This is a genomic window from Acidobacteriota bacterium, from assembly GCA_022562055.1.
Classification (GTDB): Bacteria; Actinomycetota; Acidimicrobiia; order Spongiisociales; family UBA5794; genus BMS3BBIN02.
In genome coordinates this window covers 1-95474 of the sequence record JADFQA010000006.1, presented here as the reverse complement: position 1 = coordinate 95474, position 95474 = coordinate 1, and the positions used below count along the sequence as shown (strand labels likewise).

The 95474-nt window shown below is 59.6% G+C and carries 96 protein-coding genes, 3 tRNA genes and 1 pseudogene; 24 read left to right on the top strand and 76 right to left on the bottom strand.

The window, feature by feature from the left end:
* Nucleotides 1-20: 20 nt before the first annotated feature.
* The 3 genes from IIC71_03400 (at nucleotide 21) to IIC71_03390 (ending at nucleotide 1884) form a co-directional block, all read left to right on the top strand.
* On the top strand, nucleotides 21-272 hold the full coding sequence (locus tag IIC71_03400) for a DUF4242 domain-containing protein (protein MCH7668236.1): 252 nt from the start codon (nucleotides 21-23) through the stop codon (nucleotides 270-272).
* Between the two features lie 53 nt (nucleotides 273-325).
* Nucleotides 326-556 (top strand): hypothetical protein, encoded by a 231-nt coding sequence (locus tag IIC71_03395; GenBank protein MCH7668235.1) that lies wholly within the window; start codon nucleotides 326-328, stop codon nucleotides 554-556.
* A gap of 317 nt (nucleotides 557-873) precedes the next feature.
* Nucleotides 874-1884, top strand: a complete 1011-nt coding sequence (locus IIC71_03390; protein MCH7668234.1) for an IS110 family transposase — start codon at nucleotides 874-876, stop codon at nucleotides 1882-1884.
* A 128-nt stretch (nucleotides 1885-2012) separates the two neighbouring features.
* Here the strand turns inward: IIC71_03390 and IIC71_03385 are convergent, their stop codons facing one another.
* The 6 genes from IIC71_03385 to plsY all read right to left on the bottom strand — a co-directional run bounded on the left by IIC71_03385 (nucleotide 2013) and on the right by plsY (nucleotide 5927).
* Entirely contained in the window at nucleotides 2013-2675 is a 663-nt protein-coding gene (locus IIC71_03385; protein ID MCH7668233.1) for a haloacid dehalogenase, read from the bottom strand.
* A complete protein-coding gene (locus IIC71_03380; protein ID MCH7668232.1) occupies nucleotides 2653-3099 on the bottom strand; it encodes a hypothetical protein in 447 nt (148 codons plus the stop codon). The genes IIC71_03385 and IIC71_03380 overlap by 23 nt, the downstream gene beginning before the upstream one ends.
* Nucleotides 3100-3171: 72 nt before the next feature.
* Entirely contained in the window at nucleotides 3172-3651 is a 480-nt protein-coding gene (locus tag IIC71_03375; protein ID MCH7668231.1) for a MogA/MoaB family molybdenum cofactor biosynthesis protein, read from the bottom strand.
* Nucleotides 3648-4073 (bottom strand): cyclic pyranopterin monophosphate synthase MoaC, encoded by a 426-nt coding sequence (moaC, locus tag IIC71_03370; GenBank protein ID MCH7668230.1) that lies wholly within the window; start codon nucleotides 4071-4073, stop codon nucleotides 3648-3650. The genes IIC71_03375 and moaC overlap by 4 nt, the downstream gene beginning before the upstream one ends.
* A 37-nt stretch (nucleotides 4074-4110) precedes the next feature.
* Nucleotides 4111-5349: a molybdopterin molybdotransferase MoeA gene (locus IIC71_03365; GenBank protein ID MCH7668229.1), complete on the bottom strand. Its 1239-nt coding sequence runs from the start codon at nucleotides 5347-5349 to the stop codon at nucleotides 4111-4113.
* Nucleotides 5346-5927, bottom strand: coding sequence for a glycerol-3-phosphate 1-O-acyltransferase PlsY (gene plsY / locus IIC71_03360; protein ID MCH7668228.1), 582 nt, complete (start codon nucleotides 5925-5927; stop codon nucleotides 5346-5348). The genes IIC71_03365 and plsY overlap by 4 nt, the downstream gene beginning before the upstream one ends.
* A 78-nt stretch (nucleotides 5928-6005) precedes the next feature.
* On the opposite strand from plsY, the gene IIC71_03355 reads away from it, so the two are divergent.
* Complete coding sequence (locus IIC71_03355; GenBank protein ID MCH7668227.1) at nucleotides 6006-7649, top strand: hypothetical protein; 1644 nt, start codon at nucleotides 6006-6008, stop codon at nucleotides 7647-7649.
* A gap of 57 nt (nucleotides 7650-7706) precedes the next feature.
* Here the strand turns inward: IIC71_03355 and IIC71_03350 are convergent, their stop codons facing one another.
* Together IIC71_03350 and IIC71_03345 are read right to left on the bottom strand one after the other, a co-directional pair.
* Complete coding sequence (locus tag IIC71_03350; protein MCH7668226.1) at nucleotides 7707-8465, bottom strand: undecaprenyl-diphosphate phosphatase; 759 nt, start codon at nucleotides 8463-8465, stop codon at nucleotides 7707-7709.
* A 27-nt stretch (nucleotides 8466-8492) separates the two neighbouring features.
* Entirely contained in the window at nucleotides 8493-9011 is a 519-nt protein-coding gene (locus IIC71_03345) for a hypothetical protein (protein MCH7668225.1), read from the bottom strand.
* Between the two features lie 415 nt (nucleotides 9012-9426).
* Between IIC71_03345 and IIC71_03340 the strand changes: the two genes are divergently transcribed.
* A complete protein-coding gene (locus IIC71_03340; protein MCH7668224.1) occupies nucleotides 9427-10605 on the top strand; it encodes a CapA family protein in 1179 nt (392 codons plus the stop codon).
* 39 nt (nucleotides 10606-10644) lie between these two features.
* Here the strand turns inward: IIC71_03340 and IIC71_03335 are convergent, their stop codons facing one another.
* The 3 genes from IIC71_03335 to IIC71_03325 form a co-directional block, all read right to left on the bottom strand.
* Nucleotides 10645-10908: a hypothetical protein gene (locus IIC71_03335; protein MCH7668223.1), complete on the bottom strand. Its 264-nt coding sequence runs from the start codon at nucleotides 10906-10908 to the stop codon at nucleotides 10645-10647.
* Nucleotides 10909-10990: 82 nt separating this feature from the next.
* Entirely contained in the window at nucleotides 10991-12193 is a 1203-nt protein-coding gene (locus IIC71_03330; GenBank protein MCH7668222.1) for a GNAT family N-acetyltransferase, read from the bottom strand.
* A gap of 2 nt (nucleotides 12194-12195) precedes the next feature.
* Nucleotides 12196-12996 carry a thioesterase family protein gene (locus IIC71_03325; GenBank protein MCH7668221.1) on the bottom strand — a complete coding sequence of 267 codons (801 nt, stop codon included), beginning with the start codon at nucleotides 12994-12996 and terminating at the stop codon, nucleotides 12196-12198.
* Nucleotides 12997-13162: 166 nt separating this feature from the next.
* On the opposite strand from IIC71_03325, the gene IIC71_03320 reads away from it, so the two are divergent.
* Nucleotides 13163-13573, top strand: a complete 411-nt coding sequence (locus tag IIC71_03320) for a thioredoxin family protein (GenBank protein MCH7668220.1) — start codon at nucleotides 13163-13165, stop codon at nucleotides 13571-13573.
* A gap of 5 nt (nucleotides 13574-13578) precedes the next feature.
* Here the strand turns inward: IIC71_03320 and IIC71_03315 are convergent, their stop codons facing one another.
* On the bottom strand, nucleotides 13579-14088 hold the full coding sequence (locus IIC71_03315) for a flavin reductase (GenBank protein MCH7668219.1): 510 nt from the start codon (nucleotides 14086-14088) through the stop codon (nucleotides 13579-13581).
* Between the two features lie 270 nt (nucleotides 14089-14358).
* On the opposite strand from IIC71_03315, the gene IIC71_03310 reads away from it, so the two are divergent.
* A complete protein-coding gene (locus IIC71_03310) occupies nucleotides 14359-14727 on the top strand; it encodes a DUF952 domain-containing protein (GenBank protein ID MCH7668218.1) in 369 nt (122 codons plus the stop codon).
* 25 nt (nucleotides 14728-14752) lie between these two features.
* Here the strand turns inward: IIC71_03310 and IIC71_03305 are convergent, their stop codons facing one another.
* Nucleotides 14753-15706: a haloacid dehalogenase-like hydrolase gene (locus IIC71_03305; GenBank protein MCH7668217.1), complete on the bottom strand. Its 954-nt coding sequence runs from the start codon at nucleotides 15704-15706 to the stop codon at nucleotides 14753-14755.
* Nucleotides 15707-16022: 316 nt separating this feature from the next.
* Between IIC71_03305 and IIC71_03300 the strand changes: the two genes are divergently transcribed.
* On the top strand, nucleotides 16023-17054 hold the full coding sequence (locus IIC71_03300) for an IS110 family transposase (protein MCH7668216.1): 1032 nt from the start codon (nucleotides 16023-16025) through the stop codon (nucleotides 17052-17054).
* 8 nt (nucleotides 17055-17062) lie between these two features.
* Here IIC71_03300 and IIC71_03295 read toward each other — a convergent pair whose 3' ends face one another.
* Complete coding sequence (locus IIC71_03295; GenBank protein ID MCH7668215.1) at nucleotides 17063-17449, bottom strand: hypothetical protein; 387 nt, start codon at nucleotides 17447-17449, stop codon at nucleotides 17063-17065.
* Between the two features lie 250 nt (nucleotides 17450-17699).
* On the opposite strand from IIC71_03295, the gene IIC71_03290 reads away from it, so the two are divergent.
* A complete protein-coding gene (locus IIC71_03290; protein MCH7668214.1) occupies nucleotides 17700-20237 on the top strand; it encodes an HAD-IC family P-type ATPase in 2538 nt (845 codons plus the stop codon).
* A 39-nt stretch (nucleotides 20238-20276) separates the two neighbouring features.
* On the opposite strand, the gene IIC71_03285 is transcribed toward IIC71_03290, so the two are convergent.
* The gene (locus IIC71_03285) at nucleotides 20277-21218 is read right to left on the bottom strand and encodes a hypothetical protein (protein MCH7668213.1); all 942 of its coding nucleotides are present in this window, start codon (nucleotides 21216-21218) and stop codon (nucleotides 20277-20279) included.
* Nucleotides 21215-21808 carry a SigE family RNA polymerase sigma factor gene (locus tag IIC71_03280; GenBank protein ID MCH7668212.1) on the bottom strand — a complete coding sequence of 198 codons (594 nt, stop codon included), beginning with the start codon at nucleotides 21806-21808 and terminating at the stop codon, nucleotides 21215-21217. The genes IIC71_03285 and IIC71_03280 overlap by 4 nt, the downstream gene beginning before the upstream one ends.
* Before the next feature lie 510 nt (nucleotides 21809-22318).
* Between IIC71_03280 and IIC71_03275 the strand changes: the two genes are divergently transcribed.
* The 5 genes from IIC71_03275 (at nucleotide 22319) to IIC71_03255 (ending at nucleotide 25241) form a co-directional block, all read left to right on the top strand.
* On the top strand, nucleotides 22319-22915 hold the full coding sequence (locus IIC71_03275; protein ID MCH7668211.1) for a type IV toxin-antitoxin system AbiEi family antitoxin domain-containing protein: 597 nt from the start codon (nucleotides 22319-22321) through the stop codon (nucleotides 22913-22915).
* Nucleotides 22912-23247 carry a nucleotidyl transferase AbiEii/AbiGii toxin family protein gene (locus IIC71_03270; protein ID MCH7668210.1) on the top strand — a complete coding sequence of 112 codons (336 nt, stop codon included), beginning with the start codon at nucleotides 22912-22914 and terminating at the stop codon, nucleotides 23245-23247. Before IIC71_03275 ends, IIC71_03270 begins: the two co-directional genes overlap by 4 nt.
* Nucleotides 23211-23795, top strand: a complete 585-nt coding sequence (locus IIC71_03265; GenBank protein ID MCH7668209.1) for a nucleotidyl transferase AbiEii/AbiGii toxin family protein — start codon at nucleotides 23211-23213, stop codon at nucleotides 23793-23795. The genes IIC71_03270 and IIC71_03265 overlap by 37 nt, the downstream gene beginning before the upstream one ends.
* A gap of 457 nt (nucleotides 23796-24252) precedes the next feature.
* A tRNA-Arg gene (locus IIC71_03260) sits at nucleotides 24253-24325 on the top strand.
* Nucleotides 24326-24353: 28 nt separating this feature from the next.
* On the top strand, nucleotides 24354-25241 hold the full coding sequence (locus IIC71_03255) for a DMT family transporter (GenBank protein MCH7668208.1): 888 nt from the start codon (nucleotides 24354-24356) through the stop codon (nucleotides 25239-25241).
* A gap of 42 nt (nucleotides 25242-25283) precedes the next feature.
* Here the strand turns inward: IIC71_03255 and IIC71_03250 are convergent, their stop codons facing one another.
* The gene (locus tag IIC71_03250) at nucleotides 25284-26072 is read right to left on the bottom strand and encodes a hypothetical protein (protein ID MCH7668207.1); all 789 of its coding nucleotides are present in this window, start codon (nucleotides 26070-26072) and stop codon (nucleotides 25284-25286) included.
* Nucleotides 26073-26139: 67 nt separating this feature from the next.
* On the opposite strand from IIC71_03250, the gene IIC71_03245 reads away from it, so the two are divergent.
* Nucleotides 26140-26859 (top strand): hypothetical protein, encoded by a 720-nt coding sequence (locus IIC71_03245; GenBank protein MCH7668206.1) that lies wholly within the window; start codon nucleotides 26140-26142, stop codon nucleotides 26857-26859.
* Here IIC71_03245 and IIC71_03240 read toward each other — a convergent pair.
* The 11 genes from IIC71_03240 to IIC71_03190 form a co-directional block, all read right to left on the bottom strand.
* Nucleotides 26849-27817: a CvpA family protein gene (locus IIC71_03240; GenBank protein MCH7668205.1), complete on the bottom strand. Its 969-nt coding sequence runs from the start codon at nucleotides 27815-27817 to the stop codon at nucleotides 26849-26851. The two genes, IIC71_03245 and IIC71_03240, sit on opposite strands and share 11 nt — an antisense overlap.
* Before the next feature lie 17 nt (nucleotides 27818-27834).
* Nucleotides 27835-29145 (bottom strand): AI-2E family transporter, encoded by a 1311-nt coding sequence (locus tag IIC71_03235; GenBank protein ID MCH7668204.1) that lies wholly within the window; start codon nucleotides 29143-29145, stop codon nucleotides 27835-27837.
* Nucleotides 29142-29381, bottom strand: coding sequence for a DUF3263 domain-containing protein (locus IIC71_03230; GenBank protein ID MCH7668203.1), 240 nt, complete (start codon nucleotides 29379-29381; stop codon nucleotides 29142-29144). The genes IIC71_03235 and IIC71_03230 overlap by 4 nt, the downstream gene beginning before the upstream one ends.
* A 131-nt stretch (nucleotides 29382-29512) precedes the next feature.
* On the bottom strand, nucleotides 29513-29965 hold the full coding sequence (locus IIC71_03225) for a pyridoxamine 5'-phosphate oxidase (GenBank protein ID MCH7668202.1): 453 nt from the start codon (nucleotides 29963-29965) through the stop codon (nucleotides 29513-29515).
* Nucleotides 29966-29974: 9 nt separating this feature from the next.
* A complete protein-coding gene (locus IIC71_03220) occupies nucleotides 29975-30553 on the bottom strand; it encodes a class I SAM-dependent methyltransferase (GenBank protein MCH7668201.1) in 579 nt (192 codons plus the stop codon).
* 311 nt (nucleotides 30554-30864) lie between these two features.
* Nucleotides 30865-32427: a multicopper oxidase family protein gene (locus IIC71_03215; protein MCH7668200.1), complete on the bottom strand. Its 1563-nt coding sequence runs from the start codon at nucleotides 32425-32427 to the stop codon at nucleotides 30865-30867.
* The gene (locus IIC71_03210) at nucleotides 32427-32849 is read right to left on the bottom strand and encodes a hypothetical protein (protein MCH7668199.1); all 423 of its coding nucleotides are present in this window, start codon (nucleotides 32847-32849) and stop codon (nucleotides 32427-32429) included. The genes IIC71_03215 and IIC71_03210 overlap by 1 nt, the downstream gene beginning before the upstream one ends.
* A 196-nt stretch (nucleotides 32850-33045) precedes the next feature.
* Nucleotides 33046-33381: a hypothetical protein gene (locus IIC71_03205; GenBank protein ID MCH7668198.1), complete on the bottom strand. Its 336-nt coding sequence runs from the start codon at nucleotides 33379-33381 to the stop codon at nucleotides 33046-33048.
* 419 nt (nucleotides 33382-33800) lie between these two features.
* Nucleotides 33801-33877, bottom strand: a tRNA-Thr gene (locus IIC71_03200).
* Between the two features lie 15 nt (nucleotides 33878-33892).
* Nucleotides 33893-34630 carry a 23S rRNA (guanosine(2251)-2'-O)-methyltransferase RlmB gene (gene rlmB, locus IIC71_03195; protein ID MCH7668197.1) on the bottom strand — a complete coding sequence of 246 codons (738 nt, stop codon included), beginning with the start codon at nucleotides 34628-34630 and terminating at the stop codon, nucleotides 33893-33895.
* Nucleotides 34605-36008 (bottom strand): cysteine--tRNA ligase, encoded by a 1404-nt coding sequence (locus IIC71_03190; protein ID MCH7668196.1) that lies wholly within the window; start codon nucleotides 36006-36008, stop codon nucleotides 34605-34607. Before IIC71_03190 ends, rlmB begins: the two co-directional genes overlap by 26 nt.
* Before the next feature lie 78 nt (nucleotides 36009-36086).
* Here IIC71_03190 and IIC71_03185 point away from each other — a divergent pair, with 78 nt between their 5' ends.
* A complete protein-coding gene (locus tag IIC71_03185) occupies nucleotides 36087-36935 on the top strand; it encodes a glycerophosphodiester phosphodiesterase (protein MCH7668195.1) in 849 nt (282 codons plus the stop codon).
* Here the strand turns inward: IIC71_03185 and ispF are convergent.
* From ispF to radA, 6 genes are all read right to left on the bottom strand, one after another.
* A complete protein-coding gene (gene ispF / locus IIC71_03180) occupies nucleotides 36883-37350 on the bottom strand; it encodes a 2-C-methyl-D-erythritol 2,4-cyclodiphosphate synthase (protein MCH7668194.1) in 468 nt (155 codons plus the stop codon). The genes IIC71_03185 and ispF overlap by 53 nt on opposite strands.
* 1 nt (nucleotide 37351) lies before the next feature.
* Nucleotides 37352-37975, bottom strand: coding sequence for a 2-C-methyl-D-erythritol 4-phosphate cytidylyltransferase (gene ispD / locus IIC71_03175; GenBank protein ID MCH7668193.1), 624 nt, complete (start codon nucleotides 37973-37975; stop codon nucleotides 37352-37354).
* Nucleotides 37972-39045 (bottom strand): TRAM domain-containing protein, encoded by a 1074-nt coding sequence (locus IIC71_03170; GenBank protein MCH7668192.1) that lies wholly within the window; start codon nucleotides 39043-39045, stop codon nucleotides 37972-37974. The genes ispD and IIC71_03170 overlap by 4 nt, the downstream gene beginning before the upstream one ends.
* Nucleotides 39046-39231: 186 nt before the next feature.
* Nucleotides 39232-39741: a CarD family transcriptional regulator gene (locus tag IIC71_03165; protein MCH7668191.1), complete on the bottom strand. Its 510-nt coding sequence runs from the start codon at nucleotides 39739-39741 to the stop codon at nucleotides 39232-39234.
* Between the two features lie 534 nt (nucleotides 39742-40275).
* The gene (gene disA, locus IIC71_03160) at nucleotides 40276-41337 is read right to left on the bottom strand and encodes a DNA integrity scanning protein DisA (protein ID MCH7668190.1); all 1062 of its coding nucleotides are present in this window, start codon (nucleotides 41335-41337) and stop codon (nucleotides 40276-40278) included.
* Between the two features lie 21 nt (nucleotides 41338-41358).
* Nucleotides 41359-42696 carry a DNA repair protein RadA gene (gene radA, locus IIC71_03155; GenBank protein MCH7668189.1) on the bottom strand — a complete coding sequence of 446 codons (1338 nt, stop codon included), beginning with the start codon at nucleotides 42694-42696 and terminating at the stop codon, nucleotides 41359-41361.
* 521 nt (nucleotides 42697-43217) lie between these two features.
* On the opposite strand from radA, the gene IIC71_03150 reads away from it, so the two are divergent.
* Nucleotides 43218-43814, top strand: coding sequence for a hypothetical protein (locus tag IIC71_03150; protein MCH7668188.1), 597 nt, complete (start codon nucleotides 43218-43220; stop codon nucleotides 43812-43814).
* A 21-nt stretch (nucleotides 43815-43835) separates the two neighbouring features.
* Here IIC71_03150 and IIC71_03145 read toward each other — a convergent pair whose 3' ends face one another.
* The 6 genes from IIC71_03145 to IIC71_03120 all read right to left on the bottom strand — a co-directional run bounded on the left by IIC71_03145 (nucleotide 43836) and on the right by IIC71_03120 (nucleotide 53048).
* Complete coding sequence (locus IIC71_03145; protein MCH7668187.1) at nucleotides 43836-45131, bottom strand: ABC transporter permease; 1296 nt, start codon at nucleotides 45129-45131, stop codon at nucleotides 43836-43838.
* Nucleotides 45131-46285 carry an ABC transporter permease gene (locus tag IIC71_03140; protein ID MCH7668186.1) on the bottom strand — a complete coding sequence of 385 codons (1155 nt, stop codon included), beginning with the start codon at nucleotides 46283-46285 and terminating at the stop codon, nucleotides 45131-45133. The genes IIC71_03145 and IIC71_03140 overlap by 1 nt, the downstream gene beginning before the upstream one ends.
* 44 nt (nucleotides 46286-46329) lie before the next feature.
* A complete protein-coding gene (locus tag IIC71_03135; protein MCH7668185.1) occupies nucleotides 46330-47988 on the bottom strand; it encodes an ABC transporter ATP-binding protein in 1659 nt (552 codons plus the stop codon).
* Between the two features lie 104 nt (nucleotides 47989-48092).
* A complete protein-coding gene (locus IIC71_03130; protein MCH7668184.1) occupies nucleotides 48093-49304 on the bottom strand; it encodes a BMP family ABC transporter substrate-binding protein in 1212 nt (403 codons plus the stop codon).
* Between the two features lie 161 nt (nucleotides 49305-49465).
* Entirely contained in the window at nucleotides 49466-51967 is a 2502-nt protein-coding gene (locus IIC71_03125; GenBank protein ID MCH7668183.1) for an ATP-dependent Clp protease ATP-binding subunit, read from the bottom strand.
* A 214-nt stretch (nucleotides 51968-52181) separates the two neighbouring features.
* A complete protein-coding gene (locus IIC71_03120; protein ID MCH7668182.1) occupies nucleotides 52182-53048 on the bottom strand; it encodes an MBL fold metallo-hydrolase in 867 nt (288 codons plus the stop codon).
* Nucleotides 53049-53259: 211 nt separating this feature from the next.
* Between IIC71_03120 and IIC71_03115 the strand changes: the two genes are divergently transcribed.
* Nucleotides 53260-54249: a polyprenyl synthetase family protein gene (locus IIC71_03115; protein MCH7668181.1), complete on the top strand. Its 990-nt coding sequence runs from the start codon at nucleotides 53260-53262 to the stop codon at nucleotides 54247-54249.
* On the opposite strand, the gene lysS is transcribed toward IIC71_03115, so the two are convergent.
* The 30 genes from lysS to IIC71_02965 all read right to left on the bottom strand — a co-directional run bounded on the left by lysS (nucleotide 54246) and on the right by IIC71_02965 (nucleotide 83615).
* Nucleotides 54246-55763 (bottom strand): lysine--tRNA ligase, encoded by a 1518-nt coding sequence (gene lysS / locus IIC71_03110; GenBank protein MCH7668180.1) that lies wholly within the window; start codon nucleotides 55761-55763, stop codon nucleotides 54246-54248. The two genes, IIC71_03115 and lysS, sit on opposite strands and share 4 nt — an antisense overlap.
* Nucleotides 55760-56533 (bottom strand): type III pantothenate kinase, encoded by a 774-nt coding sequence (locus IIC71_03105; protein ID MCH7668179.1) that lies wholly within the window; start codon nucleotides 56531-56533, stop codon nucleotides 55760-55762. Before IIC71_03105 ends, lysS begins: the two co-directional genes overlap by 4 nt.
* Entirely contained in the window at nucleotides 56534-57433 is a 900-nt protein-coding gene (locus IIC71_03100) for a pantoate--beta-alanine ligase (GenBank protein MCH7668178.1), read from the bottom strand.
* Complete coding sequence (locus IIC71_03095; GenBank protein MCH7668177.1) at nucleotides 57430-58269, bottom strand: DUF2520 domain-containing protein; 840 nt, start codon at nucleotides 58267-58269, stop codon at nucleotides 57430-57432. Before IIC71_03095 ends, IIC71_03100 begins: the two co-directional genes overlap by 4 nt.
* Before the next feature lie 88 nt (nucleotides 58270-58357).
* On the bottom strand, nucleotides 58358-59047 hold the full coding sequence (locus IIC71_03090; protein MCH7668176.1) for a transcriptional regulator: 690 nt from the start codon (nucleotides 59045-59047) through the stop codon (nucleotides 58358-58360).
* A 63-nt stretch (nucleotides 59048-59110) separates the two neighbouring features.
* A complete protein-coding gene (gene folK, locus IIC71_03085; protein ID MCH7668175.1) occupies nucleotides 59111-59695 on the bottom strand; it encodes a 2-amino-4-hydroxy-6-hydroxymethyldihydropteridine diphosphokinase in 585 nt (194 codons plus the stop codon).
* 2 nt (nucleotides 59696-59697) lie between these two features.
* Nucleotides 59698-60171: a hypothetical protein gene (locus tag IIC71_03080; GenBank protein MCH7668174.1), complete on the bottom strand. Its 474-nt coding sequence runs from the start codon at nucleotides 60169-60171 to the stop codon at nucleotides 59698-59700.
* Nucleotides 60172-60190: 19 nt separating this feature from the next.
* Complete coding sequence (gene folP, locus IIC71_03075) at nucleotides 60191-61075, bottom strand: dihydropteroate synthase (GenBank protein MCH7668173.1); 885 nt, start codon at nucleotides 61073-61075, stop codon at nucleotides 60191-60193.
* Nucleotides 61068-63071, bottom strand: coding sequence for an ATP-dependent zinc metalloprotease FtsH (ftsH, locus tag IIC71_03070; protein ID MCH7668172.1), 2004 nt, complete (start codon nucleotides 63069-63071; stop codon nucleotides 61068-61070). Before ftsH ends, folP begins: the two co-directional genes overlap by 8 nt.
* A gap of 117 nt (nucleotides 63072-63188) precedes the next feature.
* Complete coding sequence (locus IIC71_03065) at nucleotides 63189-63365, bottom strand: hypothetical protein (protein MCH7668171.1); 177 nt, start codon at nucleotides 63363-63365, stop codon at nucleotides 63189-63191.
* Nucleotides 63352-63816 carry a hypoxanthine phosphoribosyltransferase gene (gene hpt / locus IIC71_03060; GenBank protein ID MCH7668170.1) on the bottom strand — a complete coding sequence of 155 codons (465 nt, stop codon included), beginning with the start codon at nucleotides 63814-63816 and terminating at the stop codon, nucleotides 63352-63354. The genes IIC71_03065 and hpt overlap by 14 nt, the downstream gene beginning before the upstream one ends.
* 53 nt (nucleotides 63817-63869) lie before the next feature.
* Nucleotides 63870-65180 (bottom strand): tRNA lysidine(34) synthetase TilS, encoded by a 1311-nt coding sequence (gene tilS / locus IIC71_03055; protein MCH7668169.1) that lies wholly within the window; start codon nucleotides 65178-65180, stop codon nucleotides 63870-63872.
* Nucleotides 65159-66220 (bottom strand): zinc-dependent metalloprotease, encoded by a 1062-nt coding sequence (locus tag IIC71_03050; protein ID MCH7668168.1) that lies wholly within the window; start codon nucleotides 66218-66220, stop codon nucleotides 65159-65161. Before IIC71_03050 ends, tilS begins: the two co-directional genes overlap by 22 nt.
* A gap of 95 nt (nucleotides 66221-66315) precedes the next feature.
* Nucleotides 66316-66639, bottom strand: coding sequence for a hypothetical protein (locus IIC71_03045; GenBank protein MCH7668167.1), 324 nt, complete (start codon nucleotides 66637-66639; stop codon nucleotides 66316-66318).
* Nucleotides 66640-67075: 436 nt separating this feature from the next.
* The gene (locus IIC71_03040; GenBank protein MCH7668166.1) at nucleotides 67076-67318 is read right to left on the bottom strand and encodes a zf-HC2 domain-containing protein; all 243 of its coding nucleotides are present in this window, start codon (nucleotides 67316-67318) and stop codon (nucleotides 67076-67078) included.
* The gene (locus tag IIC71_03035) at nucleotides 67315-67878 is read right to left on the bottom strand and encodes a sigma-70 family RNA polymerase sigma factor (GenBank protein MCH7668165.1); all 564 of its coding nucleotides are present in this window, start codon (nucleotides 67876-67878) and stop codon (nucleotides 67315-67317) included. Before IIC71_03035 ends, IIC71_03040 begins: the two co-directional genes overlap by 4 nt.
* Nucleotides 67879-67957: 79 nt before the next feature.
* Nucleotides 67958-68030: transfer RNA gene (locus IIC71_03030), tRNA-Thr, on the bottom strand.
* 48 nt (nucleotides 68031-68078) lie between these two features.
* Nucleotides 68079-68990 carry a TIGR01777 family protein gene (locus tag IIC71_03025; protein ID MCH7668164.1) on the bottom strand — a complete coding sequence of 304 codons (912 nt, stop codon included), beginning with the start codon at nucleotides 68988-68990 and terminating at the stop codon, nucleotides 68079-68081.
* A complete protein-coding gene (locus tag IIC71_03020; GenBank protein ID MCH7668163.1) occupies nucleotides 68984-69655 on the bottom strand; it encodes a 1-acyl-sn-glycerol-3-phosphate acyltransferase in 672 nt (223 codons plus the stop codon). The genes IIC71_03025 and IIC71_03020 overlap by 7 nt, the downstream gene beginning before the upstream one ends.
* Complete coding sequence (locus IIC71_03015) at nucleotides 69652-70698, bottom strand: hypothetical protein (protein ID MCH7668162.1); 1047 nt, start codon at nucleotides 70696-70698, stop codon at nucleotides 69652-69654. The genes IIC71_03020 and IIC71_03015 overlap by 4 nt, the downstream gene beginning before the upstream one ends.
* On the bottom strand, nucleotides 70683-71297 hold the full coding sequence (gene tmk / locus IIC71_03010) for a dTMP kinase (protein ID MCH7668161.1): 615 nt from the start codon (nucleotides 71295-71297) through the stop codon (nucleotides 70683-70685). The genes IIC71_03015 and tmk overlap by 16 nt, the downstream gene beginning before the upstream one ends.
* Nucleotides 71294-72712 carry an MFS transporter gene (locus tag IIC71_03005; protein MCH7668160.1) on the bottom strand — a complete coding sequence of 473 codons (1419 nt, stop codon included), beginning with the start codon at nucleotides 72710-72712 and terminating at the stop codon, nucleotides 71294-71296. The genes tmk and IIC71_03005 overlap by 4 nt, the downstream gene beginning before the upstream one ends.
* A 44-nt stretch (nucleotides 72713-72756) precedes the next feature.
* The gene (gene topA / locus IIC71_03000; protein ID MCH7668159.1) at nucleotides 72757-75429 is read right to left on the bottom strand and encodes a type I DNA topoisomerase; all 2673 of its coding nucleotides are present in this window, start codon (nucleotides 75427-75429) and stop codon (nucleotides 72757-72759) included.
* Between the two features lie 142 nt (nucleotides 75430-75571).
* Nucleotides 75572-76231, bottom strand: coding sequence for a metal-dependent transcriptional regulator (locus IIC71_02995; GenBank protein MCH7668158.1), 660 nt, complete (start codon nucleotides 76229-76231; stop codon nucleotides 75572-75574).
* A gap of 87 nt (nucleotides 76232-76318) precedes the next feature.
* Complete coding sequence (locus tag IIC71_02990) at nucleotides 76319-77914, bottom strand: iron ABC transporter permease (GenBank protein ID MCH7668157.1); 1596 nt, start codon at nucleotides 77912-77914, stop codon at nucleotides 76319-76321.
* Nucleotides 77886-78905 (bottom strand): iron ABC transporter substrate-binding protein, encoded by a 1020-nt coding sequence (locus tag IIC71_02985; protein MCH7668156.1) that lies wholly within the window; start codon nucleotides 78903-78905, stop codon nucleotides 77886-77888. Before IIC71_02985 ends, IIC71_02990 begins: the two co-directional genes overlap by 29 nt.
* Before the next feature lie 324 nt (nucleotides 78906-79229).
* Nucleotides 79230-80087, bottom strand: a complete 858-nt coding sequence (locus IIC71_02980) for a xanthine dehydrogenase family protein subunit M (GenBank protein MCH7668155.1) — start codon at nucleotides 80085-80087, stop codon at nucleotides 79230-79232.
* A 2-nt stretch (nucleotides 80088-80089) separates the two neighbouring features.
* The gene (locus tag IIC71_02975; GenBank protein MCH7668154.1) at nucleotides 80090-82477 is read right to left on the bottom strand and encodes a molybdopterin-dependent oxidoreductase; all 2388 of its coding nucleotides are present in this window, start codon (nucleotides 82475-82477) and stop codon (nucleotides 80090-80092) included.
* A complete protein-coding gene (locus IIC71_02970) occupies nucleotides 82474-82971 on the bottom strand; it encodes a (2Fe-2S)-binding protein (protein MCH7668153.1) in 498 nt (165 codons plus the stop codon). Before IIC71_02970 ends, IIC71_02975 begins: the two co-directional genes overlap by 4 nt.
* Nucleotides 82972-83051: 80 nt before the next feature.
* A complete protein-coding gene (locus IIC71_02965; GenBank protein MCH7668152.1) occupies nucleotides 83052-83615 on the bottom strand; it encodes an SRPBCC family protein in 564 nt (187 codons plus the stop codon).
* Nucleotides 83616-83739: 124 nt separating this feature from the next.
* On the opposite strand from IIC71_02965, the gene IIC71_02960 reads away from it, so the two are divergent.
* Complete coding sequence (locus IIC71_02960) at nucleotides 83740-87297, top strand: DUF4020 domain-containing protein (GenBank protein ID MCH7668151.1); 3558 nt, start codon at nucleotides 83740-83742, stop codon at nucleotides 87295-87297.
* Between the two features lie 50 nt (nucleotides 87298-87347).
* Here IIC71_02960 and IIC71_02955 read toward each other — a convergent pair.
* Both IIC71_02955 and IIC71_02950 read right to left on the bottom strand, forming a co-directional pair.
* Nucleotides 87348-87709, bottom strand: a pseudogene (locus tag IIC71_02955) (type II toxin-antitoxin system PemK/MazF family toxin).
* Nucleotides 87675-87869: a hypothetical protein gene (locus IIC71_02950; GenBank protein ID MCH7668150.1), complete on the bottom strand. Its 195-nt coding sequence runs from the start codon at nucleotides 87867-87869 to the stop codon at nucleotides 87675-87677. The pseudogene IIC71_02955 and the gene IIC71_02950 overlap by 35 nt, the downstream one beginning before the upstream one ends.
* Nucleotides 87870-88063: 194 nt before the next feature.
* Between IIC71_02950 and IIC71_02945 the strand changes: the two genes are divergently transcribed.
* Nucleotides 88064-89671 carry an AMP-binding protein gene (locus IIC71_02945; protein MCH7668149.1) on the top strand — a complete coding sequence of 536 codons (1608 nt, stop codon included), beginning with the start codon at nucleotides 88064-88066 and terminating at the stop codon, nucleotides 89669-89671.
* A gap of 15 nt (nucleotides 89672-89686) precedes the next feature.
* On the opposite strand, the gene IIC71_02940 is transcribed toward IIC71_02945, so the two are convergent.
* The 3 genes from IIC71_02940 to IIC71_02930 all read right to left on the bottom strand — a co-directional run bounded on the left by IIC71_02940 (nucleotide 89687) and on the right by IIC71_02930 (nucleotide 91890).
* A complete protein-coding gene (locus tag IIC71_02940) occupies nucleotides 89687-90505 on the bottom strand; it encodes an MFS transporter (GenBank protein MCH7668148.1) in 819 nt (272 codons plus the stop codon).
* 136 nt (nucleotides 90506-90641) lie between these two features.
* Nucleotides 90642-90914, bottom strand: coding sequence for a hypothetical protein (locus tag IIC71_02935; GenBank protein MCH7668147.1), 273 nt, complete (start codon nucleotides 90912-90914; stop codon nucleotides 90642-90644).
* Nucleotides 90915-91038: 124 nt separating this feature from the next.
* Nucleotides 91039-91890, bottom strand: coding sequence for an endonuclease/exonuclease/phosphatase family protein (locus tag IIC71_02930; GenBank protein MCH7668146.1), 852 nt, complete (start codon nucleotides 91888-91890; stop codon nucleotides 91039-91041).
* A 104-nt stretch (nucleotides 91891-91994) separates the two neighbouring features.
* On the opposite strand from IIC71_02930, the gene IIC71_02925 reads away from it, so the two are divergent.
* The 4 genes from IIC71_02925 (at nucleotide 91995) to IIC71_02910 (ending at nucleotide 94805) form a co-directional block, all read left to right on the top strand.
* On the top strand, nucleotides 91995-92858 hold the full coding sequence (locus IIC71_02925; GenBank protein MCH7668145.1) for a crotonase/enoyl-CoA hydratase family protein: 864 nt from the start codon (nucleotides 91995-91997) through the stop codon (nucleotides 92856-92858).
* 509 nt (nucleotides 92859-93367) lie between these two features.
* Nucleotides 93368-93856 carry a hypothetical protein gene (locus IIC71_02920; protein MCH7668144.1) on the top strand — a complete coding sequence of 163 codons (489 nt, stop codon included), beginning with the start codon at nucleotides 93368-93370 and terminating at the stop codon, nucleotides 93854-93856.
* Entirely contained in the window at nucleotides 93804-94298 is a 495-nt protein-coding gene (locus IIC71_02915) for a hypothetical protein (protein ID MCH7668143.1), read from the top strand. The genes IIC71_02920 and IIC71_02915 overlap by 53 nt, the downstream gene beginning before the upstream one ends.
* A gap of 198 nt (nucleotides 94299-94496) precedes the next feature.
* Nucleotides 94497-94805, top strand: a complete 309-nt coding sequence (locus IIC71_02910) for a hypothetical protein (protein MCH7668142.1) — start codon at nucleotides 94497-94499, stop codon at nucleotides 94803-94805.
* Between the two features lie 15 nt (nucleotides 94806-94820).
* On the opposite strand, the gene IIC71_02905 is transcribed toward IIC71_02910, so the two are convergent.
* Complete coding sequence (locus IIC71_02905) at nucleotides 94821-95285, bottom strand: hypothetical protein (GenBank protein ID MCH7668141.1); 465 nt, start codon at nucleotides 95283-95285, stop codon at nucleotides 94821-94823.
* Between the last annotated feature and the right edge of the window lie 189 nt (nucleotides 95286-95474).

Sequence of the window (95474 nt, the reverse complement as noted above, 5' to 3'; positions counted from 1 at the left end):
AGCAATGAAGGGAGAAACGAATGCCACTGTTCATGGATGTTCACTACATGGAAGGCGGAGTTTCCGTCACAGATGTAGCGAACGCTCACAAGGCGGACCTCGACACCCAGGGTAAATACGGCGTGAGTTATCTGCGCTACTGGGTGAACGAAGACGAAGGAAGGATCTTCTGCCTCGTCGAAGCAGACGACGCCGAAGCCGCCAACACCGTCCATAGAGAAGCACATGGTCTTGTCGCTGACGAGATCTACCCGGTCAGCGAACACAGCTGAATTTCAACAGAGACTGATGACCATTCCAGAAGAGTCGACCAATTAGGAGAAATATGAGAAAAATGTCAATCATCGCCGCAGTTGTCATGGCTTTGACCTTGATGACCGCATCAGCTGCTCTTGCCGAGAAGCCGGCGGGTCCGACCTGTTTTGATGTCTTTGGCGAGGGCACACTTGCTACTCATGGCCAGCACATCATTGGCGATTACGTAACCGGCGTCGGCCACGACAACTTGTCATGGCCGCCGAAGGGTCAAGTCGGCGCGGCGACGGGGAAGGCGTAGCCGTCCGAGGAGGCCCTGGTCCTGGCTTCCACTTCACGATAGACGGGCTTGCACCAGGAGCATCGTTCTGCACAGGCCGTGCAGCATTCAACACACCTGAGCACTTTCAGCCATAAGGCCGGAGACTCACAACGGCAGGGGGACTCGGCGTACGGGTCCCCCTGCTTCGGTTCGCAGGGAGCGGCATCGGTATATACAGGGGAGCGGATTTCTACCGCCCATAACCGGCTGGGTGTGCCGTTATGGCATGATGTGGTTGGTGTTACCCGCACCGCTCAGGCGGTGGATCACCGGTTGAGCTGATTTGAGCAGCTCGGTTGGGTCCGTTCCGCCGTCGCGGTGGCGTGTTGGGGATCGAGTCGTTCCCAACGGACGAGGCAGGGTTCGAAGCGTTACTCGGCTGGCTCACTTCTCACGATGAGATCGACCGTGTTGGGGTTGAGGGCACCGGGTCGTGGGGTGTTGCCCTGTCCCGTTTCCTCCATGATCACGAGATCGTGGTGGTGGAGGTTGATCGCCCGAACCGCCAGGACCGTCGCAAGGTCGGGAAGTCTGACCCGACTGATGCCCTCTCGGCAGCCAGGGCAGCCCTGTCGGGGTCAGCAAGCGTGATACCGAAGACCCGCAACGGTCCGGTCGAACAGATACGGATTCTGCTCGTGGCGAGGCGTTCGGCTCGTTCGCAACGTATCGAGACGTTGAACCAGTTACGGCATCTCGTATTCACCGGCCCCGAAGAGGTGCGTTCCAGGTTCAAGGACCGTTACAAGACCGGACTCGTCTCTGAGGTCGCAAAGTTGAGGCCGCGTAAGGCTTCCGACCCGCTCCTCTACACGACTCAGCTGACGATGCAAGGCTTGGCGCGCCGCATCCAGATGCTCAACAATGAGATTCGGGGCCTCGACTCGATGCTCACCGAACTGGTTGCCGAAAAAGCACCGTCGCTGGTTGCTCTCTACGGGGTCGGGACCGATACCGCAGCCACCCTGTTGGTGACTGCAGGGGACAACCCACAGCGACTGCGCTCTGAACGGTCCTGGGCGCGCCTGTGTGGCGTCTCCCCGATACCGGCGGGGTCAGGCAAGACCAGTGGACGGCATCGGTTGAACCGGGGCGGTAACCGCCAAGCCAACGCTGCCCTGTATCGGATCGTATTGACTCGCATGAGCCGTGACGAGCGAACCAAGGCGTATTTGGGTCGCCGTCGGGCCGAAGGGAAGAACACGGCAGAGATCATGCGCTGCTTGAAACGGTACGTTGCAAGGGAGACGTTCAAACACACCCAACACGACAACCTAACAAGCATCCCCGCGACTCAAGCAAACTAACACCACAAAACAGGGGGATCACCAACGTGACCGGAGAAACACGCGACAGCTCAAACTGAGCTATACCCCCGGATGGGGCTTAGCTGTGTAGCGCCCGCACGCATCATGCAGGATTGGTAGGAGTTGAACTACGCCGACGGATCCCCCGCCGCACGCTGCTCAAGCTGGACCCGTAGTCGGTCCTGGACGATTGTGGACGTCAGGTCGGCGCGACTGCGCTCTATCAAGGCCCTGGCAACATCGGTCGTGCGTCGTAATCCCGACGTCATTCCGTCCGGGTAGTCGAGCGACGTCAGCAAATCATGCACCGTTTCCATATCCGCAAATGTGGCTTCCGCAGCGGCTAGCTCGCCCTTTCGCAATTGATCCAGAAGTCTCCGGCGCTGCTCCCCCACCGCCTCTCCAAGACCTTTCAAGTAAGGGACCGCATCGAGGCCGAGGTCTGATGGCAAGGGAAGATCGACGCCGGTCAACAGCGCCCGTGTTAACTCCGCCTCGGCGTACTCCTTCACCGCATCGTAGAAAAACCCGGCGTGGTAAATGTCACGGTGGTCACGAAGCGGCTCCTCAGCCTCTGCAATGAGCGCCCGCACCGAAACGAGCAACTCCTCGGCAACGTCGGGTTCGTTGCGATGCAATGCTCGGATGGCGTTCGCCGACCCTCTGATGATCTTTCGACAGTTACGCAACGCCAATTCACGGGCGGCGTTCTTCGCGTCAAGCTCCAGTCGGACCGCCGCGTCCAGCGCACCAAGGTCGATTGAATCGCTAACGGGCGCTCGCAAGTACACGCACGGACGTCGATTCGATGACAGCTTCAGCCAGGACTTCGTTGCTGCGGAGCTGGATAACGTCGGCGGACGTCGGCGGGTGGTTCCGTTTGGCCGTGAGCAGTGCGCCAACAAAACCGCCCAAAGCAAGGTCCACAAGACACGTCAGCACCAACCACCACACCACACCTGTTGCTACAGCCATCGCCAGCGTCGCAAAGGCGCTGGTACCAAGCAACAGCAAGGTTTGGCGCCGCCGGGCAGAAGCGCGACGCTGGGCGAGCATGCTCCGACCCTGGTCAGTCGTTGACACGGCAGCGAGTATCGCAGTCGACTCCTGAAAGCGGCGTGTCGAGGCGACCGGACGGGACCGCATATCGCCAAGAACGCCGGGTAGCAGTAACACTCCCCAGAGACCGACTATCAAAATAAAGGGCAACAGCATGTATTTCTTACTCCGTGACCGTCAAGCGTAGGGGAAGATGCCCAGACGCCAAAGGGTTTGTCACACCTGCGGTCACGTATTGTGGTCGCTGTCGTGACCAATAAGCAACTCGACGCCATGTTTTAGAGCGCCCATCACAACCTCTAATGACTCCGTGGCGCCTCTGAGCGAGCCAGGAACATTGATTATCAGCGTACTCTCGGCGATGCCAGACACGGCTCGGCTCAACATGCCAAAGACGTTCTTGCCAAGCGTCGACGCCCGGATGGCTTCTGCAAACCCGGGTGCCTCCCGGTCGATCACGAGTCTGGTCGCTTCTGGTGTTACATCGCGGGGCGCAAGTCCGGTCCCACCAGTCGTGACTATGAGGTCGACCTCACCAACCAAGTCGCGTAGCGCCGATGAGACACTCTCGATACCGTCCGGGATGAGAACGATGTCGCCGACAGAGAAGCCGGCATCGACCAGCATTGCCTTGCAAGCGGGACCGGAAATGTCCTCATAAATACCGCGACTGGCTCGATCTGAAATCGAGACGACCGCGGCCCTCATCTGTTCCACTCACCAGACTTGCCGCCAGATTTGTGTAGGAGCTGGATCGGGCCGAGTACTACGCCTTTGGAGACAGATTTGATCATGTCATACATCGTTACTGCTCCGATGGCGGCGCCGGTCATCGCTTCCATCTCGACACCTGTTCGACCCACCGTCTCAACACGGACCTCAATCCGCGCCCCGGACGTCGTTTCGTTGACTTCGACGGTGATCCCTGAGATCTCGATCGGATGGCACAGCGGGATGAGCGAGCTGGTGTTCTTAACAGCCATGATCGCCGCGATCCGCACCGTGGCGAGAACGTCACCCTTCTTCGTACCTGTTCCGAACACTGCTGCTTTCAGATCTGGAGGCAACGCCACAGACGCTTCGGCAATCGCGACACGCGAAGTCCGACCCTTCTCCCCTACCGAGACCATGCGAACGTCTCCATCAGCGTTTACGTGTGTGAGATCGTCAACCACCGAGTACCTCCTTGCGTGTTCTCGTCTCCCTTGCACCAAACATCACAACATCCACTTCGTCACCCGCCAGCACGACACCGACTCCAACCGGAACCTCAACGAGGCAATTCGCATCGGCAAGTGCGGTCATTTGATGCGAATGTTGTCCACCAGAGACATCGACACTCAGAACACCATCGGTTCGCACAGCAAGACCCCGCAGAAACACGGTCTTTTCGTCCTGGGTGTGGCGTTCGGACCGCATGACCGCCTTCACGACTGGCGGGTAGATGAACTCCGCGCCCATCATTGCAAACATCGCGGGCCGTACAAACTGAAGAAACGAGACAAACACAGAGACGGGGTTGCCGGGAAGTCCGAAAAACGGGGTATCTCCAACGTGGCCGAATCCGAGAGGCTTGCCCGGCTGCATTTGTACTTTTAGGAAATCGACGCCGCCGAGCTCGGTGAGAACACTCTTTACGAGATCGAAATCGCCCATCGACACTCCGCCGCTCGTCACCACAAGGTCGCAAGAGTTGGCGGCGTGCCCGAGCACGCTCTTCAAGACGTCCGGCTGGTCGGGGACGATGCCGTAGTCGATGACGAACCCTCCGGCTTCTTCGACAAGAGCCCGCATGGTGAGCCGGTTTGAGTCTCGGATCATTCCGGCCGAGAGGCTTGCCGTTTCGTGAGGGACAAGCTCGTCGCCCGTAGAGAAAATGCCGACAACGGGGCGTTTGCGCACCTTCGGCCACGCCGCACCGACTGTTGCGAGCAGGCCCAGTTGCGGTGCGTCGAGCCGTGTACCGGTTCGCATCACGACGGCACCAACGGTGACATCTGATCCAGCGCTTCTGATGGAAGTGCCCAACGGCGCACCAGACACGATGCGTACCCGACCGTTGCCAAGATCTTCGGTGTCCTCAACCTTGATGACCGTGTCGGCGCCCGCAGGCATGGGCGCGCCGGTCATGATTTTCATCGCGGTCCCGGTCGTTACTTTGCCCTGGGGAGAGGTTCCGGCGGCGATGATCCCTGTCACTTCGAGATCAACCGGAACTGTCGCGACATCAGCGGCAAGCACGGCGTACCCGTCCATGGCTGAGTTTGCGAACGGAGGGATGTTCTCACCTGCTGTGACATCTTCGGCAAGGATCAACCCGCGCGCCTCGCGTAACCCGATTCGGGTCACCGGAAGAAGGCCGACCTCTTCCAGGATTCGGCGCTGCACATCAGCAATTGGGATCATCGAGTCTCCAAGGTGTTCTCGCCACCGGCAAGCATACGTTTGATGTTCTCAGTGTGACGACCGAACACGATCGCTACCAAGACGGCGGTGGCAAGCAGCGGACCTCCGTCAACGCCGCGCAAGGCAAAGCCTGGCAGCAGCATCGCTATGCCAATGAGCGACGCGAGCGAAGCTGTTTTGGTTTTCAGGATGATGCCGATCCACACGATGACTACGGCGGCGCCTACCAGCGGCTGCAGATACAGTGCCGCACCAAGGCCGGTCGCGACACCTTTGCCGCCGCTGAACTTGTGCCACACCGGATAGCTGTGGCCGATCACCGCGGCGACCGCACACCAATAAGCAAAGGTGGGGTCTGCGATCGTGGCGCCGAGCCAAACACTGAGGGTGCCCTTCAGCAGATCGCCGGTCAGCACAACCGCCGCGGCCTTCTTGCCGAGCGTCCTAAAGACATTTGCCGTACCCGGGTTCCCCGATCCTTCTCGGTAGATATCAATGCCCATCAGTCTCGGGACGATCACACCGAAATCAACGGAACCGACCAGATAGGCAACCACGACGGCGACTACTTTTTCCACGTCGATAAGTGTAGGAGGATGCACCCGAGGCACCGCCAGCGGCTACCTGGTTGAATCAAGGAACGACGAAAGGGCATCATGGCGAAAATTCATGGCGGACAGATCATCGCCCGGGCACTCAAAGCCGAAGGTGTCGAAGCAATCTTCATGCTCACCGGGGGTCACATCCTGCCGATCGTCGATGGCTGCGAAAAGGAGGGAATCAAGGTCGTCGACGTGCGCCACGAGCAGGCAGCAGCCCACGCCGCCGATGCATATGCCCGTCTCACCGGGAAGCTCGGGGTCGCGGTGGTTACCGCCGGCCCTGGCGTTACAGATGCGCTGACCGGGGTTGCAAACGCTTGGTTTGCAAACACACCAATGCTGCTGCTCGGCGGGCGCCACCTGACCAACGAGGACCTCAGGGGTGGCCTCCAAGAGATGGATCATCCGCGGCTGTTCGAATCAATCACCAAATGGGCAGCAACCGCGAGGACCACGAGCCGCCTCGCCGAGTACATCGCGACTGCCGCGCGCCACGCATTCAGCGGTCGAGGTGGTCCCGTATTCCTCGACATTCCGTTTGATATCCAGGCTGACACGATGGTCGAGGACTCAATAGCGTGGCCAACCGGCTACCGACCAAACCGCCCGGCTGGCGTTGATGCGCACACCCTCGCCGACATCTGTGAACTGCTCAAGAACGCAGCCAGCCCCGTGGTGTTTGCCGGAACGGGCATGCGGTGGAGCCGCCAGGACGACTACACCGGCGCGTTCGCTGCATTCGCCGATGCTCTTGGCGCCCCCGTCTACACCAACAGCCTTGCCCGCGGTTCCCTTGCCTATGGCCACCCGCTGCTCGGCAACCGGACACGCAGCCACGCCTTGAAAGACACCGATGTCGTTCTCGCCCTCGGTGTCGACTGGGACTTCCGCACCAGCTACGGAGCGAAGGTCAGCCCGCAAGCAACGGTGATCCACATCGACGCCGAGCCGACAAGGATCGGCTGGAACAGAACCGCCGACCTTGGTGTCGCAGCCGACCCCGGTACAGTCGTAGCCCAACTTGCTGAAGCCGCCGCCAGCTTTGCGCCGTCAGGACCACGAGAATGGACCACGGAGTTGTTCGCCATGGAGTCTGCCAAACGCGCAGCGGCCGAAGAGGCGGCGAACAGCGACAACAGCCCAATTCATCCCGAGCGGTTCGCACGCGACGTGGCAGAGTTCTTCAGTGACGACTCGATCGTGTGCGCCGACGGTGGCGACATCGTGTCGACAACTGCAAAGTGGCTCCAGACGTCTCGCCCTGGTGGTCTTTTGGACCCGGGACCGTTTGGATGTCTTGGCGTCGGCGCACCGTTTGCGATCGCCGCAAAGACCGTCGAACCAGACACACGGGTCGGCATTGTGTATGGCGATGGGTCCTTCGGCTTCAACGCCATGGAGTACGACACGATGATCCGCCACGCAATGCCAGTGATTGGCGTGATCGGCAACGACGGGGCGTGGAACAACATCAAGACCATCCAACGGATGATGTACCCAGATATCGACACTGGCTCAGACCTCGGCATCAGGCCGTACGGAAAGATGGTCGAAGCGCTGGGCGGTTATGGCGAGTTCGTGACGGATCCCAAAGAGATCATCCCCGCCCTGCGCCGCGCCCAAGACAGCGGCGTTGCGTCACTCATCAATGTTCACATCGGCGAACAGATCCGCATGAGTTCTGTCTACGGCTTCTAGAACCGCTGTCTGGGGCGAGCTTCGTCTCGACCCCGCCCGGGATCCGAGGACAACGCCCTACAGGACGATCAGGCTGAGCGTCGCGAAACCGATGCAGTAGGCGCCAAATGGAACCAAACCGGTTCGGCGAATCAGGCTGAGCAGCCCTGCAATGGCCAGATACCCACTCACACCAGCGACCAACACTCCAACAGCCATTGTGAGGGTGATGCCAGCGTCCGTGTTCGTTAGATCGATCGTCTCAATGAGACCTGCGCCGGCGATTGCGGGGATGCCCAAGAGAAACGAAAACCTCGCGGCCTCAGCCTTGTCTACGCCGCGCATCATCGCCGCCGCAATCGTGGTGCCTGATCGGCTCACACCGGGTATCAGGGCCACAGCTTGAGCAAGTCCGATTGCGACGGCATCGGGTACGCGGAGATCCGCTACCTTTCGCTCTCGGGTTGCGATGAATCGGGTGGACAGCAAACCCATGCCGAGCAGCAACATGGAAACTGCCACCGCGCGCGGACTCTCCACGAAACGTCCGAGCGCTCCCCTGAAGAGCAACCCGATCACGGCAGCCGGGATAGTTCCGACTGCTACCAGCTTGAGCATTTTGCGGCCATCGTGCGTGAGTCTGAGCATCTGACCCACTTCGACACGAAAATAGATGAGCACGGCGACGAGTGTCCCAAGGTGCAGGAAAGCCGCGGTCGCGAGGTCGGGAGATGGTCGGCCAAGCAGTGCCGGTACGAGAACGAGGTGGCCCGAACTCGAAACCGGGAGGAACTCCGTAAGCCCCTGGGTGAGTCCCCAGATGATCGCGTCAAGCATGAACGAAAGCTTAGAACGTCAAGCGCTTCATGGTGCGACCAGTACGACGAGTCGGTCGACAGCCGCCGCAAGCGACATTCGTACGGCAGCCTCTTCGGGGACCGCAACCGAACCGAGCGTCCGGTCTCCGAAACCCGTGTCGAGTCCCGAACTGGAGACGATACCATCGGCAGAAAACCCATCTGAAACTGCAATGAGACGCACCCGCGTGCCCGGAGGCACGGACTCCGGTACGGGCGCAGGTACCGCCCACCAACCATCGGGGACGACGCTCCCGGCTGTCACGGAACCCCGCAAAAACGGATCGCCTTCGTCGAGCGCGTGTACCGCCGGCCCGACAACGTCCGACGCCGGAGGCAGCAATCCCATTGGGATTTGGCGCCATCCAAGGTCCTCATCGGTGATCGTCTCTCCGGCGTTCACGTCCCGATTCAGGAACGGATACGATATCAATTCGGGTGAAACCGCCTGCAACGACAGGGCAACAACGACAATCACCGACGCAGCGGCCCAGCGAAAATACGGAGGACGGTCTAACCAAAGCACCACCTCAAGGTATCTGCCCTACGCTCACAGTGGAAGGGGTACGGTCGGCGAAACCGCAAACCGGGACTCCGAGCCGCACGGTGACGGCAAGCTGAACGGACACCACCTCTACGTGTTGTGCCGGGAGGGGTCCAATTAGAACCCTCCCCGGTCTTCTAACCCCGTCAGGAAAGAAGAGACTTGCACGCAAGCAGGGGGATTGGTGGGGGACTTGCGCTTGGCTACCCGGGGAGGGAATCTCGCAATCGGTTGTCATGCGTCTACCCGTACCAATCTGGAGTATCGACGGGGTCTTATGACTAGTTACTTCGTGAGTGACGCGCGTAGTTATTGTAGACCGAGGTACCCGGTTGTCACGGTCTTTCGGCAAGTTCCGCACAACGGTCATCCGTAGGGGACTCGCTAGCATTCGGGGATGTGGCTACGGAACCTCATTTTGGTCGGTCTTGTGACTCTCACCGCATGTTCAGGAATCTCCGCCGAGCCAACATCAACTACTCCAGACACCCAAACACCAAGCACCACTGTCGCGAGCGCAGCGCCAACGGCCAAGCAACCGACGACAACAGCAGCCGCGACCACCAGCTCTTCGTCGCCCACATCCACCACAACAACAACCACTACCACCACGACCCTGCCGCCACTCGTCCTCGCGTTTGTTGGCGACACAGCTTTCACCCACGGCAGCGAGGCACGCGACCCTCTCGGCGACGTCACCGAATGGCTCTCGTCACCCGATCTCATGTTTGCAAATCTCGAAACGACAATCGCCGAAGCTGACGTTGGGGTCGACAACGGCAACAAGTACACATTCAAGTCCCCTCCGACCTCGGTAGACCTGCTCACAGCTTCGGGTATCGATGCTGTCCAGCTTGCCAACAACCACATCCTTGACTTTGGCCCGGACGCCACCGCGCGGACCGTGGAAATCCTCGACAAAGCAGGCATCGCGCACAGTGGCGCCGGCGGCAACGCAGTCGACGCATATGCGTCGGTCGTGATCGAAACGAACGGGTGGAAGGTTGGATTCGTTTCCTTCTCACGCATCCCGTGCCACTGGTCGGCGAGCGGAGAGAACACCCGCCCACAGACCGCGTGGGCGTGCGACCCATTCCTCCTCGAAACTATTAAGGCGGTACAAGAAGCAGCTCACAACACAGACTTTGTTGTAGTCATGGTCCACTGGGGTATTGAGCGCAACCACTGTCCCGAAACATACCAACGCGACCTCGCCAGAACGTGGGCGCAATTCGGCGCTGACGTGATCGTTGGTGGCCATCCCCACGTACTTCAGGGGGTTGAACAAGTTGAAGGTGCCTGGTTGATCAACTCGACAGGGAATTTTGCGTTTCCTTCAGCACGCGGAGCCAGTTCATATTCAGCTGTTTATGAATTCACCATCACGCAGGACGGCGTTTCACTCCAAGTCAAACCAGTCCGCATCGTGGGAGGTCGACCAAGACCCGCCAACGAAACAGATACTGCAAAGATCCTCGACGACCTTACAAAGTGGTCAGTGGGTTACGAATTCGATGCCCAGGGACACGCGATACCAAGCGACTCTCCGTCCGTGTGTGGCAGCCCCGGGTCCTAGCTGCAACCTCGACTCGGCCCACCACCGCCAGCCACCGGTCTACAGGGCCGCGGATTCTTCAAGCGTTAGCCGCAGCGGCGGAAGGACGGCGATGTCCTTGCCGCGCCCGGCTGCCTCCTTGAAGCGAATGATGTCAGCGAGCGAGGCAACCTCGACACGAGCAGCACCGTCGGCGGTAATCGACAGGGTTGGCGCCGAAACTGACACATCGTCGAAGCCTTTCGTCCCGTCGGGGTGAAAAATGAGGTCAAGATCCCCGCTGTCGGTAACAAGCGCCCACGTCTCGGAGGTCGCAAGCATCATGGCTCCGATCGGAAACTCCACTCCTCCGAGTTCGACTGCGTGTTCTCGAAGAACCGGAACCTGGTTTTAGCGCGTGCAGTGTCTAAAACTCCTCGGCCGTCCACGGCACGGTCGTTGTACGAAACAGCCGGTCGAGAAGGGCGAGCTTGCTCGCATCGCCAACAATTACACCCGCCTCTGAAATCCCCGACAGACGTCTCCCACCCATGTACAAGGCCGCAAGCACGTCGGTCGGCATAGTGAGATCGGGTGTCGCTGCAGTGCGCTCGACCGAAGCTACACCGGCCGTAATCTCGACCTTCCATGTTCCGTTGTTGTGGTCAAGCTGCTCATCGATCACTTCCAGCACGATCGACCCGTCAGTTTCGTATCGCCGGGCCTCAAGCGCCGCCTTGAGATCGACAAGCCGATACCACACGTAATCCCAATCCTCAGTCTTCATCGCATACGGGTTGGTCAGCATCCATCGCACGGGGTCGTCCCCCGGACGCCCCCATAAAACGAGGTCCCGCCGCATGTCGAAACCCAGACCGAACGCGAGCAATGCCCGGCGCGCTGCTAACGAAGTCACAAACATCTCTTCGAACCGCACTGTCCCAGGGGATTCGCTCTTCGTTCGAAACACGACGTAACCCTTGCCGTCGTCACCTTCGTACAACGCAAACCGCGGCTTTGTGTGTCCCTCTTTCTCCCACGAGTAATCGTGCAGGTAGTACTCGGCAAACGGGTCAGAACGATGCAACGTCCCATGGCGCAGGCCGGCAACCTCGGCGTGGATCGTCGCAAAGACCCGGACTGCTTCGTCGCGGTCGACGATTCGCACCGCGCCCAAAGGCTGATCGGCGGCAACGAGCGTCGTCCTGGACGAATCGATACGTTGACGGACCGTTTCCACAGCGGGGCCAAACCCAAACCGGCCATAGATACCGCCTTCGGTCGCCCACAAAAGAGCCAGGGGCTCGCTGGCGTCGGCAGCATCCTCAAAAAGGCCTTGCATCATTGCCCGCATTACCCCGCGCCTGCGGTGGGTGGGTAGCACCGTTACGAACGATATCCCCGCAGCACCCACATTCGACCCTCCCGGTATCGTGACCCGATAAGCATGGGCGGCGCTCGTTCCCACAATCTGCCCGCGATCGTCACCAATCAACATCCGATCGGTGGGGAACATCGCTTTCAGTGGTTCAAACGTCTCGTCGGGATCGAACGAGAATGGCACAGACGACGCCGCGATGATCTCGTCGTACTCGTCTTCCCGCGGCCGCCGGATCGTTACATCGGACACCGCTACAAAGCCCTGATCGGCAGCAGCGACAACTGCCGAGACATCGCAACAACATCGCCGTCGGAATCCCACAGCACGCCGCTCTCTTCGAGATAACCGTCGGTCAACACATGAGAATCGAACCTGACTTTCACATACCCGGGCGCGGGGCGTTTGCGGAAATGCACCGTGAGCTCGAGTGTCGGTGTCCATCCAAGTTCCGTGTTCGTGTTGATCAGAGTCGGCGGAAAGCTGTCCGTAAACATCGCTAGAGCCTTAAGATCCGGCTCTCGGCCATCGAATCGTATCCACCCACCGAGTTCTGCCCTGCCCAGCGGCTTTCCCACCATAAAGCCTGCCAGGCTCGGCTCGGCACGCAAGTCGACCTTGTCCAGTATCCCAATCGGCGCGAACGGACCCGATGCCTCAGCACGAAAACACTGGCCGGGCGACAAATATTCTGGCTGGGGCATGTCGACAAGTATGTGGGCGCCGCCAAGGGTGAGGTCGGTGCACATTGCGATCGCGGTCGCAAAAGTCTCGCCGTTCTGAACGAAATCAAGCCGAACAGATGAAAACCTTCGCGATTCGCTCACCACGTCGGCGCGAATTTCAACTCGGCCTCCAACAGCTTTGCCGAGAAAGTGCATCGTCACCGTGAGTGGGTCTGGCCTGCCGGTCGCGGCAAGAGCTACTTCAACAGCGATTGCAAACACATAACCACCGTGCACCACTCCCCCAACGTGCCAACTTTTGTCGAGTTCGGCGATGAACAGACCTTCGCCCTCTTGGTTTATCGCAGTAACAACATCGAACTCGTGCATCCACACCGTCCCTCGGTCATTCAGCCGCACAGCTTAGAAGTCCAGCCATCCACTCGCAGACGACTCAGCACAGCAAAGGTCGGCGTGCAGATGGGCGGAGCGTAGGGAATGCGCTGCAGCGAGCCGGGGTTACAATCTCGGAGATCACACAGGAGCCGAACACCCTATGTTCCGACGCCGCACCAAGGCCAAGAAAATCAGCCATCTGTCCGAGATTGACGAACTCGTCGCTACCGGTAAGCCGGTTCTGCTCGACTTCATGCAGATCGGCTGCGGACCGTGCCAGGTGATGGATGGCATCATCAACGAGATCTCTGATGAGTTTGGTGCTTCGGCGCATGTGCTCAAGGTAGACATCCGCAAGGTCCACGGTGCCGCGATGAAATACAAGGTGCGGTCCACACCAACGCTTGTGTTGCTGGCCAAACCACCCGTGAAAAAGCGCAAGAAGGTCCGTCCTGGCGACAAGCCTCAGGGTGAACGCAGCGCCACCCAGCGCTGGCGTACCACAGGACTCGTCAAGAAGGATCAGCTCCAGCGGGTTATGTTGTCGAACGGGGCCGTCCTAGGGGGCTGACACCCTCACTGACCGCCGCGCTTCACACCGCCGTATTTCATGCGGGTGTCTTCCATTCGCGCTACTTCACCTATTTCGTCGCCGCTGGGGATGCCGGCATCGACAACTTCACCGATGAAGAGGTCGTGACTTCCGCAAGCAACGGTCTCCCAAAGAGTGCAATCGAGGTAGGCAATTGCTTCCTCGAAAATCGGTGCACCGGTGACCTTCTCGACAATCAAACGGCTGTTGAGCGCCATCCCCTCCTTGGTTGCGGGTTTGGAAAACTTCACAAACGGACGTGTGTCTGACCGCGACCAGATGTTCACCGAGAAGGAACCGCTGGCTTTAATCAGCTTGTTCGTGACCGCCTTGGCATCAACCGAAATCGCAATCAGAACAGGCTCCATTGCGACCTGCGTCACCCATGACTGAGTCATGCCGTTCCACTCGTCCTCGTGGCGCGACCCGATGAGGCAGAGGATGTTCGGAATGGACCACATGATCTTGTTGATCGTTGTCGGCTCTAGCGGCATCGAGTTCCTCCAGGGTGGGTAGACACACAGTACCTGCCCCGTAGACTGCAGGGACCGGACCAACGGCACGAACGCGTTCCGCCGGTAACAGTTCCCTTGGCACAGCTAGACGCGAACAGGCGTTAAAGAACCGGCAGCGAGATCTACCACCATGAGAGCAACCGGTCGGCGCATATGGGCGACTCATACAGCGCCTTCACGAAACATCTGCGATTCGAACCGGTCCGGTACCACCGCGGTTTACACCGATGTCGAAACAACCAGTGTGCCATGACTACATCCGTGCCACCACGCACCGTTGTGCACATCTGCCGAAAAGAGGAGTGGCAGACAGCTCAGCAACAGGGGGCCTACTCACCGGCGAGCGTGACGACCGAGGGCTTTATTCACTGTTCGCTTCCCGACCAAGTCGTGGGGGTTGCAAATTCGCTGTACCGCGGCGAAGCAGGACTCGTCCTGCTGATGATCGACAGCGCGACACTCACAGCGCCGATCGTATTCGAAGATTGCTACGAAAGCGGGACAGAGTATCCGCACCTGTACGGCGCACTCAACATCGACGCCGTGGTTGAAGTGGTCGATTTCCCGTCCGGCCCAGATGGCAGTTACAGCCTGCCGCGATTGCTCGGCCGGCCGTGAGACATCGTGAAGCACCGCGATCGCGTTAGGCGTGACCCGGGGGGTTCTTGATCGCCGCCAGTGCGCGCTGCTTCGACTCGGCGATCTCATATGCGATCTGGTCGATCGAGTCGATCATCCACAGATGCGCCGCTTTGCCCTCGCGGAAGTCGGACTCGGCCATCCCTTGGATTCGCCCCTGGTCGGCGAGCTCTTTCACTTGTTTGTAATTGTTGCGCGGTTCGAGGTTGTAAACACCAAGTGTTTTACCACCGGCCTTATTGAGAATTGAGAATACGGGGACATCGCTTGGGCCATCGGCAATGTAGATCATGTTGCGCAGCGGCACCCGGCGTTGCTCCTCGGTCATGCGGGCATTCACATCGATCTGAGGGTTTTTGTTTGTGCCCTTGTTGATCTCGAAAATCGCCCGCGTTTTGGACGTATTTCCGATGAAGAGTCCAATATGGCGCACGGTCCCTTGATCCCCACTGGCAACGTCGAGGCGATCTCGATAACCGGGGCCTGCCTGACCCGCCACGAACGTGTTCGCCCAAAGGCCGTCGATGTGCGATGCAAACACGGATCCTTCGATCATTGGTCGGAGTCCGGTGGAGACGACGTAATGCTCAACAGTGATCGCCTCTTTGGCGAATTCGGGGTTTGCCTCGACATGTTTCCGTGAGGCCGCCATGAAATCGGGCATCCCGGGCACTGGCACAAGTTCGGCGCCGAGGCGTTTCAGCGTGGCGTTGGTTAGGTCCTTAAAGATTCCGCGCTCAACGTAGGTAAGGATGTGCAGTAGGTAGGCCATGTCGGTATCGAGTATCTCGCCGCGTTGTTCGTGAAACTTGATCAGACCGCCTACTTCGCCCCAAAACTCGCTCTCATCAACGCCGTACTCGGCGAACAGCGGCCCTTGCATGTTTCCCGGGATCAACGTCTTGTCAAAGTCCCACACACAGGCAATAACCGATTGCGTATAGAGAGGTGGTGGCATGCAATTAGGTTAGTGCAGCCCGCCCCGAGGGCGGCAACGGTCCGGCCATGTTATCGCGTCGGGTCGGTGACTCCCCGGTTGTCACATGCGTGTTTGAATTCGGTTAGCAGATACCGGTGGGGATGACTCATTGTCACATGCCCTGCCCGTTTCGGGTGGTGGCTTTCTAGTTGAGTGTCTCCCCACCGGTGGCTGGCTCGGGTGATGTCGCTTGATAGGAGCGTGAGATCCTGGAGTCGGTGACCCAACGCATGTGTGCGCACCACTCGAGCCGATTCTGCCAGAAAACGGAATCGTCGAGAGAAAGGTACATATTGTGACCATCATCGGGATTGACTCCCATAAAGATCTGTTGGCGGCGGCTCGTCTGGATGACGCTGGCCGCCTGGTCGAGTATCGACCGATCGAGAACACTATCGACGGTCACCGTCAGGTGATCGACTGGTTGGAGGTGTCGGGTTGTGTGAAGGTGGCGATCGAGGGTTCGGGTGGCTATGGCCGGCCGTTGGCGTTGACGTTGCTCGACGCAGGCGTCGAGGTGGTCGAGGTCCCGCCGCAGATGACTGCTGCAGCCCGCAAGGGTCAGCGTTCGAACACCAAGAACGACAAGGTTGATGCAACACTGATCGGCCGGATCGGTTTGCGTGACGACGACCTGCCAAACCCGCGGCCCTCTGGCCCGATCGAGGACCTTCGGATTCTTGTCGGTTATCGCCGAGAACTCGTCGGGGAGCAGAACCGGGCAATCAATCGGCTTCACTCGGATCTCGAACAGATCAGGGTCGGCTACCACCGCCAGATCGCCACCCGAATCGGATCGGTCAAGTCGCTCCAACACTGCCGGAACCTGCTCGCCAAGGACCGGTCGACCGCTGCGAGGATCGCCCGCAAGCGCATCACGTCGATCCTTGCGCTCGGCCGCGAGATCGACGCGTTCGGCAAGGAGATCAAAACGACCGTGGCAGCGACCGGGACGCAACTACTCGACATTGATGGCATTGGACCCATCGTCGCGGCCGACATCCTCACCGAGGTCGGCGACCCGACACGTTTCGCCACGAAAGCCAAATTTGCCATGGCAAACGGCACCACACCCCTCGAAGCCAGCTCAGGACGCCGCCGCCGCCACCGTCTCAACCGGGGTGGAAACCGCCAACTCAACAAGGCCATCCACATCGCTGCGATCACCCAGATCGCCCGACCTGACACCGAAGGCCGCCGCTACTTCGAGAAACGCCTGAACGACGGAAAGACCAAACGAGAAGCCATCCGCGCCCTAAAACGACAAATCTCCGACCGCATCTGGACCACGCTCACCACCCCCCAGACAACCTCCGCCTTGACATAGGAGCTCAACTAGGGAATCTCAGGCGAGCCGAATACGACGTCGCCGGTTAACACCTTCCACCATGGCTGAAGCATGCACGGAACACCCCGCAGGGAGGAATGCGCCTCCCCCATCTGCGCCAGCGGAACCAGCACCGTGACGTTCCAACCGCGCTGGTCGAGAGACCAGATCGGACTCATCAAGCAGCCTGCATCAACGGTGTCGTCGAGTACGATCTCAACGGCGCGCCGTTCACCTGCCACCGCGCACAGCAGGCCTCCCGTCGCATCGTCTGTCGTGCCATCGACCATTTCGATGAGTGGCGCGGTGACCGCCGCCTCCAACTGGAGTGCATAACCGCGCACCGCAGCGGTTGCGACCCGGTCGCTCTCAGTCCATGTGACTTGTGCCGCCATTACCATTGTTCAGCCCCTTACAGCCGTGTACTTACACGAGTGTAACTCGTTGGCCGGGTATCCGCGCAAACGGATGTTGATAGCGGGCAACGGACGGTTGCTTGGGGCATTCGGCCTTGATCTGCGACAAGGACAACCGCATCAGAGAGCAACGACGAATAGTTTTTGGACTCCCGCATAACGGCAGAGGCGATTCTTTGAAGACGGCGTCTCGGGAGCTTCCGGTGCGAATCACAGTATCCTCGAAAGTATGACGATCTCAGCTCGCCAAGCAGACTACGAGCGGAACGGGCTTAGCCGCCGAGAGGTGGCGGAGCGCGTGGAGGCAGGCCATGTCAACGCGGTGGACGACGGCCCGACAAAAACAATCGCCGACATCGTTCGCAGCAACGTCGTCACCAGATTCAACATTCTGCTCGGCACATTGCTCGCCGTGGTCCTGCTCATCGTCCGCTCGGTACCGGACGCCCTCTTCGGTGGAGTCCTGGTTTCTAACGCCCTTATCGGAATCGTGCAGGAGATCCGTGCCAAACGCACCCTCGACGAGCTGACGGTATTGGCAGCCCCGTCAGCAACGGTGATCCGAGACGGTGTCACAATTGAGCTAGCAGTCGAAGAGATTGTGCTCCACGATCTCGTCAGGATCAAGACAGGAGACCAGGTTCAGGTGGACGGCCAGGTCGTCAAATCGGCCAGCCTTGAGATCGACGAGTCGCTGCTGACCGGTGAAGCAGATTCGGTCGTAAAGACAGAGGGCGCTGAGGTACTCTCGGGTTCGTTCGTTGTTGCGGGGACGGGCACGTTTATGGCAAGCCGCGTCGGAGAAGATGCGTATGCCCGCAAGCTTGCGAACGAGGCCAGGCAGTTCGTCATGGTACGTAGCGAGCTCCGCGACGGTATCGACCTCCTCCTCAAAGGAATCACCTGGGTCATCGGGCCGATCATTGTTCTGCTCACATGGAACCAGCTACGAACGGGTGGCGACTGGATCGAGGCACTGAGGTCCGCTGTGGCGGGAGCCGTTGGCATCATTCCGCAGGGCCTCGTCCTCCTGACGTCTGTGGCCTTTGCAGTTGGCGTTGTGCGGCTCGGAAAACGCAACGTTCTCGTACAGGAACTTTCAGCGATCGAAGGACTCGCCCGCGTCGACATCGTGTGTTTCGACAAGACCGGCACGCTCACAGAGGGCCGCCTCGACGTAACGGAGGTCATAGCGCTCAGCGGCAACGATGTCAGCGACGCCATTGCAGTCCTCGCGGGTCTCGATCCGACACCGAACCCAACGATGTCCGCCATCGCCGCCGCATATCCGCACACACCAAACTGGCCAGAGGGCAAAGTCGTCCCGTTCTCGTCCGAGCGCAAGTGGAGCGGCGCGACTTTCGGTTCCTCCAACACCTGGCTGCTCGGAGCACCCGATGTCTTGACCCCACGCGACGAGGAGGTCACCGAGCAGGTGACGCGGCTTTCAAAACGCGGCCTCCGCGTGATGATGGTCGCTTCATCACCTCAACCCCTGATCGATAACGCACTGCCGGCGAAGATCACACCCGAGGCGCTGCTGTGTCTCGGCGATGTGATCCGACCTGACGCCGCCGAGACCCTCCGCTATTTTGCCAGCCAAGGTGTGCAGGTAAAGGTCATCAGCGGTGATCACCCAGACACCGTCGCGGCCATCGCGCAGGCGGTTGGGGTTCCCGGATCACAAAGCGTGGTGGACGCTCGCGAATTACCTTCTGACCCAGAACAACTCGCATCGGTAATGGAAGCGACCACCGTGTTTGGTCGTGTGAGCCCGCACCAGAAACAAGCCATGGTCCGCGCCCTGCAGAGTCGGGGGCACACGGTCGCAATGACGGGCGATGGTGTCAACGATGTTCTAGCTCTCAAGGAGGCCGATATCGGTATCGCTGTCGGGTCGGGAGCGTCGGCGTCGCGTGCGGTTGCGCAGCTAATACTGCTCGACGGCCGGTTCGACACTCTGCCGCACGTCGTAGCAGAGGGCAGGAAGGTCATTTCGAACATCGAACGCGTCGCCAACCTGTTCGTCACCAAGACCGTCTACGCGTTGTTCCTTGCAATTGCAGTTGGTTTTGCGGCGCGACCTTTCCCGTTTCTGCCGCGACACCTGACTCTCGTAGGAACGGTGACGATCGGGATCCCCGCGTTTTTCCTGGCATTGGCACCTACCACACAACGGGTCCGGCGCGGGTTCGTCATGCGGGTGCTGCGATTCGCAATCCCTGTCGGCTTGGCAGCCGGGGTCGCCACTTTCAGCGCCTACGAGATGGCGATCCAGGAGAACCTGGACCTCATAGAGGCGCGAACAACGGCAACATTCGTGCTCGCCGCCCTCGGTATTGTCAGCCTTGCAATGGTTGCTCGACCGATTGTCGACTGGAAACGGTGGCTCGTCGGAGGCATGGCGGGCATGCTCACGTTGCTTTTCCTGCTGCCAGCGTCGCGCGATTTCTTCGAATTGAGACTTCCCAACTTGACGCTTTCGATGGCAGCTCTCGGAGTGACCGGACTGGCCGGATTCCTGATGATCGTTGCGCTGCGTGCGGTCGGTTGGCTTAAGGCAGTGCCAACAGTCCTACGAGAGCACCCACCGCTGCAGAGCGCTACATGGAGGGATCTGGGGACCATCGTCAGACAAACGGTCACGACGTTCGGCGACGATGCCGAGACCACACTTGAACCGACCAACGACCCACCGGTCAGTGACGCGCTCGCAGATGACCCGCTGGCTGACATCGAGTGGGTAGATGGTCACAGCGACTACTGACGATGTGCGGACTACGGTTTCAGGCGGCGCAGTGTTGCCCTACTCGACGCGGTAGATGAATCCGAACGTGAGTTCCGAACCTTCGAAATCGTTGACCTTGACCTGAAACTCTATGTTCGCCGGCGCGGTTGAGAAGTGCACCAAGACTTCCCAGTCTCCGTCAGTGTCGATCTCGGTCGATTTCGACCCGTATTCGGATAGGACCTGGATGACGGTCCCCGGCTTGCCAGTCCCCCAGTAAACGTCAAACGGCGGAGTTTCGCTCGACGAGCCATTCACCCGATGGGCGGTGAACTCCCAGTCGCGATCTGGCTTCGGCTCGGTAGCCTCTAGGAACACAACCACCGTCGCCGAAGTCTCGTTGCCTGCCGCATCCGTAGCAATCAGCGTCGCGACGTTGCGTCCTGGGGAAAGAGTCAGCGCGATGCTCCATTCGCCGGTGCCGGTAACGGTTGCTTCGTATCGGCCCGCAAACACCTTGGCCCCGATTTCTGTCGTCCCAGAGAACGTGACGACCTTGTTTTGAAACACTTGGTTGTTCTCGGGAGAGAGGATCTTGAAATCCGGTGGCGTGGTATCCGGAGCCAATGTTGTGGTGGTCGTGGTATGCGTCGTAGTGGTAGTGACGACGGTTGTCGTTGTCGTCTCCGTCGGTACGGGCGGAACCTCGGAGGTCGGAACCGCCGGGGTCGGGGCTGTCGTGGTGGCAGGAACGTCGGTAGTCGACGGAGCTAAGGTCGACGATGTCGTTGTCGAGGCGGCGGGTGCCACTGGGACGGGTGCCGGCGTCTGGATCACCGTTCCCATGATGACGAACGCCGCAGCTACGGCCGCCACAGCGGACACCGCCATGGTTGCCTGTGTCATGAAGCGCATGCGCGCCGCACCGCGGAAGTCGATCGGCGGCGTGGCGGGGGACGCCGCAACACTTGCGCGTATACCGGCTGCCGCGCGCTGTGCCCGAAGGTCTAGAGAAGTCATGACGATTCCTCCCCCTGCACGGTACCCAGCTTCTTGGCGAGGTTGTTGCGGCCCTTGTGTAGGTGCACCTTTACCGTTGCGGGCGAGCACTCGAGGATTTCGGCGATGTCCGCAACGCTGCGATCCTCAAGATAGAAGAGCGCAAGCGAGTGACATTGGCGTCGCGGCAGCGACCTAACCGCAGCCCAAAACTCAGCGTCTTCAGCCTCAAGGGCTGGTAGCACGTCGTCAGGTTTACCCATCTTGAGAAGAGCCCGCGCTTCACGCGCCGCCTTGCGGAACAGAGACACGGATAGATTGGCGAGCACCCTACGGACCCACGCTTCGGGTTTTTCGTACATCGAAATCTTGTCCCAGTTGCGGTGGGCAGCCAAGAAGGCCTCTTGTGTGAGATCTTCGGCACCTGATGAGCTTCCACTCAATGCGTATGCAAGACCGAGCACGGATCGATACTCCTGCTGATAGAACGCTTCGAACGGCCGTGTCGCAGCCACAACTGCCGGTCCCGAAAAGGGAGTCGGGACGTCACGAAACGGGTCCCCGGTTGAACGGGGAACCTGCGCCTGAGACGTAGCCTTTCGAAGCGTCATGTACGCCTGTTACACGCTTGAGCGATACAGAAGGTTTACTCCCACTCAAGTATCGCCCCTTGCACGGACCAACTTGAGATCGCGTGAACGCCGCCTGGTGGATGTGGGCGGTGGGGGGAGGACCCTGCATCCGGCGGCGGCGTTCACATACGAGCCGGTTGGATCACCCGCTCACAGAGACAAGCTGATTCTCGGGCGAATGACAGGATGTTGCGCAATGCGCCCATCCCGGCGTAGGGGCTTTCCGCCGCGAGCACTCATCTCGTTCTGTAAGTGTACCGGAGTTGCCCAACAATGGTGACGAACCGATAGCAATGGTAAAGCCCCGTTTCCCAGCAAGCCCACACAACTCGAGTGATAAAGCACCAGCCTCCGAAACCACGTTTCGGAGATTCGCGCCAACGCGCAATTCTCAAACGAGCGGCCCCGGCGAAGAAACCCGCTAGCGATGGACACGGTGCGACCATGTAGATGGCCGGGGTTCGACACCGCAGGTTATAAGGAGCCACAGTGATCGACCAGCCGAACAACCAAATCCCCAGCGACCTACCGACAGTGTTCAGGTGGCGCGAAGCCCGCGATGCGGGCCTGACTGATCGTCGGCTGAAGCGCCTGACAAATTCCGAAGTGATTCAAAGGATCGAGCACGGACTCTACAGCCGAGCCGGCTCGGTGGTCGAAGATCTTGCTCTGATCAACATCACGCTCATTAAACGAGAAGCAACCCTCTGTCTAGCATCTGCGTTGTCACACGCGGACCTTATCGACGGTATTCCGTCGAGAATCGACATCGCACTGAAACGCGGAACTCGAAGCCCGAAAACCTCTCTCCCCATCACATGGCATTGGTTCTCAGCAAAGACATTCACCATCGGACGACTCCCGAAGGACCCTGAGTCTGGCCTTCCCATTGCCTTCTATTCTCCCGAGCGATCGATCTGCGATGCGTATCGAATGAGTCACATTCAGGGTGCTGAGCTAGGCCGAGAGGCCTTGAGAAACTGGATACGTCAGCCCGGATCATATCCGGCCGCGCTACTGGAGATCGCGTCTCATTTCCCAAAAGCGAAATCAGCTATTCGACGAGACTTCGAGATTCTCCTGTGACACTCGACCATGACATTGCACGGGAGCGATACCTGTCGATACAGCGACTCGCGCGGGACCTGGGGCGTCCCACGGATGAACTCCTGACACTCTACGTCATGGAGGGGTTCATCTCTCGCGCCTCCAAGTCCGTCTACTCCGAGCAGCTCGTGCTGAAAGGCGGTATGTTGATCAGCGCTTTCGCTGAACGGCGACCGACACGAGACTTCGATCTGCAGGCCCTCAGAATCCCCAATGACATCGAATCTCTCAAAGCAGTGGCAACTCGAATCGCGTCGATTGAGCGTCCCGAGGTATCGAGTTCAAGATCGAGTCGACAAGTGGGACGCTAATACGAGATCAGGACGAGTACAGCGGCATTCGCGTTGCAATGGCCGCCTCAGTTGACTCGGCGAATCTTCGACTGAAGATCGACTTCAGTATCGGAGATCCGATTTCACCAGAACCGGAGATCACCCAGATCGAATCTGTTGTGCCCGGACTACGCCCGATCATGATCTTGAGCTTCCCGATCACCATGGTCCTGGCCGAGAAGATCGCGACCGCTGCATCGCGTGGAGCCGCAAATACTCGATGGCGTGACTTCTCAGACATCCTCGCCATCGTCCGGTCGAATGACATAGACGGCTCCACCATGCACGAGTCCTTACGCGTCGTCGCCGAGTATCGCAAGATCGACCTGCGCCCTCTCGCTGAGACTCTGACCGGATTCGCGGATCAGGCGCAGACACAGTGGATGCTGTGGTTGAGAAATCAGGCACTCACCGGCCGGTTCCCTCACAGCTTTGAAGCCGTCCTTGATATCGTCGCCGCTTTCGCCGATCCCGTGATATTGAACAGGGTGACCGGCCACACTTGGTCGCGAACATCAGGTTGGTGACGACGGAAGTCGGCCCGACCAAGTGCCACAGTCTTGGAGGATACGGAAAATTCGACCGTGCTGTCACGCGTTGCCATGGTCGCCAGAAAGCCAGTGCACATGATCGGGCATAGCGACGACAGGCCAGCGATCGGCCATGTTCGTGTGGATAGAACCGGTCGGTGACGACTGACAGTGTTGGTTCGTGGAGAAGCAAGGGTGCCGCGCGGGTTGGGACGACGGTCGCCAGGCTGGAAGTTTCGGCAGGGCAGGATGTCAAACTGCGGCGTAGAACCCCGAATCGCCGTTCGGCGTAGAGTCCTTCCGGCCGGCCGAAGCACCCGCTCGCGTATCTCCTAGGGGTCTCGCTAAATCGGCCGATGCTCATTATGGTGCGACCCATGCGCAAAAAGGGCGATCGCGTCGATCTGCCCAGGACGTCCAAACGGGCAGCGCGCCAAGGGTCTCAGGACTATTGGCCCTCGTAGCTCAGGGGATAGAGCACCGGCCTCCTAAGCCGGGTGTCGGAGGTTCGAATCCTCCCGAGGGCGCCCACCCGCAACCCGAAAAACGCCACGTATGAAACCACTGCTGTCAGCGTTTGCGGGCACCGTCGTCATCTCGTTCTCCGCAATCCTGGTCAGACTGGCCGGTGCCGAACCAGTGACAGTGACTGTGTTCCGCGGCCTCTATGCGATCCCCGCGGTTGGGCTGCTGGTTTTCTTGGATCGCGGAAAAACCCGTCGGACCGCCAAGGAGCACGGCGTCGGCCTGCTGGCAGGTATCGCTCTTGGTGTTGACCTTTCGTTTTGGCATAACTCCATCGCGGACGTTGGCGCCGGCGCGGCGACCGTGCTTGTTGCGACTCAGGTTGCCTGGATCGGCCTCGCTACCGTCGTCGTGTTTCGGGAGCGCGTCGACCGCCGCGCGGCCGCGATGATTCCCATCATCTTTCTGGGCATTGTGCTCATCTCTGGTCTCGGCACGTCAGGCGCATATGGCGCGAACCCAACTCGCGGGGTCTTCTACGGCGTCCTCACGGGCTTCTTCTACGCCCAGTTCATCTTGCTGTTGCGCGCAGCCGGAGGAACTGACACGTCTGCGGCAACAAGATTGTTCGACGCCGTCATCGGCGTGACCATTGCTGGGTTCGCGGCGGCGGTGCTGATGCCGCAATCGGTGTCATTCACTTTGACATGGCCGTCACATGGGTGGTTGATTGTTCTCGCGATTGGACCGCAAGCGGTGGGGTGGGCGCTGATCACGTTTGCTCTCCCCCACCTGAAGGCGCTGCAAGCGTCCATGGCGATACTGGTGCAGCCGGGGCTTACGGTCCTGTGGGCGATGATCATCTTTGGCGAAGACCCCAACAGCCTCCAGTGGCTGGGCCTGGTGCTGGTACTCGCCGGGGTCATCGGCACCAACCTCGCGGGTGTTTCAAAGGCGAAGTCGGAAGCGACCGTCTGATTGTGCCGGTCCCCGCGCGCAACTAGGCGGGCGCTAGGCGGATTACCCGATCTTGGGAAGCAGTCTGGATGCCTGTTGCACAAACAGTTGTGTCGGTACGACACCGACGGCCCCCAGGGCTGTGAACCTGGCCTGAGACAGGTCGTCGAGACTCTCACCAGTGACGAATACTGGGACGTCCTTGGCTACGCAGATGCGCAGCATTTCGTCGGCAGCGGGATGGTCAGCCGAAATGATCGCCACGCTGACTGCCCCCTTTTGCACCGCTGCATCTGCTTCGCCGGGGTTGCGCCATGCAGTAGCGGTGTAGCCAAGAATCTTGACCGAAGCTGTGATGGCCTCGCGCAGTTGGGGGTCAGCATCAGCGATCGCGGCGACCGGTGGTTGCATGGCCTTGGGGGCAACGGGGCGCGGCGTGACATCAATGTTGAAACCTTGCGCTCGTTCGACGCCCCACGCGACGTGCGCATTGAACGCATCCGCACCGAGGTCGCGCGACGTCGCCGGTGCAATGCCATACACATCGCCCGGCAGGGCTCGCCGCTCCGCATCCCCACGGGTCGTCGGCACGACGCCTGCGGCCTCAAGAGCTGCGGTGGGAAATCGGGTCGCTTCGCGAAAGATCTCGAGCGGGCCGTGGCGCAGTTCGTGCGCCGGAGTCTTCGACATTTCGGCGAGTTCGGTCTCGAGCCACTGTTCGCCGATCGAGATCGCGTCGTCGACTCCCTCCGAAGCTGGCAGGCCGATATCCTCAACAACACGCTCCACGTATGGCCGAAAGGCAGCGACGAAGGCCTCCGTGACAGTCAGGGGCACGGGCAGTTGATCCATGAGCACAGGATACGGCCGCGTAGACACCAGGTTTGCCTATCGTTGGCGACCGCGGTCGGGAGGTTCGATGATGCGAAAAATGATGGTCGTTGCAGCGTTCGCTCTCGTCCTGTCGGCGTGCCGAATGGACATTGCGGTTGAGATGCAGCTCAATGAGGACGGTTCGGGAACGGGAGCATTGGTGTTTTCGGTCGACGACCAGATGCGCGATCTCATTGACCAGGGTGGGCAGGCGGTGAGTCCCGAAGACTTCTTTGAGTTGCTTGGCATCAACACCTCCACGGTGACCATCACCGAAGAGCGCGACGGGGACTTCACAAGGACAACGGCCGCCGGCACATACGCTGAGTTTGACGATCTGAAGAACATGTTTGCGGTGGGTTCTGACCTGTCCGCGATCAAGGAGGCGTCCTTCGTCCGTGTAGATGATGAGGTGACACTGACGGGAACACTCGTGTTTGACCTGGCGGCCAACGTCCCAGACAACGCACCGGTGGGGCTTGAGACGATCTCGCAGTTCATCACGATCAGCGCCGCTGTTGACATGCCTGGCGAGGTCATTGAGCACAATGCTGATCGGGTCACGGAGGATGGCGTGCTGATCTGGGACTTCACGTTGCTTGACCCACCTCGCACGATCATGGCAGTCGCCGACGTCAGCGAAAGGGCGGCGGCGACCGAGTCATCGAACTATGTTCCCGTGGCCGCGGCTGCCGCCGGTGGAGTCGTTCTCGCCGTGTTCGTGTGGCGCAGAAGAAGAGCCAAGCCAGCCGCACCTAACGGCTAACGATCACAACGTACACCTGGACGACACCGGTAGTGGCGACACCAACGCCGATCTTGGTCACATCAGCATCTGCAACAACCGGCAACGACCAGGCATGCTCGGCGAGACCCTCGACCGCGCTGTATGGAGACACTGCTAGAACGACGGCGGCTTGAAACTCGGTGCGCAGAATGTTTGCGTCGTCGAGTCGTTGCTCAATGCTGCCGTCCTCGGACACGTACGACACGTTCCCCTCCGCTAGCAACGCAACCGCATGCTCGGTTGCAACCGCCGCCAGAGCGTCCGATCGTGCCAACGCCGGAACGTTTTTCCCAACGCGATCACGGTTGATAAGTTCCACGGCGATCTGTGCAAGCGCGGGCAGTGATTCTATGTCGTCGACATCGCCGCTCGGGATACGCTGGTTTACCCCGGGCGCGACAACGACCCTTTGATCGCCCACAAGTTCTTGAATGGTGAGAAGAGCCTGAGGCAGACGGTCACCTGTGACGATGGTGAGCAGCCGCTGGGGCACTCCATCAGCCTCGGTGAACGCGGAGACGATCTCCGAGTCCGCGAATAGCTCGTCGAGACTGTCGTTGAACGAGCTGAGCCTCACAAGCGTCAACAACAGGAGGACCGCGAGCGAACCGGTGACGAATGCAAGTGCTGCGCCTCCGAGTCTGTTGAGGGTCGTCAGCCCGGGCAGGAACCGGATTCCCTTGTGGAGGATGGCGGACGTCACGGCCCCGGCTGTCGAAATGGCAAGAAAGATGATGACCGATGCGACCATCCGCGACGGGTCATGCGGTAGGCCTGAAATCCCTTCGACAGTCCCCGCAAGGGTTCCAGACATTGTGAAAGCGACGTATGCCCCTATGACAAGTACGGAGAGCGACACCACTGACCGCACCAATCCCCGATACCAGCCCCGCAGGGCGAGAAGGCCAAGAATGACGAGAATCCCGATATCCAACATATTGGTGCGCCCCCGACTCAGGTCGAGGCGTCGTCGTGCTCGGGATCATTGTCGTCGTTGTCGGCGACTATGTCTCCAGCACCGACACTGTCAAACTCGTTCGCCGTGTCGTCGGGTCCAGGTGTAGTCGGATCGGAACGCAGCGGAGTTGTTGCTGTGTCGAGAGACCTGAGGCGAGCAAACATGGGCGCGTATATCTCCGACTCAGGAATGATCGGCGCAGACGCTTCGTCCCATTCTTCTCCGAGCACCCGGGTTCTCCACAAGTGGCCGACAACAATTTTGAGGGCGCCTGTCAGCGGGACCGCAAGTAACACACCCCAGATTCCGGCCAAGCCCCCGCCGAGTAACAACACAAGCACAATCGCGGCGGGATGGATTCGCACAGTTGCTCGCAAAACGGTCGGCGAGATGAAGTTATTGTCGATCTGTTGGACGATGAGCGCAATGGCCGCTGCCCACAGTGCAGTCCGTAGGTCGGCCGTTGCCAGCGCGACCACCACTCCCATGAAACCGCCAACCCATGGTCCAATGAATGGCACGATGTTGAGGAACCCGGCAACCATCCCAATGATGAGCCAAAACTTGAGACCAATAAGAGCAAAACCGAAGCTCATCATGATCCCGACTACAACCGCGACAAACACCTGCCCACGCAAAAATCCACCAATCGCGTTGCCGACATTGCGTGAGACGTAGATGATTTCATCGCTGCTATCTGCCGGTAGTAGCGCTACTGCAGCCTTGCGCAGACGCGGAAGGTCGATCAGCAGGTAGAACGCAACAACGGGCGATACGAAGAGAACAAGCAGCGCCTCAAGCAGACTCGACGTGATCGACCCAAGCCGCAGTTGGACCTGATCGAGGAGAGCTGCACGCTGTTCGGGCGCGCCGAGAAACTCTTTGAACTCCTCGTACGTCCACAGTGAAACGTCGTCGAAGCCGACCGATGTTGCAATTCGTTCAATTTCGGTGGCAGTGTTGTTGAAGATGTCTTCGAACCCTGTGGTGAGTTCGCTACCTTGCGATGTCACCGAAGGTGCGACCAAGACCGCGACAAGACCGAAAAAACCAAACATCAGCGCAAACGCGACCAACGACCCAAGGAGACGGTGCAGGCCGCGTTCGTGGAGGCGGGATACGATTGGATTCAGAAGGTAGATCAGTACCATGGCAAGCACCATCGGCGCAAGCACGACCCGCGCCTTTGTCAGTATCCACAGCGAGGCCGCCAACACCAGAAGCCCGCCCAGGATCGCCCATGCAGCGATCCCGAATGCCGCAAAGGAAAACTTGTCGGCGTCGAACCTAGTTTCCTCCGAACTCATCGCCAGTCCCGCCGAAGCGCACCAGGCCGCGTCCGATCACGTCGCCTACGTAGCCTGCGGGTCACCAATGGTGCGTACACGAGCGCCTCGGGATCATCGATCACGTTGCGCAGTATTTGGCTGTAACGCACCATTGACATGTCAAGGCCGACACGGATAGCCCGCTGTTTCGGCCCGGTGGCCTGCCACCAGCATCCCTCAAAGTCGAGTACCCGCCGCTCACAATCAGACAACATGCGCGAAGGCTATATACCAATGGCAACATTTCTGCGTATTTCGCCTCCCACGGTGTCGATGCGCCTCTGCAGTTCGCCTCAATCTTGTGGACCGCCGGCGGCCGATGAGGGCGACTTTGGCGCCGGATTGTCTACGAGGTTGGGTAAACGCGGTCGGGGGTGATGAGCACAGCGCAGCGTTGTTCATCCACCATGACGCGATCGAACTCGTCCCAGTCGTCGTGGGTTCCACCGGCGGCGAGGAAGATCGATCGGAGCAGGCCGGGGACGGCGTCCGGCGCCACATCGGGATGAGGGTCGTTGGGACCGGCGAGTTCTGCGGTCCCGTCTACCGCTATCCATTCCCAGCCGCGTCGGACGGCAAGGGTGATTTCGGGGCGGTTACGCAGGTGTTGGAGTTTGACGGCGTTGCCGAGCGAGACGAACGCGACGACGTCGTGCGTACCGCCGGGATGGAGAATGATCCCGGCGTTGACGACGGAGATGAGCGGCTTGCCTGACTTGCGGATCGTGACGACTTCGACGAGACCGGTCTCTGTCGCAAGCTTGGCTCGAACTGATTCAAGGTTGACGGTGGCTCTCATGGTGTCCTTCTACGGTCGGTGAGAAGCCCGCCGGGCGACAAAGCGGGCCTCGTGGTGGTCATCCCGCCAGTCTTCTTCGTACCGCAGGGTATCGAGGTCATGAATGAGGCTTGGAAGTTCACTGTCGTCGAGAATATACGGACGCGGTGGCCGTTTATGACGTTCGAGGTTGGTGACGGTTGCGAGCGAACCTATGAGCAGACCACCCGGGCGGAGTACTGATGCGATTCGTGGAAACAACGCCCGTTCAAGGAAGTGGAAGAGCAACAAGACATCCCAGGGGCCGTCGGGCAGCGGGTCTGCACCGAGGTCAGTGCGCTGAGTGTGGAGCGCAACGTCGAGGGTGGCGGCGCGTTCGGTCGCGAGCGTGAGGGCGACGTCGGACACGTCGGCAACGGTGACATCCCAACCTCGTGACGCAAGCCAGATGGCGTTGCGCCCGGTCCCGCCGGCAACATCGAGGGCGCGACCGGGTGGGGGAAGCAGATCGGCGTTTGCTATCAGCCACGGCGAGGGATCCTCGGCCCACCCGGCTTCGGTGTACCGCTCGTTCCACCGTTCGCGTTCGTTACTTTCGACATGTGTCATGCAGACATCGTAGGCAGCCCGCTGCAGCGGATCCCACCAGCTCAGTTCGAGCACCCACTTGTGGTACTTATGACGTCGCAACAAGATCCGGATCACTGAATGTCGGGGGACGCAGCTCGAGATCCCACAGGTGAATGCGGGTGTATAACGATGCCCGACGTGTTGTCAACCAGCAGCGACGGGAAGTACCAATTGGTAGGGCGTCTGACGGTGTGAAGGTCCCGAGAGGTTGACGCTACGTTCTTGATCACGCAGTCTCAACATCGACCGTCCACCGGATGTTGGTCCCCTAGTAGGACTCGACGAAGGACTCAGGTCACAACGAAGTTGCTCATCATGGCCATGTCTTCGTGCTCAAGGTTGTGACAGTGGAACACATAGCGCCCCGGGAATCCATCGAATCGGACGGCGATGGCTGCGCTTTCGAAGGGTCGGAGATCAATCGTGTCCTTCCACCCGCTGTCGTAGGGGCCGGGACCGCCCAAACCGCGAGACAGGACCTGGAACGAATTGAGATGAACATGGATCGGGTGGTGAAAATCACTGACCAACCTCCAAATTTCAACGCTGTCAAGCGCTGGACGTGCTGCCGCCGAGTCGGGACTGAAGGGTTCGCCATTGATCAACCAAGTATGCCGGTCTCTAGCGTCGAGGGTGAGGTGGCCCGAGCTGAATCGCATCGTGCGGGTGATCACTCCTTCGGATGTCGTGTTGAGAGGTTCAATGGTCGTGAGCGTGTCCGGCACTCGGCTGCTGTCTTCGGCCCTAGAACCAACAACGAAACGCATCACAAGCCCAGTAGGCCCGTCGGCGAAATCGTTGACGAGGGTGACAACGGTACCGGATTGATAAGAGGAAAAATCGACGATCACGTCGAATCGCTGCGCAGGGGCCATTTCGATGTGATCGTGCTGAATCGGGTGGGCCAGCAGGCCGCCGTCGGTACCAATCTGAACGAACCCATCAGGTGGCGGTGGGTCGAGACGCAGGTCGTAGCGCCTGGCGTTGGCCGCGTTAAGGAACCTGAGCCGGTAGCGAGCCCCTTCTACCTCAACGGTGGGCCACGGAACTCCGTTGACAAGATTGACATCGCCGAGAACGCCAGCCTCGAACCCATCCGTAACCCCGACATCCACAAGTCCCTGAGGGTCAATCGCGGGATAGAGCAGCGAGCCATCGGTGTCGAAGCTACGGTCTAGGAGCATGAGCGGTAGCTCCCGCTCCCCTGAAGGTAGGCCAAGAGCATCTTCTTCGTCATCGCGAATGATGTGGAATCCAGCAAGTCCCTTCCACACGCCAGGACCAGTGAAATCCAGTCGATGGTCGTGGTACCAAAGCGTCGTGGCAGGCTGATCTAGCGGATACCAGTGAACTCGTCGGCCTTTACTGATGTCGCCCGACCGAACTACGTAGTCCGGCAGCGGTACGTCCGCGCCGACCGGGAGCACAAAATCTAGTGGGTAGCCGTCGTGTTCAGGAGGAGTCCGTCCTCCGTGAAGATGGACTACGGTGGGAACCGGCAGCTCGTTGGTGTGCGTGACCGAAATTGTCCGGCCGCGTCGACTCTCGATCGTGGGTCCTGGAAAGATGCCGTTGTAGCCCCAGATAGTGGTCGAGATGCCCGGCAGAATCTCCGCCGTAGCCACTCGTTGGCGGATCTCATAGTGATCGCCGGCGTCGTCTGAACGTATCGGTGTCAGGACGGGCGGAATTCGCAGAAGTTGAGTGAAGGGTTGCGGGAGCGGTAGCTGACTGACGAGGACACGTCCGGTGGAGGTCGATCCCGGCAAGCCCGACACGAAGGATGCACCAAGACCAACGGCGATACCCCCCCATGCCAGTCCGCGAATAAAGTCTCGACGGGATATCGACATCAGGACTCTCGCCAAGCCCAGACCGTCAGCCAACTGACCGCCATGATGATGGCGACGCCAAGCGGGATGTGCACGGCAAGCATCCGTTGTTCGCCAGCGAATTCCTCCACCTGGATCGCCACAAACAACGATGCTGTCAGAAGGGTTGGCCACAACGCGTACCTTTTCCGAAACCGCGCCAATCCCGCGCTGGCGGTGGCGAGCAGGGCGATAATACCCGAAGCCGATGCGCCCAGACGGTGAAATTCCAGGGCCTCGAACGTGCCAGACATAAACTGGCCAGCGAGGATAGCCTGGTTGAACAGCAGCGCCGCGGCAACCGTTATCAGAACGCGGTACACCAGCGCTGCCCGTCGGCCGATCCACTCGGAACGATCATCAGACTGTTCGCCGAGGCCGTCTCTGTCTACCTGTGAGGCCACTTGACACCCTGCCTCAGCGACCGGCGACTGCTCGCACCCTGGTTCGAGTCGTACGCCATGGGTGATCTACCTCCGCTATTCAACTTGTGTACCGGTTCGGCGACCGGCAGGGTTGCATCGTACCGACATCGAAACTCTCCTGCGTCAGCCAATCGGTCTGGGTCTTCCGGAGCGCTCAGACAATGCGCGCGTCGGACTATCGGCTGATACGCCAGTCGCGTCGGCCCGGTGCGCTGGACTCATCAGCGGGGGGGATTGCTTGGGCCTGGCGACGTGGCAGCTTCCTCACTTCTCCCCAGAACGCCTCGTGATCCGTACCGGCGGTTTCTATCAACGTGGGCGCGGGAACAAGACGCAGCAGTGCCGCCGTTTCAGAGCGGAGCCGACGAAACCGTGACATTGCAAGGTTCACTGCGACGCGGCGCACGCATGCTGACGGATTCGCAAGGTCCTCAACGCTCGACCAGTCGGCGTGAGGGCGCAGGAACGCCTCCTGAGCGAGGTCCTCGGCGACCATGGCGCTGCCGCTCAAGTCCGTACACGAGCGCGACCACCCTGCGGTATTCGTCCCGGTACAGCACCTCGAAGGTACCCGGCACCTGCACCTGCGGAACTCGGGGTTCCGACCCACCCATCGAGCCTCACTATTCGGGATCGTCACACCATATAGACGTTCGAGCGCCCCAAGTGGTTTAGCCAGATCGTCCGGAAAGCACGAAGCTCGACTATCGAACGCCCCTCAGCCCTGCAAAACCCATTTCGGTACCGTCAAAACGTAATACCCGGACATGTCAACGCCCGACGAGTGCCTTGCCGGTTCAAACGCGACGAACCGCCCGGCCGGTTCCAAATTGCAGTGTGGGCAGCACGGGAAAACTAGAAACCGCGACACCGCGAACCGGCCAGAAGCGGCATCTGTCGTACCTCGACCCGGCATTAAGTCGCGAGGGCTGGAGCTGGCGATGGGATTCGAACCCATGACCTGCCGCTTACAAGGCGGCTGCTCTGGCCAACTGAGCTACGCCAGCACAGTATCTGAGACGCTAGGTTACCGATCCCCTAGCCCGTGCCAACTCGAACACTGCAAGCGACGCGGCCACCGAAGCATTGAGCGACTCGACACCCGCCGCAAGGGGAATGGAGACCAGTGCGTCGCAGCGCTCCGCGACCAACCGAGACAGCCCCTTACCTTCTGCGCCAACCACGATAGCGACCGGTTCCGTGAGCAACTGACACGCAAACAACGAGTCTTGCGAAGACCCATCTAGACCTACCAGCCACACGCCGCGATCAGCAAGCTGACGCAGGGTGTCTGCCACAGAGTTCACCACGACAACATCCATCTCCTCAAGGGCTCCGACAGCGGCCTTGAAGGTGGCAGAACTCAGCGGTGCAGCTCGGCGCGACGGCACCACAATCCCTGACACCCCGGCGGCGAGTGCGGACCTTGCAATGGCGCCAACGTTGCGCGAGTCCTCGAGTTTGTCGAGGACGATCAGCGCGGCCGGCGTTGTCCGATCGACCGCCGACTGCAACGTTGCAAGGACCAGCGGCGAACATTCGGCGGTGATCCCCTGCGGGGCGGTCGTCTCAGCCATCGGGCGAACGTCGCCGGTGATGACCACCTTGCAGACCCGGTCTGCACGATCGGCAAGATCGGCGTACTCGTCGCGTTTGAGGCGGCCTCGCTCGATGTGGAGAACCCGAACTCGTCCGTGATTGAAGGCGGCGAGGACGGCATGAAACCCCTCGACCTTAACTCCGATACCAGCGTGCGCCATCGGCGGTGTCCTCCACAGTAATTCCGATCCCTATCAGAGCGTCGCGTATAGCGTCAGACGTCGCCCAGTCCTTGGCCGCGCGAGCTGAATTGCGGGCGGCGATCAACCCATCGAGCACTGTCTCAGGTGCGTTACCGTCAACACCGAACTCGAGGCCGACCGCTTCGACCGCCGTTTGGATATCCGACAGGTCAACAGTGCGTTCGCCAAGCCCGAACACGCCAACCATCTCGTCGTACGCAGCGACGACCGGCTCGGCGTCTTCGCCGGCGTCGAGAAGCCGGTTGCCTTTGCGCACCGCGTCAAAGAGCGCAGCCAACCCCCCGGCGACGTCGACGTCGTCGGCCAATGAATCACTGAAACGATCAAGGAACACACTGTCAGGCGCCGCGGTGACCGGCCCAGGCAAACGGCGACGAAACGCTCTCAACCGTTCCAGCGACGAGACGGCGTCATCGAGCGCGGCTTCCGAAAAGTCGAGCGGCTTGCGGTAGTGCGTGCGGAGGTAGAACAGCCGGACCGCAACCGGGTCCCACCGTTCCAACGTGTCGAGAAGGTCGATGACGTGGCCGGTCGACTTCGCCATCTTTTCGCCCGCGAGATTGACCATGCCGTTGTGGAGCCAAAACCGCGCAAACGTCTTCCCGTTCGCAGCTTCTGCTTGCGCAACCTCGTTCTCGTGATGCGGAAACACCAGGTCGTTACCACCAGCGTGGATAGCAAACTCGTCGCCGAGGTACTCCCGGGCCATTGCTGAACATTCGATGTGCCAACCGGGACGCCCTTCGCCCCACGGCGACGGCCACGATGGCTCGCCGGGTTTCGCCGCTTTCCACATGGCAAAGTCGAGCGGGTCTTGCTTCAGATCACCCGGCTCAACGCGAGCACCGGACAACAGCTCGTCGATGTTGCGACCAGATAACTTTCCGTACCCGTCAAAGGAGCGCACCCGAAAATAGACGTCGCCACCCGACTCGTAACCATGTCCACGCTCAATGAGCTGCTTGATCATGTCAACCATAAGGTGCACATGCTCGGTTGCCTTCGGCTCGATGTCGGGAGGGAGCACACCGAGCATCTCGTAGCCTTTACAAAACGCCGCGGCTGCCTCATCAGCGATTTCACTCGAAGAGACACCCCGGTCGATCGAAGCAGCAATGATCTTGTCATCGACATCGGTGATGTTCTGCACATACGTCACGTCGTACCCGCGCCACAACAGATACCGGCGCAGCACATCGAACGCAACTGCCGCCCTACCGTGGCCGATATGTGGTTTTGTTTGCACCGTCGGTCCGCAGACGTAGATCCCGATCGCCGCACCGGCGGGAGGGTCAAAGTCGACGAGGGATCGCCCGAGAGTGTTAAAAAGCCTCATAAGAAACAATGCTATCAGCCGCAGGGCCGCGCCACGCTCGCTGAGGTACGCCACCAAGGACGGGCTACTCTTGCGCCCATGCTTTTCAACCTGCGCCGCGACTACCCGGCGATCCTCGGCCACCGAGGCGCCAAAGGTCTCGCTGTCGACAACTCGGCCGACGCTTTCAAGATCGCCGCGGCTGGCAAGGCTGACGGGGTGGAACTTGATGTTCGCCGCACCGCTGACGACGAGATGGTGGTGCATCACGACCCTGACATCGAGGGCGTCGGCAACATCATCGACCTAACGCTCGCCGAAATACGCGATGCGGAACCACACGTGCTCCTCTTGGACGAGGCACTCCCGTTGATTCACGGAATCGTCAACGTCGAGATAAAGAACATCCCGGGACAGCCCGATCACGACGAGCGTCACGAGATGGCTTCACGTATCGTGTTCTGGATCGACCGCAACTGGCTCCACGACCGCGTTCTAGTGTCGTCGTTCAACAGGCACACCGTCGCCCGAGTAGCCGAGCTCGACGGTCGTGTGACGGTTGGCCAGCTCTTCTTGCCGGCTGTGGACCCCTCGAATCACATGTCGATGATGCTCGAATCTCATACTGATGTCGCACTGACACACCTCACCGGACTGCAACTCGCAGGGCAGGTCTTCTGCGTCGATGCAAAGGATCTCGGTCTCAAGATCGTGACGTGGGGCGTGGACACACACGACGGATACGCGTTGTGTGCCAAACTCGGAGTCGACGCGATCATCACCGACGACCCAATCGCCGCAAGAGCCTTTTACACCTCCGAGCAGGGCAGCTTTCCCGCTGAGCACGGCGCCGCCAGCGCGGATGAGGCCGGCACCACCCTGGACGAGGGTGGAACTACCGCAATGTTACCGCTGCTTGCACGGCGAGGCCCTCGCCGAGTCCGATAAAGCCAAGCCCGTCGGTAGTGGTCGCCTTCACTGATACGGCACCGATGTCGACGCTGAGCACTTGCGCAACTTTCTTGCGCATAACATCGCGGTGGGGAGCGATACGCACCTTTTGGCAGATGATTGTGATGTCAATGTTCCCGACCGTGTAACCAGCCTCGACCACTCGCGAATAGGCCAGGCGAAGCAGCTCAACAGATGAGGCACCTTCCCAACGCGGGTCGCTTGACGGAAACATTTCCCCAATGTCTCCGAGCGCCGCGGCACCGAGCAGCGCGTCAATGAGTGCGTGTAGCGCGACATCTCCGTCAGACGTGCTCTCGACACCACGGTCGCCAGACACGACGACACCGCACAGAACGAGTGGCGGCTCGCCACCGAACCGGTGAACGTCGAAACCGTGGCCAACCCGCATATCAGGCATCGGCATCTCCAAAATCGCTGAGGGTCGCCTCGGCAACGAAGTGATCGACGCGATAGGTGATCTTGCGGTTCTCCTGATCGCCCTCAACGACTCTCACGGTCACCCCGAGAGCTTCGACAAGAGACGCATCGTCTGACACGTCATCGTCGTGGAGGGCGTGTGCCTCACGTAAGACTCGCAACTCGAATCCTTGCGGCGTCTGCACCCACCACAGCTCGGACCGATCCACCGTCCCCACAACCGATCCGTCGGCAACCCGCTTAATCGTGTCGGTCACAGGGACAGCGGGTATCACTGCTTTGGCACCGTCTTCGAGTGCGCCAACAACGCGTTCAACGAGACGCTGCGACGCGAGCGGCCTTGCCGCGTCGTGAATGAGCACGTGCGTCACGTTTGGTGCGAGAGCGTTGAGACCGGCAACCACTGAGTCGCGACGACGCTTTCCCCCAGGAATGCCACCCGGGATTGACCCGACAAGTGTGACGGGGATACCAAGCCCAGAGAACAGGTCGACGGACCATTGCCAGAGCGGCTTGCCGGCAAGCTGGATCGCATGTTTCTCACCGCCGAAACGTGCGCCTCTTCCCGCGGCGAGAACCACCGCTGCAAGATTCATGGTGTTATTTCAGCGAACACCATTCGGCCAATCGACGTGCGCATCATGTTGGAAACCTCGACCTTCACTACGGTGCCTATCTTGCTGGCACCATTTTGGACAATCACCATTGTGCCATCCTCAAGGAATCCTACGCCCTGACCCGCCTCGGAGCCTTCTCTTTGAATGAGGATCTCGAGGGGGTCACCCATCGCGACCTGCGGTTTGAGCATTTCGCCGAGGGCGTGCGGGTTCAATACACGAATGTCTCGCAGCCCCGCCGCCTTTGCAAGGTTGTGGTCTGTCGTGACCAACGTTGCGTTGTACCGGTCGCAGATCACCAGCAGTTTGCCGTCAACTTCGGATTGTTCGGGGACGGTGCTCTCAACAATGTGGAACTCAACTCCATCGACGTCGCGCACAACGTCGAGAATGTCGAGGCCGCGCCGCCCGCGCCGGCGCTTCGATCTGTCCGCAGAGTCGGCGACCGCCTGCAACTCATCGACCACAAAGGCGGGCACCAGAATCGTCCCGGTGACAAGACCAGCACGGGTGAGTTCAAGTAGCCGTCCGTCTATGGCCGCGGACGAGTCGACCACGAACACCAGACCGGCCGTCTGAGACGGATCTACGTCTGTCCGGCGGAAAGGTTCCCGTTCTCGAAGTCCCGCCGCGGCGAGCAGTTCGTGCGCTCTTTCGGCAAAGACAGAGGCTCCGAACGATGTGAAGACGAGTACCACCAGGCCCGCGACGGGCCAAGCGATTGTGGCCGGGAAAAATGCAATGAACGGGACCGCAAACACCGTGCCGACGATCAGCCCGGCAACGCCGCCGAACGTCCCCGCAAAGAGCTGTGGACCCGTGGCACGTCGCAACAGGTCGGGGGTCCGCCCGATGTCAGAACGAAGGCGCCGGCCAAGCACACCACCAAGTACATAACCCACTGCGGCCCCAAGCATGGCGCCCCATACAATCGATTCGTCGGGTCTGATACCCGCACTTGGAAACCATGACGCGACAGAACGGCCCGCGCTGAAGCCAATAGCCGTGGTTGCCAGGGTGACAAGAAGCCTGATGGTTTCGACCATCATGGTTTAGCCGTCATGTAGCATCGCCATGGTCAAACTATCGGCAGGGATGCACACGCTGTTGACGGATTTCTACTCCAGCAAGGACGGACCGACGGTGGAATACCCACCCCCACCGGCTGCGACGCGTCACACCCAAGACCGAGACCAAGTCGAAGACCGTCTCAGATGGGGAGGGCGTCGTCCTCGCTACTCGTCGTCATCTTCCTCGACGGTTGGCAATGCCCTGTCGAGCTTCGCAATGGTGGCCTCTTCGCCAAGGTCGAGGGCAAAACGGAGTTCCGAGATGATGATCAGCCGGGCCTTTGCAAGCATGCGCTTCAACGCTGGCGATATCCCCTTGACCTGCTGGGCGTACGTGAGGTCGCGAACCACTTCCGCGACCTGGAAAATATCGCCACTGTTGATTTTCTCAGTCAACAGTTTGTACCAGCGTGACCAGTTGGCCCCAGCTTCCTGCGGATCATCTTTGAACGTCGCAAACACTTTGCGTGCCACCGTTCTCGATATCACTGGGCGCACACCTAGTTCAACCGCGCGAGCTACCGGCACTCGAACAATGAGCTGGTCGGTGGCGACTTCGAGAACGAAATACTCAATCTTCTCCCCATCAAACTCAAGCTTCTGCTTCTTAATGATGGTAGCGGCGCCGTGATGCGGATATACGACTTTATCCTTGACACTAAACGGGGTCTTTATAGGACCGGCGAGGGACTTCTTTTCGGCGCGCTTGCCCTTCTTGGCTGCCGTCTTGGTGGGCGCGGCTTTCGCCCAATCTGCTTTGGTGGGAGTAGCTTTCGAGGCCGCAGCCTTTGAGGACTCAGCCCTTGCACTTGGCGCTTTTCCGGCTGCCTTCTTGGCGACAGGGGCCTTCTTGGCGACAGGGGCCTTCTTGGCGACAGGGGCCTTCTTGGCGACAGGGGCCTTCTTGGATGAAAGCTTTTTGGCCGAAGCCTTCGAGGCCGAAGCCTTCTTTGCGCGAGGCGCCGATTTTGGCGAGATCCGCTTCGCCGGCGCCTTCTTAGCAGTCGACGGCTTCTTCGTAGCGGCTGCAGACACCCTTTTTGGCGAGGCGGTCCGCTTCGTGGCTGTCTTCTTCGTTGGGCTTTTCTTGGCTGGCACTCGTACTCAACTCATTTTGTCGCGGGCGGCAGTGTACTCGGTGTCTGCGCAGACTCGATCGACTCACCCGCGGTCTCGGACTCGCAAACGATTACCCGCCCAATGACCGGTTTACGTGTCACCCAGGGGAGAAGCGAGCTGCTCGACACGATCGAGATACGACCTGATGTGGTGGGCGCGGGACCGGCCAACACCTTCGACCCGCCCCAAATCTGCGACAGTTGCCGCGATGAGTTCAGCGTAGGAATCGAAGTGCTTCAACAATGCTGCGCGAACGGCCTCAGGCAGCCGCGGCACACCGGTGAGGATACGCAGCCCGCGTGGTCGCACGCTGTTGTCCAGCGCGCCAAACCCAAGGTCCTGGCTGACGCGGATCCCCGACTGGAGATCGTCCATTGCCAGCTGTGACAGGATCTTGGCGTAGGACGCGGTCTTACGCTTGCCCTTTGGCAAATAGTCTCTGTATACAAGGTCACCAACGGTTCGAACACCTTCAACAATATCGTTGGCCTGGATCTCGAATAGCACCCCGTCCTCTCCAAGCTCTAGTAGGAGACGGTTGAATCCTTCATAGACCCGGTCGACGTACGTAGCCCTCTGAAGAAGAACCACAACGTCGCGTACTGTTGCAACGTCGTCCGCCTCAGCGCGGGTGAGGGAATGCTCGGCATCCGCGACGCGTCTACGCAAGCGTTCTAACGAATTGAGAGCCTGGTTGGCCTGAACAACGAGCGAAGCCGGCGACCGTAGCTCGAACGTTTGGTCGCCGATATACACGGTGGCGCTCGCACGGCGCTCCTCCGAGATTGCAAGCACGGCCTTGCCGGTGTCGCGTGCAAGTCGCTCAGCGGTGCGAAATCTGGTGCCGGTCTCGAGAGTAGGGATCGTAGGGTCTGGCATAAAATGCACGTTGACTCGCGTGATATGCATCGTTTCGGAATCGACAACAATGCCGCCGTCCATTTTTGCGACCTCGGCCACGCGCTGTGCGGTGAAGGCGGCTCCATCGAGCCGGAACCCGCCGCTGCACACGCTGTCGACCTTCGGACCGGAGCCAATGAGGATGAGCGCACCGGTGCCCTGCCGAAGGATCAGCTCGGTTGCCTGCCGTAGCGGCGTTCCCGGAGCAAAGCTCCGAAGAATGTCAATGCTCGCCCGGCCACCATTACTCATGACGCCGAACAGTAACAGTCTTTAGAAATCGGCACCGGAACCCTTGCTTCGAACCGGGGAGATGCCGACAGCAGCGAGTGCGTCGCGGATTGTGTGCATCGCGTCGCCGGGAGCGACGACAACGTTGACACCGAGACGCAGTGCTTCCTCGCGTCGCCGATCAGACTGAGAGACCGCTCGGATTTCGCCAGTAAGACCAACCTCACCCCAAGCAACGACGTCGTTGAGCACAACACCAGCGAGCGAAGACGCCAACGCAAGGGCTACTGGGAGATCGGCCGCCGGCTCTTTCAGCTTGATACCACCAACGACATTGACGTATACATCTTGATCGCCAAACGGCATCCCAGCGTGACGGACCAAGACCGCCAGCAACTGGTGAACCCTCGCTGAGTCGATGCCGTTCACAGACCGGCGAGGCTGAGGCGTAACGGACTTGGACACGAGCGCCTGGACCTCAAGAACAATCGGTCGTCGGCCTTCGAGCGTTACGGCAAGCACCGTGCCTGCACTGCCCTGACGTCGGCTCGACAGCAGGATCTTGGCGGGGTCGGCGATGGGAACCATGCCGTGCCCGCTCATCTCGAACAATCCGATTTGGTTGATCGAGCCATATCGATTCTTGAGGCTCCGAAGCACCCGCAGACCCACGGCGTCGTCTCCCTCAAGGTACAGCACGACATCGACAAGGTGCTCGAGCACCTTCGGACCGGCGATCGAGCCGTCTTTGGTGACATGCCCGATAAGCACAACCGGGATACCGGTCCGCTTCGCAAAGGCAACCGCCTCCGCCCCACAGGCTCGCACCTGCCCGACCGATCCGGCGATGCCGTCTGCGCCTGCAGTCACGACTGTCTGTATTGAATCGACGATAAGCAGTGCCGGTTGGACAGCCTCCGCGGTGGCGAGGATGGTCTCAAGCGATCTCTCGGCGAGGAGGTCGATACCATCAACCGCAGCACCGACGCGCTTTCCACGCAGGGCGATCTGGCCAACAGACTCCTCGGCGCTCGCCATAAGCACCTGCCGCTCGCCACCTGCGAGAGCCGCCGCTATCTGGAGCAACAGGGTGGACTTACCAACGCCAGGTTCACCGCCAAGCAGCACGGCTGCTCCCGGGACAAACCCGCCCCCCAATACGCGGTCGAACTCGTCGATACCCACCGCACACCGTGCAGAGTGCCGTTCTCCGACGCTGTTGATCGCTACGGGGACACTTGGCCGGCCGCTGTTGGAGGTGATCTCAACGAGCGAGCCACGCTCCCCGCATTGGGAACAGAACCCCATCCACTTTCCTGAACGGTGCTCACATATAGTGCAGCGGTACGCCACGGTTACTCCTGAACTTATCCTTGCAATCCACGCTAGCGAACCGGTGTGACACACACATGCTCGGCGCAAGGAAAGAGACGGATTTCACGCGGCCCCGAAAATAACTGCGGGCTCACTCGTACAGGTAGCGCCGAATAGCCCAAACTAGGGCACCGACCACCACGATAAGGAGGACAACACCACCAACGATGTTGGTAGTCGTCCAGGCCTCCGCCTCTCGAACCGCGCGAAATGCATACATCCATGCAACAATAGCGCCTGACTAGGCGCTGAACTCCTGAGGAACCGTGGACAGGGACACACCAGACGATCCGTTTGAGGATTTGTTCGAACCATTTGAGCTTGACGAAGGGCCACCTCCTGGTGTGGAGCCTCCTCCCGTTGTGCAGCGTCGAGAGATCACTCAACCGGTGACGAGACGTCGGACGGCGGCGATTTCTTGCCCGTCGTGCGCGGCGTCGAACCCGCCGTCAAACCGCCACTGCGAAGCGTGCGGAGCCCGCATTCAAGCGAGCCCGCTTCCGGTTGCACCTCCTCCTGCGTTGAAGATGACACCCGGGGGACGAGCCCTCGGAGTGCTCCTCGGTGTGCTCGTAGTGGTCTTCATCTTTAGTAGATTCATCGGCGGAGACGGTGCCGACCCCGCGACCACGTCGACGGCCGCACCCACATCGACCACTCTGAACGTTCCGCTCTCGCTTATCACCCCGACGACTGCCGACGCGAACTCTGTGTTGACTGCGAGCCTAGGGGCGGACAATCTTATCGATGACGATCGCCTCAAGGAGTGGCAGTCAAACGGTGACCGAGGCGTCGACGTAGAGCTCACGTTCACCTGGGCTACACCGGTCGCTATTTCTGAGATCCGTATTCAAAACGTTGTCGACGACACCCGATTCAAACGGAATTACCGCATACAGGAGTTCACGATCACCGTTGACGATATAACACTCGAAACGTCGGGTCGGCTGGACAACACCAACGACCAGCAGCGGATTGCGATCGCGACACTCAAGACAACCCGGCTTACGCTGCGTGTCATATCAACCTACCCGGGCGAAATCGTTGCGGGTAACAACCCGTTCAACGAGCTGGTTGTCGCCGAGATCGAGTTCTTCGGCAGAGAAGTGACCCCTACCCAGTAGCAGCGTGACGTTGACCGCGACTTACTGCTTGTCGTACGGGATACCGTCGGCTGCCGGAGGGCGGGACTTTCCAACCACGCCAGCCACGACGATCAACGTTGCAATGTATGGGGCCATTGCAAGGAACTCGGACGGTATTGGGGTGTTCAGGATGCCGAGCTTGTTTGCAATGGCATCGGAGAACCCGAACACCATCGCGGCGCCCATTGCACCCACCGGGTGCCAACGGCCGAAAATCATCGCAGCAAGTGCAATGAACCCGCGTCCAGCAGTCATGTTCTCGTCGAATCGCCCGACCTGGCCGATCGTGAAGAAAGCACCACCAAACCCCGCAACAACCCCGCCGAGGATGACACCAATGTATCGGATGCGATACACATCAAGACCCAGTGTGTCAGCGGCCCGCGGGTGCTCGCCTACTGCTCTTGCACGGAGTCCCCAGCGGGTGTGGAAGAGTCCGTATGTAGTGACGGCCACGAGTCCAAACATGATGTAGACGAACATGTTCTGTTGGAAGAGCACCGTGCCTACGAACGGGATATCGGACAGAATTGGCACACTCCACCGCCCGATGCGGGGACTGTTGTTTAGGTCAGGGTTCTGGGTCAGAATCTGCACTGCTAAGAACGACGTCAGTCCCAACACGAAGATGTTGATCACCACACCAGAAATAATTTGATCGACCTTGTACTTGATCGACAACACCGCAAGCACCCAGGCCAACATCGCACCAGTAATCGTTGCAGCAAGCACGCCCGGCCATGCACCGTACAACGACCCGACGATCACACCGGTAAAGGCACCTCCAAGCAGCATTCCTTCGATCGCAATGTTGACCACCGCAACCCGCTCAGAGAGCACTCCCGCAATCGCCCCAAATGTCAGCGGGGCTGAGCGCAGCACAGCCTGGCGCAACATGGATGCGAGGTTGAATGATTGGCCGGCGGCGGCCCAGATGAGAAACGCCAACAGAAACAGCGCAACGACCAAGGCCAAGGTGCTGTTTGAAGCTTTTGTGGACTTTTTGGTGAGCAGCCGCCCCCCAAAAAACGCGATGATCGCCGCGATCAAGAAGTTGGTCGTCGCGGCGGGAATCACGAGACTCGGCAGAATGCGGATCGACCCAATACCAAACTCGAAATCGGCAAATCTGTCTCGGGCTAACACAAGGCCCAGCGAAGAATCGCCATCGCCGGTCACGGTGAACCCAAACACAAGAGTGACAAACGCGGCCAGCGCAATGTAGAACCATCCGAGGCGTTTTGCGCGACGTTGCGTCGCAACCAGCGAAGCACCCTGCACAGCTGTGTCGCTCATTACGCGAGTCCTTTGGTGACTGACGCAGCGGCGTCCTCGGTCTTAACCCTGTAGATGGACCTTATGAGCGCGGGGGCTGCGATGAACACGACAATGAGTGCGCCGATGACCAGCACTAGATCAATCGAAATACCAGTCGCGGCCTGCATCTCCTGCCCGCCAGATCGCAGGGCGCCAAATAGAATCCCCGCAAACACCACGCCCACGGGGTGTGACCTGCCCAGCAGTGCAAGCGCGATGGCATCAAATCCGATAGAGGCCGTGAAACCAGGCGTAGCACGGAACTGGAGTCCCAACGTCGGGTTGACGCCCGCCAAGCCGGCGAGCCCGCCGGCAATCCCCATCGCGGCGACGTACAACCACAACACGTTCATCCCGGCGTACCGAGCGGCGTCAGGGTTCGCACCAAGGGACCGGAGCTCGAACCCGAGGGTTGTCTTGAACAACAACCAGTAGACCGCTCCCGCAGCGAGCAACGCAATGACGATGCCGAGGTGGACACGCAGAGCCGGATCGTTCAAGAAGCCAAGCAAACGGGGAAGGCGGGCGGTCTCCTGGACCAATTTTGAACGTGCGTCGTCCCGACCGGGCTGCTGGATAAAAGACGTCTTCAACAAATAGGACAGCAAGTTGATCGCGATGAAGTTCAACATGATCGTCGTTATAACTTCGTGGGCACCGGTCTTCGCCCGCAGCAGTCCCGGTATCGCGCCCCATGCAAACCCGCCCACAAACCCACCGAGTATCGCCAACGGAAGATGGATGACTGCGGGAAGGTCAAACGAAAAGCCAACGATGACAGCGGTTAGACCACCAATGACCATTTGGCCCTCTGCACCGATGTTGAACAAACCTGCCTTGAAGCCCACCGCCACAGACAGACCGGCAAGGATCAACGGCGCAGAACGGGTCAAAGTGTCGGATACTCCCTGGAGGTCGCCAAACGCTCCACGAAACATTGCAGAGTACGCCCCCGAAATTTTGGCCCATGTCTCCGTGAAAGCCAGCACCGGGTCAGATTTCCACAACGCAAGCAGATCAAGATCAGAGACCGAAATGATGAGCGCGCCGGCAATCAGTGCGGTGAGCAGCGCTAGCGCAGGCACCAGCAACGCGCCACGCCAGGAGGTGCCGACGCCGGTGATGTCATCCATGGTCCGCTCGGCGTTGTCCGGCTGGTCGTCGGCCTCAGTGTCGCTCATACGGTTGCGCCCGCCATCCACAGTCCCAGATCCGTCGTCGTAGTTTCACTGGGGGTGGTTTCGGCAACGATCTCTCCTTCGTACATGACTAAAATCCGATCGCTCAATGCCATGATCTCGTCGAGTTCCGTTGACACGATGAGGATCGCGGCACCGTTGTCACGCTGCTCAACGATGCGCTCGTGAATGTACTCAATCGATCCAACATCGATTCCGCGAGTCGGCTGGCTAGCGACGACCAGGGGCGCGTTTCGAGAAAATTCGCGTGCAACGATCACCTTCTGCTGATTCCCGCCCGAGAGATTCGAAGCAGCGACGACGGCAGACGGCGTCCGCACGTCGTACTGCTCGATCAGTTCCTCGGCGACCTTTTGTGATGCGGGCCAATCCATCACGACCCCGTTAGAGAATGGCGCGAGGTGGTACGTGTTCAGCACAATGTTCTCGGTCAATGTGAACGGCAGAACCAAACCCATTCGCTGGCGGTCCTCGGGTACATGTGCCGCGCCGGCGTCATGAATGGAACGCGGTGTCCCGTGAGAGATGTCCTCCCCGTTGAGCAACGTCGTGCCGCTCACGCCTGTGCGCAGGCCTGTGATGGCCTCGACAAGCTCTGTCTGACCATTCCCCTGGATGCCTGCGATGCCGACTATTTCACCGGAACGGACTTGGAACGACACGTCCTTCACAGCGGTCTGCCCGCGGTCATCCTCAACGGTGAGCCCTTGCACCTCGAGCACCACATCACCCGGTTTCGCCGGCGCCTTGGAGACCTGCAGATCGACAGGCCGGCCGACCATCATCTCTGCAAGCTGCTGGGCGCTCGTCTCAGCTGGAGTCGTCTCACCAACGACCTTGCCGCGACGCAACACCGCGATCCGATCGCAGACTTCGGTGATTTCGTTGAGTTTATGAGTAATGAAAACGACACCCTTGCCCGCCTCCTGCAACGACCGCATGATGGCGAAAAACTCCTGTACTTCCTGTGGCGTGAGAACCGCGGTCGGCTCGTCGAAGATGATGATCTCCGCCTCACGAAACAGCACCTTGATGATTTCTACTCGCTGCTGGAGGCCAACGGGGAGGTTCTCGATCAGCGCATCCGGGTCAACTTCAAGTCCGTACCGTGCCGAGATCTCCAGTACATCCCGACGAGATTCGTCGATGTCCAAGGAGTCTCTGTGAAGCGCCCACGCAATCCCCGCAAAGGCTGCAAGCAGGACAACTACACCAAACTCGATCCCCTCTTCGACGCCAAAGAGACCGAACAACTTCGTCGCCAGAACCACCAATGCGGCAGCCACCAACCCCAAGAACACCCAGGGGGTGCGCTTCTTCTTGAGCGGTTCCACCCCGAGCACAACGTTCTCGGCGACCGAGAGTACCGGCACGAGCATGAAGTGCTGGTGAACCATTCCGATCCCGGCAGCAATGGCGTCGGAGGGACCCTGGAAGTCTTGCACTTGGCCATCGACAAGAATCTCGCCCTCGGTAGCCGAATACAGCCCGTACATGATGTTCATGAGCGTCGACTTGCCGGCACCGTTTTCCCCAAGAAGGCCGACAATCTCGCCCGAACGAATGGTGAGGTTTACATTTTCGTTTGCGACGACACCGGGGAATCGTTTCGTGATCCCCCGCAATTCAAGCTCCAAGCCTGGGCCTCCCGTTTTCTTCTTCGCCGCGGCACCCACTGTACGCACGAATGCCCCTCCGAGTCATCTCAGAGGGGCATTCGTGGTCGATATGGATGTATTGGTTAGCTGTCGTCGTCCGTCGCCGGAACAACAATGACGCTTCCGTCAATGATGCCGGCTCGCAGCGCGTCAATCTCGGCGGCAAGCTCGGCCGAAACCGAACCCGCAAGGTCGTGGAACTCGGCAATGCCGACTCCCTCGTTAGCCAGGGTGCCGTTGTATGGGTTACCCAGAACACCAAGCGTGACGACGTTCTTCACCGTAGCGAGAACAGCGTTGTCCATACGCTTGAGGATCGACGTCAACCAGACACCCTGGAACTCCGACGGAGCTGAGTTGAACTGATCAGCATCTACACCGATCATCAACACACCGGGGTTGTCGAGAGCCGCCTGCGCGGTACCTAGACCAACAGGCCCAGCGACTGGCAACAACACGTCAGCGCCCTCGTCGATGAGGTTCTGGCCGAACGTAAGTCCGTCATCGGTCGACTCGAAGTTGCCCGTGAACAAGCCAGAGTCTGGGTTTTCAGGGTCCCAACCGAGCACCTTGACGCTTGCACCTTTGTCCTCGTTGTATCTCTGCACACCGTAGAAAAAACCGTCCATGAACACGGTCACCGGTGGAATATTGATCCCGCCAAACGTGCCGACAATCCCTGTTTGGGAGACGGCCGCGGCGAGGTAACCGGCGAGGAACGCTGCCTCCTCTGTGGCGAACCCGATACCGCGAATATTCTCCTCGAGACCAGGGAAGTCGATGATGGCGAATAGCTGATCAGGATTGTCCTGAGCAGCCGCAGCCGTATCGTCGGCGAGCAAGAAGCCCACGGTGACGATCAGATCGCAGCCCTGGTCGATGAATGCATCAATGTTCGGGCGGAAATCCGCCGGACTCTGAGACTCAAGGAACTTCGCCTCTGTGACACCAGCGATTTCCTCTACGGCACGGGTAGCACCGAGGAACGCAGTCTCGTTGAAGCTCTTGTCATCGATACCACCGGTGTCAGAAACCTGACACACAGCAAACTCCAGTGGCGGCGGCAACGTGGTTGTAGTCTCAGGCGCTGCCGTCACTACTGGCGCAGCGGTCGTCGTCGTTGGTGCAGGCGCTGCAGTGGTAGCCGGCGGCGCAGCGGTCGTTGTATCAGCGGGGGTGTCGTCGGCGCAAGCGGCCGCCACGAGGGCGAACGCAAGAATGAGCCCGACAAACACTCCCCTGCTTCGTAGCCTTCTCATCATCGTGATGATTCCTCCATACATGGTCTTTCCCATCGAGAGACGGGAGATCAATATCCTAACGGAACGCAAGAACTTTGTTCCACCTGAAACCGTTCAGGCAACGGGTCTAATTGTAGTGCAATCAGATGGGGGCACGTCGGGCTCGGAGCCGAGTATGCAAAATTGGGCCGAAGCCGCGAAACGTGACGCTGAGCCTATTCGCTCTCTGCGAGTTCCACGAGTGGCGATTCCGGGGTCGCCATGGACGTGAAACTCAGTGCCTCTGGGTCGTCAGGGTCGACATCGACCAGGATGGTGGCGCCGGCAGGGAAGTCCTTGAACAGCATTATCTCGCTCAACGGATCTTCGAGCAGGCGCTGGATTGCGCGCCGTAGTGGGCGAGCTCCAAGCTGGGCATCGTATCCACTTTCCGCCAGAACCATTTTTGCCTCGTCGGTGAGCATGAGGTCAAGCGATTTGGATTCGAGCTGAACCCGGATGCGCTCAAGGAGGAGGTCAACGATCTGTTTGACCTCCTGGACCTTGAGTTCGTGGAACACGATGATCTCGTCGATCCGGTTCAGGAACTCGACCCGGAAGTGCCCCTTGAGCGCGTCCATGACCTTGTCTTTTACTTGCTGGTAGGAAAGCTCATCAGAGTCGGCGGAGAACCCGATCGACTTCCTGGCCAGGTCAGCTGTCCCCAGGTTTGAGGTCATGATGATGACGGTGTTCTTGAAATCGATGCTGCGACCTTGCGAGTCGGTCAGGCGACCGTCTTCGAGTATCTGCAGCAAGATGTTGAACACGTCAGGATGGGCTTTTTCGATCTCGTCGAACAGGACGATAGAGAATGGTTTACGACGCACCGCCTCGGTGAGTTGTCCGCCCTCGTCGTATCCGACGTATCCGGGTGGCGACCCGATGAGACGACTCACCGCATGTTTTTCCATGTACTCAGACATGTCGATTTGGATGAGGGCGTCCTCGTCCCCAAACAGGAAGTCAGCAAGGGTCTTTGCGGTTTCGGTCTTTCCAACACCGGACGGACCAAGGAAGATGAACGAGCCACCCGGACGTTTGGGATCTTTGAGACCAGACCGCGTGCGTCTGATTGCCTTGGAAACCGAAGTAATTGCGTCGTGCTGGCCGACGATACGTTTATGGAGATGATCTTCCATCTCAAGCAGCTTCACGGTCTCTTCGTCGGTGAGACGCTGCACCGGAATACCAGTCCACTGGGCGAGAACTTCAGCGATTTCCTCGTCGTCAATGACGACGGAGTAGTCGTCGCCACCGTCAAGGTTCGACGTCATTTCTGCGCGCTCTGTAAGCAGCGTCCGTTCCTGGTCGCGTAGCTGCGCGGCCCGCTCGAACTGCTGCGAATTGATGGCGTCACGCTTGTCGGTGCGCAACTTGGAGATCTTGTTGTCGAGGTCTTTCACGTCGCTAGGGAAGTTGCTCTGTTTGAGACGCATCCGAGAGCCCGCCTCGTCGATGAGGTCGATGGCTTTGTCAGGAAGAAAACGATCCGCAATGTATCGGTTCGAAAGGTTGGCTGCATCAACCAGGGCTTGATCGGTGAAACGCACCTTGTGATGCTCCTCGTAGCTTGGGCGCAGCCCCTCGAGAATCTTGATGGTGTCTGCAACCGACGGCTCCTCAACAGTTATCGGCTGGAAACGCCGCTCAAGAGCTGCGTCCTTCTCAAAGTACTTGCGGTATTCCTCAAGAGTGGTCGCGCCGATTGTTTGCAACTCGCCTCGTGCGAGCATTGGCTTGAGGATGCTGGCGGCATCGATTGCACCTTCGGCTGCACCGGCGCCAACCAAAGTATGGATCTCGTCGATAAACAGGATGATGTCACCGCGGGTGCGGATCTCTTTGAGGACCTTTTTGAGCCGCTCTTCGAAGTCGCCGCGGTAGCGCGAGCCCGCGACCAACGCACCGAGGTCGAGTGTGTAGAGGTGTTTGCCCGTCAGCGTGTCTGGGACGGTGTCGTCCACAATCAGCTGTGCGAGGCCTTCTACGATCGCCGTCTTACCGACACCGGGTTCGCCAATGAGAACCGGGTTGTTCTTTGTCCGGCGCGAGAGAACCTGCATGACCCGCTCGATCTCCTTCGAACGACCAATGACGACGTCGAGCTTGCGCTCGCGGGCAAGTGTTGTGAGGTTGCGCCCGAATTGATCCAGCACGGCCGACCCGGTCCCGCCGGAGCCGCCCGAAGAGGACCGCGACGAAGACCCGGACCGCGAAGACTCGCTGCCGCTGTCGCCCTGGACGCCGGACAGCAGTTGAATCACTGTTTGGCGCACCTTGTGGAGTTCGGCGCCAAGCTGCTGTAAGACTTGGGCTGCAACACCCTCGCCTTCGCGAATCAGCCCGAGCAGAATGTGCTCGGTACCGATGTAGTTGTGCCCGAGCTGCAGCGCTTCGCGCAGCGAGAGCTCCAGAACCTTTTTGGCGCGGGGCGTGAAAGGAATATGACCGGTCGGTGCCTGGGAGCCTTGGCCGATGATCTCGCCCACTTGAGATCGGACCGACTCGAGGTTGATACCGAGGCCTTCGAGCGCCCGAGCAGCGACACCCTCACCCTCATGGATCAGCCCGAGCAGGATGTGCTCGGTACCGATGTAGTTGTGGTTCAGCAGCCGCGCTTCTTCTTGGGCGAGAACTACGACCCTGCGGGCCCGATCTGTAAATCGTTCAAACACCTGTTACTACCTCAACAAATACGGCGACCCGGAAGGTCCAGGGACGCCTCCGTGATTATAGCGTGCGGAGCGCCCATACTTTGACCACCGCATCGTCTCGCTTTCTTTCGCCGCCACTCGTACTGTCGGCCAAAACTCCCAATGGTTGAAGGGAACGTACATCTCCGATGAATTGTTCCCGTCCTAACTCGGCCGATGAGACCAGGCGCACCGACTAAAGACTTGCCGCAAGTGCGGTAAGCAGATCGCCTGCACCCGACTCGATGGGCTCCCCGTGGCCAAACACAATCGTGTCGATGGCCAACGCCGCAAGTTTCTTGACCGACTCGTCGGCGCTAACCATGTCGGGCGAAAACTGCTGGTTGGCCCCAACGACGCCCCCATTGGAGCCGTTGAGAGCGTCACCGGCCACCAACAGTCTTCCGACTGGATCGAGGACGGAAATATGTCCTGGAGTGTGACCGGGCGTGTTGATGATCTCTAACCCGAACACCGTGTCGCCGTCACCAACGGCTTTCAGCTCGCGAGGTGATGCAATCCCAGGAATGTCCGCTGCCCCGGCATAACCGGCAGCGTCGGACGCAAGGTTGAGGACGGCCTGAAAGCTGCCTTGATGGTCATTGTGGAGGTGGGTAAGGAGGACGTGAGCGACGTCTCCCCATTCCAATCCGACGTCTTGGAGGCTGGCTTCAATTGCGCCCTCACTACCCGACACGCCGGTGTCAACAATCATGGCCTCCCCGGCCCGCGCCAAAATGTATGCCGAAACGAATCCAAGATTTACCCGTTCCCACGCCACGGGGTCGCTCGCATCGATCGGCGGAGCGGTCGATGAAGTAGCTGCCGCCGCGGCGGCTGTCGTACTGGTCGCAGCCGGCGCAGTGTCCGGAGCCTTCGTACCGCCCGACCCCGAAGACGGCACAGAAGTGGTGCTGATGTTCGGGGAACCTGTGGTCGTGGCGGCTTGGGTATCGTCGCTGCCGCACGCTTGCAACGCAGATCCCAGCACGGCGATCGCAAAGGCTCCCCTGCCAAGATCTGTAATGAACGTCCGCCGGTTGATGCCGCTAACCAATCCCATCCAACATCTCCTCGTCTGGGCACGCATCGTAGCGAAACTGGATGTTACGTTTCCGAACGCGTCCGAGTCTTTTTCTTGCGGCGCCGATCCACGAGAGACAGCGACGCAACGGGTGTCCCTAGACCGCGGCAGCGACGAGGTTGGGCGTTGCCACGGACTATCGCAATGGACGATCCGCTAGAATTGTGATCCCCGAGCAGGAGTTCGCTACGTGGACCGACCTGTCCTTCGTGACCTCGTCCCAATCGAAGCCGTATGGACACGTCTCGAACGCGTCGAGCAGCGTCTTCGCGAGGTCACCGTTGCACGCACAACCTTCCTGACCGAAATCGCTCAACACGGGCTCCACGCCGGCGGCAAGCGGTACCGACCTCTTCTCGCCCAAGTCGCCGGGGAACTTGGCCCGAATCCGGACCACGGCCCGGTAGAAGCCGGCGTTTCGGTCGAGCTTGTCCACGTTGGATCGCTGTATCACGATGATGTGATTGATGAGGCAGACACGCGGCGAGGTGATTCGTCGGTCAACTCAAACTGGACGAACACGATCGCGATTCTTGCTGGCGACTTTCTCTTGGCCCGAGCCTCAGAGGTCGCGGCGCCTCTCGGTGAAGAAGCGGTTGCCCTGATCGCAAACACCTACGCGACGCTGTGCGAAGGCCAAGTGCTCGAACTCCAACTTGAGCACGAGTTCGAACACGGCCCCGACGATTATTACGAAGTCATCGGAGGCAAGACGGCGAGCCTCATCCAGACATCGGCCCGTCTGGGCGCCCTGACCGCCAGCGCAGAGCGCGATCACATCGAGGCGGTATCGGAGTGGGCTTGGGAGATGGGACTTGCGTTCCAGATCACCGACGACGTCCTGGACCTCGTTGCATCAGACGATTTCCTTGGCAAACCGGCTGGCTCGGACATCGGCGAAGGAACATTTACCCTGCCGGTGCTCTATGCCCTCGCAGGACCAGAGGGGCCGGAAATCCGCTCTCTCCTGTCAGACGCCCCGTACGCGCCCGAAGCCGTCGCGAAGGTTATCGGGCTGGTTCGCTCGGGTAGTTACGTCGAGAGGACCATGGCCGAAGCAGTCGACCGACTCGCCGCCGCCGAAGCCGCGATCAGCCGCCTGCCCGTCAGTGCACTGACACCCGTGTTCGCAAACCTCGACCAATACCTACTCGGCCGAGTCGAAGCCGCGATCAGCTAATCGTTTGGGCGCATTTGGGGGAAGAGCACTACCTCGCGGATGGTGTCCTGGCCGGTAAGCAACATCACCAAGCGATCAACGCCAAAGCCGAGGCCCCCGGTTGGCGGCATGCCGTACTCAAGCGCGATGAGGAAGTCCTCATCAATGAGTTGTGCCTCGTCGTCACCCGCGGCTCTCGCTTTGGCCTGTGCCGCAAAACGGGCACGTTGGTCGAGCGGATCGTTGAGTTCTGAGAACGCGTCGCACATTTCGCTTCCACCGATGTACAGCTCGAAGCGTTCAACGAGATTCGGGTCCGACCGGTGCACCCTCGTCAACGGCGAAATCTCGACGGGGTGATCGATGACAAACGTCGGCTCGATAAGGTCGTCCTCGCATAGCTCCTCGAAGAGTCCATAGATGAGTTTTCCGTGCCCCCACGCCGGCTGGACATCAACACCGTTCTCGGCCGCTATCGACCGCAGATCGTCAAGGCCCATATCGAAGCCGACCTCACGACCGAGTGCCTCATTGACAAGATCGATCACGGAAATTCGACGGTACGGGCCGGCGAGATCCACTGTCCGCCCAGCAACGTCAATCGTCGAGACACCGTTGACATCGATCGCGACAGCTTCGAACAGCTCCTCCATGAGGGTCATGATGTCGGTGTAGTCCGCAAACGCCTCATACGCCTCCACCATGGTGAACTCGGGGCTGTGGGTAGCATCGATGCCCTCGTTGCGAAAGATGCGACCGACCTCGAACACCTTTTCGAGACCACCGACGATGAGCCGCTTGAGATGCAACTCTGTCGCGATACGAAGATACATATCGATGCCAAGACCGTTGTGGTGGGTAACAAACGGACGTGCCGCGGCGCCGCCGGCCTGTGCCTGAAGGATGGGTGTCTCGACCTCGATGTAGCCGCGTTTGTGGAACTCGTCACGAATCGTCCGGACGATCGATACCCGCGCCAGCGCGGTCCGACGCGCCTCCTCATTGGTGGCGAGATCAAGGTAACGCTGGCGAAAGCGTCTGCCTTTGTCCGCAAGCCCGTGCCACTTGTCGGGAAACGGACGCAGCGACTTCGCAAGCAACTCAAAGGACCGCACGCGGACGCTCAGTTCGCCCTTCTTGGACGTCATAACGAGCCCCTCGACCCCGATCCAATCTGCAAGGTCAAGGGAGGCGAATTCTGCGTATGCCTCGTCACCCAAAGTGCGTTTGTCGACGAAGAGCTGCACCGTACCGGAAACATCCTGGAGGACCGCAAAGGTCAGTTTTCCCATTGACCGAACATTGAATATGCGCCCCGCGACGCGGGCAACCGTGTCGGTCTCGGAAGCGGGTTCTAACGAGCCGAACTCCGAATGTAGCTCTGCTGCAAGATGGCTACGTTCAAAGCGGTACGGGTACGATCCCGACTCGATTGCCTTTAGATGCTTCTCAAGACGCAACGCTGTGAGCGGATGTGCAGCGAGGTCGTCTGAATCGTCGAGGGCTTCAACGTCTTCAGGCGTGTGGTCGGTCATGAAGATTCCTGGTTGAGGTCGTGGATCATGCGGAGCCCTTCGAGGGTGAGGTACGGGTCGACGATCTCTACGGAGTTGCAATGAGGCACGATGGTAGATGCGAGGCCGCCGGTTGCAACTCGGGTAGCTTCCGATCCGAGCGCCGCAACGACCCGCTCCATGATCCCGTCGACGAGACCGGCATGTCCGTACAGAGCACCCGATTGGATCGCCTCGACCGTGCCCTTGCCGATGGCACTGCGCGGTTCGACAAGTTCGACGTTGCGCAACGCCGCGGCGCCCCTAGTCAACGCCTGAGTCGAGAGCAGCAGTCCGGCTGCAATGACTCCGCCTAGGTAGTCGCCGTTTGGTCCCACAACGTCAAAGTTCGTACTGGTCCCAAAATCGACTACGACAACGGGAGCTCCATACTTCTGACGTGCAGCCACCGCGTTCACCACCCTGTCTGCACCGACTTCGCGGGGGTTGTCTATGGTGATCGGCATCCCTGTCTTGGTGCCCGGCCCGACGACGGTGACGGCTCCCGGTGCGACGAGTTCTGCGACTTCGCGCAGTGGGTTCAGGATTGCCGGTACCACGCACGAGATCGACACACCGTGGATATCGTCGGACTTGAAGTTGCCAAGGCTGAGAACCCCGCGCAATGCGAGCCGCATCTCGTCGCTCGTTTGATCCGGGTTTGTCGTGAGCCGCCAATGACCGACGAGGGTTTCACCATCGAACAGCCCAACTGCGGTCTGAGTGTTTCCAACATCGAGTGTGAGCAACATCTACGAGCCTCCGTACAGAATGCTCGGGGACGATAGCGTCGTACCCCGGTCAGGCTCGACCACGCCGTCAGCAAACCCTATGTGCAGGTTGTCGATGAGACGGACATCCCCCACCCGCGCAGCAGTGGCTAGGAACGCCGGCCGATCCACAACAGTGAGACGTTTGGCACTGCTTTGACTGGCGAGTTGGATGTAGTCGGGTGACACACCTGCGCTGTTCATCTCGGTTGCGGCAGCGTGGATGAGGGTATCGGCGTCGCGGACACCATTATCGAGAAGCTTGGCAGCGGCGAACAATCCCCGGCTGAGGCTTGTCGCCTGATACCGACGGCTCGCATCAATGCGGGTGTTACGGCTCGACAGTGCGAGGCCGTCGTGCTCCCTGAGTGTGGGCACCCCAACAACCTCGACCGGGAACGAAAGGTCCTGCGCCATCGTCGCGATCACCGCCAACTGCTGGGCGTCCTTCCTGCCGAAGAAGGCCCTGTCCGGCTGAATGCCGGCAAACAGCTTTGCGACCATCACCGCGACACCAGCAAAGTGACCCGGCCTGAACTCGCCTTCCATTCCGTTAGAAACACCCTCGATCGACACGGTCGTCGACATTCGTCGCTGGTACACCTGGTCAATGGATGGGGCGAAGACAACGTCGACACCGCCTGCTTCGGCGATCTCGACGTCTCGCTCAAGATCGCGGGGGTACGCGGCAAGGTCTGCGTCTTCGCCGAACTGAAGAGGATTCACAAAGATGCTGCAGATCACAACATCACACGACGACTCAGCCTCGTCGAACAAGCGGCCATGACCTTCGTGTAGGAACCCCATCGTCGGCACAAGTCCGCTAGTCCCCCTCTCGCCGATTGCCAGACGGGCGTCGGCCCACGTTGTAACAATCTTCATACGGCGTACTCGTCGACTAGGTCGGCGAACTCTTCAGAACGCCCGGCGATTCTGACGAGGAATGCCACGTTGGCAACGAACAATGAGAGAAGCTCCGGGGCATTGGTAGCGACAGCGCGGATTTGAGAAGCGACGGTTTCGACATCGCCTCGAGCGATCGGACCGGTGAGAGCTGCACGGGGTCCAATCGCAATCGCGTTCGACACGATTGCATCCATCAGAGGACCTAGGACCGCAATCGGGACATCAATAGAGTCGAGCAGATCCTGGGCGACAACCATGTTTGCAAGTGTGAAGTTCGCGGCCGCGGCCGCGGCCGCGTGGTACACAGCTTTGGCGGAGTCCTGCAAACGAAATGGACGACCACCGAGCGACTCGACGAACTCGACCAGGAGCGGGTGGGAGTCGTCTTCTGCGGTCACCGCAAACCAAGAACCAGGAAGCCGCTCGCTCCCCACCTGTGGGTTTGGCATCGTCTGCAACGGATGCAACGAGGCGGTCGGCACTCCAGCGGTCCTCAAAGAGTCCAATGCGGCAACCGACATCATCCCGGAGAGATGGAAGGCGACCTTTGGCGGGGGCGTACCCTCGGCCAACAGGTCGGACAGAGCCCGCGCAACCTCTCCGATCGCGTCATCCCTGGTTGCGATTATCCACAGATCGCTCGGCTCGAGCTGCGTCGAGAGGACTGCAGCGTTCGCTCCTACCTCTTCGGCCGCGGTGCGAGCGGATTCGAGGTTCCGCGCAACGACGGTGACAATCCGGTGACCCGACGCCTGTGAGGCCAGGGCGAGAGACATGCCGGCCCGTCCGGGGCCGACCAGCGTGATGCGCATAAGTTGCTTCAGTCCTTGTTTGGTACTGGTACCCAACAGAATCTAGCGGCCAAAGCCGCAACATCGAAGCGCCGCCGCGCCCCACGCACTACTCGTGTGCGACTTGTGAAGGTTTCTCCACAAAGGCAATCGGCGCAGAATCGATGCGATACGCACACCGTCTGTCGCCGTCAACGATGAACTCGACCCGCTCGACACTCACCCCGTCTCCAAGTACACCCCTGAAGAGGTCGATCTCGCCCGCGCACAGATCCTGACACTCGGTAGCAGCCTCGCAGATCGGACAATGGTTCTCCCATAGCAAAAACGTGCCGTCGCCCTCCTGCGCCCAACCGGACATATAACCCTCATCGTTGCGGAAGTCAGCAAGGCTGCTGACCCGTTCCGCCACGGTTGAGTCTTCGCCAATACGTTCGCGATACTCGTCGGTCTGGATCTTCACGCGCTCTGCAACAAGTTTCTGTACACCTTCTTCGCCAAAGGCCGAGCGTGCTGCAGCAATAAGCGCCAATGTCAGGCTTGCGTACGAATCTGGAAAGCAAGCGTTCGCTTCGGCGGTCGAGACAACATGCCAGCGCTTATGGGGCCGCCCGACGGTACCCGGCCGCAACTCCTCGGACGCAATGAGGCCATCCGCCTCGAGTTCGCATAGCTGCTGACGGATCGCGGACGACGTCACCCCAAGCTCGCCCGCAAGACCCGACGCCGACGTCGGCCCAGAGTTCTTCAGACTGAGGAGAATCTTGTCTCGTGCGGCGCTGCCGGCGGTTGGACACATGCGCTTAATTTAGCGCACTACCCGCCCGGATCCGACGGCCGAGCGAACTTAAGAGAGATCGAGTCATCGCAAGAGAAAGGTTGCCGCGCCCAGCGCCACCACGGCCACAGCAGACCCGGCCCAAAGTGCTGTCCTCATGCCTGGGATGGCGATCATATCCGGGGTGACGAGCAGAGTTGTGCGGAATATTTGCTGGCCAGAAAGAGAGTCCAACTCGGCGCGTAGATCGTGGTGACCGGGGATGACCACGTCTGGGAAGGTCTCTAAGAGCGGTTCGAGCACGAACCTGCGCTCGGTAAACCTCGGATGCGGAACGGTGAGGCCCGGCTCGTCTATCACATCGTCTCCGAACGCAATGAGGTCAAGATCAATCGTTCGCGGGCCCCAACGCTCATTACGCTTTCGGCCCATTCTCCGCTCGATTCCTAGCAACGCCTCTAGAAGTTCGCGCGCCGTAAGAGCGGTGTCGAGCACAACGACTGCGTTGATGTAGTGATCCTGTTCGGGTCCGCCGATCGGTTCGGTTTCGTACAGTGATGAGGCACCGACGAGAACCCCGAGCGCACGCAGATGGGCAACGGCGTCGCGCACAAATGCGCCGCGGTCGCCAAGGTTGGAGCCCAACGCCACAAGGGCGCGGGTAGTCACTGCTACGCCTTTTGGGGGATTAGGCGGCGACCCTCGGGACCAATCGCCCGCCCAACAATCTCCTGGATCACCGAAGTAGCCATGATCGGGTCCTCGACAAGACCGCTGTACATAAGGTATCCGCCCAGGAGCCCAACAACTGTGTCATCAATCAAGTCTCGATGGATGAGTACCACCGCATCGGGATCGCTGGTGGCGTCGGCGATAAGCGCAAAGATTTCAGGCGCCTCTTCGACCTCAAAGGCGTCCGCGATCATATAGTGAGAAAACGCCAACCCCGCACTTTCATACGCAGCTTCGTTCTGGTTGCCGGGGAGAAGCGACACGACAGCAGTGATCCCGGCCTCGACCAGCCAAATGATTTCTTCCTCGCGCCGTACCCGTCGGTGTTGTATTCCATAACCGCCGATGCGCTCCGAAACCGCAAGTTTTCCTGCAATGACCCAAGTAAACCCCCGAGGTTCCAATCCTGCCACGATGCCTACTCTTGCTCCTTCAGTTGGCGCTGCGGATGTTAACAATAGCGTCCGTCACGCGGGCAACCTGCACTGCGCCGGCAACGTTGTGTACCCGGATAATTGACACGCCCTGCTGAATGGCAAGAGCGGTCGTCGCTCCTGTTGCAGCGTCGCGACCCTCGGCAGGTTGGTCGAGACCGTCGTCAGCCAGCAGAGTGCCCAGGAAGCCTTTGCGAGACGCTCCGACGAGTACTGGGAAACCCAGCTCGACAACCCGCCCGAGGTGCGCCAACAGCCGGAGGTTGTGTTCGACAGACTTCCCGAAACCGATGCCGGGATCGAGACATATCCGCCCACGGTCGACACCCCCATCAAGCAAGCGGGACGCGGAGGCACCCAAGAACGCGCAAACCTCTTCAACGACATCGTCGTAGCTAGGGGCGACTTGCATCGTGCGCGGCGAACCCTGCATGTGCATCGCAACAACACCAGCGCCGGTTTGTGCTGCGACATCGATCATCTCGTTGTTTGAAAATCCGGTGATGTCATTGATAATCTCGACACCGGCAGCCATGGCTGCGCGTGCAACGGCTGGCTTCGACGTATCAATCGAGACCGCAACGCCAGATCGGGTGAGCGCCTCGATAACTTCAACCACCCGGGAGCTTTCCTCGGCGGCCGATACGGGCCGCGAACCGGGTCGGGTGCTCTCGCCACCAACGTCGACAATGTCGGCGCCATCTTCGACGAGCGCCAACCCAGCTCCCACGGCACTCGCGACATTGATCTCACCGTGGTCCATCAAAACGCCGGTATCTGAAAACGAGTCAGGGGTCAGATTGAGAATCCCCATAACCAGGGTGTGCTGGGAAGGATCGAGTGTACGCGTGCGGAGTCGCCACGAGCGAGAAGTGTCAGGCATCCACACTGGAGTCGGCGGCTGGCCCCACGTCAGCCACTGAGACGGCGGGCGCATCTACCGCAACCTGTGGAGTTTCGGCTGGGACATCCTGCTTCTTCTCGGATTCAGAGGATTGCTCAGCCCCGGAATCAGAGGTCTGCTCGGGCTTGGAATCGGGGGACTCATCAACCTCGGGAAACACCGGGTTCTTGGGATAACTCACCCTCTTGCCATTCCCGGACACGTGTTCCCATTTCGGAACATCAAAGAAAATCTCACGGATCGCCTTTGCGTTGAGTGTCTCAACATCGAGCAGTTTGCTCGCAATGCGATCCAGCGCGTCCCGGTGACGCTCGATAATGAGACGCGCCTCTTCGTGCGCCTGTGTCATCAGGTAACGAATCTCTTCATCAATCGCCTCTGCGACATGATCGGAGTAAGTCGACTCGTTTGCGTAGTCCCTGCCAAGGAACACTTGCCGCTCAGGATTCCCGTATCGGATGGGTCCAAGCTTGTCGCTCATGCCCCATTCCATGATCATCCGGCGGGCAAGGGCGGTGGCCTTTTCGATGTCATCCGTGGCACCACTCGATGGGTCGCCGAACACGACTTCCTCCGCAGTGCGTCCGCCAAGCGACATCGCCAGACGATCGATCAGCTCAGCACGAAGCAGGTAGGTCTTGTCCTCGGTGGGCAGCGACAGTGTGAACCCACCCGAGCGGCCACGCGGAATGATCGTGATCTTGTGCACCGGATCGGCGTTCGGCAGCGCAAACCCGACAAGAGCGTGACCCGCCTCGTGGAAGGCGGTAATCTCGCGCTCCTTTTTCGAGATCACCTTGTTCTTCCGTTCCGGACCCGCGATCACGCGATCGATGGACTCTTCGAGGTCCGCCATCGTTATTTCGTCTGCGCTGCGACGCGCCGCAAGCAGTGCCCCCTCGTTGATGAGGTTCGCAAGATCCGCACCGGTGAACCCCGGTGTCTGACGGGCGAGTGCGCTAATTTCGACGTCGTCCGCCAACGGCTTGCCCTTCGAGTGAACAGAGAGGATGCCCTCGCGGCCTCTGATGTCGGGGCGGTCGATAACGATCTGACGGTCAAAACGGCCAGGGCGCAACAACGCCGGGTCGAGAATGTCTGGACGGTTCGTCGCCGCGAGAACGATCACACCGGTCTCGCCCTCAAAACCGTCGAGTTCGACAAGAAGCTGGTTCAGGGTCTGCTCGCGCTCATCGTGACCTCCGCCGAGACCGGCGCCTCGGTGCCGACCCACTGCGTCGATTTCGTCGATGAACACAATCGCCGGGGCAGCAGCTTTTGCCTGCGTAAACAGGTCGCGGACTCGGCTGGCACCGACACCCACAAACATCTCGACGAAGTCAGAACCCGAGATGGTGAAGAACGGTACGTCCGCTTCCCCGGCCACGGCCCGGGCGAGCAACGTCTTGCCGGTTCCTGGAGGGCCGACGAGCAACACACCCCTCGGAATCTTGGCACCGAGTGCGCGGAACTTTGCCGGACTCGCCAGAAACTCACGAATTTCGTCAAGTTCTTCAACGGCTTCATCCGCACCGGCAACGTCCTTAAACGTGACCTTCTGCTGGTCCTTGCTCACCTGTTTTGCGCGGGACTTGCCGAACTGCATAACACGGTTCCCGCCGCCTTGCATCCGCATCATGACGAAGATGAAAATGCCGAAAATGAGGATGTACGGTAGAAACCCGATGATGAAGTCAATGAACGTCGGGTCTTCGTTATCGACTTCGAATTTGAGGTCTGCGGCAATCAACTTCTCAGTGATGACTTGCTCATACTCGCCGGGGTAGACGACCTTGAACTCGCCCTCGCCCTCGGCCGAACCCAAAAATGTGCCGGTGATCTTGTTCGAGCGGGCGAGGATCTGGACCTCGGCGATTTTGCCTTCAGCGAGCGCCTGCTCGAAGGCGTCCAATGACAACTCATCTGAAACATTCGCTGAGCTGAATGTGCCACTGATGACGACGAGAAGCAACATTGCCACAATGCCGTATACGAGAAATGTGCGTGCTGAGCGTTTCAAGGTTGTCCTTTGGAAATTGTGCGCACGGCGCACGGTGGGGTGCGTCGGCCCATGATATTGCCTAATCGGTTGTTATCGGAACATTCTGAGGACTAATCCTCCGCAGAGGACAAGCTCGATGGTAGAGGATCTGCTCTTCTTCAAGGCCGTGTCACTCCTCTTCAAGGCCGTGTCACTCCTCTTCAAGGCCGTGTCACTCCTCTTCAAGGCCGTGTCGCTCCTCTTCAAGGCCGTGTCACTCCTCTTCAAGAATGGCAATATACGGCAGGTTGCGGTAGTGCTGGTCGTAGTCCAGGCCAAATCCCACAACAAACTCATTCGGGATTGTGAAGCCGGGGTACTTCACTTCAAGCGCTGGACGTTCAATACCATCTTTGATCAGCAGTGCGGCGAGCTCAAGACTTGCCGGGTTACGCACACCGAGGTTCTTCATGAGATAGTGCAGCGTGAGACCCGAATCGATGATGTCTTCAACAATGAGCACATGCTTGCCTGCAATCTCGGCATCGAGATCCTTGAGGATTCGAACGACACCAGAGGTCTTGGTGGCGGATCCGTATGACGACACCGCCATGAAATCAAAAGAGACCGGGACGGTGATGTGTCGTGAGAGGTCCGCCATGACCATGAACGCCCCCTTGAGAATGCCAATCATCAACAGGTCTTTGCCCTCGTAGTCCTGCGAAATCTTGGCACCCATTTCTAAAAGTTTTTCGGAGATTTCCTGTTCAGAAATCAACGTGCGACCAAGTTTCACCGGTCAGCCCTTTCAACAGAGAACACAAGCGCATCTGGGTTCGACCCCGACGGCCGAGCCCACGCGGCGACACGAGTCCCCGCGATCCATGCGATCTTGCCATGCAACACAGCAACAGGCCAAGTCGATCGGAGGCGCGACGGCACACCCACCTCGGCAAGGGCATCTCGAACAAGCTTCGACCCACCCTCGATCGCAACTCGTTCACCCACATCAGACACCCGAATCTCGACCGGGGCATCGGGAGTCACCCGCACCAGCGCCCTGTTTCGGCCGATCAGTGGAAGATCAACGCCGGTTGTATTGACAGTGACCCGGTGGGTGCCGAACACGACGGTTCCCGGGACAGAGACAATTGCCGGGGAAGGGACCGCAACGTCATCTGGGTCATACACCACCGCTAGCGCTGCCTCTCGTTCCACGATGAGCCCGCCGGTGAGTTGGGCGTGAACCATCCGCCCGTGGACAACTTCGAGCACCTGATTGACGTCACGCCGCGGGGCGTGGTCCGGCGGTCTTGCTTGTAACAACATCTGACGGACCAACCGCGTCGCGACAGGAGGTGGCAGGGTGGCGGCGACGGCAATCGGGATCGAGATAGCGCCGTGGAAGGTCCGCACAACATCTGGAACCGATTCCCGCAGCAGGGTCTCGTCCGCGCCAACGATGCCGGCAAAGTGCGCTATCGAATCGGCGGCCTGCGGCATGCGTTCCGTTACCGCCGGGAGGATCGTGTGTCGGATCCAGTTCCGAGTTGCTTGGGTATCGCGGTTGGTTGGATCCTCAAACACGTCGACACCTGCTTCCTCCACCGCCGCACGCAACGCCTCACGCGACTCGCCAAGAAACGGTCGGACAAAGGGGAGACGGATCGGTCGTGGGCCGGAGAAACCAAGAGGACCGGTTCCGCGAAAGAGGTTGTGAAGCACCGTTTCAACGACGTCGCCACGATGATGGCCTAGCAGCACAACGCTCTGTTCACCGCAAAGATCGGCTAACGCCTGCAACCGCGCGTCGCGAGCCCGTTCCTCGAATCCTGGCCCCGGATCAAGGCTCACACGCACCACAACGAGCGGTACACCCAACTGCGCAGAAACCCTTCGCACATGGTCCTTGGCGTCGTCGGAGTGATCTTGCCCATGGTGGATGTGAACCGCTTGCACCGTACCTGCGCTCGCGGCGGCGAGGAGCAACGCGGTTGAATCAACACCACCGCTCCATCCGACTAGAACGGAGGGATTGTCTAACCCACTAAGAGCATCATCGACCAGCCGAGAAAGACGGTCTACCCGGTCCGAGACAACCATAAAGCCGGGTCGTTGATCTCGTTGAGAGTCGGCAGCGCCTCGGGCGATTCGAACGCCACGTTGAGGTAGTCCCAACCCGCCGTGTCCTCAACGTGACTGATGAAAGAGGCCCCGAGCGAATACTGTTTCAGTTTCATCTCGATACCAATGAATCGAAGAAATGCCGCGACCCGTGGATTGGCGCGTCGGCTGGCGAGAACCTTGGACATCCGCGCCTGGCTTACGATCGTCCGCGCCGCAATGCGGTCCATGACGATATGGCCGTGACCTTCGAGGAGGCACATCAGCGCTTGCACTCGATCGATAGTTGTCCGCTGCTCGTCGGATGCGAACAAGCCGATCACGCCGGTGTCGTCGAGTACCGGGTTCCCCTGTTCTGAGGCCTGGCGCACCGTCTGCAGAACACGTTGGAGCTGCGACCCCGACGGCTCTGTATGCGCGGTGAGGTCTTCGACGAGGGAAAAGAAGTAGTCGCGCAGCCACGGGACGCCGAGAAACTGGGCCCTGTGAGTGCACTCGTGGAGCGCGACCCAAAACCGAAAGTCCTTCGGATTGAACTCGTGAGCCCGCTCCATCGCCAGAACGTTCGCACCAACAAACATCACCGTGTCGCCGTAACTTCCGTCGGCAGTCGGCAGAACAAGCTCGTACTGACCGAGCACCCGACGAGAAACCAGACCGAGCAACGCTCCAATCTCCGCCCCGATCAACTGACCAGACTTCCCAGATAGCCCGCGTTTGTCGCCTCGTCCGGAAGAACGCTGGGTATCTCTCTTCAGCAGTCGGGCGGCGACTGGCTCCATTAACTTCTCAAAAGCTGCGATGTTCACGTCGACCCATCGCGAGCGCGAAACGACCTCAACGGTTGGTTCGCCGGCAGTGACGAGACCGGTCTCGGCTGTCACAAGTTCGGCCGCACGCGCCACGAACCGGGGGGCCTGCTCGGCGTAACGGTGCTCGTGGTAGGTGCCGGCAAGCGCGTAAGAGCCGGCGAACCGGTTCGCAATCCGATGAGTGAAGTCTGTTTCCGCGCTTGCCATAGAAAGACGCTACACGAAATGTGTGGAGACGCCGCCGATGTTGCTAGGCGCGCCGCCCCGAACCAAGCGCGCCGCGCAGATCAAGCTCGGGCAACTTAGCCCTCAACGCGATACCTACCGCGAACCCGAAGCGCGTAGTGCAGAGAGGCCGCAACAAGCACTGTAAGGCCGAGCAGCGCAATAACCGGAACCATAAATCGGAAGGTCCACGGCTGTTCTACAACCTCTTCCGACGGAGCGATCTGCTCGACAGCCGGGACGATGCCCGAGTCGTTCATGATCACCTCTTCAGGTGCATCCGTAACTTCGGTGAACGCGACGACCGTGGCGGCATGCGGTGTTGCCGCAAACGCAGCGGCAGGCACTGAGACTGCAGCGAATACAAGGACAGCGGCGAATAGGCGCGGTTGCTTTTTCATCCCGCTAAACAATAGAACCGTTCCGACGACGTGGCGAGTTTCGACGCAATCCCACCAACCCGCAAGACGCCGTCCCAACGATCCAGACGACTCGTTCTTGCGTCCAATCGTGCGGTATACCGCACGATTGGACGCAAGAACGAGGATATACGCGCGAGTTGTTCAACAGATAGTTCCGTTGACCGGATGGGGTCAGCAGTTTTCGGAGGCGATTCGTCCGCGGACCCGGGGGAACTTCGCCGGTGCGTGGGCGAAACAAAACTCGCGGCGGTTGTACCTTGATAACACCGTGTCGCATCTCTTGGACTCGCAGGTGCGTTGTTCGATGATCTGCTTGGGTGCACGAGCGCTCCCAGTGATCCTCTTCCCCTTGAGAACGTTGTCGGGCATTGTGACGTCCAATCTGGCTTATCGCTGGGGCGTGCCGGCGCCAGCCCTAAAAGCCGTGTTGCTCTTCTTGTTGTATTAACGTCTGAAGGCGGTCAATAAGTTCCGGAGGAACATCTGTACGCGCGGCACGCCTGATCGAAGCTTTTAAGTTCATCTCGAACTCGAACGCGCCAGAACAGTCCCGACATCTACGCAGGTGCCACCGGATGCGCTGCTGGCGCGTCCAGGTGATCTCGTTGTCGAGATAGTGATATATGTACTCGGTGGCGTGGTCGCACCCTTGTATCATGAAGTCGATCCTGTTAGGCCACGGGCTTCTGCAATATGCCATAACTTCTTTTGCAGCGCTTTTCTTCCCCGATGCAGCCGCGACATCACCGTCCCTATGGGAACGTCGAGCATTCCGGCGATTTCTTTGTAAGAAAACCCCTCGACATCCGCCATCAGAACAGGCATCCGAAAGTTTTCGGGAAGCGATTCAAGCGCATCGATGATGTCCGAATCCACGAAACCCGCCAGGGCGTCTTCCTCGGCGCTGACCGATGCCCCGCTCGGTTCACCCATGCGACGATACAGGTACAAGTCCTGCAGCTCCCCCAGTTCAACCTCGTTCGGCCGACGCTGTTTTTTTCGGTACCGATTTATGTAGGTGTTGGTGAGAATGCGATATAGCCACGCCTTGAGATTGGTCCCGTCCTCGAAGGACCCGAAGGCTCGGTACGCCTTGAGGTAGGTCTCCTGTACGACGTCTTCGGCGTCGGAAGGGTTTCGGGTCATCCTCAGAGCAGCTGAATAGAGCTGACCGGCGTAAGGCATTGCCTGCTTTTCGAATGTCGACTTATCTGCCACGGTTCTCCCAGAGTCCGATCGGATTGAGTATGCCTGCGTATGAAAAATACCAGACGCCTGACTGATCGGGGTATCTCGGAGCCGGAGACGGGAATCGAACCCGTGACCTACGCATTACGAGTGCGTTGCTCTACCGACTGAGCTACCCCGGCGGGGGCTGCAGCATTGTAGCCTCCGGGGCTTTGTCCGCCACATCCCGATCAGGTGGTCGGCCGGCCGCTGAGCTCGCGGCGCAAGGCCCCGGCGAGATCCTCATCTTCGAACTCAAAGCCATGGGCTAAAAGCCGGTGCGGATGGACACGCTGCGATGCGAAGAGCAGCGAGTCTGCCATTTCACGGCCAAGCAGAGTCCTGGCAACGAACCGTGGAAGCGGAAACAAAGTCGGTCGGCGAAGCACCGATCCAAGTGTCTTTGCAAACTCCTTCTGCCGAATCTCCTGCGGCGCGACGATATTGAACGAGCCGGTGAGCCTGTTGTCGATGATGAAAAGGATGGCTCTGACCTCATCATGAAGACTGACCCATGGCCACCACTGTTTCCCCGTGCCGAACTTCCCACCCAAGCCGAATCGAAACGGGATCAGCATCTTTTTGAGCGCCCCACCAGCCTTCGCCATAACAATCCCGCTTCGCAGATGCGCCACGGACACACCCTGGAGAACCGCGGCTTCGGCGGCAGCCTCCCACTGGGTCACGACCTGCACAAGGAACTCGCCATCGTCACCCTGATCGCTTGCCTCGGTGAGAACCTCCTCCCCCCTCTCCCCGTAGAAGCCGATCGCTGAGGCGCAGACGAGGAACGGAGGATTCTCAGCTCTGAGAGCCGAGGAAGCGATCAGCCTGGTGCCCTCCGTTCGCGACCTCAACACGGCTGCTTTTCTGGAGGAGGTCCAGCGTTTGTCGCCGATTCCTGCACCTGCAAGGTGCACGACGACGTCAGCGGCAGCGATGACTTCGTCATCAATCATGCCTTCAGTCGGTCGCCACACAGACTGGCCCCCCGCACTTTCAGAACGAACCATTCGTGTGACGGTGTCGCCGCGCTCAACAAGTGCAGTGCAGAGTGCTGATCCGATGAGACCGCTCGACCCAGTGACAACAACTTTCACAATTCCCCTTGCCCGTCTTTGCCCATCGCTCGGTGCGTTTCTCGATCGCCCAAAACCATTGACATCGCATCCTCCCACTCGTTCATTATCGCGCGAGTTGGCGATTCGAAAGAAAGAAACGCCAACGGATCGATAGGTTCAAGAACCGTAACCCGCACTGATATTCGACGGAACTTTGACTGCGCCAATGAGAGCGCCCCTGCCGTCCCCTCAAGAGCGACCGGCACGACCGGTGCGCCCGTTGCGAATGCGAGCCACGCGGCACCGCGCTTTGTGACAGACTGTCCCCACCGGTCCGCGCGTCGACCTTCGGGAAAAATCGTCATCGCTCCGCCCTCATCGAGAACTGCCAGGGCAGCCTTCATCGCCCCCAACGGCGGAAAGGTGCGAGACATAGGAATGGTGCCGAAGTGCTTCGTGACGGCATCGAACACCCGCGAATGGCCAAACAATTCGTCGAGTGCGAGGTAGTGCGTGTACCGAAGAACTGCAAGGCTCACGAAGGGCGGATCGATCAGAGACGAATGATTGGGTGCGAACACAACCGGCCCAGACATCGGTATGTGCTCGGTTCCGACCACGACGAGGTCGCAAGCCAGACGAGCGAGCAACCCAACAGGGCGCCGCAACACCGCGGTAGATGTCTCCCCACCGAACCAGGTTCTCATGGCGCCCCGATAGCACAGAACAGGTTCGCAAAGGCAATGCCGGGGCGTTGATTCGCCTTGAGATGATCGATCGTGTCGAGCACCCTCTGTGCGTTTCGCATGGCCGTGCGGGGTGTCACACGCATGAGGGCCGCCGGCGAAAGGTCGGTGTTGTGCACTTGCGCCCCGAATTGAGCTGCGGCGATGTCGCGGTACACACCGGCCAGCATCTCCAGACCGGAGATGTGCAGCGTGATTGCCGCCCGTTTCAGTTCTCTTTCTTGGCGTTCTCTTGCGGTCTTTGAACCGCTATCCCAATCCTCGCGCTCCGCGGTGTGGCGCTCCTTTATGGTTGCCAGCAGCGGATCGGCGGCTGCAATGACCGTATCAGCGAGACGAAAGCTAAGACCCGGATCCTCAGTCACACTCGCGGGCACGTCGAGCCAGGCCTGGCGAAAACCTGACACCTCTGACTGAGTTGCAAGCGCAATAGCCAAGCCAGGTCTTCCTCCAGAAATTCTGGCCACACGGTCGGCCTGATCCGTCTCAACACCCATTTCGCGTAAACCCTCGGCGAGATCATCGTGCGCCACACGCCCAAAGACGACGGTCCTACACCGGCTTGCGATTGTTTCGGGAAGGTCGTTTTCTGACTCAACGACGATGACAAAAACCGTGGTGGCGGTCGGCTCTTCGAGTGTCTTCAGCAGAGCGTTCGCCGCCTCGTCGTTCATCATCGATCCCTCTTCGAAGAGAAACACTTTGCGATCAGATTCCATCGGGGCGAGGCTTGCCTGTGCGACCACCGACCTCACTTGGTCTACCGTGATCGACGTGCGGCCGGACGGCTCGATAACAATCACGTCGGGATGTCCGGGCCCGAGTACGCGACGCAGCCCTTCCTCACCCTCGCCAAGCAGTGCGCCGGCAAACCTCCGCGCAACAGTTGCCTTACCCGTCTGTGCCGGGCCAACGAACAGGTATGCGTGGGCCGGAGAGGCGAGTTCGTTGCGCAGCATTGCCTGTACCGAGGTGTTCCCGATAACTCCTACGAAGGGGTCCATAACCACCGCTCAACTTCCTTGATTGCTGCCTGAACGACACTAGCAATCGGCTCCGAGGCATCGATCACCGCGAATCGCTCTGGATCTGCGGCAACCAGCGTGTCGAACGCGTTGGCGACACGTGCCTGAAACTCGATTCCCTCGGCGCCGATGCGGTCAACTACCTCTTGACGGTCGATGCCGGTGGTTGGATCAACTCTGAGCAGAATCACCCGATCGGGCCAGATCCCCCCGAGAGCGGCGGCGTTGACCATGCGGACTTGTTCGATGCCCAAATCGCGACCCCCGCCTTGGTATGCAAGGCTTGAGAAAACACTGCGATCAGAAAGCACAATTTCTCCGCGATCGAGGGCGGGTTGAACGATGTCGCGAACCAGATGTGCCCTCGCAGCGGCAAACAGCATTGCCTCAGCCCACGGGTCAATCGTTGAACCGAGGTCCAGCAAGATCTCTCGTATCTGCTCCCCAACACGAGTCGCCCCGGGTTCCCGAACGGTCGTAACTGGGACACCCCTGTCGTGCAGGACCTCCTCGACAGCAGCCATGACCGTCGACTTCCCCGCCCCTTCAATACCTTCGAACGCAATATACGAGATCATGTGGGATCGTGGTCACGGTCGTCGTCATCATGGTCATCTACGGCGGGAGGGCGTTCGATCCCACGCTGGTGCAATACACGCCGTACCTCGGCGAGAGTTGCCCGCGTACTCGTGTCGAACTGCGGCCAGTGAAGTTGTGATCGAACCGCCCGCAGACCTGTCGCGCCAGTGACACCTATCAGGATCGCGCCGAGCAACAGGACCGATCGGGCGGCGTCCTCGAAAAGCCAGGAAACCCGCGCCGTCCTCAGATACTTGAGCAGCACGGGTGCGATCGACATCGACACGAACAGTCCGAGACGGATCAACAAGAAAAGCGTTGCGAAGACACGCCCGCGCAATTCATCCTCGACGTCTTCGTGCAGGTGAGTGAGGCCCATGACGTATGCGGCCCCGGCGCCAAACCCCATCACCAACATCCAGGCCCCGGCGCCTGCGACCGTCTGAGTGAATGCGGCCGCACCGAGACCGACACCGGTCACGACAACCGCGACGGTGAACACGGCTTCGCGCTGCGCGAGCAGACGCTCGAACAGCGAGACGATATAAAACCCGAAGCCGGCGCCAACACCAAGGAGCGTGACCACCGCGAAGAACCCCGAGTCTCCCGCCTCCAAACTCGTCTCCACGAAGGTTTGGCCGATAACGATGACAAAACCGCCACCAAAGAGCGCGGCCGTCATGCCGACGATCACCCGCAACACCGAGCGGTCGCGCCAGATGAACCGAAGCCCCTCGCGAATGTCAGCGAACGTGGACGAATCGGCAGCGGTTTCGCCATTTGATGCTTTGGCCCGTATGGCAGGAAACGACGCGATGATCGCACCAGACACGAAGAAGGTCAACGCGTCGAAGGTGAAGGCCAACGCGACGACCCGGTTCACCTCCGGCACGAGGCCACCGAGCGACATCGATGGGAATCCGGCGAGCACCCAATTGAAGGCGGCGCCAAGCGGAATGGTCCCGTAGGCGGCTCCCATCATCAAGGAGTTTGCCGCGACGATGTTCGATTTCTTGACGAGGCGTGGGAGGACGGCAGCCCGGGGAGACTGGCCGGCCAGGCTCAGAATCTCCATGAAAAAAGTGACAAAAAGGATTGTCCGCAGATTTGGTGAAATCGCAAGAAGGGGAACGAGCAAGCCCCTACCCCAGTCCGCGATGACAATCAAACGGCGCCTGTCCATTCTGTCGGTCAACGCCCCCACAATCGGACCTATGAGGAGGCCGGGGAGAACCCGGGCCAGGATTGCGAACACGATGCCTGCTTCGCCACCGTATCCCTTTGCGATAGTGAGAGTCGCAAATATCGTTATCCAGTCGCCGGTGCTGCCGATTACGGCAGCCCAAAAGAATCGTGCAAATTGTCCCCGCCGTAGCGATAGACCAGTCGAAGCCGAAGATTGTGGGTCCGTCATACCAAAGAAATCTAGATGAGCCTGAATCGATTCACGACATCAGGCTACTTTTCTGCCTTCGTAACGTTCTTGGCGGACTTTTTTGCCTTTGAGACCGAAGCAGCTTTGCGCGTTGATTTTGCACCCGACTTAGCCTTGGGCTTCTTCTTGGCCGGTCCCCTGTCGCGACGCGCCTGTAACAGCTCGGCGGCACGTTCAAGCGTGATCGACTCAAGGGAGTCGGCAACGCGCAACGATGCGTTGTGTTCGCCGTCAGTGACATACAAACCGAAGCGTCCGTCCTTGACTACCACTGGTTTGTTCGAGTTCGGGTCGTCGCCGAGCTCCTTGAGCGGAGGAGCCGCGACCCGACCACCGCGACGTTTCGGCTCGGCAAGAACCTTCACGGCTTCATCCAACGATATCGCAAAAATCTGCTCTTCTGTTTCGAGTGAACGAGTCTCCTTGCCCCACTTCAGGTACGGCCCATAGCGGCCATTCGTCGCGACGATGTCTGCACCATCTTCGGGATGCGCCCCAACGGTACGCGGCTGTTGCAACAGCCTGAGGGCGTCTTCGATAGTCACCGTTTCAATCGACATCGACTTGAACAACGACGCAGTCGGGGGCCCGTTTTTCGAACCTTCCTCGCGCTCGCCGACTTGAACGTACGGGCCATAACGCCCGTCCTTCACCGTCACCGGCAGACCAGACTCCGGGTGTCGGCCGAGGACGCGATCCTGGTCGGGTGCCTCGAGCAGTTCGATCGCCTTCGCAACGTCGACCTCGTCGGGTGCGATCTCGTCAGGCAGCGACGCCGTTTCATCTCCGCGCTGGACGTACGGGCCATAACGCCCGGCGCGGGCGACGATGACCTCGCCGTTGTCGTCGGCGCCGATCAGAATAGAGTTGATCTCGCGGGCGTCGATCTCGTCCAGGTTGAGCGCAACCATGTCTTTCAGCCCCCGCCGATCGCCACCAAAGTAGAACTTGTTCAGGTAGGTGAGCTGGTCCTGTTGACCATTGGCGATGGCATCAAGATCGTCTTCCATGTTGGCCGTAAATGCATAGTCCACGAACTCTTCGAAGTGTTTCTCGAGAAGGGCGATGGTTGAGAAGGCCACGAACGTTGGCACCAGCGCTGAACCTTTCTTGAAGGCGTACCCGCGGTCCTGAATGGTGCCGATGATCGACGCATAGGTCGATGGTCGGCCGATCCCGAGTTCCTCGAGGCGCTTGATGAGCGATGCCTCCGTGTAACGTGCCGGCGGCCGAGTTTCGTGACCGGACGCATCGGCGCTGACCACATCCAAGCTCTGTGCGACCTCCATTGCAGGCAGATGCTTTTCCTGATCGTCGAGTGCCGCCTCAGGATCGTCCGCGCCTTCGACGTATGCGCGCAAAAAGCCGGCAAAGAGCAGCGTCTGTCCGCTCGCCGCAAAGCTGACGGTTTTTCCAGACGCGGTGCACTTGCCCCCGAGGCGCACCTGAACACCCTCACCCTTGGCGTCCCGCATCTGCGAAGCAACGGTGCGTTTCCAAATCAGGTCGTACAGCCGGGCTTGGTCGGACTGCGGACCGAACTGCTTGGCGGCGGCCGCGGGATCCTTGAACGACTCGCTGGCCGGCCGAATGGCCTCGTGGGCCTCTTGTGCGTTCTTGACCTTGCTCGAATACACGCGCGGTTTCTCAGGAAGGTACTCCTCGCCATACCTGCCGGCGACAAGACGACGGGCCGACTCCATCGCAGCACCAGAGAGTTGAACGGAGTCCGTGCGCATGTAGGTGATGAACCCGGCTTCGTACAAGCTCTGCGCGGCAGACATCGTGCGCCGGGCGCCGAACCGCAGCTTGCGTCCGCCTTCTTGCTGGAGCGTCGAGGTGCGGAAAGGCGGGTAGGGGCGCCGCGTGAACGGTTTCGCCTCGATGCTTGTGACGAGAATCTCGGCGATCGTGACCTCAGAAGCGAGGGAACTCGCAGCCGCCTCGTCGAGCAAGACTCGGTCTGATCCAGCGAGCACGCCATCGTCACCAAAGTCGCGCCCGGTAGCTACGCGGACATCGTCGACAGAGACAAGAGTCGCGTTGAAACTCTGCCCACCGGCAGTAAACACCCCGTCGACTCCCCAGTACCCGGCGCTGACAAACGCTATCCGCTCGCGTTCACGCTCGACAATGATTCGAGTGGCCGGCGACTGTACACGCCCGGCGGAGAGTCCCTGTTTCACCTTGCGCCACAACACCGGAGAAACTTCGTATCCGATGAGGCGATCCAGTATTCTCCGGGTCTCCTGGGCGTCTACGAGGCGGCGATCAATTTCGCGGGGGTTGTCGGCAGCTTCGAGAATCGCCTTCTTGGTGATCTCGTGAAACACCATCCGCTTCACTTCAACCTTGGGTTTCAAAACCTCAAGCAGGTGCCACGCGATCGATTCACCTTCACGATCTTCATCGGTCGCGAGATAGAGCGCGTCAGCACCCTTGAGCAATTTCTTCAGCTTGGTGATGTGCGCCTTTTTATCAGGAGGAATGATGTACAACGGGGCGAAGTCATTGTCGACGTCGACACCGAGATTTGCCCACTTCTCGCCCTTGTACTTCGCCGGCACGTCGGCGGCGCGGCGCGGCAAATCGCGGATGTGACCTATCGACGACTCGACGATGTAGTCATCTCCGAGGAATCCTGAGATTGTGCGAGCCTTGGCTGGAGACTCAACTATGACGAGTTTTTTACCCATAATATCTAGTGACCCCGAATCACGATGTCAGTGAAAGCAAGCGCCATATCTACGACACCGAAGCCGTGTTGTCAAGACTCACCGGACGCAACGGGCTTGCGGCGTAGTTGTTAAGCGCTCGAATCGGCTGATTTTTCGAGGCCTAAAGGACTCGAACGAAGAGGCGCTGCGCAGCGAATGCTCCGATCCCGACGCTTATCCCATCGACGTCGACAGTGAGCGCACCGTGTGGATCGCGCTGTGAGACGGTGATGGTGGCGTCCGGCCTGATGCCGCTCGTGTCGAGGTAGGCAAGCATGTCAGCGTCGAGTTCGAGTTCTTCGCTGATTCGTTCAAGCTCCAGAGTTTCGCCGACCTCCATGTGAGCGATGGGCTTCATCCTGGGTGGCTTATACCCGGCCCCGGGAATCGGGTTGCCATGTGGGCAGGTCTTGGGATCGTTCATCACCGCCCACATACGTTCCTCCACGTCGGCAGAAATAGTGGTTTCCCACACCATCGCTTCGGCATGCACCTTATTCCAGGGCAGACCGAGTATTTCGGTAAGGAACCGCTCAGCAAGACGGTGGCGGCGGACAATTATTTCGGCAAGGTGACGACCCTCTTTGGTCAGCTGGATCTGCGGGTCGAGCTTGATGAGTCCGTCGTCGCTCATCTTTCGCATCATTTCTGAGACACTCGCGCGACTCACCCCCAACCAGTCGGCTATCCGTACTTGGATAACCGGAATACCTTCTTCCTCAATCTCCCAGATTGCCTCAGCGTATTCGCGATACCGATCGCGATAGTTCGTCTCTCCCATAACGCGAATGGTAGTGCACTGCCGCCGGCGCACAGGTCATCTGCTCCGGTCCGATGCGGCACCCTAAGACACCCGAAGGTGCGGACTCTACCGATCGTGTGCTGTTGTCCGCAAAACAAGCCCCCAGGTCAGGATGGCCGAAATAACAATCAGCATTAGGGAAGCAATGCCGACTTCAGCTAGGAACCCACCTTCGGATGCAGTCCAGATGCGTGTCGCCAAGGTCTCGAATCCGATTGGTGCGAGCAGCAGGGTGGCCGGTAATTCTTTCATGACAGATAACATCACAAGACCTGCGCCGGCACCGATTCCGGGAAGTACAAGGGGGATGTCGATGCTTATCAGACGTCTGCGCTGGGTCGCACCAAGCGTTCGGGCGACCTCATCGTAACGTACGCTGAGGGCGTCCAACGCTGCTTGAGAGCTCCGCAGGGACTGCGCCCCGAAGTGGACGACGTACGCAAGAATCAAGATCGGAAACGACTGATACACCCATGCCCAGGGAGCTTGAACCGCCCAGAACCCGATGGCTAAAGCAACGACGAGTCCCGGCAACGCGAATGATCCGACGACAATCGCCGATGAAACTGGTGCGATTCCTACACTGAGCCTGCGCTTTGCATACGCAAGAGGGAACACCACGGCCGCCGCGACACCTGCAGCAATACCCGCCGCGAGTGCCGTGTTGAACGCTGCTCCTCGCAGTCCAGAGATGGTATCCCAAAAGCCTCCGTAACCCGATCCGGGTGCAGAAACGCCTCCAATCCACCACGCCAGAAACGCGCCGATTGGCGCCACCAAAGCAACCGCGGTGACCACGCCAACGCCAATACTGACGAGCGGAGCGAGCCGTCCCAACGTGTACACCCGGGGCACGCCTACGAGTTGCCGACCATCGTCGACATCTGAACGAAACCAACGTTCGCCGTATCCGAGAGCGATCGCAAGCAGGGCAAGCATCAGTCCGAGAGACACCGCGGTCGACTGGTCGGACAGTCGCGCAGAGTAGATCGCCCTCGTCAGGGTGTCATAGCGCATGATCGAAACGGCGCCGAAGTCGCTGAGTACGTAGAGGAACACGAGCAGCCCGCCGGCAGCAATCGCACCGCGCGCCTGCGGCACGACAACCGTGCGGAAGGTCCTCCACGCCGACGAGCCCAACATGCGGGCGCCTTCTTCAAGGCTCGGCGGGATGCGACGCAGCCGACTCGCAACGGGCAGGTACACATACGGGTAAGACAGAGCGACAAGGGTCAGAAATGAGCCGGTGAAACCACTGAGACGCGGAATGCCACTTACAAGACCACCCTGGCCAAACGCATGACGGATTGCGGCGGCGAAAACGAATGACGGGATCACAAGCGGGAGAGGTACGACGATTGACCATATGCGGCGACCCGGGATGTCGGTGCGGTGGACAAGCCACGCGAGTGCGGTCCCGAGCACCACGCAGCCGAGTGTTACTGCGAATGCAAGTGCGAGCGATCTGGTCAGGGGGCCGATAGTTCGTTGCGAAAACACGACCGAACGAAAGTTGGCCCCGAGCTGTGCTGAGCGCACGACTAGGTACGCAGACGGCGCGGCGAATAGGACGCCGACGGTGGCTGCGATCAGCCACCAGCCGGGCGACCCTCCCGTCGTAGACGGATGCTGGTTACGAGTCCTCAAGCCCACTTTGATCAATGAGTTCCTTGGTCCGCGTCAATCCCCCACCGAGACTGTCAAGATCGTAGGTAGCGACCTCGAGATCGGCGAGGACCGGAATGTTGCCCGCAGCCGCGACTCCGCTGGCAAGGGGATATTCAAATGTGTTCTCGGAGAAAAACGTTTGCGCTTTTTCGCTCAACAGGTACGCAACGAGTTGCTGGGCAATGTCCAGGTTCGTCGAGTCGGATCGCACTATCCCGAGCGCCGTGACAATCACCAGCGACCCGATGTCGGCGTTCTTGAAAAAGAAGTTTTCGGTGGGGAGCGAAGGGTCTTCGGCAAGCGCCCGGTAGTTGTAGTAGTGGTTCACCAACCCCAGAGGAATCTCTCCGCGCGACACTGCTGCCAAGATCGCGGTGTTGTTGGTATACGTCTGGGCATCGTTGGCCACGAGGCCCTCCAACCACTCCAACGCTTTGTCGTCACCGCTGATCTCGCGCATTGCGGTTACAAAGTCTTGAAAACTACCGTTGGCGGGTGCAACGCCGACTTTTCCACGAAAGATCTCATCGGTGAGGTCAAACACCGAATCGGGCAGATCGGCAAGATCGATCAGGTCGTTATTGTAGACAATGACCCGAACCCGGCCGGACATCCCCACCCACTGTCCGTCGGCGTTTGCGAACTCCGCCGGTACCAGTGCGATGATGTCGTCAGCAAGGGTCTGGAGCATCCCAAGCTGCTGGACGTAGCCCATTGCACCGGGGCTTTGGGAAATGAACACGTCGGCTGGCGACCGATCGCCCTCCTGCTCAATGAGCAGCGCCAGTTCCGCTGATTGTCCATAACGAATCGCGACCTTGATTCCGGTGTCCTCCGTGAATGAATCCAGGATCGGCCCGATCAGGTTCTCGGACCGCCCAGAGTACACAGTGACGACTTCGTTGCTTGATGAGCTGCACGCCGATGCAAAAACAGCAAAAGCCGCGATCGAGACAGCTACTCGAAAACGACGGTCAGTATTCATCGTGGACCCCAGTCCTCGTTGTGATGAGAACCGGGATGTTAATACACATACCGCCATAGTGTAAATCATGCCTATCACTACTTGTATGGTATGCCTAACGACGAATAGGCACCTCCGCTTCCAAGGGTGCTGTTTCTGTTGTCTGAACGAACAATCATGCCGAGTGCCACGAAGTCTGCAGAGCCAATCGGCCCGAACCTCGGATCTCCCGGCACCTCTGACCCAATCCTGCAGCAAATCACGCGACAAAACGGCCTCCTGGCAGCGCGCCTTGCTTCCACCGGCGCGACCGGCGCCCATCTTCTGTTTGACTGGTTGTGTTTGCTACCTCAAGGCGGCCGAAAGCGCTCGCTTCACGTACACCGTGGCGAGATGCGCTTTGTATTCTTCGGAGCCGTACAGGTCCTCAAGCACGTTGATACCGTCGGTGGCGTGGACAGCGGCACCGGCAATCGCGGCATCCGATCCGTCAGAGCCGATGAGCGCCTCAGCAACGCTGGCTGCAAGGGTCGGCTTGGAGCCAACACCGGTCAGCGCTATACGTACATCCGACACCGAACCATTGGTTACACGAACCCACGCAGCAGCACCGGCCACGGCGTAATCGGATTCTCCGCCGTGACGGCCGAGTTTGGTGTACGCCGAACTCTCTCCGTCGCCCGCTTTGGGGACGCGGACCTCGACGAGAATCTCGTCTTCAGCTAAAGCGGACGTCAGCGTGTCCACAAAGAAATCGCTTGCCGCGATCTCACGAGTCCCGCTGCTAGAACGGGCCACCATCGTTGCACCAAGCGCCAGCACCGCCGCGGTCTGGTCGGCCGCGAGATCGGCGTGCGCAACAGCGCCAACCGTCGTTCCACGATTTCTCACCTGCACGTCACCGGTTAGCGCGGCTGCACGCGCAAGGGCTGCGGCGAAGGTCTTCACAAGGTCACTCGACGCGGTTTGGGCATGACGCACCGAGGCACCGATGGCAAGGTAGTCGCCGCGGTCTTCGATTTCATCCAGTCCGGGAATTCGGCCGATATCGATCACTGTCGCCGGTGACAAGAGCCGCAGCTTCATCATCGGGATGAGGCTCATCCCGCCACTCATGATCTTGGCATCCGGTGTTGTGGACAGCGCGCTGAGCGCTTCATCCATCGTTGTAGGGGCTAGGTAGTCGAATTTTCTTGGATACATTTCTACGCCCTCCCGTTTCCGGATGCCGCGTTTATTGCCTCCCAGACACGTTTTGGTCTGAGCGGCATGTCGATGTGTGTCACTCCGAGCGGAGAGACAGCGTCGACGACGGCGTTAACGATGGTTTGTGCCGACCCGATAGTTCCGGCCTCGCCGACTCCCTTCACGCCCATAGCGTTGATGTCTGTCGGGGTAACGGTGCGATGAAGCTCGAACATCGGAACATCGCCGGCGGTCGGGATTGGGTAATCAACCATCGAGCCGGTGAGCAGGTTGCCGTGCTCGTCATACACGGCCTCTTCGAGCAGCGCCTGACCAATACCCTGCGCAAGGCCGCCGTGGATCTGACCGTCGACAATCATCGGATTGATCACATTGCCGCAGTCGTCCATGGCAACGTACCGCAGTATCTCGACGTTGCCCGTTTCGGCGTCGACTTCGACCAGCGCAAGGTGTGCACCAAACGGCCAGGTTGCGTTGGCTGGACTGAAGAGCACTTCGCTCTCAAGTCCGCCGTCCAAACCCTCCGGCGCCTTGTGCGCCTGGTAGCTGGCTGTGGCAATCTCAGACCACGCGACGGAACTATCGGGAGAGCCTGCAACGTGCGCGGCGCCGTCGGCGAACACGATGTCCTCCTCATTCGCTTCGAGCAGGTGAGCGGCGATCTTGGCAGCCTTGGCCCTGACCCGATCTGCCGCCTCGTACGTTGCGGAGCCGTCAACTGCAGCCGAACGGGATCCGAACGAGCCAATCCCCATCGGCGAGACGCCGGTGTCACCATGGTGCACCACGATGTCCTCGACCGCAATCCCGAGCCTGTCGCTCACGATCTGTGCCCACGTTGTTTGGTGGCCCTGACCGCTTGGACCGGTCCCGATCATGACGGTGACGGTCGCATCCGGGTTCACCCGAACGAGTCCCGACCCGTTGTACGCTGACGGAAGCCCGTACGCCGACCACGAGAAGCCGAGGTCGGCCAATCCCGCCGGTGCGAAACCGCACACCTCGACGTACGTCGCCAGACCGATGCCGACATGACGGCCTTCAGCGCGAGCAGCTTCTCGAGTTGCCTTCATCTCGTCGTACGCACCGGTCTCAAGCAGAGCGTTGAGGTTCATCGCGTAGTCGCCGGTGTCCATTGCGAATCCCGCCGGCGACATCGCGACGGGGAATTCCTCGGCTGGGATGAAGTTCTTGAGCCGAACGTCTGCCGGATCCATGCCGATTTGTCTTGCGTACATGTCGATGATCCGCTCGATGTAGTACATCGCTTCGGGTCGGCCCGCACCGCGATAGGCATCGATCGTTGCGGTGTTGGTCACCACACAGTCGACTTTCCAGTACGTCGGCATCTTGTACTGACCAGAGGCAACGAAGAGTCCGAGAAACGGAATGGCCGCGCCCAAACCTTGGGTGTACGCACCGAGATCCGCAAGGCCCTCGAACTTGTAACCCAGAAGCTCTCCATCGCTGGTACCAACAACGGTCGCAGTGCCAATCCAACCACGACCCTGGGTCGTGGCGTTGGCTGCTTCGCGGCGCGTCTCGGTCCACCGAACTGGTCGTTCGAGTTGCTGCGATGCCCAAGCAACGAGGATTTCCTCTCGATAGACGTTGAGCTTCGATCCGAAACCTCCCCCAACTTCGGGGGCGATGACTCGTACGCTGGTAGACGGCAGCCCCAACATGACGGAGATACCGCCCGCAACCGCGTGTGGAATCTGTGAGGAAGTGTGCACAGTGAGCGTTTTGTAGCCAGCTTCCCAATCGGCGAGCACCCGGCGCGGCTCGATGGCCGTCGGGATAAGCCTCTGGTTGGTCATCTTCTGGCTGACTACGACCGTGTCGTCGCGGGCCATCGCTTCTTCGATGCCGGTTTTCACGGCAGCTTGAGCATCGGGTTCGGCACCAAACGGTGCGACCCAAGAGATCACCGTGTTCGACTCCGTGCCTTCGTGGATCACGATCCTGTCAGACGCTGCGTCGGTCAGATCGACGATGGCATCCATTGGCTCGTAGTCCACGAAGATCGCGTCTACCGCATCTTGAGCAACGTATCGGTCACTCGCCACCACCATCGCAACGGCTTCACCAACGTGCTTCACGACATCGCCATTGAGCAGCGGGGGTGGAACGATCGCGACCTGCGCGACCAGAGCACCCATGTGCTCAACGTCCGCCGCGGTGTACACGGCGAAAACACCGTCCATTGCTAACGCAGCCGAGCTGTCGATCGACAGAACCTTTGCATGGGCGAGCGGACTGCGGACGAAGGCCAACGCGGCTTCGTTGTGCAGCTTGATATCGTCTACATATCGGCCTTTTCCCTCGATCAATGCCGGGTCCTCACGACGCCGGACAATCCCGCCGAGTGCGCTTGTCGTACTCATACGCTGACCTCCCAATCTGGTGCAGCCGGCTCTTCGCCCCGCATCTTGGAGGCTGCGTATTCGATTGCTTTGATGATGTTGTGGTAGCCGGTGCAGCGGCACAGATTGCCCTCGATGCCGTGCTTGATTTCACTTTCGGAAGGATTGTCGTTCTGCGCCAGCATGCCGGCAGCCGACATGATCATTCCGGGGGTGCAGTACCCACACTGGAGGCCGTGCCGCTCCCAGAAACCCTCTTGCACGGGGTGCAAGTCGCCGTCTTTGAGACCTTCGATACTCGTGACGTTCATGCCTTCGGCCTGAATCGCAAGCATCGTGCAAGACTTCACCGGTTGGCCATCGATGTGTACGGTGCAAGCACCGCAGTACCCGGTCTCGCATCCGACGTGGGTGCCTGTGAGGCCAAGCTCTTCGCGTAAGAGGTGTACGAGAAGCATTCGTGGCTCGATGTCGGCGCTGACATCCTGTCCATTGACAGTCAGCGAAACTTCCATAGAGATCTCCTCTTCAGATATGTCGTAACACCGAAGTTAGCAACACGCGGTGCTCTATGTCGAGCAAACCGGCCATAAGCTCAGGATTTGCCAAATATTCGTTTGAAAAAGCGGATCACGGGGGCGAATACGCTTGCAAGAAAGAGCGAAAGGCCCTTGACCTCGGCGGCGCGCACCTCGGCGGCTTCCTCGGGTGACTCGGCAGCGAGCTTGGCCTCAATACAGTCAACGAACTGCTCGATGATGCGCCCGGTGATCTCTTTCATGAGTCCAACACGGCCGAACTGAGCGGCTGGGCCGGAGAGGATGATGTCGGCGTCGACAGTCACCCGGGTGCCAATATCGGTGGCCTCAAGGGAGTACTCAACGGTCAACTGCGCACGGCTACCGCCCCGACGATCCGCACCGCGCCCTTTCACCGTGCCACGCCGCTCGGCCTTGTCGGATAGCACTGTTGCCTCGCCCTCGAACGACACCGCAATCGGCCCAAGCTTCACTTCAACAGTGCCCTTGTACCGCGAGTCGCCAAGGTCCTCAGTGATTTCAGCGCCCGGCAAACACAACGCAAGGTCGCGAACATCCTGAAAAAGCGCCCACACAGAATCAATGTCACAAGAAACTTCAAACGTGTCAGTGATCTTCAATCGAACTCCTCCAAAACGGGATCCGACTATACCCCCGCCAAAAGCTGGCCCCCGCACTGATTCTGAAGTCGCGCGTTACCGTTCTCGCGGTGTGACTCCCACCAGGGGGTATCGTTGACGCGAGATGTTGATCCGCGACGTTGAACTACCACAGGCCCTGATCGAGGCACATGGCGCCGGAAGCCTGGTCGTTTTCGTCGGTGCGGGCGCCTCGGTAGGAACCCCATCGGGTCTCCCTAGGTTTCGGATCCTGGCCAAGACAATCGCCGACGACGCTCATGTAGAGATTCGTGACGGGGAGCTAGACCGGCCAGAGAGCTTACTGGGCAGGATCGACGACGCCGACGCCGACGTGGACGTGCATCTGCGAGTCCGTGACCTACTGAGTTCGCCAGACTCTGAACCGAATGCACTTCATGCCGCGATAACAAACCTTGTTGGAGCGGCCGGGACCAGTCGCGTAGTGACAACAAACTACGACCTGCATCTCTCACGTGCAGCCAAGGACGCCGGACTCGACTATGACGAATTTGTTGGACCCGCATTGCCAGCCGGCGACGATTTCAACGGCCTCGTCTATTTACATGGGAACCTACGGCAAGAACCACGCCACCTCGTGGTTACAGACGGGGACTTCGGACGCGCATATCTTCGCGACGCCTGGGCTGCTCGCTTCCTGGAGCGCATGTTTACGAAATACACCGTGCTCTTCATCGGATACAGCCACAGCGACATGATCATGCGCTATCTCGCCCGCAGCCTCGGACGCGATTCGCATCGCTACGCTCTTGCTCCAAAACCGATCCAGGAGTCCGACTCGACGGACTGGCGGCAGTTGGGGATTCGCCCGATCTGGTACGAGGCAGTCGAAGATTCACGCGAGGTAGCCGAAGAACCACACGAGCATCTTGTCGACATCATCAAAGGTTGGGCTAACGAAGTGTCGATAGGAATGCTGGAGCGCCAGCAACTTATCGCGCGACTCGTATCCGCAGCCCCTACTCGGATACCGGAGGAACACGACCAGCTGCAACGTGCGATCGCCGACCCCGAGACTGTGCGGCTGTTCACGGCCAGCGCACGAGGGCAAGAGTGGCTGGACTGGGCAGGACAACAGCCACACTTTAAGCGAATGTTCGAGCCGACAGCGGAGGCGAACAGATGCACTCTCGCTCTCGCAAATTGGTTCGCCGAACATTTCGCGGGGAACAAAGATCTGTCGAACGCGGCCCTTGAGGTTGTGCGGGTCAACGGTGGCGAACTCGGGCCTCAGCTTTGGGTAGCCATCGGAAGCCACATTCATCGCATGGCGAGACCACGACCTGACTGGGTCTCACCGTGGCTCCTACTCCTAGTCCAGAGTTCGCAGCAAGTTGACAACGAGCTACTCGAATATGCGTTGGACGCATCGCAATGGCCGGATCACCGGCAAGCGGCCCTCCTGCTCTTCGATCATCTCACCGAGCCACGCGCAAAGCTGCAAAGGACGTACGGATCTGATGCCATGCCCCGGTTCGACGTCACCTTTCGTGGCGGTGCCTACTGGCTCGCGGAAGCCTGGCAAAATCTCTTCCAACCCAACTTAGAAGACGCTGCCCTGGAGCTGCTCGCTATCGCCGATAAGAATCTTCGACAGGGGCATCGGATTAGCGAGACTGCAGGTTCGAATCGGTGGGGGTGGGATCCTCTCTCTGATCGCCGAACGACGATCCGTTCCGCGCCGCACTACGCGATCGAAACCCCTGTCGATGTCCTGATTGATGCCGCCCGTGACAGCCTCGAGACGGAATTGAATGCCAGCAACAGCACCGGATCCGCGTACATCGCAATTTGGGCTGCATCGAACGTGCCAATACTGCAACGATTGGCAATCCACGGCTGGACAATCCGGTCTGACGTGGACGAGACAACGAAGATTTCTTGGCTGAGAGAGAGCGGTTGGCTACAGAAATACCAGCTGCGGCCCGAAGTATTTCACCTCATCGAGATGGCGCTACCGAACGCAACCCGAGATGTCGCCGATGATCTCGTCGCTGACATCACGGCAGGCGCCGAGACAGAGACTGGCCGAGGTCTCAGCGACTATGCCCAGCTCGACATCCTCGCCCGGATCGCGGAGAAAGCCCCTGGCCTCCTGAGTGCGGAGGAAGCGCTCGGGCGTCTACGGGAAGAGCACCCAGAGTTCGAGATACCAGCGCGGCCTGACTTGTCATTTTCGACCGAGTTCAGGGTTGTACCTCGCAGTCCGCCGATGACCGCCACCGAGCTCCATGAGAAGATCGCTGACGATCCCGCCGCGGCGGTACTCGAGATCCAAGGGTACGAGGATGCAGAGCCTTCTCACGAGGGTTCCACATGGACCGACGCCGAGACCGTGCTTATCGAAACCATCCGCGAGCATCCTCAAGACGGAATCGCTGTGCTTGACGCGAATACGGATAGCAGTTCCAAGATTCTCAGCGCTGTCATCCGTGGCTGGGAATCGGCAAAGGTCGACGTAGAAACCGCGACTGTCATTCTGGAGCGGCTCACGCGAGAGAATATGCAGGGCGTCGTTACAGAGATCACCCGACTCCTGTCCGAGGGAGGGCAAGGCGAAGGGTCTCCTACCGAATGGTATCGATCGCCCGCAGCGCAAGAACTCGCCACGAAAGTTTGGAATAGCCTCGGTGGTACGACGCCAGAGACTGTCGACAGCGGCTGGCTGTTCCGTGCGATTAATCGTCCAGCAGGCCAACTAACTCAATTCTGGATTGAAGTAGTCGCGGGAGACTGGCGAGACGCTGGCGATGCCTGGACGGGACTTACACAGGAACATCGGACGTCGCTCGAACGATTGCTTTCTGCCGGAGACGACCGTAGTGCAAATGCTGAAGTAATCCTGGCGAGTCAGGTCTACTTCTTCTTCAAAGCCGATCGGGAGTGGTGCACAGAAACGATCTTGCCGCTTCTCAGTTGGGAAGATCCAGTTCGTGCGCTCCGAACTTGGGACGGCTTCCTCTCTTGGGGCCGCTGGGACGATGGCCTACTCGCGGCAGGTCTAGACGAGCATTACATGGGGGCTATTGAGAGAATTGGATCTTTCTCTGAGGAATCTCGTCAGCGGCTACTACAACATCTCGCAGGCGTCGCGGTTTACAGCGAGACGGATCCGCTCCCTTGGATCAAGAAATTCACTGCGACGGTTGACGCCCACATTCGGACGGAGTGGATGGAACAAGTGGCGCGGACTCTCGACGACCTGACATCAGAAGCAGTGGAATCCCAATGGCAACAGTGGATGCACCAGTACTGGACGGACCGGGCTGCGAGCATTCCGCTTGTGCTGACCAAGGAAGAGGCCTCCGCCATAGCGGCTTGGGTGGTGTATCTCACCGACTCGATCGAGGACGGCGTCAACCTTGCCGTAGCCTCGCCAGCCAACCTGGATGGGAACCGAACGTTCCTGCGCAGCCTGAAGGACGCTCAACTGGATCAGTCCCCGGCCCAGTTCGCTCGCCTACTCGGGCATCTCCTAAAGGACGTTGGAGAGCCATTTTGGGGTTGCGTAGAACTGGAAAGAATCGTCCTCAGGACTAGCGCACAAGCGAGCACAGAAGATCTCACTTCGATCGTCAACGAAGCGCTCCGGCTCGGCTGCGCCGGGGCGGCGGACTGGTTGCCGGAGTCAGAGATCGGCTAGCCAAGTTCATCAGCTCCGGCAGCTGTACACGAAGTGGTAGCGGACGACGGCTACGTCGGTATGTCGAGGATGAGGCCGATGACGTCGCGGATCTGGTGAGTGCGACCGGACCTACGTTGCCTTGGACTCGTTCCACCCGGGTGATTGATACAGCGCGCACGTGGTGGCATTGCGCAGCCGAGGGGAGCCTCAAGCCATTGGCGCTGTCCGGTTCGATCAGAACTTCCGATCCGATCCCGCGAATCGTGGTCGTTAACGGTACAACCCGTGCGATCCTCGGCCGGGCGTCCAGAATCCGCTGCGCGGTGACAACGACCACAGGGTGAAAAAGATCGGCTTCTCTCCCCGATGGCTGACCGTTGCTCAGGTACGCTACGTCAACCGAGGTCCGTATCGAGCCACCTGACGTCATCGGATGTGAGCGCAGCGGCTAACTCCTCGCCGATGCGGTCCTGGCGAAGACGGCGTACTGCAAGCGCGATCGTCTCACCCAACGTGGCTCCGAGTGCGATTGCGAGCTGCTTCAGTTCCTGGTGGGTGGCGGTGTCTATCCGAACGCTAGCGGTGCGCATGCGTTGCACGATACACGGCGATATTTGTCGCCGCCTTCGCGTGCATAGAACAGCGTTTCTAGCCGAGTGACCAACCCCACACGGCAGGTTTACGACCGGTCTATTGCGAAGACGACATCCTTGGGCTTGGTCCGGTTGGATCGACAATCCACTCACGGACTACGCTCGCGGGAGGAGGTGGTGGCGTGGCGAACATGGTCGACTACGAGAAAACATTTGCGGAGTTCAGGGTCGAGATACCTGAGTTCTTCAACTTCACCGGTGACGTGATAGGCGCACGAGCTGCGGAAACGCCTGACAAGGTTGCACTTATCGGGGTCGAACCAGACGGTGTCACGATCAACCGCTACACGTTTGCCGACTTGGCAGACCTTGCAAACCGGACCGCACATCTCCTGAAACGCAGCGGCATTGGTAAGGGTGACAGGGTTTTTGTCCAGCTCCCGCGCGTTGTTGAGTGGTACGCCGCAATGCTTGGTTGTTTTCAGATTGGGGCCATCCCGATGCCGGGGACCACCCAGCTTATGCCCAATGACCAGGTGTACCGCATAAACCGTACAGACGCCGCAGCCGCGATCTGTGACAAAGCCGGGGCGGAACGCCTCTCGGGGGTTCTGGACCAATGTCCCTCGATCACAGCCCGGTTTGTGGTCGGCGCCGACATGGAAGGCTGGACGAGTTTTGGCACAGCTCTTGCGGAAATGCCCGACGAGCCGGCTGAGTTTGAGCACACGCGCTCGGATGATCCTCTGCTGCTCTACTTCACATCGGGAACAACAGCCCATCCCAAGATGGTTCAGCATCTCGGTTCCTACGCTCTCGGCCACGAGATCACGGCCCGGTTCTGGCACGATCTCACCCCGGACGATGTCCACTGGACCGTGTCGGACACCGGGTGGGCGAAGGCCGCGTGGGGGAAGCTGTTCGGACAGTGGATTATCGGCGCGACGGTCGTCATGTGGAATATCGTCGGCAAGCCAGACTTCGACCGGATGATGACCCTGATCGGCGAACTCGGTGTGACTTCGTTCTGTGCTCCACCGACACTGTATCGGGCGTTCGCCCAGATGGACTTGTCAGCCTATGACTGGTCGACGCTGCGCCATTGCACGAGTGCGGGTGAACCGCTGAACCCTGAGGTGATTGCCACATGGGAGGCGGCCACCGGCACAGTCGCGTACGACGGGTATGGGCAGACAGAAACGGTATGCCTTGTCGCCAACTATCCGACCGTCACGGTCAAACCAGGTTCGATGGGGTTGCCCGCACCCGGGATGGAAGTCGACATCGTCGATGACGACGGCACCGTATGCGCCGACGGGGAGGAGGGTCACATTGCGGTCAAAACCGACCCGTGGCCCGTTGGGCTGTTCCGCGGATACTGGAAGGACGACGGGCAAACGAACGACGTGTTCAGACACGGCTGGTACTACACGGGAGACCGGGCGTATCGCGACGAGGACGGCTACCTCTGGTTTGTGGGCCGGGCCGACGACGTGATCCTCTCGGCTGCCTACCGGATCGGTCCGTTCGAGGTGGAGTCGGCGCTGATCGAACATCCGGCGGTGGCCGAAGCTGCCGTGGTCGGCAAACCAGACGAGTTACGCGGCAACATCGTGAAAGCGTTCATCGTGTTGGCGCCCGGTTACGAAGCTTCGGACGAACTCACGTTGGAAATCCAGGACCATGTCAAGGCGATAACCGCGCCGTACAAATACCCTCGCGAGATTGCATACATGAGCGAACTGCCGAAGACGATCTCGGGCAAGATCCGACGGGTAGACCTACGCAACATGACCTGATGGCAGGGCAATGGGCTAGCGTTTTTCGCGTGACCGATCGGCCAGCATCGCGGCGGCCGTTGACGATCGGTGGGGCAGGTTGATAAATCGGCGCTGAATCGGTCGATCCCGAAAGACGACCCGGACAAGCGCATACACCGTAACCGGGAGGAAGAACGCCGCAAGGCCCCACAGGTATCCGACCGGACCGAACACGGTCATCGCGACAGAGACGGTCAGCGGACCGACAACCGACCCGATTCCGAACACAAAGATGATGCCGGCGGCGGTTTGAACAAGCTGGTCTTCGGGAATCACGTCGTTTATGTGCGACACCGCAAGGGAGTACATCGGGAATGCAAGGGCCCCATAGAGGGACATGAGAACAAAGAGCGTTCCGTTATCTGACGCGACGGGAATCGCAAAGACCGCCGCCACAACCGCTCCCCCGGCAACGACCAGTATGACTCTTCTGCGGGGAAACCGATCTGAGAGGTACCCCAGTGGATACTGAGTCACGACTGCGCCGGCCAGCGACGCCGCCATGAACAACCCGACCTTGCCTGGTGCCATCCCGACGTTTGTTGCAAAGACCGCGCCGAGCGCCAGGATGGAGCTGCCCGCCGCACCCGACAGTGCCACAGCAACGACTCCGAGTGGAGCTTTCTTGACGAGCGCCCCCAACGAGACCTCAACTGGGATCGGCCGGCGAGGCGTTGGGATCTTGATGAGAGCGACCGGGACGACACCCAACGACGTCAAAATCCCGGCCACCAAGAATAACTTTGTCCCGCTCGGATCTGCCGAACCGAGCAAGAACTGTCCGGCTGCTAACCCGAGCGTGACGACCAGCATGTATATGGATAGGAGTCGGCCCCGAGTGGCATTTGAGGCACGGTCGTTGAGCCAGCTCTCTACGGTCCATACAAACCAGACATGCACAGACCGGCGACGAACCGCAGCACTCCCCACGAGATCGGAGCAAGGACGATCAAGTATGAAAGGTGGTTGCAGCGGCGAGAGATGCGAGACCAGAAAACACTCGGATGTGTCCGACGCTTGCAAGCCACCCGGGGATCTTCAAGGAACCGACGAGGAATCCGACGTAATACAACGCCATCACGACACCGATGATAGACGTTGGGAAACCCTCGGACGCGGCGCGAATCCCAAGAAGTGATCCGATCAACCCGTTGCCGACCATCAAGAATGCAAGGCCAATAAACAGCGGCGAAACCGCCCCAACCAAACTACGCTCGCTCACCGCTCGTGGCTCCACAGCTTCCACCGATCTCAATTTCGCGCCGCAGGTTACTCGCTGGCGAATCCAGCCCGCGTTGTTCGTCGAATTTCAAAGGACGGCGTGGTTCGGAGACTGATCCATCTCCCTACTGGAGTTGGTACGTTGTGAGGATGGGTTTGTGATCTGAGGGTGGAAACCCCGCGACGTGGAAATCGATGACGCTTGTCAACGTCGGACGGATCGGACCGCGGTGCATCATCCAGTCGAGCAATTCCGGCGGCTGCCGCGCGATTGGGAACGCCGGGAAAGTCATACTGGGTTGGCGTCCAACGGACATGAACGAGTCGTCAAAACCGGCGTTGCGTAGCTTACGCAACGGGTGGATGTAGCCGTTGAAATCCCCCATGAACAACACCGGCTCGTCGGGACCGACCAGACTGTCGAGAGCTACGGCCGCCCTTTCGGCTTGGCCGATACGGATGTTGACGTCCTCGGTGATCTCGCGAACGTTGCCGGACCAACTGAAGTGCGCCGTTGCGATCACGACCGTCACGCCGGTAGTTGTCTGCAACCTGACGTGAAACAGACGTCGGTTCTCTTCGAGCATCCCGATGTCAACGGCCCCGTAGTCGACAAGCTCGAACAAGTCCGTGTTCCAAAAAATATTGCCCTCGTTAAGCCAACCCGAGAACGGGTCGTCAACTCGGTTCATTGCAGACATCGTGTCGCCGATGAGGGTCGCCGCCCCGGGTGACAGCTCCTGAGCGCACAAAATGTCAGGGCGGTGGAGTTCAAGAAACCGCTCCAGCGGCCGCCGCCGTTCCTCCCACCGAAACGTCGACCACAAGTTGTAGGTACAGGCAAGAAATGTGAACGGATGCACAAGAAACCACCGGTCGTCGAAACTCCGACAAGCGCACCCGATGGAGGTCTTGACACCACGAGTGGCCGTCGGAACCAGACGTCCTTGGAGACCGCGACAGAGGGTGCGCAGCATCCTCCAGTTGACCTTCTGGCGCTCACGGCCCCGAGGCCGGTAGTGTCGGAACGCATCAGGCTGGCAAGGTCGTGTCACAAGACATTTCAACTTCGGGAGGCATCGTGGGACAGGCAGTACGGATCGAAGATGATGGGGCGGTTCGGTCGCTGGTGTTGTGTCGGGCTGACGAGTACAACACGATCACACCACAGTTTCGTGAGGAGTTTGCCGACGCGCTCGACGACGCAGACACCGACCCGAGCGTACGTGTCGTTCTCATCCGCGCCGAAGGGCCCACATTCTGCGCGGGATTTGGCCTCGACTGGTCGACAGTGGCGCAGGCATCCGAGGGAACCGATGAAGGGCGGGTGTGGGACTCGGTTGCCGACCTCGCCATGATCAGCCGCTATGCGGACACCTGGGCCAAACTATTCGAGTTGTCGAAACCCACCATTGCTGCCGTGCAGGGCTGGTGCATTGCGGGTGGGACAGACATGATCCTCAACGCTGACATGATTATCGCCGCCGACTCGGCGCGGTTCGGCTACCCACCTGCGCGAGTTTGGGGCACACCGGAAGCGCCTTGGATGTGGATAGCTCGCCTCGGACTTGAGCGTGCGAAGCGCTACCTGCTCACTGGTGACGAAATGACAGGCACAGAAGCTGCCGCCATCGGGTTCGTGTTGGAGGTCGTGCCCGAGGGCCAACTTCTGGAGACAGCAACGGCTCTTGCACAACGGATGGCGCTGTTGCCGCTCAACCAGCTCCAGATGCTCAAGCTGTTGTGCAACGACGTTGCACGCGAGATGTATCGACCCGAACGATCACGTCTACTTGGCACGTTGTTTGACGGTGTTGCCCGCCACACACAAGAAGGCCTCGACTTTGTTGCACGGGCCCAAAAGGTTGGCTGGCGCCAAGTTGTCCGCGAGCGTGACGAACCGTTCGGTGACTACGGTTCCCGTCCCAGCGAAACCGAAAGCTGACGTCTCCGTCGAGTGTTCGGCTGCCAAAGGCGACGGCCCTACGCATGCGATCCCGATGAGATTGCTTGGCTGGTCGGCGTCTCACACTCCGCAAACAGGGAGACCCCCTGAAGCCTGGAGGTGACAACTGAATGGGGGTGGGGCACCCGTTGCTCGACGCCTCCTGACCCGAGCTCAGAAGGGGGGTCTGTGACCAGGGCTTTCTACGCCAATTCTGGGTTTATCTTGGTCCGAGCACGTCTTGCGCAGCGCATGCCGCTCCTCACGTCGAGACCGCCGGGATCAACCTGTGCTAATCGTGAGACTTTCGACTTTCGCCTGACGGGACACCGGGAACCCCTCAAACAGCGCACGCCCCATTCCAAGCAGAAAAGGCTAACCGTGTCACATCTTTCGGTCTCGTGATACGTTGAACGCCACACATGCCTACCTCGTCTGACCACGAAGACCTCGCCCAACACGTCACGCGTGAGATTCAGCATCAGTTGTCACGGAGCGACAGTCCCGTGATGCTGGAGGAGTTGGTATATCAGATCGCTATCGACCGCACCGAAAACGATATTTGGGCCGACACGTTGGCTCATGAGCTCTTCGACAGTGTCCTGCCAGAACACAGCCGATATCTTGTCTATTTCGGATATGAAGAGTGGCCTGGCATCGGACTGCAGCTGCTGGATCTCGGAACAGGTGTCGTCTTCGTGTTGCTCGATAGGACGAGCATCGATGAGGACACTGTCGTGATGGCCGAGATGGCGAGCGGTGACACGGACGCCCTGCGGAAATACGTCATGCACGAAATGGCATATGGGGCGAGCTCTGGCGACACGCTGTGCGCCTGGCCAGAAGCGATTGAAGTAGAGGAACCGGTGACAAACGATGATGTGCGGGGGGTGTTCAAAGCGCTTCTTATCCCATCCGGTGCCATGCGGGGAGTACGTCGACTTTGTGACTCGTGTCTCCGGCCAACATTGGCCTCTCAAGTCGTTCGCCGACCGTAGGCGATTCGCCGAGGCATTCCTGACCATTGCCCTTGACTCTGAGACCGCCGTCAACGCTCCTAAAGCCCGCACGTCGTTCGACGGCGTGAAGGAGTTCTTCGATCCTGAGTTGGCAAAGTACCGTGTAGCCAGCTTGATCGGACGGATCCGTTCGCCCTTCTGGACCATGCGATTCCGGCTTGGGGAATTGCGGTACAGCTTCAAGCTTTGGGCTGGCCAGGTGCCGCATCGGTCTGACGCTGTCCGTTCGAAGTGGAGCTGGCGCGGCAGTGCCGATAGTGGATTGGGTACTGAATCGGTGCATGGGGCTAATCCCAGCCGATCAACTGTTCCGCACAGTCGCGTTCGCACCGAGAGAATCGTGATCGGCAAGCCAGATTACGACGATCCAGAGTGGTCCAAGAAGTTCATCGACGCCCTCCTCAACGGACCAGAACGATGAGCCCAGCGTCAACGTTGTCGATCGCTTGGCTCACCGGCTCGGTGAGAGGCTCAGCGTTTCAAGCCGCAACCGAGTCGGGTCGCGAGTGTTTGGTACCAGCGTTGTCGCATGCACGGCTACCGGCAGTGCCTTTGAGATCCTGGCTGACACGGTGATGGAGCGATTCGGGCTCGTGGCGAGAGAGTTCAAGAGCATCACGTGAAGAAGCTCCGGATCATGACGTCCTACCACGAGGTGCGGAGAGACCCGCAGGCGTACATCGAGCTCAACACGCAGCCGTGGATCGTGCAAGCGTCCTCGATGCCACCGGAGGGCGGCGGCGGTCTAACTCCTCCCTGGTACTCCACGAAGTACGCCATCGTCTTGATGGATGAGGACTGGACCGAGGGCGAAGCGACAGCCTACATCGGTACCTTTCGTAGCCGCCCAGTCGTTCTAGAGCTGAATGACGATGGGTACAAGGCTCTCACGTCGCGCATCCGCAAAGGATCGATCAGCGTCGGATAGAGGTAGCGTCCTCCATCACTGAGATCTAGAGAGCGAGCGGATTGCCTCAATGCCGCGAACCGAGAACTCGACGCGCCAGCCATCGGACTCAGCGGCGGCGATTTGCGGCATCCATATCCCCGCCGGTGGACGGGCGAGATCCGTTCTTCTATGTAGTTGTCGCACGATCTGACTGATCCGTTGCTGCGTCACACATAGCATCTTGCCCGCTTCGGCACCCGTTACCGGATCCGTGCCACTCAGCCCGGTTCGGGCGAGGAGGGCACCCAGACGCTTGCCGAGTTGGCCTGAGACTGCTTCAACGTACTGCAAGATCGCCTCACGCAGAGGGAGGGCAGCCTGTGCTTCCAGGACAGCTCTTAGGGAATCAAGTTGCTCCCATAGATGTCGGAGTTTGAGTGCGGTTCCCGAGGTCGCAATTTCGTAGTCGGTGGCATCGCACTTGGGAAAGAACTCAGATAGCCGCGGATCGTGGCGCATAACCGGCTGGGAGGCATGATACGGTGCGCATATGTGCCTGATTGATACTTGTTGTGGGTGGCTGCTGGTCGCCTACGACCAGCGGATTCGGTGATTGCGGTGCCACGTTTCGAATAGTTCATGGTCGCCGGTGATGGTCACATTCGAATCATCACCCCGGTTCCACACCGCCAGGTAGAGATCGCATGC

What these genes read in the sequence shown, in the direction of transcription:
- IIC71_03395 (MCH7668235.1), top strand. Translation starts at nt 326, where the DNA reads ATGAGAAAAATGTCAATCATCGCCGCAGTTGTCATGGCTTTGACCTTG.
- topA (MCH7668159.1), bottom strand. Translation starts at nt 75,429, where the DNA reads ATGGGTAAAAAACTCGTCATAGTTGAGTCTCCAGCCAAGGCTCGCACA.
- IIC71_03285 (MCH7668213.1), bottom strand. Translation starts at nt 21,218, where the DNA reads ATGACTTCTCTAGACCTTCGGGCACAGCGCGCGGCAGCCGGTATACGC.
- IIC71_03335 (MCH7668223.1), bottom strand. Translation starts at nt 10,908, where the DNA reads ATGATGCTTGCGACCTCCGAGACGTGGGCGCTTGTTACCGACAGCGGG.
- IIC71_03295 (MCH7668215.1), bottom strand. Translation starts at nt 17,449, where the DNA reads ATGGCGGCACAAGTCACATGGACTGAGAGCGACCGGGTCGCAACCGCT.
- folP (MCH7668173.1), bottom strand. Translation starts at nt 61,075, where the DNA reads ATGCCTGACACTTCTCGCTCGTGGCGACTCCGCACGCGTACACTCGAT.
- tilS (MCH7668169.1), bottom strand. Translation starts at nt 65,180, where the DNA reads ATGGTTGTCTCGGACCGGGTAGACCGTCTTTCTCGGCTGGTCGATGAT.
- IIC71_03140 (MCH7668186.1), bottom strand. Translation starts at nt 46,285, where the DNA reads ATGGATGACATCACCGGCGTCGGCACCTCCTGGCGTGGCGCGTTGCTG.
- IIC71_03320 (MCH7668220.1), top strand. Translation starts at nt 13,163, where the DNA reads ATGTTCCGACGCCGCACCAAGGCCAAGAAAATCAGCCATCTGTCCGAG.
- IIC71_03105 (MCH7668179.1), bottom strand. Translation starts at nt 56,533, where the DNA reads ATGTTGCTCACACTCGATGTTGGAAACACTCAGACCGCAGTTGGGCTG.
- IIC71_02995 (MCH7668158.1), bottom strand. Translation starts at nt 76,231, where the DNA reads ATGGGAGAGACGAACTATCGCGATCGGTATCGCGAATACGCTGAGGCA.
- IIC71_03305 (MCH7668217.1), bottom strand. Translation starts at nt 15,706, where the DNA reads ATGCCACCACCTCTCTATACGCAATCGGTTATTGCCTGTGTGTGGGAC.
- moaC (MCH7668230.1), bottom strand. Translation starts at nt 4,073, where the DNA reads ATGGTCTCGGTAGGGGAGAAGGGTCGGACTTCGCGTGTCGCGATTGCC.
- IIC71_03245 (MCH7668206.1), top strand. Translation starts at nt 26,140, where the DNA reads ATGATGCGAAAAATGATGGTCGTTGCAGCGTTCGCTCTCGTCCTGTCG.
- IIC71_03040 (MCH7668166.1), bottom strand. Translation starts at nt 67,318, where the DNA reads ATGATACAAGGGTGCGACCACGCCACCGAGTACATATATCACTATCTC.
- IIC71_03235 (MCH7668204.1), bottom strand. Translation starts at nt 29,145, where the DNA reads ATGAGTTCGGAGGAAACTAGGTTCGACGCCGACAAGTTTTCCTTTGCG.
- IIC71_02930 (MCH7668146.1), bottom strand. Translation starts at nt 91,890, where the DNA reads ATGCTGCGCACCCTCTGTCGCGGTCTCCAAGGACGTCTGGTTCCGACG.
- IIC71_03190 (MCH7668196.1), bottom strand. Translation starts at nt 36,008, where the DNA reads ATGAGGCTTTTTAACACTCTCGGGCGATCCCTCGTCGACTTTGACCCT.
- IIC71_03215 (MCH7668200.1), bottom strand. Translation starts at nt 32,427, where the DNA reads ATGTCGATATCCCGTCGAGACTTTATTCGCGGACTGGCATGGGGGGGT.
- IIC71_03310 (MCH7668218.1), top strand. Translation starts at nt 14,359, where the DNA reads ATGACTACATCCGTGCCACCACGCACCGTTGTGCACATCTGCCGAAAA.
- IIC71_03280 (MCH7668212.1), bottom strand. Translation starts at nt 21,808, where the DNA reads ATGACGCTTCGAAAGGCTACGTCTCAGGCGCAGGTTCCCCGTTCAACC.
- IIC71_02940 (MCH7668148.1), bottom strand. Translation starts at nt 90,505, where the DNA reads ATGCTGGTCGTCACGCTCGGGTTAGCAGCCGGACAGTTCTTGCTCGGT.
- IIC71_02950 (MCH7668150.1), bottom strand. Translation starts at nt 87,869, where the DNA reads ATGCGCACCGCTAGCGTTCGGATAGACACCGCCACCCACCAGGAACTG.
- lysS (MCH7668180.1), bottom strand. Translation starts at nt 55,763, where the DNA reads ATGACCGACCACACGCCTGAAGACGTTGAAGCCCTCGACGATTCAGAC.
- IIC71_03170 (MCH7668192.1), bottom strand. Translation starts at nt 39,045, where the DNA reads ATGATGGTCGAAACCATCAGGCTTCTTGTCACCCTGGCAACCACGGCT.
- IIC71_03290 (MCH7668214.1), top strand. Translation starts at nt 17,700, where the DNA reads ATGACGATCTCAGCTCGCCAAGCAGACTACGAGCGGAACGGGCTTAGC.
- IIC71_03090 (MCH7668176.1), bottom strand. Translation starts at nt 59,047, where the DNA reads ATGTGTCCAACCGCCGGCAGCGCCGCACGAGACAAGATTCTCCTCAGT.
- IIC71_03250 (MCH7668207.1), bottom strand. Translation starts at nt 26,072, where the DNA reads ATGGATCAACTGCCCGTGCCCCTGACTGTCACGGAGGCCTTCGTCGCT.
- IIC71_03120 (MCH7668182.1), bottom strand. Translation starts at nt 53,048, where the DNA reads ATGGGATTGGTTAGCGGCATCAACCGGCGGACGTTCATTACAGATCTT.
- IIC71_03050 (MCH7668168.1), bottom strand. Translation starts at nt 66,220, where the DNA reads ATGGCAAGCGCGGAAACAGACTTCACTCATCGGATTGCGAACCGGTTC.
- IIC71_03340 (MCH7668224.1), top strand. Translation starts at nt 9,427, where the DNA reads ATGTGGCTACGGAACCTCATTTTGGTCGGTCTTGTGACTCTCACCGCA.
- disA (MCH7668190.1), bottom strand. Translation starts at nt 41,337, where the DNA reads ATGAGTAATGGTGGCCGGGCGAGCATTGACATTCTTCGGAGCTTTGCT.
- IIC71_02920 (MCH7668144.1), top strand. Translation starts at nt 93,368, where the DNA reads ATGCTGGAGGAGTTGGTATATCAGATCGCTATCGACCGCACCGAAAAC.
- IIC71_02975 (MCH7668154.1), bottom strand. Translation starts at nt 82,477, where the DNA reads ATGAGTACGACAAGCGCACTCGGCGGGATTGTCCGGCGTCGTGAGGAC.
- hpt (MCH7668170.1), bottom strand. Translation starts at nt 63,816, where the DNA reads ATGGGTGCCAAGATTTCGCAGGACTACGAGGGCAAAGACCTGTTGATG.
- IIC71_03240 (MCH7668205.1), bottom strand. Translation starts at nt 27,817, where the DNA reads ATGTTGGATATCGGGATTCTCGTCATTCTTGGCCTTCTCGCCCTGCGG.
- IIC71_03350 (MCH7668226.1), bottom strand. Translation starts at nt 8,465, where the DNA reads ATGCTTGACGCGATCATCTGGGGACTCACCCAGGGGCTTACGGAGTTC.
- IIC71_03380 (MCH7668232.1), bottom strand. Translation starts at nt 3,099, where the DNA reads ATGCTGTTGCCCTTTATTTTGATAGTCGGTCTCTGGGGAGTGTTACTG.
- IIC71_03220 (MCH7668201.1), bottom strand. Translation starts at nt 30,553, where the DNA reads ATGACACATGTCGAAAGTAACGAACGCGAACGGTGGAACGAGCGGTAC.
- IIC71_03100 (MCH7668178.1), bottom strand. Translation starts at nt 57,433, where the DNA reads ATGAAGATTGTTACAACGTGGGCCGACGCCCGTCTGGCAATCGGCGAG.
- ftsH (MCH7668172.1), bottom strand. Translation starts at nt 63,071, where the DNA reads ATGTTGCTTCTCGTCGTCATCAGTGGCACATTCAGCTCAGCGAATGTT.
- IIC71_03020 (MCH7668163.1), bottom strand. Translation starts at nt 69,655, where the DNA reads ATGAGAACCTGGTTCGGTGGGGAGACATCTACCGCGGTGTTGCGGCGC.
- IIC71_03045 (MCH7668167.1), bottom strand. Translation starts at nt 66,639, where the DNA reads ATGAAAAAGCAACCGCGCCTATTCGCCGCTGTCCTTGTATTCGCTGCA.
- IIC71_03255 (MCH7668208.1), top strand. Translation starts at nt 24,354, where the DNA reads ATGAAACCACTGCTGTCAGCGTTTGCGGGCACCGTCGTCATCTCGTTC.
- IIC71_02970 (MCH7668153.1), bottom strand. Translation starts at nt 82,971, where the DNA reads ATGGAAGTTTCGCTGACTGTCAATGGACAGGATGTCAGCGCCGACATC.
- ispF (MCH7668194.1), bottom strand. Translation starts at nt 37,350, where the DNA reads ATGCGGGTTGGCCACGGTTTCGACGTTCACCGGTTCGGTGGCGAGCCG.
- IIC71_03225 (MCH7668202.1), bottom strand. Translation starts at nt 29,965, where the DNA reads ATGAGAGCCACCGTCAACCTTGAATCAGTTCGAGCCAAGCTTGCGACA.
- IIC71_02960 (MCH7668151.1), top strand. Translation starts at nt 83,740, where the DNA reads ATGTTGATCCGCGACGTTGAACTACCACAGGCCCTGATCGAGGCACAT.
- IIC71_03185 (MCH7668195.1), top strand. Translation starts at nt 36,087, where the DNA reads ATGCTTTTCAACCTGCGCCGCGACTACCCGGCGATCCTCGGCCACCGA.
- ispD (MCH7668193.1), bottom strand. Translation starts at nt 37,975, where the DNA reads ATGAATCTTGCAGCGGTGGTTCTCGCCGCGGGAAGAGGCGCACGTTTC.
- IIC71_03015 (MCH7668162.1), bottom strand. Translation starts at nt 70,698, where the DNA reads ATGGACCCCTTCGTAGGAGTTATCGGGAACACCTCGGTACAGGCAATG.
- IIC71_03325 (MCH7668221.1), bottom strand. Translation starts at nt 12,996, where the DNA reads ATGCACGAGTTCGATGTTGTTACTGCGATAAACCAAGAGGGCGAAGGT.
- IIC71_03375 (MCH7668231.1), bottom strand. Translation starts at nt 3,651, where the DNA reads ATGAGGGCCGCGGTCGTCTCGATTTCAGATCGAGCCAGTCGCGGTATT.
- IIC71_03400 (MCH7668236.1), top strand. Translation starts at nt 21, where the DNA reads ATGCCACTGTTCATGGATGTTCACTACATGGAAGGCGGAGTTTCCGTC.
- IIC71_03355 (MCH7668227.1), top strand. Translation starts at nt 6,006, where the DNA reads ATGGCGAAAATTCATGGCGGACAGATCATCGCCCGGGCACTCAAAGCC.
- IIC71_02945 (MCH7668149.1), top strand. Translation starts at nt 88,064, where the DNA reads ATGGTCGACTACGAGAAAACATTTGCGGAGTTCAGGGTCGAGATACCT.
- tmk (MCH7668161.1), bottom strand. Translation starts at nt 71,297, where the DNA reads ATGATCTCGTATATTGCGTTCGAAGGTATTGAAGGGGCGGGGAAGTCG.
- IIC71_03230 (MCH7668203.1), bottom strand. Translation starts at nt 29,381, where the DNA reads ATGTTGTCTGATTGTGAGCGGCGGGTACTCGACTTTGAGGGATGCTGG.
- IIC71_03145 (MCH7668187.1), bottom strand. Translation starts at nt 45,131, where the DNA reads ATGAGCGACACAGCTGTGCAGGGTGCTTCGCTGGTTGCGACGCAACGT.
- IIC71_03315 (MCH7668219.1), bottom strand. Translation starts at nt 14,088, where the DNA reads ATGCCGCTAGAGCCGACAACGATCAACAAGATCATGTGGTCCATTCCG.
- IIC71_02905 (MCH7668141.1), bottom strand. Translation starts at nt 95,285, where the DNA reads ATGCGCCACGATCCGCGGCTATCTGAGTTCTTTCCCAAGTGCGATGCC.
- IIC71_03130 (MCH7668184.1), bottom strand. Translation starts at nt 49,304, where the DNA reads ATGGGAAAGACCATGTATGGAGGAATCATCACGATGATGAGAAGGCTA.
- rlmB (MCH7668197.1), bottom strand. Translation starts at nt 34,630, where the DNA reads ATGGCGCACGCTGGTATCGGAGTTAAGGTCGAGGGGTTTCATGCCGTC.
- IIC71_03150 (MCH7668188.1), top strand. Translation starts at nt 43,218, where the DNA reads ATGACACCCGGGGGACGAGCCCTCGGAGTGCTCCTCGGTGTGCTCGTA.
- IIC71_02985 (MCH7668156.1), bottom strand. Translation starts at nt 78,905, where the DNA reads ATGAATACTGACCGTCGTTTTCGAGTAGCTGTCTCGATCGCGGCTTTT.
- IIC71_03365 (MCH7668229.1), bottom strand. Translation starts at nt 5,349, where the DNA reads ATGATCCCAATTGCTGATGTGCAGCGCCGAATCCTGGAAGAGGTCGGC.
- IIC71_03095 (MCH7668177.1), bottom strand. Translation starts at nt 58,269, where the DNA reads ATGCGCATCACGCTGGTCGGCCCCGGACGGGCCGGCATGTCTCTCGCC.
- IIC71_02980 (MCH7668155.1), bottom strand. Translation starts at nt 80,087, where the DNA reads ATGTATCCAAGAAAATTCGACTACCTAGCCCCTACAACGATGGATGAA.
- IIC71_03005 (MCH7668160.1), bottom strand. Translation starts at nt 72,712, where the DNA reads ATGACGGACCCACAATCTTCGGCTTCGACTGGTCTATCGCTACGGCGG.